Source organism: Pseudomonas sp. GM18, from assembly GCF_000282195.1.
In the GTDB taxonomy this organism is placed as follows: Bacteria; Pseudomonadota; Gammaproteobacteria; order Pseudomonadales; family Pseudomonadaceae; genus Aquipseudomonas.
Map to the genome: position 1 here is coordinate 1 of NZ_AKJT01000031.1, position 115,343 is coordinate 115,343.

Genomic DNA, 115,343 nt, shown 5'->3' on the forward strand with positions numbered 1-115,343 from the left:
CTGCTGCGCAGCCGAACGCAGCCTCGCAGGCTCGGCAGCTGCTACGGGCGGACGCAGGCTACGCCAGTTGCTACAGGTCGTTTTTTTTGCCCAACATCCAGATCAGCCCACTCGATTTCGCCCGCTCATGACACAACCCCAACACCTTGCGCCGTTCCTCGTTGTCCATCCGGCTCCAGCGAGTGATCTCTTCCACCGTGCGCTGACACCCGGTGCAAATGTCATCCTCATCCAGCGCACAAATGTTCACGCACGGCGACGGGACCGGTCGCTCACGTTCAGGGGTGCTCATTGTTCCTGCTCGACCAGATCGCGGGCATAACGCTGCGAGTTGTGCACATAGTGCGCGGCGCTGGCTTCGAGCATCTTCTTTTGCGGCTCGGTCAGCTCGCGCACCACCTTGCCTGGCGAGCCCATGACCAGCGAACCGTCCGGAATTTCCTTGCCCTCACCGATCAGCGAGTTGGCGCCGATGATGCAGTTCTTGCCGATTTTCGCGCCGTTGAGGATCACCGCGTTAATGCCGATCAGGCTGTAATCGCCCACCGTGCAGCCGTGGAGCATGGCGTTGTGGCCGATGGTCACGCCGGTGCCGATGGTCAGCGGGTAGCCCATGTCGGTGTGCATCACGGTGCCGTCCTGCACGTTGCTGTTCTTGCCGATCAGGATCAATTCGTTGTCGCCACGCAACACAGCGTTGAACCAGACGTTGGCGCCCTCTTCCAGTTTAACCTTGCCCACCAGCACGGCATTGGGTGCGACCCAGCTCTGCGGATGGGTCTCGACGCGGGCGTCGCCCAGGCGGTATTTCATCTTGTTGTCCTCAAGGCCAGGCTGGCTCACTAGCGAAAAGCAGGATTCACGCCATACGAGCGATGGCTTCAGGTGTTGATAAAACTCTTGGGCGGTTGATGCAGGCTGATTTTCGCGTCATAGAGCAGGTTGATCAACTCGACGATCATGATCGCCGTCAGCCCCCAGATCTTGTACTCGCCATAACGATAGCTCGGCACGTACCAACTGTGGCCCTGATAGTCGATGCGGTGGGTGTGCTCACGCGGGTCCTTGCGGAAGAATTCCAGAGGCACGCTGAACACCGCGGCGATCTCGGCATCGTTGGCCTGGTATTCGACGAAATCCGGAATCACGCCGACATAGGGCGTGACCTTGATGCCGTGCAGGGAGATCAGCGGGCTCAGCGGGCCGATCACTTCGACCAGCCCCGGTGGCAGGCCGATTTCTTCTTCGGCTTCGCGCAGGGCGGTAAAGATCAGATCAGGGTCTTCGGGGTCGCGACGACCGCCGGGAAATGCAACTTCACCGCCATGGGTCGAGAGCCCGCTGGCGCGAAGGGTCAGGACCAGTTCCGGTTCGTCACTGCGCGTGATGGGCACCAATACCGCGGCTTCGGGGAAACGTCGGTCGGTTTCCAGCGTACGCGGCGTGTGATTGCTTACCCGGTGCAGTAGCTCGTCCAGCATGAGTCTTCTCGATCTGTGCCTTACCCTGCATCATGCACCAATCGCACCGGCCGCCCAACCCCCGAACAGCCTCATGTCGCGAAACGACAACTTGCCGACCGACACCGCTGCACGCCAAGATAGGCGCAGCATTCAGGAACCCAAGCATGAAATTTTGCAGTCAATGCGGCAACCCGGTGACCCAGCGCATTCCCGAAGGCGATTCGCGCCTGCGTTTTGTCTGCGACAGCTGCCATACCATTCATTACCAGAACCCCAATATCGTCGCCGGTTGCGTGCCGACCTGGGGTTCGAAGGTGTTGCTGTGCCGTCGCGCCATCGAGCCACGGCTCGGTTACTGGACCCTGCCCGCCGGTTTCATGGAAAACGGTGAGACCATCGAACAGGCCGCCATTCGCGAAACCGCCGAAGAAGCTTGCGCCCGGGTGCGCAACCTGAGCATCTATACGCTGATCGATGTGCCGCACATCAGTCAGGTGCATGTGTTCTTTCGCGCCGAGCTTGTGGATCTGGATTTTCGCGCAGGCCCGGAGAGCCTGGAAGTGCAGCTGTTCGAAGAGGCCGACATCCCTTGGGGCGAACTGGCTTTCCGCACGGTGGGCCGTACATTAGAATGCTTCTTCGCTGACCGGCGGGCCGAAGTCTACCCCGTGCGGTCCGAATCGATCCCGCCGCTTGCTCAGGCTGTCATCACTTGATTTCAATTTCGACCTCTTTGCAGGCGCTAAAAGATCACAGCCTTCAGCAGCTCCTGCAAAAACATCTATAAATAAAATAGTCGCGACACCTCTAGGGATATCGTTTCAATGCGCTGGTTGCTTGCCCTGTTTTGCTTGTCGTTCGTCGCCATCTCCCAGGCTTCCGTCGCGGAAACCCTGGATGGCAAAGTCATCGAAAAAGTTCTGGTCCTCAAATCCGCCCATCAATTGCAATTGATCAACGACGGCAAGCCGATCAAGACCTATCGCATTTCCCTGGGCAAACGCCCCATCGGCCCAAAATTGATGGAAGGTGATAAACGCACCCCTGAAGGCCTTTATTGGCTGGACTGGCGCAAGGTCAGCGACCGTTACAACCTGGCGATGCACATCTCCTACCCCAACGTCAGCGATTCCGCCCGCGCCCGGCGCGAAGGCCTCGAGCCTGGCGGCATGATCATGATCCACGGCACTCCGGACACCGAAGAGAACCCGGAAAACCTGTTCCACACGCTGGACTGGACCGACGGCTGCATCGCCATGCGCAACATGGACATGCGCGAAGTCTGGGGCCTGGTACCGGACGGCACGATGATCGAAATCCGCCCGTAACCTCCCCCCGTAATGATCATTCCCACGCGCAGCAAAGGAATGCAGCCCGGGACGCTCCGCGTCCCCTCCAGAGCCGAACGCAGAGCGTCCGTTGAGGCATTCCCACGCAGAGCGTGGGAACGATCAAGGTGTTCTGGCCGCTACCTTCGGTCGGCTTCGAAAAAATAAATCAAAAGATCGCAGCCTTCGGCAGCTCCTACGGGGTAGATACCAATTCCTCCTGCAGGAGCTGCCGCAGGCTGCGATCTTTGCTCTAAAAATCCCCACCTCTAATACCACTTAAAACCAATGCCTCTTAAGACCATCCAGAAGGGACGGCTTTGCTGTGCTTACAGCAAAGTACTGGCATTGACATGGTATTTAAGTGGTATTAATTTTCGCCGCACAACCGGGCGACAACAATCCTTCATCCGCATCGGACCAAACCTACATGAACGACCTCCAGGCCCTACGCCCTGACGACACCCAGCCCACGCCGCTGTACCTGCAACTGGCGCGCAATCTGGAAACGGCAATCCATGCCGGCCAGTGGAAAGCCGAGCAGGCGATGCCGTCGGAACGCAATCTCAGCGAAATGCTGGGCATCTCCCGCGTCACCGCACGCAAGGCGCTGGAAGTGCTGTTCGAGCAAGGCCTGATCCGCCGCAACCAGGGCTCCGGCACATTCATCACGCCACGCCTGGAACAACCGCTGTCGCGCCTCTCGGGCTTCAGCGAAATGCTCCGTCTCAAGGGTTTCGTCCCCGGCTCGCAATGGCTGGAACGGGAAATCACCCCGCCGACCCACGAAGAACTGATCCGCCTCGGCCTCTCGCCCAACGACAAGGTCGCGCGGCTCAAACGCTTGCGCAAAGCCGACGACACAGTGATGGCGATCGAGATGAGCACCCTGCCCGCGTCGATCATTCCCAAGCCGCAAGCGGTGGGAGACTCCCTCTACGAATACCTCGACGGCATCGGCAAACCGGTGGTCCGCGCCCTGCAACACATTCAGGCAATCAACGCTTGCGACGAATTCGCCGCGCTGGTGGGCATCGCCCCCGGCACCGCCATGCTGCTGATGACCCGGGTCGGCTACCTGGAAGACAACACGCCGATCGAAGTCACCGACACCTATTGCCGCAATGACTACTACGACTTCGTCGCAGAGCTTCGCCGCTAATCAAACAGCTGCGTCGTTAATTCACGGCACCGTTAAACCAGAGAGCTGCCCATGTCCGAAGACAACATCCTCACCGCCCACGGCTGGGTTCGTGGCCGGCTGATCCATGAGCACGGCAAGGTCGTGTCCATCGAGGGCCAGCCATGCGATCCGACGGACAACGACCTGCCTTACTTGCTCCCGGGCTTCATCGACCTGCATGTTCACGGTGGCGGTGGTAAAGACATCATGGAAGGCGCGCCAGCCTTCGAAACCATCACCAGAACCCACGTGCGCTTCGGTACCACCTCGCTGCTGGCGACCACCATGACCGCGCCGAGCGAAGAGATTTCCAGTGTGCTCAAAGCCATCGGCGAGTTCTGCGAGCAGCGGTCCAAAGGCTGCGCCCGGGTACTCGGCGTGCATCTTGAAGGCCCCTACATCAACCCCGGAAAACTCGGCGCCCAGCCGAATTTCGCCCACACCGCGTTGATGGCTGAAGTCGAGGAATACCTGGCATTGGCGCCGATCCGGGTGATCACCATCGCCCCGGAAATCGCCGGCCACGACGGTTTGATCCGCGCCCTCAGCGCTCGCGGCGTGCGCATGCAAATCGGCCACACGCTGGGCAGCTACGAGGAAGGCGTCGCTGCGCTGGCCGCCGGTGCCAGCAGTTTCACTCACCTCTACAACGCCATGAGCCCGCTGCATCACCGCGAACCCGGCATCGTCGGCGCGGCGCTGGCCCACGCCAAATACGCCGAGCTGATTCCGGACCTGCTGCACGTACACCCCGGTGCGATCCGCGTGGCGTTGCGCTCGATCCCGTGCCTGTATTGCGTCACCGATTCCACCGCCGCCGCCGGCATGCCCGACGGCGAATACAAGCTCGGCAGCCACACCGTGACCAAATGCCTGGGCGGTGTGCGCCTGCCCGACGGCACGCTGGCCGGCAGCACCCTGACCATGGATCAGGCCCTGCGCAACCTGGTGAAGATCGGTCTGCCGATCAGCGAAGCCTCGCAACGACTTTCGCAATTCCCCGCCGACTACCTCGGCCTTCAAGAACGCGGGCGCCTGCAACCCGGCGCCTGGGCCGACTGCGTGCGGCTGGATCGCTCACTCACACTGACCGCCGTCATGGTCGAAGGAGAAGACATTGACTTCAAAAATGCTTGAAGAGGCGCTGTCCTCGTTCGAGGCCGTGCAAGCCCAATTGCAGCAACTCGACCCGCAGATGATCGAGATCGCCGGACGTCTGCGCCGCCAGCCACCGCAAGTGGTGATGACCGTGGCTCGTGGCAGCTCCGACCATGCGGCGAGCTACTTCGCCTACCTGACCATGCAGCAACTGGGCATTCCGGTGGCATCGCTGCCAATGTCGGTGGTGACCATGCAACAAGCGCCGTTGAAGGTCAGCGGCCAGGTCGCGTTCGCCTTCTCGCAGTCGGGGCAGAGCCCGGATCTGGTGAACAGCCTACGTCTACTGCGCAAGCGCGGCGCCCTGAGCATTTCTATGGTCAATGCCGAGAACTCGCCTTTGGAAGCAGCCTGTGAATTCAGCCTGCCGCTGTGCGCCGGCACCGAAAGCAGCGTTGCCGCGACCAAGAGTTTTATCGCCACCCTCACCGCCAGTGCCCGCCTGATCGCCCACTGGAAAGAAGACCTGGAGTTGCTGGAAGCCGGTCTTGCCCTTCCGGAAGGTCTACGCGAAGCGGCGCAACAGGACTGGAGTCTGGCGATCGATGCGTTACGCAATTCCCAGCGCTTGATGGTGATCGGCCGTGGCGCCGGTTTCGCCATCGCCCAGGAAGCAGCACTCAAGTTCAAGGAAACCTCGGCGATCCAGGCCGAAGCCTTCAGCAGCGCCGAAGTGCGGCACGGCCCGATGGCGTTGATCGACGAGAACTATCCCCTACTGATCTTCGCCCCACGCGGTGCCGAACAGGCCGGGTTGCTGAGCCTCGCCGCCGACATGCGTCAACGCGGCGCCCGCGTGCTGCTGGCCGCGCCGGATGACGTCGCCGAACGCGACCTGACCCTGACCCGCGCCGAACACCCGGCCCTGGACCCGATTCTGGCGATCCAGAGTTTCTACGTCATGGCCGCCAGCCTGGCCGTCGCCCGTGGCATGAACCCGGACCAACCGCGCCATTTGAGCAAAGTGACGCGCACGCACTGAGTCCGACTTGAAGCTTTCCTGATGAGACCGAGCCATGCACAACAACAATAAAGAGCTGACCCTCAGCGCCCCGCTCAGCGGCCCGGTGCTCACACTCGCCAAAGTCCCGGATCCGGTGTTCGCCAGCGGCGCCATGGGCGACGGGATCGCCATCGATCCATTGAACGACACCCTGTATTCACCCTGTGAAGCGGTCGTGATCCACGTCGCCCGCACCGGTCACGCCATCACCTTGCGCGCTGATAACGGTGCCGAGTTACTTCTGCACCTGGGCCTCGATACGGTCGAGTTGCAGGGTGTCGGTTTCTCGATGCTGGTCAAGGAAGGTGCACGAGTCAGCAATGGCCAGCCGCTGCTGCGCTACGACCTGGACCAGGTCGCCCAGCAGTGCAAAAGCCTGGTCAGCCTGATGATCCTGACCAACAGCCAGGACTTTCAAGCACGACCGATTACGCTGAAATCGGTGAAGGTCGGCGATCCGTTGCTGCACGTCGTGCCGAAAGTAACCAACGGCGTGCAGATCGACATCGAGGTCGTTGGCATCGAGGTTCAAGGGCATGTTCATGTCGCCCATCGCGGTGGCCTGCACGCCCGGCCTGCCGCGCTGATCCGCCAGACCGCCCAACAGTTCAAGAGCAAATCCTGGCTGCACTTCGCCGGTAAATCGGCAGCCTGCGACAGTTTGATCGGCCTGATGGGGCTGGCTGTCGGTGAGCAGGATGAAATCCGGGTCAGTTGCCAGGGGCCGGACGCCGAAGCGGCGCTGCAAGCCCTGTTGGCCGCGTTATCCACAGCCCTGGCCAAAGACAACCACGCTGCCGCACCAACGCCAATAGCCCAACGCAATCGCCCCGCCGAAGCGGGCGTGCTGCACGGCGTGTGCGCGGCGCCCGGTCTGGTGGGTGGGCCGTTGTTTCGTCTGAACTCGATCAGTCTTCCGGGAGATGCTGGTAATCATGAGCCGGAGCAACAACGGCACGCGCTCGATACTGCGCTGACTCAAGTGCGCAGCGAAATCGACGGCACGCTGGCTCAAGCGAAGAAGCACAAGAACACCGATGAAGAAGCGATCTTCGCCGCGCACCTTGCGTTGCTCGAAGACCCGGCGCTGCTCGATGCGGCTCATCAATCCATCGACCAAGGCATCGCCGCGACTCACGCCTGGAGTCAATCCATCGACGTGCAATGCGAGGTGCTGCTGCAACTCGGCAGCCCGTTGCTGGCCGAACGCGCCAACGACCTGCGCGACCTCAAGCAACGGGTACTGCGTGCCCTGCTCGGCGAAGCCTGGCATTACGACGTGCCGGCCGGCGCCATCGTCGCGGCCCATGAACTGACGCCGTCCGATTTGCTGCAACTGAGCCAGCAAGGGGTGGCAGGGTTGTGCATGGCCGAAGGTGGCGCGACTTCCCATGTGGCGATTCTCGCTCGCGGCAAAGGCTTGCCGTGCATGGTTGCACTGGGCTCGACGCTGCTCGATCAGGAGCAAGGTCAAGCGGTGGTGCTGGATGCCGACGGCGGTCGCCTCGAACTGATGCCGACTGCCGAGCGCCTGGCCGAGGTGCATCAGGCGCAACTCGATCATCAGCAACGTCGCGCGCTTCAACAGTCTCAGGCTCACATCCCGGCACTGACACTTGATGGTTTGCCAATCGAAGTCGCCGCCAATGTCGCTTCCAGTTCCGAGGCGGCTGATGCGCTGGCCAACGGTGCCGATGGCGTCGGCCTGCTGCGAACCGAATTCCTCTTCGTCGACCGCCAAACCGCGCCGGACGAACAGGAGCAACGCGCCGCCTATCAAGCCGTGCTAGACGCCATGGGCGACAAGTCGGTGATCATCCGCACCATCGATGTCGGCGGCGATAAACAACTCGACTATTTACCGCTCCCAGTCGAAGCGAATCCGGTGCTCGGGTTACGCGGCATTCGTCTGGCCCAGGTGCGCCCGGAACTGCTGGATCAGCAACTGCGCGCCCTGCTGCAGGTCAGCCCGTTGTCGCGTTGCCGGATCCTGTTGCCGATGGTCACCGAAGTCGATGAATTGCTGCACATCCGCCAGCGGCTCGACGCGTTGTGCATTGAACTCGGTGTGAGTGAGCGCCCGGAGCTGGGCGTGATGATCGAAGTTCCGGCCGCCGCATTGCTGGCTGAACAATTGGCCGAGCACGCGGACTTCCTGTCCATCGGCACCAACGATTTATCGCAATACACCCTGGCGATGGACCGCGACCACGCCGGTCTCGCCGCCCGCGTCGATGCAATGCACCCGGCGTTGCTGCGGCTGATCGCCCAGACCTGCGCCGGTGCGGCGGTGCATAACCGTTGGGTCGGGGTCTGCGGCGCCCTCGCCTCCGATCCGTTGGCCACGCCGGTATTGATTGGCCTGGGGGTCAGCGAGTTGTCGGTCAGCCCGGTGCAAATCGGTGAAATCAAGGACCGCGTGCGCCACCTCGACGCCACCGAATGCCGACGCATCAGCCAGGACCTGCTCAAGCTGAGCAGCGCCGGCGCGGTGCGTCACACCTGTCACCAGCAATGGCCTCTGAGCTGAACAACAACGATAAGAATCCAGGGAGATCCGCCATGTACCAACACTTCATCGAAGGCCTGCAGCGCCTCGGTCGCGCGCTGATGCTGCCGATCGCGATCCTGCCGATTGCCGGGTTACTGCTGCGCCTGGGCGACACCGACTTGCTGGACATCGCGATCATCCACGACGCCGGCCAGGTGATTTTCGCCAACCTGGCGCTGATCTTCGCCATCGGCATCGCGGTCGGCTTTGCCAAGGACAACAACGGCACCGCCGGGCTGGCCGGGGTCATTGGTTATCTGGTGATGATCTCCACCCTCAAGGTGCTCGATTCGAGCATCAACATGGGCATGCTGGCCGGGATCGTCAGCGGCCTGATGGCGGGTGCGCTGTACAACCGCTTCAAAGACATCAAGCTGCCGGAATACCTGGCGTTCTTCGGCGGACGGCGTTTCGTGCCGATTGTTACCGGGTTCGCCGCCGTCGGCCTGGGCGTCGTCTTCGGTTTCATCTGGCCGCCGATCCAGCACGGCATCAACGGCTTTGGCACGTTGATGATGGAGAGCGGCAGCTTCGGTGCGTTCATCTTCGGCGTGTTCAACCGCCTGCTGATCGTCACCGGCCTGCACCACATCCTCAACAACATGGCGTGGTTCGTGTTCGGCAACTTCACCGACCCGACCACGGGCGCACTGGTGACCGGCGACCTGTCGCGCTACTTTGCCGGCGACCCGAAAGGCGGCCAGTTCATGACCGGCATGTTCCCGATGATGATCTTCGGCCTGCCCGCCGCGTGCCTGGCGATGTACCGCAACGCCCTGCCGGAACGGCGCAAAGTCATGGGCGGGATTTTCCTGTCCATGGCCCTGACCTCGTTTTTGACCGGCGTCACCGAACCGATCGAATTCGCCTTCATGTTCCTCGCACCGCTGCTGTTTTTGCTGCACGCGTTGCTGACGGGGCTGTCGATGGCCGTCACCAACCTGCTGAACATTCACCTGGGGTTTACCTTTTCCGGCGGTTTCATCGACATGATTCTAGGCTGGGGTGAATCCACCAACGGCTGGCGCGTGCTTCCCGTGGGGCTGGCGTATGCGGTGATCTACTACGTGGTGTTTGATTTCTGTATCCGCCGCTTCAACCTCAAGACGCCAGGGCGTGAGGATGTTCCGGCTGGCGACAAAGTTGTGGTCGCCGAGAATGAGCGTGCCGGGGCTTACATCAAGGCGCTTGGCGGTGCCGAAAACCTGATCACGGTCGGCGCTTGCACCACACGGTTGCGGCTGGACATGGTCGATCGCAACAAAGCCTCGGACGCGGACTTGAAAGCGTTGGGTGCAATGGCGGTAGTGCGTCCGGGCAAGGGCGGCAGTTTGCAGGTGGTGGTCGGGCCGCTGGCAGACAGCATTGCCGATGAGATTCGATTGGCGATGCCGGCTTTGGGTCGTGCGGTTATCGCCTCCCCTGCCACTGTGGTTGATGAGCCAAAACCTGCTGCCGTAGCGAACGCTGAAGCACAGCAATGGCTTAAGGCGTTGGGTGGCGGCGAGAATGTGCTGCAGATGGATTGCATCGCCATGACCCGGATTCGGTTGCAGCTGGCCGATAGCAAGGGGTTGTCGGAAGGCCAGTTGAAAGCGCTTGGTTGCCAGGGTGTCAGCCAGTTGGACGGTGGGATTTGGCATCTGTTGATTGGTGAGAAGGCGCCGAGTTTGAGTGGTGCGTTGGAAGCGTTGGTTAATCGCAGTGAGGTGAGTGCCAGGGTTTAGATTGTAGGTGGCTGCCCGCGAAGAGGCCCGCACTCCCAATGAAAATCTCAAAGCCCGCTGACCGTCACTGGTCCAGCGGGCTTTTTCATTGTGCTACCCCTGCGGATCAACCTGATCCAGCACCCGATTCACCGACAACTCCGCCAGGGAAATCATCTGCTGAATGCCCAAGGCCAGATTGCAGGCTGGGCCGGTGAGATCGAACGCCAACTCACTCGCCATGACATTCGCCGAGGCCAGGGTTTCACAGGCATGGGCCAGCAGGGTTTCGGAATCAACGTTGGGGGCGATGACGAAGATTGTGCTTGGACGCTGGCGGGCTTTGGCCTTCTTCTCGGAAGGTGGCGCGAGATAGTGATCGAGTGCACGGATTGCGGCATCGTGGAGTTTTTTGGAATTGAGGCAGGTGTAGGGGGAAACGGATTCGTTTTCCATGTTTGTTTCTAAATCTGTTTCTACGTCTGTTTCTGGAGGATTTGGGCTGTCTTTGATCATTGTGAAACTCCTAACAAAAAGTTGGAGCTACCAGCATCACTTGCAGATGATGGGTGGCAGCTGTGCGCGGGTCTGCAAGACCGAGTCGTTAGGCAACCTCGGCAGACCCGAAGATCTCCCGCACACAGCCACCATAAATCGATGACCATTGATTAAGCGCCGCGATTATAGGTGCGCTTAGAGGTGTCTAACAAACTATCAGCGGGCTTGCAGTCCCGGTCGCTGAATTGACAGCGACAGCCAAAGGTTAAAGAGCCCACTTCCGACGCACAACCTGAAAAACATGTGGGAAGGTTCTGATGTTTTTACCGATCGATAAACATCGCTGTCTGTAAGGCCGCCATCGCGAGCAGGCTCGCTCCCACAGTGGGCTGGCGTACATCTGGGGGAGATTGGTTGGCTGTCAGGTCGCCTTCGCGGGCAAGCCCGGCTCTCATATGGAGCGCTGTACACCTACTTGCGAACAGCAAACAGGAAATCGCGAAAGCCCCGGCGAGGAATTAGCCATAGCGTCCATTATGCGAGGCCATGGTTTACACTCGGTTCCCCAATCCTGCTAAAGAGCTTTTCCAATGGACCTGAAAAATGCTGCTGAATTTGATCGCGTCGTAACGCGTGTATTGTCGGCTTTAGCGGATGCTTTTCCGCAGCCTATTGATCTTCGCTTTGAAGAGCTAGGTCTTGTTGATGGTCCGTCTTATGTGGAAGCAGACACTTATGGTCGGACTGTTGCGACGGAATACTCGCCTAAGCACGTGTTCGCTGCGCAGTGTGTCCGTTTTCTCGAGTATGAAAAATATGTTTCTGGCACTGTTCATTCCGACTGGGCTACTGGTGTATTGCTAACAGCCAAGGGGCTGGATCTTATCGGTGGTCCGCCTAGCTCTCTTCGCATTACGCATTGATTGGATAGGCTCGGTACACATGCCCGAAGGGGATTAGGCGCCACACTTTCGAGAGCCAGGCTCTGAAACTTCCGCGCCGATACCCGGCAACGCCAGAGCGATCTACAGCAGAAAGAAAAACCCCAGTGATCGCAAAATCACTGGGGTTTTTCTTCGCGTGCGAAATGCTTTCTGTCACCTCGACGTAACTTCGCGCCCTGATTTTCCCAGGGCGTTCTCCCGGATCTGTCGCGCAGCCTGCGCGGTCCCGTGACATCCAGCCCCATCGCAGGACAGGTTCCGGCAGGTCCGATTCTTTAGCGACTTTCGACCGGATGACCGATGAGACGTCTTTCGGTGTCATCGATGGCAGTGGCTCTGACGTAGCAAGCCCCTGAGGCCTTTTCCCTGCTGTCCCGCTGTACAGCCAGCGCCTTGAACATGACTTCCATGCACTTGACCTCTGAGTCGGCCGGGAAGGCCTCTACGTCCTTCCCGTCAATCATCAGGATGAAAACCCACATTTTTAGCATCACGCCTCCATGGCTTTGAGAGCGAAGCGGGTGGGGGCGGTGTTACACACCCACTTTGGTGCGGACTCCCGCACTTTCAGCATCCTTCAACGTGGTACCAGACACCAGCCATACAAAGTAAAAACCGACAGAGAGAGTCAACTGAGCCATTCCAAGGCTTCGCATAATGCCGCTTATGTTCATGTTCAAGCAGACACTTCGCGTTGCTCAGCCTCGTAATGCCGAGTCTGGAAATGCATGAGGACTTGAGCCTTCAGGCCAAGACCTTCACTCAGCCTCCAAGCGGCTGCGAGTTCATCACAGCAACGACGAAGCGGAACGGCTGTTTGTAGCTTTATCTCTTGCCTGGAAGTCGAATATACAAAAAATTCAAGGGCGTTAAACGTTTCCGACACGCGGCTATCAGACACGCATGAAAAACGCGTGAGTCGCTCGAGCAAGTAGCCTGCGCGACGAAGCTCGACCTCATCACTGTGGCGACTCAGAAAAGCTGAAACTTCACTCTCAAGATTCAACTTCGAGTACCAAACAGCTTTGGCCGCGCTCACTAGTGCCGCGTCATCTGCTTGATTTAGAGGACGTTTGACCAATGTGTCCAAGGCGGATGACAGGACGTGGCCGTTAGCGGGCTTCGTCATCTGTATTCTCCAAGTAGTCTTGCAAAATATAGGTAAGAACGGATGCCGGAGGTTAGATAAGCGGCTTCCGACGGACAACCTGAAAGACTTGTGGGAAGGTTCTGATATTTTTACCGATCAGCCTGTAAGGCCGCCATCGCGAGCAGGCTCGCACAGTGGGTTAGCGTACATCTAGGGGATATTGGTTGGCTGTCAGGTCGCCTTCGCGGGCAAGCCTCGCTCCTACAATTGAGCAGTGTGCATCTGCGAGGGATTGGTCGGCTGTCAGGCCGCCTTCGCGAGCAAGCCCGCTCCCACAGTGGAGCGGCGTACACCCGCCCCTCACCACTCAACAGGCCGAGCGTTAGCTCGCCTGCAGCTTTTGATCTTGATCTGCCCGCCCCTTCGGGAGGCTGAGCGCAGGTGTTCATCTGGGGATTGGCGCGCAGCGCCGTTCGACGCAGTCGAACACATCGCATGTAGGTTGAAGCGAAGCCAACCGTAGGGCGATGCCCCCAGATGGATACCGGAGCGAAGGAACGCCGAGCCTCAGCGAGGGGCCGGACGCTTGGGGCGAAGACCTTTGCTTCCTTTGGGGCGTTTGCCAAAGGGAGTCGCCGTAAGGGCGAAACCATAAGCCGCCGTTACCGCAGAAATGGATATGTACTCAGTCAACAAGAACATGGTCGGCCCGAAGGCCGCCAAGATCAAAAGATCGCGGATCAGGTTCAACGGTCAAATCCCGTGCAAGAAAAAACCCGCTGAAATCACTTCAGCGGGTTTCTCATTTCAGCAGACCAGAAGATCAAAAATCCTCCAGCCGCCACACTTCATAAGCCGGCGTCTCATAGGGATGACTCTCTTTCAGAGCCACCACCACCGCCCGAATCAACTCATCGCTGACCACCAGCTCAACCTTCCATTCCTCAACCTGCTCGACCTGGCCCGCTTCGCCAATGAACGGCTGACTGCCCTCCAGTGGACGAAACTGCCCCAGGCCAAACACCTGCCACGCACAGTGATCATAAGCCCCGATCCGCCCGCCACCGGCGGCGAATACAGCGCTTTTGACCACTTCAACATGACTGGCCGGAACAAAAAAACTGAGCTTGTACACGGCAATCAGCTCCCCGCTCTTAGTTCACCCAGACGCGAGCATTACGGAACATGCGCATCCAAGGTGCGTCTTCGTTCCAGTCTTCCGAACGCCACGAGTTCTGCACTGCACGGAACACACGCTCCGGGTGCGGCATCATGATGGTCACGCGACCGTCGCGGCTGGTCAAACCGGTGATACCGCGCGGCGAACCGTTCGGGTTGGCCGGATACTTCTCGGTGACCTTGCCGTGGTTGTCGACGAAACGCATCGCCACGCAACCCGACAGATCGGCTTCCAGCAACGCTTCTTCACTGGCGAATTCGGCATGGCCTTCACCGTGGGCGATGGCGATCGGCATGCGCGAACCGGCCATGCCCTGCAGGAAGATCGAGTTCGACTCCTGGATCTGCACCATCGCCACGCGGGCTTCGAACTGCTCGGAACGGTTACGCACGAAGTGCGGCCAGACATCGCTGCCCGGGATCAGCTCGTGCAGGTTGGACATCATCTGGCAACCGTTGCACACGCCGAGGGTGAAGCTGTCGGTACGTTCGAAGAAGCCTTGGAACGCATCGCGAGCGCGGCTGTTGAACAGCGCGGATTTGGCCCAGCCTTCACCGGCACCCAGAACGTCGCCGTAGGAGAAACCGCCGCAAGCGACCATGCCCTTGAAGTCGTTCAGGTCGACACGGCCGGCCAGAATATCGCTCATGTGCACGTCGATCGCGTTGAAACCGGCACGGTCGAACGCTGCCGCCATTTCCACCTGACCGTTGACGCCCTGCTCACGCAGCACGGCAACCTGTGGGCGAATGCCTTTCTTGATGTAAGGCGCGGCGACGTCCTGGTTGACGTCGTAGCTGAGCTTGACGCTCAGGCCCGGGTTGTCTTCTTCCAGCAGCACGTCGAACTCTTGTTCGGCGCAATCGGCGTTATCACGCAGACGCTGGATCTGGTAGCTGGTTTCAGCCCACTGACGTTGCAGCAGACGACGCTGACCTTCGAATACGGTATCGCCGTTGAACGTGATGCTGATCTCGCCGTTGTTCATCGGCTGACCGATCACCGACACGCAATCGCCCAGGCCAGCGGCGCTGAACTGCGCGAGGATGTCCGCGGTGGAGTCCTGGCGAACCTGGATCACAGCGCCCAGTTCTTCGTTGAACAGGATCGCGGCGATGTCGGCGGAAGTTTCTGCCAGACCGTCGAGGTTCAGGCTCAGGCCGCAGTGACCGGCAAACGCCATTTCCACCACGCTGGTCAGCAGACCACCGTCGGAACGGTCGTGGTAAGCCAGCAGGTGACCGTCGGCGTTGAGGCCCTGGATCACTGCGAAGAAGGCTTTCAGGTCTTCGGCGTCATCGACGTCCGGAGCCTGTTTGCCGAGCTTGCCGTGAACCTGAGCGAGGATCGAGGCGCCCATGCGGTTCTGACCGCGACCGAGGTCGATCAGGATCAGGTCGGTGGTGCCCTTGTCCATGCGCAGTTGCGGGGTCAGGGTCTGACGGATGTCAGCCACTGGCGCGAAACCGGTCACGATCAGCGACATCGGCGAAGTGACCGCCTTATCGACGCCTTCGTCGTTCCAGCGGGTGGCCATGGACATCGAGTCCTTGCCAACCGGAATGGTGATGCCCAGCTCAGGGCACAGTTCCATGCCGACCGCTTTCACGGTGTCGTACAGACGCGCGTCTTCACCTGGGTGACCGGCAGCCGACATCCAGTTCGCCGACAGTTTGATGTCGGAGATCTTGGCGATGCGCGAGGCGGCGATGTTGGTCAGGGTTTCGCCGATGGCCATGCGGCCCGACGCCGGAGCGTCCAGCAGAGCCAGCGGAGTGCGCTCGCCCATGGCCATGGCTTCACCGGTGTAAACGTCGAAGCTGGTGGCGGTGACGGCAACGTCGGCCACCGGAACCTGCCACGGGCCGACCATCTGGTCACGGGCCACGAGGCCGGTGATGGTGCGGTCGCCGATGGTGATCAGGAAGCTTTTGCTGGCCACGGCCGGGTGATGCAGGACGCGCTCGACGCAGTTGGCGATATCAAGGGTCGACGGATCGAAATCGTCGCCCAGCTCGTTTTCACGAACCACCGAACGGTGCATGCGCGGGGCTTTGCCCAGCAGCACTTCGAGCGGCATGTCCACCGGGCTGTTGCCGAAGTGGCTGTCGGTCACGGTCAGTTGTGGCTCGGCAGTGGCTTCGCCGACTACCGCGAATGGGCAACGCTCACGCTCACAGATCGCCTTGAAGCGTTCGAAGTCCGCCGGGCCGACCGCCAGAACGTAGCGCTCCTGGGATTCGTTGCTCCAGATTTCGTGCGGGGCCATGCCCGGCTCGTCGTTTGGAATGTTGCGCAGTTCGAAACGGCCACCGCGGTCGCCATCGTTGACCAGTTCCGGGAAGGCGTTGGACAGACCGCCCGCGCCGACGTCGTGGATGAAGCTGATCGGGTTTTTGTCGCCCAGTTGCCAGCAACGGTCGATGACTTCCTGGCAACGACGCTCCATCTCAGGGTTTTCACGTTGTACGGAAGCGAAGTCCAGGTCTGCCGAGCTGGTGCCGGTGGCCATGGAGGAAGCCGCGCCGCCGCCCAGACCGATCAGCATTGCCGGGCCGCCAAGCACGATCAGCTTGGAGCCAACGACGATTTCGCCTTTCTTGACGTGTTCTTCACGGATGTTGCCCATGCCGCCAGCCAGCATGATCGGCTTGTGGTAACCGCGCACTTCGTCGCCATGAGGCGTGGTGATCGACTGTTCGAAAGTACGGAAGTAACCGGTCAGCGCCGGACGGCCGAATTCATTGTTGAATGCAGCGCCGCCCAATGGGCCTTCGATCATGATGTCCAGCGCGGTAACGATGCGCTCGGGTTTGCCGTACGGCACTTCCCACGGCTGTTCGAAGCCCGGGATCTGCAGGTTCGACACGGTGAAACCGGTCAGGCCAGCCTTTGGCTTGGCGCCGCGACCGGTGGCACCTTCGTCGCGAATCTCGCCGCCGCTACCGGTGGATGCGCCCGGGAACGGGGCAATCGCGGTCGGGTGGTTGTGCGTTTCGACTTTCATCAGGATGTGCACCGGTTCCTGCACCGCGCCGTACTGGCGGGTTTCAGGGTCCGGGAAGAAACGGCCGGCTACGGAGCCGACGATGACCGAGGCGTTGTCCTTATAGGCCGACAGAACACCTTCGCTGTGCATCTGGTAGGTGTTCTTGATCATGCCGAACAGGCTTTTTTCCTGGCTCTGACCGTCGATGTCCCAACTGGCGTTGAAGATCTTGTGACGGCAGTGCTCGGAGTTCGCCTGGGCGAACATCATCAGTTCGATGTCGTGCGGGTTGCGCTTCAAACCAAGGAAGGCGTTGACCAGGTAGTCGATTTCGTCTTCGGCCAGGGCCAGGCCCAGCTCGGTGTTGGCTTTTTCCAGCGCGGCGCGGCCGCCGCCCAGCACGTCGATCGCGGTCAGGGGCTTGGGCTCGGCGTGGCTGAACAGGCCGGAGGCTTGTTCAAGGTTGCCCAGCACGATCTGGGTCATGCGGTCGTGCAGCACATTAGCCACAAGCTGCGCTTCAGCGTCGCTGAACTGGCCGGCAACGTAGAACGCGATGCCGCGCTCCAGGCGCTGGATCTTGGTCAGGCCGCAGTTGCGAGCGATGTCGCTGGCTTTACTGGACCACGGCGAAATGGTGCCGAAACGCGGCAACACCAGGAACAGACGACCAGTGGGCTCTTGTACCGGAACGCTAGGGCCGTACTTCAGAAGGCGCGCGAGCACCTGCTGTTCGTCGCCGGTCAGGACGCCGGTAACTTCGGCGAAGTGAGCGAATTCAGCATACAAGCCGCTGACAGCTGGAACCTTCTGGCTCAGTTGCTCAAGGAGTTTGCTGTGGCGAAAGGCAGAAAGGGCAGGAGCGCCGCGCAGGATCAACATCTTCGGGACAGCCTCGGGAAGGGGTGTGCTTTGAGGCCGTGCATTCTAGCCTAAACCGCCCGCGACATCACCCGAAACGGTACGCGCGGTTGCACCCGAACGTCGGGCTGGGTATTCGGGCCTTGAACAGGTGCGCGGCGAGGGTTATTTTTTCTGTCACAAAATGCTGTTCGGGCCCATTCCTGCGGGCTCCAAGCGGGTTTTTGACGCCCTACCAGACAAGCCCTTCGCTGTCGAGATATGGCGCTCGTGGTCCTTTGCGTATACTGCGCAGATGTTTTCCCCAACGGCTTTGCGTCCGCGGTACGCCAAATGGCTGATCGCAACCGGACTCTTCCTGATGCTCAGTGGCTGTGTTGATAAACCCAACACGCTGGAGCGCGTAAAGGAGGATGGTGTGCTGCGGGTGGTTACCCGTAACAGCCCCGCCACCTACTTTCAGGATCGCAACGGTGAAACCGGCTTCGAATACGAGCTGGTGAAGCGCTTCGCCGACGATCTGGGGGTCGAACTCAAGATCGAAACCGCCGACAACCTCGACGACCTGTTCAATCAGGTGGGCAAGCCAAATGGCCCGGTGCTGGCTGCTGCCGGCCTGGTCAGCAGCGAGGACCGCAAAAAGCAGGTGCGGTTTTCCCATTCCTACCTTGAAGTCACCCCGCAGATCATCTATCGCAATGGCCAGTCGCGGCCGACCGACGCAGGCGATCTGGTCGGCAAGAAGATCATCGTGCTCAAGGGCAGCACCCACGCCGAGCAATTGGCAGAGCTGAAAAAGAAATATCCCGGCATTGAATACGAAGAGTCCGACGCGGTTGAAGTCGTCGACCTGCTGCGCATGGTCGACGAAGGTCAGATCGACCTGACCCTGGTCGACTCCAACGAAGTGGCGATGAACCAGGTCTACTTCCCCAACGTGCGGGTCGCCTTCGACCTCGGTGATGCCAGTAACCAGAGCTGGGCTGTGGCCGCCGGCGATGACAACAGCCTGCTCAACGAAATCAACGCCTACCTCGACAAGGTGAAGAAAAACGGCACCCTGCAACGCCTCAAAGACCGCTACTACGGGCATGTCGACGTACTCGGCTACATGGGCGCCTACACCTTTGCCCAGCATTTGCAGCAGCGGTTGCCCAAGTACGAGAAGCACTTCAAGACGTCCGCCAAGGAAGAAAAGGTCGACTGGCGTCTATTGGCGGCGATCGGTTATCAGGAATCGTTATGGCAAGCGGCAGTCACGTCCAAGACCGGCGTGCGCGGATTGATGATGCTGACCCAGAACACGGCGCAAGCCATGGGCGTGTCCAATCGACTCGACCCCAAGCAGAGCATCATGGGCGGCGCGAAGTACCTGGTCTACATGAAGGATCAACTGGATGAGTCGATCCAGGAGCCGGATCGTACGTGGTTCGCGCTGGCAGCCTACAACGTTGGCAGCGGCCACCTGGATGACGCGCGCAAACTGGCGGCCAAGGAAGGGTTGAACCCGGACAAGTGGCTGGACGTGAAGAAAATCCTGCCGCGCCTGTCGCAGAAACAGTGGTACAGCAAGACTCGTTATGGCTACGCCCGTGGCGGCGAGCCGGTGCATTTCGTGGCGAACATCCGTCGCTACTACGACATCCTGACGTGGGTCACGCAGCCGCAGCTTGAAGGCACCCAGGTCGCCGAGGGCAACCTGCATGTGCCGGGGGTCGACAAGACCAAGCCAAGCCAGGAAACCCCACCGCTTTAAATCGCGGTACCTGCGAAAAGATCGCAGCCTTCGGCAGCTCCTACAAGGTCTTGTGTACACCCGTAGGAGCTGGCGAAGCCTGCGATCTTTTGATTTTCAGCCCTTCAAAGCCGCTGCCAATATCAGCGCCTTCATCTCCGACACCGCCGACTTGAACCCGACGAACAACGCATGAGCCACCAGCGCATGGCCGATGTTCAGTTCGTTGATGCCCTTGATCGCCGCCACAGCCTCGACGTTGTGATAGTGCAAACCGTGGCCGGCGTTGACGATCAGGCCTTGGGCCAGACCGAATGCCACGCCATCGGCCACGCGCTTGAGCTCTTCAGCGACTTCGGTTGGCGTCTCGGCGTCCGCATAACGCCCGGTATGCAACTCAATGGCCGGCGCGCCGACACGGCGGGACGCTTCGATCTGCCGCTCGTCAGCGTCGATGAACAGCGACACTTCGCAGCCGATCTTCGCCAGGCGATCCACCGCCGCCTTGATCCGCGCTTCCTGCCCCGCTACGTCCAGACCGCCTTCAGTGGTCAGCTCCTGACGGGTTTCCGGCACCAGGCAAACGTGCGCCGGGCGGATACGCTCGGCGAACGCCATCATTTCTTCGGTGACGCCCATTTCGAAGTTCATGCGGGTTTGCAGCACGTCCTTGAGCAGCAATACGTCGCGCTCCTGAATGTGCCGGCGGTCTTCACGCAGGTGCACGGTGATGCCGTCAGCGCCCGCCTCTTCCGCGTCCAGTGCTGCCTTGACCGGATCCGGGTAACGAGTACCCCGGGCCTGACGCAGGGTGGCAACGTGGTCGATGTTCACGCCAAGAAGAATGCGATTGCTGGTGGTCACGGAAGCGCTCCTGAGTTTAAAGATTCGGTGCACAGCATACGGGGAGACTACGGCTTTCGAAACAACTCACGACTGACGAGAGGACGACCACCCAGATGAACGGCCAGCGCCTGACGCATCAAGCGTTTGGCGGCGGACAGTGCTCCGGGCGCGGTCCAGTCGGCTTCGGCCATGGCCAGCAGTTCGCTGCCGTTGAACAAGCCGGGTTGCAACAAGTAAACCCGCTCCAGGCCCGCATCCACTTGCAAGCGGTAGAGGCCGTCCGGTGCGATGGGATCGCCGTGGATGTCGGTATTCAGCGCGAAGCCATAACCGAGATCGTCGAGCAGTCGCCATTCGAAGGAGCGCAGCAACGGCTCCAGCGGCCGACCTTCGGCCAGGGCAAGCAAGGTGGCGGCGTAGTGATCGAAGACTGCGGGATGAGGGTCTTCGGCGGGCAGCAGGCGAATCAGCAACTCATTGAGGTAGAGACCGCTGAACAGCGCCTCACCGTTGAGCCAGGTGGAAACACCGGCGCTTTCCATGCGGCCGACATTTTTCAGCTCGCCCCGGCCACGGAACTCGACTTCCAGCGGTACGAACGGTCGCGCCAACGTCCCGGCCTTGCCCCGCGCACTGCGCAACACCGCCCGCAGCCGACCTTGCGGCGTGAGGAAATCCACCAGCGCACTGCTTTCGCGGTAGGCGCGGGAGTGGAGCACGTAGGCGGGTTGGCCGATGGGCGCGGTGGTCGACATGGTTTATTTGTGTCCCGGTCAGGGATTGCAAAAAAGATCGTCCGAACGCGGCCCGAGCCTTCGGACGATCTTTTGATCTTGTACCTGTTACAGGTCGCCGTAACCCAGCGAACGCAAGGCGCGTTCGTCGTCGGACCAGCCGCCTTTCACCTTGACCCACAGGTTGAGCATGATCTTGGAGTCGAACAGCAGCTCCATGTCCTTGCGCGCCTCGGTGCCGATGCGCTTGATGCGCTCGCCCTTGTCGCCAATGATGATTTTCTTCTGGCCGTCACGTTCGACGAGGATCAAGGCATGGATGTGCAGGGTTTTGCCCTGCTGCTTGAACTCTTCGATTTCCACGGTGATCTGATACGGCAGCTCGGCACCCAACTGGCGCATGATTTTTTCGCGTACCAGTTCAGCGGCAAGGAAGCGGCTGCTGCGGTCGGTGATCTGATCTTCCGGGAAGAAGTGATCGTTTTCCGGCAGGTGCTCGGCGATCACTCGCTCCAGCGTGTCGAGGTTGTGCCCGTGCTGGGCCGAGATCGGCATGATCTGCGCGTTCGGCAGCTGTTCCTGCAACCAGGTCAGGTGCGGCATCAACTCGGACTTGTCTTCGATGCGATCGGTCTTGTTCAGCGCCACGATCAGCGGGCCGGTCACGTACTGAACGCGCTCGAGGACCATCTGGTCTTCGTCGGTCCACTTGGTACGGTCAACCACGAAGATCACCACGTCGACGTCTTTCAACGCCGCCGAAGCGGTCTTGTTCATGTAGCGGTTCAAAGCCTTTTCGCCACCCTTGTGCATGCCCGGGGTGTCGACGTAGATCGCCTGAACGTCGCCTTCTGTCTTGATGCCGAGCATGTTGTGGCGGGTGGTCTGCGGCTTGCGCGAGGTGATCGCCAGTTTCTGCCCCAGGATGTGGTTCAGCAGCGTGGACTTGCCCACGTTGGGACGGCCGACGATGGCAACATAGCCACAGCGAGTTGCGGTTGAATCAGTCATTGCCATTCTCCACACCCAGGGCAATCAGTGCTGCGGCGGCCGCTACCTGTTCGGCAATACGACGACTCACACCCTGACCTCGGCTTTTTTCATTCAGTAAGATGATTTCACATTCGACGAAGAACGTCCGGCAATGCGGCTCACCCTGGATATCCACCACTTCGTAACGCGGCAGCTCACAACCACGGGACTGCAGGAATTCCTGCAGGCGGGTTTTCGGATCTTTGTTGGTGTCGACCAGCGTCAGGCCTTCGAACTCTCCGGCCAGCCAGGCCAGCACGCGCTCGCGCGCCACCTCCATGCCGGCGTCCAGGTAGATCGCACCGATCAGCGCTTCGAGGGCATCGGCCAGAATCGACTCGCGACGGAAACCGCCGCTTTTCAATTCGCCGGAGCCCAGGCGCAGGTATTCGCCCAGGTCGAAACCACGGGCCAGTACGGCCAGGGTCTCACCTTTCACCAGGCGTGCGCGCAAACGCGACAACTGGCCTTCGCGGGCCAGCGGGAAGCGATCGAACAGCGCCTCGCCAGCGACGAAGTTGAGGATGGCATCGCCGAGGAATTCCAGGCGTTCGTTATTGCGCCCGGCAAAACTGCGGTGAGTCAGGGCCAGGACCATCAGTTCCTGATCCTTGAAGGTGTAACCGAGCTGACGCTCGAGACGGCTTAAGGAGACGCTCACGGTTTACCCACGCTGAGTTCGTGGTTGGATTCCACCGCCAGGGCCTTGATACGGCGCAGGCTTGGGACAATTAACGCTGTGTTCAAAAATAACGTCCTGAATATCGTTGTTTTCATGCTCCTGTCGCCGATTGTGTCGACTCCAGAAATGCATTCGGCGCTGTGTTCAACAGCGCCGTGTGTGATTACTTGATCAGGCCAACCCGCGAGAAATTCGGCAGGTGACTGAGTTTGGGTTCCGGCCAGCTCATCCAGACTGCGAAGGCCTTGCCGACGATATTCTTGTCGGGAACCATGCCCAGCAGATCCTTGGGAATACTCGGATCATCCCAGTAGCGACTGTCGTTCGAGTTGTCGCGGTTGTCGCCCATCATGAAGTAGTGCCCGGCAGGCACGGTCCACGTATGGTCCGGCGTTGCACGGTAGCGGCTCATTTCCTTGCGGATCAGGTGCTCGGCGACGCCGAGTTTTTCCTTGTAGAGCTCGGCGCTGCCCAACGTGCCCGGCTCGGAGCCAACCAGTTGTTCGGCAATCGACTCACCGTTGACGAACAGGCGCTTGTCGGCGGTGTAACGAATCTGATCGCCCGGCAGCCCCACCACACGCTTGATGTAGTTGACGTTCGGGTCGCTCGGGTAGCGGAACACCATCACATCGCCGCGCTGCGGATCACCGACTTCGATGACTTTCTTGTCGATCACCGGCAGGCGGATCCCGTAAGAAAACTTGTTCACCAGAATGAAGTCGCCGACGTCCAGGGTCGGTTTCATCGAGCCGGAAGGAATCTGGAACGGTTCCACCAGGAACGAACGCAGCACCAGCACGATAAACAACACCGGGAAGAACGACTTGCCGTATTCGACCAGCAGCGGCTCTTTGTTCAGTTTCTCGACCACCACCATGTCAGCCTGGCTGACGCTCCCCTGATAGGAGTTGATGGCAGCCCGGCGCCGTGGCGCCAGGAACAGCAGATCGAGCAACGCCAACAAGCCGCAGACGAACACGGCGATGACCAGCAACAGCGGGAAATTTAGTGACATAGGACCTAACTATCCAACCTGAGCACGGCAAGGAAGGCTTCTTGTGGAATTTCCACGTTACCGACCTGTTTCATGCGTTTTTTACCGGCCTTTTGCTTTTCCAGCAGCTTTTTCTTACGGCTGACGTCACCACCGTAGCATTTGGCCAATACGTTCTTTCTGAGTGCCTTGACGGTTGTACGCGCCACAATCTGACCGCCAATGGCGGCCTGGATTGCCACGTCGAACATCTGCCGCGGAATCAGGTCTTTCATCTTCTCGGTCAACTGGCGACCTTTGTAGTGCGAGTTGTCACGGTGCACGATCAGCGCCAGGGCGTCGACTTTGTCGCCGTTGATCAGCACGTCCAGTTTCACCAGGCTGGCCGATTGGTAACGATCAAAATGGTAGTCCAGAGAAGCATAGCCGCGACTGGTGGATTTCAGACGATCGAAGAAGTCCAGCACCACTTCGTTCATCGGCAGGTCGTAGGTCACTTGTACCTGGGAGCCGAGGAACAGCATATCGACCTGTACACCACGTTTTTCGATGCACAGGGTAATGACGTTACCCAGGTGCTCTTGCGGCACAAGAATATTGGCGCGCACGATTGGCTCGCGCATGTCTTCGATGGCAGACAGGTCCGGCAGCTTGGACGGGTTATCGACGTAGATCGTCTCGCCGGTCTTGAGCAGCAGCTCGAAGATTACCGTCGGCGCCGTGGTGATCAGGTCCAGGTTGTATTCGCGCTCCAGGCGCTCCTGGATGATTTCCATGTGCAGCATGCCGAGGAAGCCGCAACGGAAGCCGAAACCCAGTGCGTCCGAGCTTTCCGGTGTGTATTGCAGCGACGAATCGTTGAGGGTGAGCTTTTGCAGCGCCTCGCGGAAGTCTTCGAAGTCGTCGGAGCTGACCGGGAACAAGCCGGCGTACACCTGCGGCTGAATGCGTTTGAAGCCTGGCAGCACATCGACGTCCGGCGTCGAGCTCAAGGTCAGGGTATCGCCCACTGGCGCACCGTGAATGTCCTTGATGCTGGCGATGATGAAGCCCACTTCACCGGCCTTCAGGTCGGCGGTAGGGGTGTGTTTCGGGTTGAATACACCGACGCTATCCACCAGGTGGATCTTGCCGGTGGACTTGACCAGAATCTTGTCACCCTTCTTCACCCGACCGTGGCGCACACGAACCAGGGAAACAACGCCCAGGTAGTTGTCGAACCAGGAGTCGATGATCAACGCTTGCAGCGGATCTTCGATGTTACCGGTCGGCGCGGGAATGGTGTGAACCAGGCGCTCGAGCACTTCATCGACGCCCAGGCCGGTCTTGGCACTGCACTCGACCGCGTCGGTGGCATCGATGCCGATGATTTTTTCGATTTCTTCCTTGACGCGCTCCGGATCGGCCTGTGGCAGGTCGATCTTGTTCAGGACCGGCATGACTTCCAGGCCCTGCTCGATCGCCGTGTAGCAGTTGGCAACCGATTGCGCCTCGACGCCCTGACCGGCATCGACCACCAGCAACGCACCTTCACAGGCCGCCAGCGACCGGCTGACTTCATAGGTGAAGTCGACGTGGCCCGGGGTGTCAATGAAGTTCAGCTGGTAGTTAATGCCATCGCGGGCTTTGTAATAGAGGGTGACGCTATGGGCCTTGATGGTGATCCCGCGTTCACGTTCCAGGTCCATGGAGTCCAGCACCTGGGCTTCCATTTCGCGCTCGGCAAGGCCGCCGCACATCTGGATGAAGCGATCGGCCAGCGTCGACTTGCCATGGTCAATGTGGGCGATGATGGAGAAATTGCGGATATGACTCAAATCACTCACGGATCAACACTCAAAAAGGCTGCAGGCATAGCCCGCCGAAAAATAGCCGGGAATTGTACCTGATCCACGGCGCAAGCGTCACGTTCGCAGGTCAGACGGCGCCTACAAAAAACGCCCCGGTCTTGCGACAGGGGCGTTTTGAGTGACAAGCAAGACCGGAAAAACCCGCGATCAACCGGCCCGGCGCAGCAACCAGACCCCGGCCAGGGCGCAGACACCGGCCGGCACCAGCACCGCAAACAGCGGCGAGAAGCCGAACACCAGACTCGAAGGCCCGAGCAAATCCTGGACGATACGGAAGGTAAAGCCCACCAGCACGCCAGTGAAGACCCGCTGACCGAGGGTCACCGAACGCAACGGACCGAAGATGAAGGAAATCGCCATCAACACCAATGCGGCGGTCACCAGCGGCTGCAACACCTTGACCCAAAACGCCAGCCAGTAACGACCATTGCTCAGGCCCTGGTCAGCCAGGTAGTGGATGTAATTCCACAGACCGCTGATCGACAACGACTCGGGCGCCATCACCACGGTACTCAGCAGCTGCGGGCTCAGGGCTATTTCCCAGCGCTCCACCGGGGCAGTCACCACTTCGGTACTTTTGTCATGGAACAGCGTGGTCGTGACATCGGTCAGTTGCCAGTGATCGGTATCGAATTCCGCACGCTTGGCGAAGCTCGAAGACAGCATGTGGCGCTGATCGTCAAAACGATAACGGGTCACGCCGTATAGCAGACCGTTGGGTTGCACGGAGTTGACGTGAATGAACTCCTCCCCCTGACGGTGCCACAGACCGTGCTTGGCGCTTTGCGCATCGCCACTGCCCTGGGCCAGCGAGCGGTTGGCTTGAGCGGTGATTTCCGTGGCCGGCGCGACGTACTCGCCGATCACCAGCCCAACCGCCATCAGGATCAGCATCGGCTTCATCACGGCCCAGACGATCCGACCGATGGACACACCGGCGGCACGCATGATGGTCAGCTCGCTATGACTGGCCAGACTGCCGAGGCCAATCAGGCAACCGATCAGCGCCGCCATCGGCAACATGTCGTACAGGCGGCGCGGCGCGGTCAGCAACACGTAGCTCAGGACATCCATCAGCGTGTAGGTATCGCTGACTTCGCTCATCTCATCGATGAAGGCGAACAGCGTGGCCAAGCCCAGAATGATCCCCAGCACAGCCAGGATCGCGATGAACACGCTGCTACCGATGTAGCGATCGAGCTTATCCACGGGCCACCTCCAGCGCGCTGCGGCGACTCGCCATCTTCAAGCTCAGCAACTCCCAGTACAGCAAGCCCAGACCAATGGCCAGGAAAACTGCATGCACCCACCACAAGCCCAACACCGGCGGGATCTTGCCCTTTTCGAGGGCGCCGCGAGCGGCAATCAGGATGGTCAGGTAAGCCATATAAAGAAGAATCGCCGGCAGCAGCTTGAGGAAACGGCCCTGGCGCGGGTTGACCCGCGACAGCGGCACCGCCATCAGGGTCACGATGAAGACCAGCAACGGCAGGGACAGGCGCCATTGCAGTTCGGTACGCGAGCGGATGTCGTCACTGGCCAGCAAGGAACTGGTGGTCATCGCATCGCGGTCGGTCACTTCGTCGCTGACGTCCGGTTTTGGCAGTAATACGCCGTACTCGTCGTATTTGATGGCGCGGTAGTCGGCCAGACCCGGATTACCGTCATAGCGGTAGCCGTTGTCGAGAATCAGGTAGCGGTTGCCATCGGGCCTGATTTCCTGACGGCCCTTCTCGGCCACCAGTACGGAAATCCCCCGATCCTTGTTGTCAGAACTGACATTCTTTTGCGAAATGAACACGCCGCCCAGATTGATGCGGTCATCCGACAGTTGCTCGGTGTAGGTCACCCGAGTGCCGTCGCGCAAGGCCTGGAAGCGACCCGGTTCGAGGGTGTCGAACTCGGTCAGTGCATCCTGCTTGTTCAGCAGCAGCTGGAACTGGTTGGCTCCTTGTGGCGCCAGGCTCAGGCTCAGCCACGCCACGACCAGGGCAACCAGGGTGGCCGGAAAAAGAGTCATGGCAAACAGACGCTGCTGGCTCATGCCAGTGGCAGACAACACGGTCATTTCGCTTTCAAGGTACAGACGACCGTAGGCCAGCAGGATCCCGAGAAACAGCCCCAAAGGCAGGATCAGCTGCAGGAAACCCGGCAGACGAAAGCCCATGATCAGGAACAGCGAGCCCGGGTCCAGGAGCCCAGAGGCCGCCTGGGCGAGGTATTTGATGAAGCGTCCGCTCATGATGATGACCAGCAGCACAGCGCTGACGGCGCTCAAGGTCAACAGGACTTCGCGGGATAGATAACGGAAGACAATCAAACCAGACACTCCAGGGTTGTCAGGCTAAGCGGCCAAACAAGCAAACATATCAGCCGGCCCGCAGGGCAGAGCCGCCGAAAAAGATGCGCATTATCCTGTGATTGAGTGCGCCTGTCACTGCGCATGCTCAAGCAGGCGCCTGAACCGCTGAAGTTCGCATAACCGAGGGTTGTCAGGCGCAGGCAGCGAGGTTCAAACTGCGGCCTTTGTCGCTGGCAATACACCAGCGTCTTTCTACTTATAAGCAAGCCTCTGCGCGTCGCGCAGTTTGACCATCAATTCAGGGACCCGGACATGGAACTGGTTGTAAAAAGCGTTAGCCCGGAAACGTTGAAGACCGCCACGCTGGTGGTCTCCGTCCGCGAAGGCCGCAAGCTCGGCACCGTTGCCAAACAACTCGACGAACTGAGCGGCGGCGCTATCAGCGCGGTGCTGAAGCGCGGCGACCTGGCCGGCAAAGTCGGCCAAAGCCTGTTGCTGCACAGCCTGCCCAACCTCAAGGCCGAACGCGTGCTGCTGGTGGGCGTGGGCAAGGATGAAGAACTGGGCGATCGCCCGTTCCGCAAAATCATCGCCGGTATCCTCAACACCCTTAAAGGCCTGGGCGGCAGCGATGCAGTGCTGGCCCTGGACGAAGTGGTGGTCAAGGGTCGTGACAGCTACGGCAAGACCCGCCTGCTGGCCGAAACCCTGGTGGACGGTGAGTACACCTTCGACCAGTTCAAGAGCCAGAAAGCCGACCCGCGCTCCCTGAAAAAAGTCACTCTGGTGACCATCAAGGCAGCACAGGCTGAAGTCGAACGCGCCGTGGCCCACGCCACCGCGATCGCCAACGGCATGGCCTTCACCCGTGACCTGGGCAACCTGCCGCCGAACATCTGCCACCCGACGTTCCTTGGCGAACAAGCCAAGAACCTGGGCAAAGAGTTCAAAAGCCTGAAAGTCGAAGTCCTCGATGAGAAGAAGATCAAGGACCTGGGCATGGGCTCGTTCTACGCCGTCGGCCAGGGCAGCGCCCAGCCACCGCGCCTGATCGTCATGCAATACAACGGCGGCAAGAAATCCGAGAAGCCGTACGCGCTGGTCGGCAAAGGCATCACCTTTGACACCGGCGGCATCAGCCTCAAGCCGGGCGCCGGCATGGATGAGATGAAGTACGACATGGGCGGCGCCGCCAGCGTGTTCGGTACCCTGCGTGCCGTGCTTGAGCTGAAACTGCCGATCAACCTGGTGTGCATCCTGGCCTGCGCCGAGAACATGCCGAGCGGCAACGCTTCGCGTCCGGGCGACATCGTCACCACCATGAGCGGCCAGACCGTGGAAATCCTCAACACCGACGCCGAAGGCCGTCTGGTGCTGTGCGATGCCCTGACCTACTCCGAACGCTTCAAGCCGCAAGCGGTGATCGACATCGCCACCCTGACCGGTGCTTGTGTCGTCGCACTGGGCGCCCACACCTCGGGCCTGCTGGGCAACAACGACGAGCTGATCGGCCAACTGCTGAGCGCCGGCCAATCCGCCGACGACCGCGCCTGGCAACTGCCGCTGTTCGATGAGTATCAAGAGCAGCTCGACAGCCCGTTCGCCGACATCGCCAACATCGGCGGCCCGAAAGCCGGCACCATCACCGCCGCCTGCTTCCTGTCGCGCTTCACCAAGAACCTGAACTGGGCGCACCTGGACATCGCCGGCACGGCCTGGACCAGCGGCGGCAAGGACAAGGGCGCCACTGGCCGTCCGGTTCCGTTGCTGACCCAATACCTGCTGGACCGCGCCAAAGCCTGAAACCAATGACCTCGAACGGCGTCACTTTCGAGTGACGCCGTTCGAGGCTCAGGAACCGCAATGACCAAAGTCGATTTCTATATCCTGCCTAGCGCCGATCCGTCGGCACGGCTGGATTTCGCCTGCAAGCTCACCGAAAAAGCCTGGCGCATGGGCCACCGTATTTACCTGCATTGCAGCGATGCCGCCCAGCGTGATGCGCTCGATGCGCGGTTGTGGGCGTTCAAGGGCGAAAGCTTCGTGCCCCACGGCCCTGCCGAAAGCGAGCCGGACGGTTTGATTGTGCTGGGTCTTGGCGATGACTGCGGTCAGCATCAGGATCTGCTGGTCAATCTCGACCTGAAAGTCCCGGCCTTTGCCAAACAGTTCACCCGCGTGGCGGAAGTGGTGGTGGAAGATCCGACGATTCGTGCAGCTGCGCGGGAGAGTTTTCGTTTCTACCGCGAACAGGGCTATCCTCTGCAAGATCACCGTTTACAGCGACTCTGAGCATTCCGATGGACACTCCAAAACCGCCGCAAAAGTCCGTGCACCTGCTGGAAGACCTTGAGTCGATCCGCCAACTGCTCGGCGATGACAACCTGCAACCGCCCTTGCTGACCGACACGGTCATTGAAGGTGATCAGGAACAGATTCCCATGCTATTCGACACCGTCGGCAATGCGCCGCAGGTCGAACCGCCACCACCCGCTCCGGCCGCCCAGCCGGCTCCTGCTGCCAACAGGGGCCCCGATGCCCTGTTGCACCTGGATAGCGAGCTGCGCGCCGCCGCGCAATTGATCATGCAAGACGTGATCGACGACTTCGCCCCCCACATCGAAACCGAAATCAAACGCCGCCTTGATGCGCGGATGGAACGGTTGCTTAGCCAGTACGAGTAACCCTGAGCCGAGCGGGCCTTCTGTGGCGAGGGGGTTTACCCCCGTTCGGCTGCGAAGCAGTCGTAAAACCGACGTGTGGATGCGCCAGATACACCACGATGGCCGATTTTGGGGCCGCTTCGCGACCCAACGGGGGTAAACCCCCTCGCCACAGTCCGCCCCTGCTCGCCCTACGCCCCGTGCCCCGCTATACTTCCCGGCTTTTCCTGAATAAATGCCAATAGGGTCCCGCCGCGCATGGATAAGACCTACCAGCCGCACGCCATTGAAACTTCCTGGTACAACACCTGGGAGTCTGAGAATTACTTCGCCCCGCAAGGCGCGGGCGAGTCCTACACCATCATGATCCCGCCGCCGAACGTCACCGGCAGCCTGCACATGGGTCACGGCTTCAACAACGCGATCATGGACGCCCTGATCCGTTTCCGCCGCATGCAGGGTCGTAACACCCTGTGGCAACCGGGCACCGACCACGCCGGTATCGCCACGCAAATGCTGGTGGAGCGTCAACTCGAAGCCCAGGGCCAGAATCGCCACGATCTGGGCCGCGAGAAATTTCTCGAGAAAGTCTGGGAATGGAAGGATCAGTCCGGCGGCAACATCAGCCGTCAGATCCGCCGCCTCGGCTCGTCCGTGGACTGGAGCCGTGAGCGCTTCACCATGGATGACGGCCTCTCGGAAGCGGTGAAGGAAGCCTTCGTGCGCCTGCACGAAGACGGCCTGATCTATCGCGGCAAGCGTCTGGTCAACTGGGACACCAAGCTGCACACGGCGATTTCCGACCTTGAAGTGGAAAACCACGACGAGAAAGGTTTCCTGTGGAACCTGAAGTACCCGCTGGCCGATGGCGCCAAAACCGCTGAAGGCAACGACTACCTGATCGTCGCGACCACGCGTCCGGAAACCATGCTCGGCGACGCCGCCGTGGCCGTTAACCCGAACGATGAACGCTACAAAGCCCTGATCGGCAAATTTGTCGAGCTGCCGCTGGTCGGCCGCCGCATCCCGATCATCGCCGACGATTACTGCGACCCTGAATTCGGCACCGGCTGCGTGAAAATCACCCCGGCCCACGACTTCAACGACTACGAAGTCGGCAAGCGCCACAACCTGCCGCTGCTGAACATCTTCGACAAGAATGCTGACGTGCTGCCGGCAGCCCAGGTATTCAACCTCGACGGCAGCGTCAACGAGCAGATCGACGGCACACTGCCCGCCGAGTTCGTCGGCCTCAACCGCGTCCAGGCCCGCAAGGAAATCGTGGCGGCGTTCGAAGCGGCCGGCCTGCTGATCAGCGTCGATGACCACGCCCTGAAAGTGCCGAAAGGCGACCGCTCCGGCACCATCATCGAGCCATGGCTGACCGACCAGTGGTACGTATCCACCAAGCCTTTGGCCGAGCCGGCCATCGCTGCGGTTGAAGACGGCCGTATTCAGTTCGTGCCAAAGCAGTACGAAAACATGTACTTCTCGTGGATGCGCGACATCCAGGATTGGTGCATCAGCCGTCAGCTGTGGTGGGGCCACCGGATTCCGGCCTGGTACGACGAGTCGGGCAAGGTCTATGTCGGTCGCGACGAAGCCGAAGTACGTGCCAAGCACAACCTGGGCGCCGACGTTGCTCTGCAACAGGACAACGACGTTCTGGATACCTGGTTCAGTTCGGGCCTGTGGACCTTCTCCACTCTCGGCTGGCCGGAGCAGACCGAATTCCTGAAGAAATTCCACTCCACCGACGTGCTGGTGACCGGTTTCGACATCATTTTCTTCTGGGTTGCCCGGATGATCATGCTCACCATGCACTTGGTGAAAAACGAAGACGGCACACCGCAGGTTCCGTTCAAGACCGTTTATGTGCACGGTCTGGTACGTGATGGCCAGGGCCAGAAGATGTCCAAGTCCAAGGGCAACGTCCTGGACCCGCTGGACATCATCGACGGCATCGAACTGGAAGATCTGGTACAGAAACGCACCTCCGGCATGATGCAGCCGAAACTGGCGAAGAAGATCGAGAAGCAGACCCGCGACGAGTTCGCCGACGGCATCGCCAGCTACGGCACCGACGCCCTGCGCTTCACGTTCTGCTCGCTGGCATCGACCGGTCGTGACATCAAGTTCGACATGGGTCGCGTCGAAGGCTACCGCAACTTCTGCAACAAGATCTGGAACGCCGCGCGCTACGTGCTGGACAAGGGCGAAGACTGCGGCCAGAACGGCGAAGCTTACGAGCTCTCGCTGGCGGATCGCTGGATCATTTCTCAGCTGCAACGCACTGAAGCCGAAGTGACTCGTCAACTCGACCAGTTCCGCTTCGACCTGGCGGCACAAGCCTTGTACGAGTTCATCTGGAACCAGTATTGCGACTGGTACCTGGAACTGTCCAAGCCTGTGCTGTGGGACGAAAACGCCCCGGTCGAACGTCAGCGCGGCACACGTCGCACCCTGGTTCGAGTGCTGGAAGTCGCTCTGCGCCTGGCTCACCCGTTCATGCCGTTCATCACCGAAGAAATCTGGCAGCGCGTTGCGCCGCTGGCCGGTATCGAAGGCAAGACGATCATGCTGCAACCTTGGCCAGTGGCCGTTGAGGCACGCATCGATCAGGCCGCCGAAGACGATATCGAATGGCTCAAGGGCCTGATGCTCGGCACCCGCAACATCCGCGGTGAAATGAACATCGGTCCAGGCAAGCCGCTGAACCTGTTCCTGAAAAACGTCAGCGCCGAAGATCAGCGCCGTCTCACCGAGAACGAAGCCCTGCTGAAGAAGCTGGCGCGTCTGGAATCGATCACCGTTCTGGCGACCGGCGAAGAAGCACCGCTGTCCGCCACCGCACTGGTTGGCGAGATGGAGGTGCTGGTGCCGATGGCCGGCCTGATCGACAAAGACGCCGAACTGGCGCGTCTGGACAAGGAAATCCTGCGTCTGCAGGGTGAAGTTCAGCGCGTCGGCGGCAAGCTGTCCAACGCCGGTTTCGTCGACAAGGCTCCGGCCGAAGTCATCGACAAGGAACGCGCCAAACTGGCCGAAGCTGAACAGGCTTTGGGCAAGCTGGCGGAGCAGCATGCGCGGATTGCCAGTTTGTAACTGGTAAGTCGCAATGAAACAGGGAGGCCCGAGTGGTCTCCCTTTTTTATGCCCGACACTTTCTCTCACAGGGACATGTGGCGATCTTCACAATTGGGTTACCAACAGCTGGATGTGGGACAATACCCGCCACTTTTAGCCATACCCGAATCGACCTCGCCCATGACCGCCCCCAGCACACCCAAACCTGCGCGCAAAAAGCCTAAACCCGCGACCCCGGCCAAAGCCGTGGAGCCACGCGAGAAGGCCAGCCTGCACCCGCGCAATCGCCATCAGGGTCGTTACGACTTCCCGGCGCTGATCAAGAGCACGCCGGAGCTGGCGAAGTTCGTGATCATCAATCCGTACGGCAAGGAGAGCATCGACTTCGCCAGCCCGGACGCGGTGCGAGTGTTCAACCGGGCGCTGCTCAAGGCGTTCTACGGTATCGCCCATTGGGACATCCCGGCCGATTACCTGTGCCCGCCTGTTCCGGGCCGCGCCGACTATGTGCACTTTTTGGCCGACCTGCTGGCCAGCGTCAACGACGGCGAAATCCCTCGCGGCGCGCCAGTCAAAGTGCTCGATATCGGCATGGGCGCCAACTGCGTCTATCCATTGATCGGCTACAGCGACTACCGCTGGCACTTCCTCGGCTCGGAAATCGACCCGACGGCCGTAGCCTCCGCCAAAGCCATCGTACAGTCCAACGGGCTGAACAAAGCCATCCAACTGCGTCAGCAAACTAATCCCAAGCACATTCTGCTGGGCTTGCTCGAGCCCGGCGAACGCTTTGACCTGACGATGTGCAACCCGCCGTTCCACGCCTCGATGGACGAGGCGACCAAGGGCAGCGTGCGTAAATGGCGCGCGCTGGGCCGCGCCGACCCAAAACGCAAACTGCCGGTGCTGAACTTTGGCGGTCAATCGGCGGAACTGTGGTGTGAAGGTGGTGAAGCACGGTTTGTGACGCAACTGATCGCCGAGAGCGCGCACTTTCAACACAAAGTGCTTTGGTTCAGTACCCTGGTCTCGAAAGCCTCAAACCTGCCGGCGATCCAGACGGCGCTGAAAAAGGCTGGCGTATTGGAAAGCCAGGTCGTGGAGATGTCCCAAGGGCAGAAGCAAAGCCGTTTCGTCGCCTGGACCTTCCAGACCAAATCCGAGCAGCAGGTTTGGCGCGAGCGCTGGGCCCGCAAAAGCTGAGTAGCAACCGAGACAGCGATTGAGCCTGATCAATCGCTGAATCGCAGACACAAAAAAACCGTGCCCGGATTGCTCCGGAGCACGGCTTTTTTTAACAAGTCTTACTTGTTAACAGCGTCGGTCAGGCCTTTGGCCACAACCAGCTTGATCACTTTCTTGGCAGCGATTTCGATGGCAGCGCCAGTCGAAGGGTTGCGGCCGGTACGGGCAGGACGCTCAGTCACTTTCAGCTTGCCGATACCTGGCAGAGTGATTTCGCCGCCGTTTTCCAGCTGATCGGCAACGATTTGGCCCAGTTGGTCCAGAGCGTTACGCGCGGTGGTTTTTGGCGCGTCGATAGCTTCAGCGATGTCGGCGATCAGTTGGTCTTTAGTAAGAGCCATTGTAGTGTTCCTTCCCTATCAAATTCATATGGATTGCAGAGTGCAGTGTCAGCCATCGAGCCCGATCTTCTGGATCTGGCACCCTCGGCCATAACCACGACGAGTCGGGGTTATAGATGCCGAAATCAGGGTTTGGTTCGACCTGACAAATGCTGAATGCACGCTTAACGCAGTGACTTCGCGTAAGACCGGGCAAAACTAGCACAGAGACGGGGAAATATCCGCCTCTAGCTACCCATTTGGTCAGCTTTATTGCTCTAAAACAGGAAAAAACTGCATAAGGTCCGTCGGACAGCTGCGAATTGCCCTTCGGACCACGCCAAAACCAGTGGTTGCGGTACACTGGGCGCTTTTTCGGGGGAGCACGCCCTCCTCTCTTCAATCAGCCGAGAAGCCCATGCCGATCCGTCATTGCATCGTCCACCTGATCGACAAAAAACCCGACGGCACACCCGCAGTTCTTCACGCCCGCGACTCTGAACTGGCTGAGTCCGCGGCCATCGAAAACATGCTCGCCGACCTGAACGAAAGCTATAACGCCAAACAGGGCAAAGCCTGGGGGCTGTTCCATCCGGAGTCCGGCGCGTTTCCGTTCAGCGGCTGGCTGAAGGAGTACCTCGATGGCGGCCAGGATTTCACGGCGTTCAGCCGGGTGGCGGTCGAGCATCTGCAAAAGCTGATGGAAGAGTCCAACCTCTCGGTCGGTGGCCACGTGCTGTTCGCGCATTACCAGCAAGGCATGACCGATTACCTGGCCATCGCCCTGCTGCACCACAGCGAAGGCGTGGCGGTGACCGATCAGCTGGACGTGACCCCTTCGCGACACCTGGACCTTGGCCAATTGCACCTGGCCGCGCGGATCAACGTTTCCGAGTGGCAGAACAACAAGCAGTCCAAGCAGTACATCTCGTTCATCAAAGGCAAGAACGGCAAAAAGGTTTCGGAGTACTTCCGCGACTTCATCGGCTGTCAGGAAGGCGTCGACGGCCCCGGCGAAACCCGCACCCTGCTCAAGGCCTTCAGTGACTTCGTCGAAAGCGAAGACCTGCCGGAAGAGTCCGCCCGCGAGAAGACCAAGACCCTGGTGGATTACGCCAGCAGCCAGGCAAAAATGGGCGAGCCCATGGGCCTGGAAGAGCTGTCCGAACTGATCGACGAAGATCGCCCGAAAGCCTTCTACGATCACATCCGCAACAAGGACTACGGCCTGTCCCCGGAGATCCCGGCGGATAAGCGCACCCTGAATCAGTTCCGCCGCTTCACCGGCCGCGCAGAAGGCCTGTCCATCAGCTTCGAAGCACACTTGTTGGGCTCGAAGATCGAATACGACGAAGAGGCCGGCACGCTGATCATCAAGGGCCTGCCGACCCAACTGACCGACCAGCTCAAGCGACGCAACTGATGCTCGGCGGCGTGTTGAAAAAAATCCTGCTGATCCTGCTGGTGGTTGTCGTTTACCAGAACTGGGGCAAGATCGAGCGGGTACTTCACCCCTCGCAGGTGGTGTCCGAGCAGACCCAGGCCAAGGCCAACGTCGTGCTCTACGCCACTGACTGGTGCGGCTACTGCAAACTGACCCGGCGCTTTCTCGACCAGAAAGGCATTCCGTACAAGGAATTCGATATCGAGAAGGATGCCGTGGCGCGCAAAGCCTACGAGGCGCTGGGGGGACGCGGGATTCCGCTGATCGATGTGAACGGGACGTTGATTCGCGGGTATGACCCGGACCAGGTGCTTGCCGCCCTGAAGTAACCATCAGCTTCACACAATCCTTGTGGCGAGGGAGCTTGCTCCCGCTGGACTGCGCAGCAGGCCCAACTATCTTGTGAGCGCTGCGCACTGGAGCGCCAGCCCGGTCAAGCGGGAGCAAGCTCCCTCGCCACAGGCCGTAACCAAGCCCATCATCCGTGATGTCTGGTTATTGCGCTTCGATACGAAACCCGAACCGCGGAAAGTGCACATGCACCACACCGGCCCGCTCGTCTTCACGACGCAGAATCAATTCCTCGCTGCCCGCAAACAGCAATTCCCCTGCCACCGGATCAACCCCGTAATCGGTCGCTGCAATCACCACCTGCTGGCCGACCTCGAAGCCGTTCGGCTCATCGAACTGCTCATCCGGCAATGCGGCCGGTGTGGCATTGCGGGCAATTTCCAGCGCTTGCTCGGCCGTCATCTCGCTGAACGCGCCATGGCCAAAACCCATCACACGGCCAAACCACGCCGAAACGGCCGGATAAGCATCCACCAACGGTGACGTCACGTGCGTCGCCTTGAGGAACCACAACGAGTGGGCCAGGGCAAAGTCGGCAATCGACGGTTCGCCGAACAGGAAGTCCCCCTGCTCGCGCTGAAGCTGCTGCTCCAGGCGCGCCATGATCGTTGGCCACTGATGCCGGGCCTGCTCGGCCGACAACCGTGTGGCGCTGCCACCGCTGAACAAGCCGGCGCGATCGGCCAGGAATGCCTTGATCGCTTCCGGCGACAATTTGCCGAAGCGCACCGCCACCGATTCTGGCTGGAACACCAGGCTGACCGCATGCTGGAACACCACCGAATCGGCCCACGCCGCAAAGGTCGCCGCGACCATTTCCTGGCCTTCCGGAAAAAACGCCGGTGAAGCTTTTTCCTGCTCCAGACGACGAGCGATCAACGCGGTGTCGCAATAGACATCAGCACCGATCTGCAACACCGGCGTCTTGCGGTAGCCGCCGGTCAGGGCCGTCAGATCGGGTTTGGGCATCACCGGCGAAATCATCACAGAGCGCCAGGACAGTCCCTTGAAGCCCAGCAACAAGCGGGCCTTTTCGGCAAAAGGGGACGTCGGGTAATGATGCAGAATCAACTCAGACATGCTCGGCTCCGCCGCTCGGATAAGGAGCCCGCAGCTTAGCGCGCAATCGGCAGGCAGCCTACCCATCTGCCTGATGGGCGCTTATCAGTCAGATTGATAAGCCCGCGGCCGCACTCGCGACCAGACATTCCTTGGCGCTTTTCTTGAGTTTTTTGATCAGTCGTTCCTGGCGCAGTGCATCGCTCTTGTCACGACAAAGTTCGGTGTAGACCAGCGCCATGGCAGGGCTTGAGAGGAAGAAGCGTGCGCCCTTACCGCTTTGATGCTTGGCGAAGCGGCGGACCGGATCGTCGCTGATCCCGCAGTAGAGCGAACCATTGGCCGCGCGAACGAGGTAGACGAACCAGGGTTTGGTAACAGGCACCGATGGTTCGACGGCAATGACGGAGGATTCGCTCGAGATGCTCACGTGACAATCAAGGCTTGAAAGGAAACAAGCCGCGATCTTATCAGCGACTGGCCTGGAATGCCTTCAGGCCCTTCAAGGCCTGAGCGCGAACGGCGTTTCTCACCACCGGCGTCCAGCCCAGCAGCAACCCCTTGAAACCTAGCGCCTGCCGCGACCAGGCCCACATATCGAAGCTGTCATGGTGCTCGCAGATCTTGCCATCGCGAAACACGAAACGCGCCTGAATGTCATTGACCACGATATTGCCGGTCTGGCTAAACAGGTACGTCGCCACCCAATGGGCACCGCCGCTGCGCTCATCACTGCGCACGTTATCGAAGGTCAGGGAGAAGTCCTTGGCCCGGGTGGTGAGCATGCGCCACATGTCGCCGGCATCACGCCCGCGCAGTTCGCCGAACGCCGGATCGCTGAACACCACATCGTCTGTGTAGCAGGCGCTCATGGCCTCGGCATCCAGCCGCTGGAAGGCTTGGTAGAACCGGGTGATCAAGGCGTTGTGGGCATCACTCATGGACAGACTCCGGGGAATAGGCAGATTGCCAGCACGATAATCTGCAAACGGACGAAACACCATCGGCATTCGCACTCCGAATACCGACAGTGTGCGCGAATCAGATCCTCTCGCTTTCGACCTGCACGTACAGCGAACGCCCGGCACCGAGGCCGGCGATGATCGCGCCGAGGCCGATGACGGCGAAAATCCAGCCCAGGGCGCTCCAGCCGCCGGTCCAGTCATGCACCACACCGACTGCGAACGGCCCCATGGATGCCAGGGTGTAGCCGAAGCCCTGGGCCATGCTCGACAGGTTGGCCGCGACATGGGCATCCCGCGAGCGCAGCACGATCAGGGTCAATGCCAGGCTGAACGTAGCGCCCTGCCCCAATCCCAGCACGATCGCCCAACCCCACAGACCATCGAGTGGTGCATAAAGGCAACCGAACAAGCCGCCGAGGGTCATCGCCATAACGATCACGATCGCCAGCCGCTGATCCTTGCCACGGGTCGCCAGCCACGGTGCCGCCAGCGAGCTGATCAACTGGACAATCACCGAACCCGACAGCACCAGACCGGCCTGGGTTGGCGTCAGACCGCGACCGATCAGAATCGACGGTAGCCAACCGAATACGATGTAGGCCAGAGACGATTGCAGGCCCATGTACAAGGTCACTTGCCAGGCCAGCGGATCACGCAACAGGCCTCGGACCCGATAGGCAACATGGTGCGCGCCGTGTTTCTGACCGACTTGCGGTAACCAGAACATGGCCGCGACCAAGGCTGGAACCACCCAGAAGCCAAGGCCCAGGGCCCAGCTGTTATCGAAATGTTCGCTCAACGGCACGGTCGCGCCAGCCGCCATGGCCGCGCCCAGGCACAGCGCCATGGTGTAGACACCGGTCATGGTGCCGGCCTGTGTCGGGAAGTCGCGCTTGACGATGCCGGGCAACAGCACGCCGATCACCCCGATGCTGGCGCCGGCCAGCACGCTGCCGGCGAACAGGCCGACCTCGCCGAACGAGCTGCGCAAAATGATCCCGCCGGCCAGCATCAGAAGAATCCCCAACACCACCCGCTCGGCACCGAAACGTCGTGCCAGCACCGGCGCCAACGGCGCGAACAGACCGAGGCAAAGCACCGGCAAGGTGGTCAGCAAACCGGCCTGAGCAGCCGACAACCCCAGCGTCTTCGAGACCTCGCTGAGCATCGGCGCCATGCTCGACAGCGCCGGACGCAGGTTCAGCGCCACCAGAATCAAGCCCAGCAGCAACAGCCACGGCCGCCGCAGGAGCGGGTGACTTTGCTGAACCTCTGCATCATCAGCCTCGGCGTCGATCAACAGCTCCTCGAGCTCCGCCGTGCGCTTGAGCTCAGTGATGCGGTTGTGGCTGGCCTGCTGGCTGAACATCGGGTTCTCGGTTTCAAGGTTCATTGATCAACTGCCTCGTCAGAGCTTTGGCCCGTTCCGCGTCGCGTTGCTCGACGGCATCGAGCAGTTCGATATGCAGGTCGAACACCGCCTGGCGTCGGGGGGTGATGTTCAGGGTCTGACGCAACTGCGCGCCGACGATGCTGGAAAAGTAGCGATACAGCTCGCTGAGGGTAGGGTTGTGCGCCGCGTCCACCAGACGACGGTGAAACACCAGATCGCAGGCGATGTAGGTGTCGAGATCGCCGTGGTAGTGACTGCCACTGACGCCCAGTGCTTCGCGCAACGCCACTAGGTCTTCATCAGTGCGGCGTAATGCAGCCAGACCGATGGCTTCTACTTCCAGAATGTGCCGGGTTTCCCGAGCCTGCTCCTGAGAGCAGCGAGACAGCGCCTTCATCGTATCCAAAGGATCGACTACCGCCCGCAGGTAGCTGCCGTCGCCCTGGCGGATCTCGATCAATCCGGAAAACGCCAACACGCGCATGGCTTCGCGCACGGTGTTGCGGCTGATGCCCAGCTCAGTCGCCAGTTCCGGCTCAGTGGGCAAGCGCTGGCCGACCGTCCAGACACCTTGATTGATGCGCAGGCGTAACTGCTCCAGGGCCTGATCGACCAAGGATCGTTTAATCAATGGAGAAATGTCCGACATAGGATTCGCCCTTTCATCCAATCATAGGATGAATTTTCTGACATGTTAGTCAGCTTCGTCCGGGGCGACAACCCTTCTACAGGGGCGGGGACAAATCGAGGGCAAAAATAAACCCGGAACCATGTCCGGGTTTATTTCACTGCCTGGCGTCGATCAATGCAGAATCTGGCTCAGGAACAGCTTCGTACGCTCGTTCTGCGGGTTATCGAAGAAGTCGTTCGGCGCAGCCTGTTCGACGATTTCGCCCTTGTCCATGAAGATCACGCGGTTGGCCACGGTACGGGCGAAGCCCATTTCGTGGGTCACGCAGAGCATGGTCATGCCGTCTTCGGCCAGGCCGATCATGGTGTCCAGAACCTCTTTCACCATCTCTGGGTCGAGTGCCGACGTCGGTTCGTCGAACAGCATGATTTTCGGTTTCATGCACAGGGCACGGGCAATCGCCACACGCTGCTGCTGACCACCGGACAATTGCCCCGGGTATTTATGCGCCTGCTCCGGAATGCGTACGCGTTCCAGGTAATGCATGGCGATTTCTTCGGCCTTGCGCTTGGGCATCTTGCGTACCCACATCGGTGCCAGGGTGCAGTTCTGCAGGATGGTCAGGTGCGGGAACAGGTTGAAGTGCTGGAACACCATGCCGACTTCACGGCGGATCGCTTCGATCTGCTTGAGGTCGTTGGTCAGTTCCACGCCATCGACCACGATGCGGCCCTGCTGGTGTTCTTCCAGGCGATTGAGGCAACGGATGGTGGTGGATTTGCCGGAACCCGACGGGCCGCACAGCACGATACGCTCGCCCTGTTTGACGTTCAGGTTGATGTCTTTCAACACGTGGAACTGGCCGTACCACTTGTTTACGCCCTGCATCTGAATAATGCCTTGAGGACTCACAGGCTGTTTGATCGCTTCACTCATAAACTACGCTCCTAACGCTTGTGGCCAGTGTCCAGCTTGCGTTCCAAATGCATGGAATAGCGGGACATACCAAAACAGAAAATCCAGAACACCAGGGCCGCGAACACATAGCCTTCAGTGGCCATGCCCAGCCATTTCGGGTCGGCGGCGGCTTGCTTGACGCTGTTGAGCAGGTCGAACAGGCCGATGATGATCACCAGGCTCGTGTCCTTGAACAGCGCAATGAAGGTGTTGACGATGCCAGGGATTACCAGCTTCAGGGCTTGCGGCAAAATCACCAGGCCCATGCTGCGCCAGTAACCGAGGCCCATCGCTGCGGCCGCTTCGTACTGACCTTTGGGGATCGCTTGCAGACCGCCACGCACCACCTCGGCGATATAGGCCGACTGGAACAGGATCACGCCGATCAGCGCCCGCAGCAACTTGTCGAAGTTCATGCCCTCAGGCAGGAACAACGGCAACATCACCGACGACATGAACAGCACCGTGATCAACGGCACACCGCGCCAGAACTCGATGAAGGTCACGCAGACCACGCGAATCGCCGGCAGGTTCGAACGACGGCCCAGGGCCAGGACAATGCCCAGCGGCAATGCGCCGACGATACCGACGGTAGCGATCACCAGGGTCAGCATCAGGCCGCCCCACTGGCTGGTCGCCACGTTGCTCAGACCGAATACGCCACCGTGCAGCAGGAGGTAGGCAATAATCGGATAGAGCACCAGAAAGCTCAGGCCGTAGATTGCCTTGTGCGGAACACGCGCGATGAACAACGGCGCCACGCCAATCACCGCCAGCCACACGGTCAGGTCCACGCGCCAGCGCAATTCCATCGGGTAGTAGCCATACATGAACTGGCCAAAGCGCTGCTGAATGAACACCCAGCAGGCGCCATCCTTGGTGCAGTCGGCACGGGTGGTGCCGACCCAATTGGCGTCGAGGATCGCCCAGCTCACGAGAGGCGGAACTATCAGGTAAATCAGATAGAACGCGAACAGCGTCAGCAGGGTGTTGATCCAGCTGGAAAACATGTGCGCCCGCATCCACGCCACGACACCGATGCTGCTGCTTGGTGGTGGCATGTCGGGTTTGAAAGTATGAGTCGTCATGCGCTCTTCCTTACCGCTCGATCAGCGCAATGCGCTTGTTGTACCAGTTCATCAGCAGGGAAATGCTGATACTGATCGCCAGGTACACGCTCATGGTGATGGCAATGACTTCGATCGCCTGCCCGGTCTGGTTCAGCACCGTACCGGCAAACAACGAGACCATTTCCGGATAACCGATACCGGCCGCCAGCGAGGAGTTTTTCGCCAGGTTCAGGTATTGGCTGGTCAGCGGCGGAATGATCACGCGCAGGGCTTGCGGGATGATCACCTTGCGCAGGGTCGGACCGTTGCGCAGCCCCAGCGAGTGGGCCGCTTCGGTCTGGCCGTGGCTGACCGACTTGATACCCGAACGCACGATTTCGGCGATGAACGCCGCGGTGTACACCGTCAGGGCCAGGGTCAGTGCCAGCAGTTCAGGAATCAGCACCCAGCCGCCGACAAAGTTGAAACCTTGCAGCTGTGGCATTTCCCAATGCAGCGGCGCGCCAAAGATCAATGCGCACAACGCAGGGATCACCAGGAACATCGCCAGGCCTACCCAGAATTTGTGGAACGGTACGCCGGTCTCTTCGAAACGCTTGTTGGCCCAGCGGCACATCAGCACGATCGCGACAACGGCCACGACGATGCTCGCCACAAACGGCCAGAAACCGTTCGCTGTCAACGCTGCCGGCATGTTCAGGCCGCGGCTACTGACGAAGAAGGTGTCGCCGAAGTTATGGCTATTGCGCGGCCCTGGCATGGTGAGGAACACCGCGAAGTACCAGAACAGGATTTGCAGCAGCGGCGGAATGTTACGGAAGACCTCGACATAAACCGTCGCCATCTTGGCAATGATCCAGTTCTTCGACAGCCGTGCCACACCGACGATGAAACCGAGGATCGTCGCCAGGATCACGCCGATGAACGTCACCAGCAAGGTGTTGAGCAGGCCGATGACAAACACCCGGGCATAGCTGTCCGATTCGGTGTAGTCGATCAGGTGCTGAGCGATGCCGAAACCGGCGCTGCGCTCAAGAAAACTAAAACCGGAGGTAATGCCCCGGTGTTGCAGGTTGGTTTGAGTGTTGTCGAACAGGTACCAGCCCATTCCGACCACGGCGATAACCGTAATGATCTGAAACAGCCACGCACGCACTCGCGGATCGCTGAGGCTGAACCTCTGCTTTGGTGCGCCGATTGAATTTTGCATGAAGTGCCCCGGAAATAATGGAACAGAACATCACCCGGTGGTTGGCCCACCGGGTGATAGAACCATCAGCGCACTGGTGGTGCGTATTGAATGCCGCCGTTGGTCCACAGGGCGTTCAAGCCACGGTCGATTTCCAGCGGAGTGCCCTTGCCAAGGTTTTTCTCAAAGACTTCGCCGTAGTTACCGACTTGCTTGACGATTTTCACCACCCAGTCTTTCGGCAGCTTCAGATCCTTGCCGTACTCACCGTCGGCGCCCAGCAGACGAGCAACGTCCGGGTTCTTGGTCGACTTGGCTTCCGCCTCGACGTTTTTCGAAGAGATACCGGCCTCTTCGGCGTTGAGCATCGCGTAGCCAACCCAACGAACGATTGCCAGCCACTCATCGTCGCCGTTACGCACGACCGGCCCCAAAGGCTCTTTGGAGATGGTTTCAGGCAGAACGATGTAATCTTTCGGCGAGGCCAGTTTGCTGCGCTGTGCATACAACTGGGACTTGTCGGAGGTCAGCACGTCGCAACGACCGGATTCCAGCGACTTGGCGCTTTCATCGGAAGTGTCGAAGGTGATCGGGGTGTACTTCAGGCCGTTGGCGCGGAAGTAGTCGGACACGTTCAGCTCGGTGGTGGTACCGGCTTGAATACAGATGGTTGCGCCATCCAGTTCCTTGGCACTTTTCACGCCCAGCTTGCTGTTGGCCAGGAAGCCTACGCCGTCGTAATAGGTGATGAAGCCAGGAAACTTCAGGCCCATGCCCGCGTCACGGGAACTGGTCATGGTGGAGTTGCGCGACAGCATGTCGATTTCGCCGGATTGCAGAGCAGTGAAACGCTCCTTGGCATTCAACTGGCTGAATTTGACCTTGGTCGCATCACCAAACACCGCTGCAGCTACAGCGCGGCAGAAGTCGGCATCGATGCCAACGATCTTGCCGGTAGAGTCCGGAACCGAGAAGCCCGGCAAACCGTCGCTCACACCGCACTGTACAAAACCTTTCTTCTGCACTGCATCCAGGGTTGCACCCGCCTGAGCGAACCCACTGACACCGAGCACTGCAGCTGCAGTCACGACGGCCAGGGTGGATTTCAACATCTTCATTCAAACCTCCAGTTTTGCTCTTGTTGTGTCGGAGCTTGAGCCCTGTCGCACCCTTTTGAGGCGTTGCTGACCCTTGTTGGCTTTTTTTAGGGTCAACCGACGTAAGGACCGTCGCTATGAGTCTAGTAGGAGAAAATCCACATCATGGATAACTCACTTCTCACCAATCGGCCGAACGGGCTGTAGCCCTTTCACGTTCGCGAAGCCCGTAGCGGCCACTGGCGAACATCCATCACCGGATTCTTTGCTATCCCACGACTAGCCATACACTGATAGTGTTACCGCCAGGCACGAGATTGGTTGCACAGGTTTCCCCATAGCAAAGCCCGTACCAGACCGCTCGCTAAAGCGATTCAGCGCAAGATCAATAGCAAAACTTATAACCTTGCGACATCTTCTTAACTGATCAACCGATTGCGCACTCGAACCTCGCACTTAACGAGAGCGCACGCACAACAATGGAGCAGACATGACCGAGCCCCTGATTCTTCAACCCGTCAAGCCCGCAGATGCCTGCGTAATCTGGCTGCATGGGCTGGGTGCCGACCGCTACGATTTTTTGCCGGTAGCTGAAGCGCTACAGGAAAACCTGCTCACCACCCGTTTCGTTTTGCCCCAAGCCCCGACTCGCGCCGTCACCATTAATGGTGGCTACGAGATGCCAAGCTGGTACGACATATTGGCCATGAGCCCGGCACGCGCCATCAGCCGTGAGCAGTTGGAGGAGTCCGCGCAACGGGTCGTAGATTTGATTGAAGTGCAGAAGGCCAGCGGAATAGACGCCTCGCGGATCTTTCTCGCCGGATTTTCCCAGGGCGGCGCCGTGGTTTTGCACACAGCCTTCCTGAAATGGCAGGGACCGTTGGGCGGCGTACTTGCACTCTCGACTTATGCCCCGACATTCAGCGATGAACTGGAGCTTTCCGCCAGCCAGCAGCGTATTCCCGTGCTGTCGCTGCATGGTCAGTATGATGACGTCGTGCAAAACTCCATGGGCCGGACCGCCTACGAGTATTTAAAGCAGCATGGTGTCACCGTGACATGGCAGGAATACCCAATGGGCCACGAAGTGTTACCCGAAGAAATTCGCGACATCGGCGTCTGGCTCGCCGAGCGTTTGCGCTAAAAGCTACCCTTTGATCCATCGCACTACGCCGCGCCCGCTTCTTGCATTACACTGGCCGGCGTACATTCCTTAACCAATTGATGAGATGACCGTGCTCAAAGCACTCAAGAAAATGTTCGGTAAAAGCGAGGCTGAGCAGCTCGCGCCCGGCTCCAGCGCTCCTTCTCATACCACCAGCCACCGTACCGACGGTAATCAGCCTGGCCGGACCGCAACCGTAGCGGCACCGAAGCACGAGCCGGTGACCACACCGACCGCCCCCTCTGCTCCGGCCATTGCCTCTGAGCAGCCGCGCAGCGAAGCCCCGAAACCTGCCAAACCACGCCGCGAACCGAAGCCAAAGGCGCCGGTCATCCCCTGGAAACTCGAAGACTTCGTCGTCGAACCCCAGGAAGGCAAAACCCGCTTCCACGATTTCAAACTCGCCCCCGAGCTGATGCACGCCATTCAGGACCTGGGCTTTCCTTATTGCACGCCGATCCAGGCGCAGGTGCTTGGCTTCACCCTCGCGGGCAAAGACGCCATCGGTCGTGCCCAGACCGGTACCGGCAAAACCGCCGCGTTCCTGATTTCGATCATCACTCAGCTGCTGCAAACCCCACCACCCAAAGAACGCTACATGGGTGAACCGCGGGCGCTGATCATCGCCCCGACCCGGGAACTGGTGGTGCAAATCGCCAAGGACGCGGCCGACCTGACCAAGTACACCGGCCTCAACGTCATGACATTTGTCGGCGGCATGGACTTCGACAAGCAGCTCAAGCACCTCGAAGCCCGTCACTGCGACATCCTCGTGGCCACTCCGGGCCGCTTGCTCGACTTCAACCAGCGCGGCGACGTGCACCTGGACATGGTCGAAGTCATGGTGCTGGACGAAGCCGACCGGATGCTCGACATGGGTTTCATCCCACAAGTGCGTCAGATCATTCGCCAAACTCCACCGAAGAACGAGCGTCAGACGCTGCTGTTCTCCGCGACTTTCACGGACGACGTGATGAACCTGGCCAAGCAATGGACCACCGACCCGTCGATCGTCGAGATCGAAGCGCAGAACGTGGCCAGCGAAAACGTCGAGCAACACATCTACGCGGTGGCCGGCGCCGACAAATACAAACTGCTCTACAACCTGGTCAACGATAACGGCTGGGAACGGGTGATGGTCTTCGCCAACCGCAAGGACGAAGTGCGGCGCATCGAAGAACGCCTGGTGCGCGATGGCGTCAACGCGGCGCAACTGTCTGGCGATGTGCCGCAGCACAAACGCATCAAGACCCTGGAAGGTTTCCGCGAAGGCAAGATCCGCGTGCTGGTCGCCACCGATGTGGCCGGTCGCGGCATTCACATCGACGGCATCAGCCATGTGATCAACTTCACCCTGCCGGAAGTTCCGGACGACTACGTGCACCGCATCGGTCGTACCGGTCGCGCTGGCGCCGATGGCGTGTCCATCAGCTTTGCCGGTGAAGACGACTCCTACCAGCTACCGTCCATCGAGGCGCTGCTGGGTCGCAAGATCAGTTGTGAAACGCCACCGACGCATCTGCTGCGGGCGGTTGAGCGCAAGCGCCCGTAACGCGGGCCGCAGAATAAAAGGCGCAGCCGGAAACGGACTGCGCTTTTTTTTCGTCCGGTTTTTCAACAGGAGCTTGCTCGACAAAACTAAAAGTCCATAATGGACAAATTAGTTTACTTCCAGCACCCGGAGCCGACCATGCCCAGCACGCCTTACGTGATTACCCAACCCCAGGCCCGCGAACTGCTGGCGCAAGTCGACGTGCCGCAGATCCTGCGCAAACTGTTCCGCGATCTGGCCGCCGGGCAAGCCGTGCAACCGGCGCAGCAGTTAGTGGAGTTCCCGAAAGGCGCCGGGGACTTCATCAATTATCTGGGTGTGTTGGCCGAAGACGGCGTGTATGGCGTCAAGACGTCGCCCTACATCGTGCGTGAGCAAGGCCCATTGGTGACCGCCTGGACGCTGTTGATGTCGATGCAGACAGGCCAGCCGCTGCTGCTCTGCGATGCCGGTGAACTGACCACGGCACGCACCGCAGCGACGACGGCGGTGGCGGTCGATGCCCTCGCGCCGCTGAAGGCCCAACGCCTGGCGATCATCGGCAGCGGCAAGGTGGCCCAGGCGCACCTGCACTATGTGAAGAACCTGCGAGACTGGCAAAGCATCAGCCTGTATTCGCCGAGCCTGCGCGGCAAGAACGCCGAAGCGCTGGCGCAACTCAAAAGCCTCGATCCACGGCTGACCCTCGCCGACAGTTGCGAAAACGCGATTCAAGACGCCGATGTGATCATGCTTTGCACTTCGTCCGCCGGCCCTGTGATCGACCTGTCCATTTTGAGCAAACCGGCACTGATCACCTCCATCAGCACCAATGCTCCCCGCGCCCATGAAGTGCCGCCACAGAGCCTCAACGACATGCAGGTGTTCTGCGACTATCGTCAGACCACCCCGGGTTCGGCCGGAGAAATGCTGATCGCCGGTGAACAGCATGGCTGGGATAACAGCTCGATAGTCGGCGACCTGCCCGACTTGCTCAGCGAAAAAGTGCAGCGCCCGGACTACGACCGACCAGTGTTCTTCCGCTCCATCGGCCTGGGCCTGGAAGACATCGCACTGGCCAACGCCATTTACCGCTTGCAGCACAACTAAATCCGATCTCTGTAGGAGCGAGGCTTGCCCGCGAAAGGAACGCCGCGGCCCGTCAGGCAAACCGCATTATCGTTCTTCGCGGGTAAGCCTCGCTCCTACACAGTCCTATAGGGAGAATCCAATGAGCCAGGCAGACTTCATCATCATCGGCGGCGGGATTGCCGGCGCTTCCACCGGTTTCTGGCTGTCGCAGCACGGACGGGTGATTGTGCTCGAGCGCGAATCCCATCCGGCCTATCACTCCACCGGACGCTCGGCGGCGCTGTACACCGCTGCCTATGGCACGCCTCAGGTTCGGGCATTGACCCAGGCCAGCCGCGACTTCTTCGATGTGCCGCCGCCCGGTTTCTGCGAACATCCGTTGCTGACCCCGCGCGGAGAGATGACCGTCGACTTCACGGGCGATCCGGCCGAGCTGAACAATCAATACCTGAGCGCCAAAGCCACCGTGCCGCAGATGCAACTGCTCAGCGCCGACGAAGCCTGTGCGCGCCTGCCGATCCTGCGTCGGGAAAAAGTCCATGGTGCGATCTACGACCCGACCGCCAGCGACATCGATACCGATGCCCTGCACCAAGGCTATCTGCGTGGTATCCGGCGCAATAAAGGCGAGGTTCATACCGACAGCGAAGTGCTGAGCCTGACCCGGGATGCCGAAGGGCTGTGGCAGGTTCAAACCAACACTCAGACCTTCAGCGCCCCAATCATCATCAACGCCGCCGGCGCCTGGGCCGACAAGGTTGGCGAACTGGCCGGCGCCCGGCCTCTGGGCCTGCAACCCAAGCGCCGGGCAGCCTTTATCTTCGCCGGCCCCGAAGGCCTGGATACCCATGACTGGCCAATGCTGGTCAGCCTCGATGAATCCTTCTACATGAAGCCCGACGCCGGCATGTTCCTCGGCTCACCGGCCAACGCCGACCCGGTGGAACCGCACGACGTGCAGCCCGAAGAGCTGGACATCGCCATGGGCATCTACCAGATCGAAGAGGCCACCACCCTGACCATCCGCCGTCCGACCCGCACCTGGGCTGGCCTGCGCAGTTTCGTGCTCGACGGGGATTTGCTGTCCGGTTTCGATCAGCACGTACCTGGCCTGTTCTGGGTGGCGGGACAAGGCGGCTATGGCATCCAGACGTCACCGGCCATGGGCCAGGCCAGTGCCGCGCTGGTACGCGGCGAAGCCTTGCCCGAGCAGCTCACCCGTTTCGGTCTGGACGCCGCGATGCTCTCCCCCTCCCGCCTGGGTTGATCCTGATCCTCAGGTGACGTGCCCACACGATTGCGGCAAACTTCCAGCGCCCCTTTTTTACGGGGCGCTGACGCTGCCTGGAGCTCCACTGTATGAACGCACCTGAAAAAAACTCGGCCCTGGACAATGCGTCCATGGACAACTTCCGCGCGATTGCCGATGCCATCGCCACGTTGTTCTTCCCTCACGCCGAGGTGGTGCTGCACGACCTGCGCACGCAAAAGGTCGACTACATCGCCAACAACCTGTCCAAACGGGAAATCGGTGACGACTCGTCGCTGGAGGACATGCTCAGCGAAGAGGTCAGTGAACGAAACATCGGGCCGTACGAAAAGCTCAACTGGGACGGCCAGAAGATTCGCAGCCTCAGCAGTGTGCTGCGCGACAGCGAAGGGCAACCACTGGCAGTGCTGTGCATCAATCTGAATATCTCGTTGTTCGAGAATGCGAAAGCGGCGCTGGACTTGTTCCTGTCGCCGACCAAGCTGATTCCGCAACCGGACTCACTGTTTCGCGATGACTGGCAGGAGCGGATCAACACCTTTCTGCACGCCTGGTTGCGCGAGCGTCAGTTGAGCCTGAATGTACTGACCCGCGACCACAAACGTGAACTGGTGCTGGCGCTGCACGCCGAAGGCGCTTTCAAAGGCAAAAGCGCCTCCAACTATGTGGCCAATGTGCTGAACATGGGCCGGGCGACGGTGTACAAGCATTTGAAGGAATTGAAGGGCTGAAAATCAAAAGATCGCAGGCTACGCCAGCTCCCACAGGGGAATGCGGTCCTCTGTAGGAGTTGCCGAAGGCTGCGATCTTTTTCCGATCAATCGCCGTAGATATCGGACTTGAAGTACTTCTCCGAAATCTTCCGGTATTCGCCACTGGCGCGAATACCGTCGATGGCCGCGTTCAGTTCGCTGACCAACTCGGTGTTGCCCTTGCGCACGGCAATCCCGGCGCCCTCACCCACGTATTTCGGATCCTTGAGCTCAGGCCCGACAAAGGCGTAACCCTTGCCACGGGGCATCGACAGGAAGTCATTCAATGGAATGGTGTCGGCAAAAATGGCATCGAGGCGACCGGCAGCCAGGTCCATGTAGATTTCTTCATTGTTGCCGTAACGCTTGACGTTGATGCCCTTCGGTTCGAAAACCTCTGTGGCGTAACGGTCGGTGGTGGTTGCGCGCTGTACGCCGACCGTCTTGCCCTTGAGGCTGGCGTACTGGTCATCGACCGCCGCGCCTTCCTTCATCACCAGTCGCGATGAGGTGAAGTAGTACTTGTGGGTGAAATCCACCGACTTCTTACGGTCTTCATTGATGGTCATGGACGACAGCGCCATGTCGATTTTCTTCACTTTCAAGGAAGGAATCAGACCGTCGAATTCGCCTTCGACCCATACACACTTGACCTTCATCTGCGCGCACAGGGCGTTGCCGATGTCGTAGTCGAAACCGACAATTTCACCTTTGTCGGTTTTGGACGCGAACGGCGGATAGGCCGCTTCAATACCGATGCGCAGGCTTTTCTCGGCAGCGAACACGCTACTGCACGCCAACAGGCTCAAGGCCAGACCGGTGATGAGGGGGAATTTCTTCATGTTCGTTCTCTCGCGGGTTGTTGTTGGTTTGGCAAGACAGAAGAAAAAACTGAAACAGGGAACGCCTTTTTTGTACTTATAAATCCATACTGGACTTTTATGTATTGGCCGTCAATCAGGCGAACAGGGTTGGGCCTGGCCGATGGTCGGGTGGTGAGTCAGGGAGTTATTGGTTGAAGCGGATGGCCTCTTCGCGGGCAAGCCCGCGAAGACGATTTAGAGAACAACAGAGCAGCAACAGGCTGTTTACTGCTTCCAGCGATCCGCCGCCGCATGATCGCTGTCACGCCCTTCAACCCAGCGCGCCCCATCACTGGTATTTTCTTTCTTCCAGAACGGCGCGCGGGTTTTCAGGTAGTCCATGACAAAGGCGCAGGCATCGAACGCTGCCTGACGGTGGGCGCTGGCGGCACCGACGAAGACGATCGGCTCGCCCGGTTCCAGCGCGCCGATGCGATGCAACACTTCCAGCTTCAACAGCGGCCAGCGCTGCTCGGCCTCCGCGGCAATCTTGCCCAGGGCTTTTTCGGTCATGCCCGGGTAGTGCTCCAGAAACATTCCGGCGACGTCGAGGCCGTCATTGAAGTCGCGAACGTAGCCGACAAAACTCACCACCGCACCGACACCCACATTGGCCGCGTGCATGGCGTTGACTTCAGCGCCCGGGTCGAACGGCGTGAGCTGCACACGAATCGCCATGGCTCAGCCCCCGGTCACGGTAGGAAAGAAAGCCACTTCATCGCCATCGCTGACCGGTTCGTCGAGCTGGCAGAGGTCTTCGTTGCGGGCGCACATCAGGTTCTGCTCGCTCAGCACATCAGCACCGTTACGTTGGGCCAGCAGCGCACGCACATCGTCGACCGTGGCGAAGTCACCTTCAACCTTCACCGAATCCACGCCGAGCGCCTCACGGTAACGGGCGAAAAACTTCACGGTCACGTTCATGGTTGATCCGCCTGGAAATGGCCGCTCTTACCGCCGAGCTTTTCCAGCAGTCGCACGCTCTCGATGGTCATGCCGCGGTCCACGGCCTTGCACATGTCATAGATGGTCAACGCCGCGACACTGGCGGCAGTCAGCGCTTCCATCTCGACGCCGGTCTGCCCGGACAACTTGCAGCGCGCCACGATGCGCACGGTGTCGTCGCCTTCGGCACTGAGTTCGACCTTGACGCCGGTGAGCATCAACGGATGGCACAGAGGAATCAGATCACTGGTTTTCTTCGCCGCCTGGATGCCGGCAATCCGCGCCACGGCGAACACATCACCCTTGGGATGGCCGCCGCTGACGATCAACTGCAGGGTTTCGGGCAGCATGCGCACCAGCGCTTGGGCTGTCGCTTCGCGGAACGTCACGGCTTTTTCGGTGACGTCGACCATATTGGCGCGACCTTGGGAATCGAGATGAGTCAGCACAGCGTTACTCCTGATCAGGAGCATCGATTGTAAACCTGCGGGTCAATTTTTCGCACGCTTGATTATCGGATCGCCGCACCGCACGCGCCCACAGGATTTTTTGTCGGGCACAAAAAAACCGGGCGACTTTGACGTCGCCCGGTTCTGCGGTGAAGGTTACAGATGCGATTCGGCGTATTCGGCCAGAATCGAACGAGGCACCCCTTGCAGGGTGATGTGTACACCGTTGGGGAAGTCTTTGAAGCGTTCGGTCAGGTACGTCAGCCCGGAGCTGGTCGCGGACAGGTAAGGGGTGTCGATCTGCGCCAGGTTGCCCAGGCACACCACTTTGGAACCGGCGCCGGCACGGGTGATGATGGTTTTCATCTGGTGCGGCGTGAGGTTCTGGCATTCATCGATCAGGATCAGACTCTGCTGGAAGCTGCGGCCTCGAATGTAGTTGAGGGATTTGAACTGCAACGGCACTTTGCTGAGGATGTAGTCGACGCTGCCATGGGTGTTTTCGTCATCCATGTGCAAGGCTTCGAGGTTGTCGGTGATGGCGCCCAGCCAAGGCTCCATCTTTTCCGCTTCGGTGCCGGGCAGGAAACCGATTTCCTGGTCGAGCCCCTGCACGCTGCGGGTGGCGATGATGCGCCGGTAGCGTTTGCTGACCATGGTCTGCTCGATGGCCGCCGCCAGGGCCAGGATGGTTTTACCGGAACCGGCCGCGCCGGACAGGTTGACCAGGTGAATGTCCGGATCGAGCAAAGCGTACAGCGCCAGGCTTTGATAGATGTCACGCGGTTTCAGGCCCCAGGCTTCCTGGTGCAACAGGGGTTCCTGGTGCAGGTCGAGGATCAGCAACTTGTCGACCTGGATTTCCTTGATCCAGCCGACAAAGCCCTGTTCGTCGATGATGAACTCGTTGACGTGCACAGCAGGCAGGTTGTCGATCAGCTGCACCTGATGCCAGGTGCGACCATGATCCTGCCGGGTTTCGACTTTGCTCACCCGGTCCCAGAAGGAGCCGGTCATGTTGTGATAACCGTTGGGCAGCAACGAAACGTCGTCGACCAGTTGGTCAGTGCTGTAGTCCTCGGCCGCGATCCCACAAGCCCGGGCCTTGAGGCGCATGTTGATATCTTTTGTGACCAGCACCACGGGCAGTTTTGCATCACGTGCGCGCAGGTCGATCAGCTGGTTGATGATGATGTTGTCGTTCAGGTGCTCGGGCAGAATGATGTTCGGCTCGGCACGCTTGCTCATCAGAATTGACAGCAAGCCCTTGGGCCCACTCTTGCCCCGCTGGATCGGAACGCCGAGTTCGACGTCTTCGGGGCTGGCATCGCCCAGGGTCTTGTCGATCAGCCGAATGGCCTGACGGCATTCCGCTGCAACGCTGTGAGGCCCGCTCTTGAGCTTGTCCAGCTCTTCAAGCACGGTCATCGGGATCGCGACGTGGTGTTCTTCGAAATTAAGCAGGGCGTTTGGATCGTGAATCAATACGTTGGTATCGAGTACATAAAGGATTGGCTGGTTGGAAGAAGGGCTACGTCCGTGATCATCCATACTCGGTCACCTTTGTGGGAGCCAGTCGACGCAATACCATGACAGTGCTGCGCCTCGAAGTGGCCACCGAAATCACCTGCTCAGACTCAAGTGATTGCAACTCAAACGGAGTCTTGGAAGACGCCACCTGTGTTGCAGGTTTCGGCGGTCTGTCTTCGTAATACTCCAAAACACATGACAGAAAAAAGCACTTTGACGTTTTTTTGAAGTTTATTTTTCAGAATGACCAATAGCACTTGGCGGACTGCCAGCACCCCGCTAAAGTCGGAAGTCCGCCTGCATCGAAATCTCGTCCAAAAACGCCCCTGCCCCAATGTTTACGGGCTTTCCCCGTTTCAGCGAAACGCGTCCTGACAGTTTTCCCAACCGATCCCGCTTGGCGCCGTTTGCGTGACGAGCCAGGGCATCGCGGTTTTCAGCGCATCCTGCTTCACATTGAAGTTGATCACCCCGTGCCGCCACAGCAGCATCAGGGTCAGCACCCGTTGCGCACTCTGGTTGCCCTTGAGCTTGCCGGCACCGTCCTGGGCATCGATGTCCCACAATGCCACCTGCAAACCCTGAGACCTGAAGAAGCCTTCGGCATCGGACCGACGCTGGCCATCGGGCGGACGAAACAGCGGCACGTAGTTCTCCGGCAGCTTGCCTTTGACCAGTTCGGCGCTGCGCCGCACCGAGTCCTGCCAGTCTTGCCAGTGACTGTGGGAACGGAACTCCCAGCCCTGCACGCCAACGCATTGCTGCGAATAGGTCGCTTGCAGGCTGGTCACCGAACGTTCAGCCAGACGGGCCTGAATGTCCTTGCCGAGGACGAAGAACGTCGCGCTCATGTTCGATTTGCGCAGGTACTCGGTGACCCAGGCGGTGTTATCTGGCGCGGCATTGGCGGCGCTGTCGAAGGTCAGCAGGAACAGGCGGTCATGCATGGCATCGCCATTGCGTTCATAGTCGCCAAAACGATCGACTTCACTGCTGGTCTGCGGGAACAGTGCGGCCTTGCGCAATTGCTCATCAAGGTACTGGGCGTGGAACAACCGGCTCGGCTCGGCCCACTTGATGTAGTAGCTGTCGTCGCTGATCTGAAACTTGGCCGCTTGCTCACGCAGGGTATCCATGTCCTCGACCAGGAAACAGAAAGAGGCATCCTGATCGCAACTCTGCTGGGCGAAGTTGTAGTTGCTCAGCAAACGCTGCCACATGCGCTGGCGCAGGTGGTTGACCGACTCCAGATTGACGGTGCGCAGGCCCAGGCGTTGAGCCAGGCTTGCTTCATCCAGCGATTCGCTGGCCAACAGGACGCGGGCGAACATGAGGATTTCAGCCCGGGAGGCAACGTCGAACAGGGTCGGGTTGCTGAGCTGCTCAGGCCAGGTGCTGCGATCCAGCGTCGCCACATCGCCCGGCGCCGCCTGGGCGCCGAAACTCAACAATGTGGCGAAGAATAGAAAAACGATACGCAATGGGATGTCTCCATAACAAAACCCGCGCGGCACTATATCCCGAGAAGATCAAAAGATCGCAGCCTCGCTTCGCTCGACAGCTCCTACAGATGCCGGTGCACCGTAGGAGCTGTCGAGCGAAGCGAGGCTGCGATCTTGTTCCATGACACCACCGATCACCTATGACACCCATAGCTGGAGTCAACAAGGACAACCCCCTAGAATCGCCCCCACGATTAAAGGAGCCGACTTCATGCTGATGGTGATTTCCCCCGCCAAGACCCTCGATTACGAAACACCGCCGGCGACCCAGCGCTTCACTCAGCCGCAATACCTCGACCATTCCCAGGAACTGATCCTGCAACTGCGCGACCTGACGCCGGCGCAGATCAGCGAGCTGATGCACGTCTCCGACAAGATTGGCGGCCTCAATGCCGCGCGATTCGGTAGCTGGACCCCGGCCTTCACCCCAGCCAACGCCAAGCAGGCCTTGCTGGCGTTCAAGGGCGACGTGTACACCGGCCTGAATGCACAAACCTTCAGCGAAGCCGACTTCGATTACGCCCAGCAGCACTTGCGCATGCTCTCCGGCCTGTATGGCCTGCTACGCCCTCTGGACCTGATGCAGCCCTATCGATTGGAAATGGGCACCAAGCTGGCCAATGCCCGCGGCAAGGATCTGTATGCCTTCTGGGGCACGCGGATCAGCGAATGGCTGAACGAAGCGCTGGCCGATCAAGGCGACGATGTGCTGCTGAACCTGGCCTCCAACGAATACTTCTCGGCGGTCAAACGCAGCGCCTTGAACGCGCGCATCATCAATACCGAGTTCAAGGACTTGAAGAACGGCCAGTACAAAATCATCAGCTTCTACGCGAAAAAAGCCCGCGGGATGATGAGCCGCTTCGTCATCGAAGAACGCATCAATGACCCGGCCGCCCTCAAGCAGTTCGACGTTCAGGGTTATCGCTACAGCAGCGAGCAGTCTAAACCGGACAATCTGGTGTTCCTGCGCGATCACGCACCGGAGTAACCAGACCCGCACTCAATCAGCGCACGACATGGACAACTTCGTCGTGCGCCATCCCTTCGATCCTCGAACAATCCCCCACTTTTTCGCCGACTTATTGGCGCCAAAAAACAAGCACTCGATTTTCTAACTTTTGTTTCACTCGACTTTGCTGATTTTTTTCAGTAATGGCACTGAAAATTTTTGTGGGTAGTGGCAAAAAAATATCCAAGGCAATAATCACCCTATATATAAAGGGCGAAACGGCAAGTGCTATCAATATGAAAGCAGTGCCATCTTTTTCAATATTTCAAGAAATTTCAGAAATCGCGATGGGTGGACTGGAACTATGTCCAAATGTGCCGTTCATACCACCCGTAACGATTCTCTCGATGAACGTACGAGATAACTTACACAGAGAAGCGATCCCGATAGCGAAGTTGTCACACTAACTTGAACTTATGGATCACTTATTTGGGCAACACATGAAGGACAGGAGATAACGCACCATTAGTATCCCCTACAAGGCCACGGCTGCGCCCCTATAAACGTGCTCACCCGAGCGCCCAACCGCTTGATTTACGGGCCTCTGGCCTGGCATTGAGCGCGCAAGACCTTTGCACGAACGTCCTCTGATTAGAGGGTCGGCTGCATAACAGGGCATGTCATAACAATAAGGCCTGGTTGCGCACATCTTGAGTGCACTTATTTAGACACTCGAAACTTAGTATGCCTGCACCCGGCATTGTGACGCCTTTAAGGCTGCACTTGCGAGTGCACTATGACCGCTGAACACCATTAACTCCGGCCATGTAATGGCTTGTTGAACACAGTCTTGATTAACTGAGAGGTAAATGCGATGCGCATCAGCATATTTGGTTTGGGTTACGTCGGTGCAGTCTGTGCCGGTTGCCTGTCTGCACGGGGCCATGACGTCGTTGGCGTCGATGTTGCCAAAGACAAGATCGATATGATCAACGCCGGTCGTTCTCCGATCGTTGAACCCGGTCTGGGCGAACTTCTGAAACAGGGCATCGAGACTGGCCGTCTGCGCGGTACGACCAACTTCGCCGAGGCGATTCGCGACACCGACCTGTCGATGATCTGCGTCGGCACGCCGAGCAAAAAGAACGGCGACCTGGAACTGAACTACATCGAGGCCGTGTGCCGCGAAATCGGTTTTGTCCTGCGCGACAAAACCACCCGCCACACCATCGTCGTGCGCAGCACCGTGTTGCCGGGCACCGTGGCCAACGTGGTAATCCCGATTCTCGAAGACTGCTCCGGCAAGAAAGCCGGTGTCGACTTTGGTGTTGCCGTGAACCCTGAGTTCCTGCGTGAAAGCACCGCGATCGCCGACTACGACCAGCCGCCAATGACCGTCATCGGCGAGTTCGACAAGGCTTCGGGTGATGTTCTGCAATCGCTGTACGAAGAACTCGACGCACCGATCATCCGCAAGGACATCGCCGTCGCCGAGATGATCAAGTACACCTGCAACGTGTGGCACGCCACCAAGGTGACCTTCGCCAACGAGATCGGCAACATCGCCAAGGCCGTCGGTGTCGATGGTCGTGAAGTGATGGAAGTGGTCTGCCAGGACAAGACACTGAACCTGTCCCAGTACTACATGCGTCCTGGTTTCGCGTTCGGCGGTTCCTGCCTGCCGAAAGACGTCCGCGCCCTGACCTACCGCGCCGGATCCCTGGACGTGGAAGCCCCGCTGCTCAACTCGCTGATGCGCAGTAACGAGTCCCAGGTGCAGAACGCGTTCGACATCGTCTCCAACCACGACAAACGCAAAGTCGCCCTGCTGGGCCTGAGCTTCAAGGCCGGCACCGACGACCTGCGCGAAAGCCCGCTGGTCGACCTGGCGGAAATGCTGATCGGCAAGGGCTACGACCTGAGCATCTACGACAGCAACGTCGAGTACGCCCGTGTCCACGGCGCGAACAAGGATTACATCGAGTCGAAGATCCCTCACGTCTCGTCCTTGCTCAACTCGGACTTCGACGACGTGATCAACAACTCCGACGTGATCATCCTCGGCAACCGTGACGAGAAATTCCGCGCCCTGGCGCAGGAAGTTCCACACGGCAAGCAAGTGATCGACCTGGTCGGCTTCATGTCCAAAGCCACCAGCGTGAGTGGCCGGACTGAAGGCATCTGCTGGTAATACACCGCCCCCTGTAGGAGCCAGGCTTGCCGGCGAACCTGACAACGTGGTGTGTCAGGTTCGCAACCTTCGGGGGCAAGTCGGATCGCCGCCAGCTCGCTCCCACAGGTCCGATGAGATCGCCTTGGCTTTTACGCCTGCCTTAACCCCATCGGGCCACCCCACAGGCTCGCCCGAGATCGAGACGGATGCAGATTATGCACAGGCTAAAGCACGGCCTACTTCAGGCCGCCGGTTGGCTGTTTTACCTAAGTTTATTGATGGGCATCGCCATTGCGCTGCCTGTGTCCACGTTCGACTCCGAGTCGAAGGACTTCATCTTCCTGATCGGTATCGTCGGTATCTGGCGCTACTCGATGGGTGCCACGCACTTTCTGCGCGGCATGCTGTTTCTGTACGTGGTCTACCCGTACCTGCGGCGCAAAGTGCGCAAGCTGGGCAAAGCGGCAGACCCCTCCCATGTGTTCCTGATGGTCACCAGTTTCCGTATCGACGCGCTGACCACCGCGCAGGTCTACAGCTCGGTGATCCGCGAGGCCATCGACTGCGGCCTGCCGACCACCGTGGTGTGCTCCATCGTCGAAATGTCCGATGAGCTGCTGGTCAAGAGCCTCTGGAAACGCATGAACCCACCCGCGAGCGTCAAGCTCGACTTCGTGCGCATTCCCGGCACCGGCAAGCGCGATGGCCTGGCCTACGGTTTCCGCGCCATCTCCCGCCACCTGCCGGACGACCGCGCCGTGGTTGCGGTGATCGATGGCGACACCGTGCTGGCCGAGGGCGTCGTGCTCAAGACCGTGCCATGGTTCCAGCTGTTCGGCAATGTCGGCGGCCTGACCACCAACGAGTTCTGCGAAGTGCGCGGCGGCTACATCATGAGCGAATGGCACAAGCTGCGTTTCGCCCAGCGCCACATCAACATGTGCTCGATGGCCTTGTCCAAGCGCGTATTGACCATGACCGGCCGGATGTCGGTGTTCCGCGCCACCGTGGTCACCAACCCGGACTTCATCGCCGACGTGGAAAGCGACTCGCTGCAACATTGGCGCCTGGGTCGCTTCAAGTTCCTGACCGGCGATGACAAGTCGAGCTGGTTCAGCCTGATGCGCCTGGGCTACGACACGTTCTACGTGCCTGACGCCGCGATCAACACCGTTGAACACCCGCCGGAAAAGAGCTTCATCAAGGCCAGCCGCAAACTGATGTTCCGCTGGTACGGCAACAACCTGCGGCAGAACTCCCGCGCTCTGGGCCTGGGGATGAAACGCCTCGGTCTGTTCACCTCGGTGGTGCTGTTCGACCAGCGCGTGTCGATGTGGACGTCCTTGCTGGGTCTGACCGTAGCGCTCATCGCCACCTTCAAATACGGCACCGCGTTCATCCTGGTTTACCTGCTGTGGATCGGCATCACCCGCCTGATCCTGACGCTGCTGCTGTCCTGCTCCGGTCACCGGATCGGCCCGGCGTACCCGGCGATTCTCTATTACAACCAGATCGTCGGCGCGCTGGTGAAGATCTACGTGTTCTTCCGCCTCGACCAACAGTCCTGGACTCGCCAACCCACTTCTCTATCCCGTGATCTCGCCAGCTTTCAACGTTGGTTCAACACCTGGTCGTCTCGGACCATGACCTTCTCCGCCGGCAGCATCTTTGTCGCCGTGCTGCTGATGATGGTCTGACCGAACTCGCCTGAATTAACTAGGAAATCGCCCATATGAATACCGCCGTCAACAGCAACGTAGTGCACGAATCCGAAGCCCAGCGCCAGCACGCCCGCGTGAAAATTCCGGCCAAGCTGCGTTTCTTCGGCCCTGACCGGACCCCGGTCGAAGCCCGGGTCATCGACCTTTCCGCAGGCGGCCTGGCGTTCAACGCCGGTCAGTTGCCGCTGAAGGTCGGCGATGTGCACAAGGCCCGCCTGCAATTCGTCATCGATAACCTTGGCCTGGCCATGGACGTGGAATTGCAGATCCGCTCCGTCGACCGCCAGACCGGCCGCGTTGGTTGCCAGTTCCAGAACCTGGAACCGCGGGACATTTCCACCCTGCGCCACCTGATCACCTCGCACCTGGCCGGTGACATCGTCAGCGTCGGTGAAATGCTGGCGACCCTGCAGCGCGACAACTTCACCAAGGCGCGCAAGGTCAAGGACGGCGGCCACGGCATGACCCCGCTCGGCCGTCTGAAAGCGGTGACCTTCAGCGCCGGCATCTTCGTGGTCGGCCTGGTGGCGTTCGGTTTCGTCTTCAAATCGGTGTACGGCATGTACTTCGTCAGCCACGCCCAGGCCGGTCTGGTCAGCGTGCAGGGCATGAACATCACCATGCCGCGCGACGGCACCGTGCAGAGCCTGGTGAAAGCCGACGGCGTTGCCGCCAAAGGCGCACCGCTGGCGACCTTCAGCACCAGCATGCTCGACGTGCTCAAGGGCCATCTGGACGAAAACCAACTGCAACCGTCCAAGGTTGAAGAACTCTTCGGCAAGCAAATGACTGGCACCCTGACCTCCCCGTGCGATTGCACCGTGGCCCAGCAACTGGTGGCTAACGGTCAATACGCCAACAAAGGTGACGTGATCTTCCAACTGGTGCCGCGCAATACCGAAGCCAACGTTGAAGCACGCTTCTCTTATCGCCAGTTCGGCGACGTGCGTCCAGGCACTTCGGTCAGCTTCCAGATCGCCGGTGAAGACCAGACCCGTACCGGCAAGATCGTCAGCAGCACCAGCCTGAAAAGCGAAGACCTGTCGTCCGACATCCGCGTGCAGATCAAACCTGACGAGCCGCTGGACAGCGCACTCGCCGGTCGCCCGGTGGAAGTGAACAGCACCCGTGGCCCGAACCTGAACTGGCTGATCAACAAAGCCATGGCCGCCGGTCTTTAAACAGAGGACATGCCCGTGACGACTCCACAAATCCTCAGAACACCGCGCACCCACATAGGATCATTGTGTGCAGTTGCACTGGCCGTGAGCCTGGCCGGTTGCGCCGGCCTGCCCGACCAGCGTCTGGCCAATGAAGCCCTCAAGCGCGGCGATACCACGCTGGCAGCGCAGAACTATCAGCAACTGGCCGACCTGGGTTACAGCGAAGCCCAGGTTGGGCTGGCCGACATTCAGGTCGACAGCCGCGACCCGGCGCAGATCAAAAAGGCCGAGGCGACTTACCGCGCCGCGGCCAGCGTCTCGCCGCGGGCTCAGGCTCGCCTGGGTCGTCTGCTGGTGGCCAAACCTGGCGCCACTGAAGCCGAACACCATGAAGCCGAAGCACTGTTGAAGAAAGCCGCGACCAATGGCGAAGGCAACACCCTGATCCCGCTGGCGATGCTGTACCTGCAATTCCCGCACAGTTTCCCCAACGTCAACGCACAGCAGCAGATCAGCCAATGGCGCGCCGAAGGCAAACCGGAAGCAGGTCTGGCCCAGGTGCTGCTCTATCGCACCCAAGACACTTACGACCAACACCTGAATGACGTGGAAAAGATCTGCAAAGCGGCGTTGAACACCACCGACATCTGCTACGTCGAACTGGCCACGGTCTATCAGAAACGCGGCCAGCCCGAACAACAGGCCGAGTTGATCAAGCAGATGCAGGCCGCTCACAGTCGTGGCGCCGTCTCCGCACAACGGGTCGACAGCGTGGCCCGCGTATTGGGCGATGCGAGCCTGGGCAAGACCGACGAAAAAACCGCTCAGTCGCTGCTCGAAGGCATCGCCCCCGGCTACCCGGCGTCCTGGGTCAGCCTGGCGCAATTGCTCTACGACTTCCCTGAACTGGGCGACGTCGACACGATGATGAAGTACCTGGACAACGGCCGAGCCGCCGACCAGCCGCGCGCCGAACTGTTGCTGGGCAAGCTCTACTACGAAGGCAAAATGGTGCCGGCCGACGCCAAGGTCGCCGAAGAGCACTTCCAGAAAGCTGTCGGCCGGGAAGTTGCCGCCGATTACTACCTCGGCCAGATTTACCGTCGTGGTTACCTGGGCAAGGTCTATCCGCAGAAAGCCCTGGATCACCTGCTGACCGCTGCGCGCAACGGCCAGAACAGCGCCGACTTCGCCATCGCCCAACTGTTCTCCCAAGGCAAGGGCACCCGGCCCGACCCGGTCAACGCTTACGTCTTCAGCCAATTGGCCAAGGCTCAAGACACCCCGCAAGCCAATGAGCTTGCGCAAACACTCGAAGCGCAACTGCCGCCTGAGCGGCTGGCCGAGGCCCAACGCCTGCTCAAACAAGAGCAAGCCATTCGTAGCACCGTGAGTCCGGACACGCTGGAACTGCACGCCCTGCAAGAAGAAGACGGCGAGGAATCCCTATGAAGCTCAATCCATTCGTGCAGGCCGGTATTGGCCTGACATTCGCCCTGCTGTGGTCGTGCCCGACCCTGGCGGCCCTGACCGAAGACAAGAACTTCGGTCTCGAAGTCAAAGTTACCGGCCAGTCCGAAGACGACCGTGACCTGGGCACCGCCGGTGGCGGCGACGTTAACGGCGTTGGCCTCGACCTGCGCCCATGGGTCTACGGTGAAAGCGGCGCGTGGAGCGCCTACGCCATGGGTCAGGCCGTGACGTCCACCGACATCATCGAAACCGACACCCTGCAACAGTCCGACAACAGCGGCACCCAGACCACCGACAGCGGTGATCGCAAGACCAAGAAAAACTACCTGGCGATGCGCGAGTTCTGGGTCGGTTACAGCGGCCTCACGCCCTACCCTGGCGAGATCCTCAAGTTCGGTCGCCAACGCCTGCGCAACGACGACGGCCAATGGCGCGACACCAACATCGAAGCCCTGAACTGGACCTTCGACACCACCCTGTTGCGCGCCAACGTCGGTATCGCCGAACGCTTCAGCGAATACCGCACCGACCTGAAAGAACTGGCGCCCAAAGACAAGGATCGCCTGCACGCCTACGCCGATGCGGCGTATCAGTGGACACCAGGTAACTGGGTCGGCATTCGCGGCCATCACACCCACGATAACGGCAAGCTCGACTATCCGGAGCCAGGCGTGGCCGGCGATACCCTGGACAAGAAACAGAACGGCGACATCAGCTGGCTCGGCCTCACCGCCGACAGCGATGCCTACAACTGGCGCAATACCAACACCGTCAATTACTGGGGCAGCATCACCGGCATGAGCGGCGACCGTGACACGGTCAACCCGCTGAATGCCGACGGCACTCGCCCGGCAGAAGCCAAGCGTGGTGAAGACCTGAACGGCTGGGCTACCGACGTGGGTGTTCGTCTGCGTCTCGATCCGCAGTGGCAAGTCGGTGCAGCCTATGCCCGCGCCAGCGCCGAGTACGAACAGAACGGCCTGGAAAGCAACCGCTCGAATTACACCGGTACCCGCTCGCGGGTTCACCGTTTCGGCGAAGCCTTCCGTGGCGAAATGAACAACATGCAGACCGCCACGCTGTTCGGCTCCTGGATGCTCAACGACGAATACGACGCCAGCCTGATCTACCACAAATTCTGGCGCGTCGATGGCAACAAGCCGGTGGGCAGCAACGGCATCAACGCCGTTGAAAACAACACCGACGACGCGACCGGCGCGATCCTCTCCAGCACCTCCCTGCCGCTGGAAGATGGCAACAAGGACCTCGGTCAGGAAATGGACCTGGTGGTCACCAAGTACTTCAAGCAAGGCCTGTTGCCGGCGGCGTTGAGCCAGTCGATCGATGAGCCTTCGGCCCTGGTGCGGTTCCGTGGCGGTGTGTTCAAGCCCGGCGATGCCTATGGCAAAGAAGTCGACTCGTACATGCACCGTGCGTTTATCGACGTGATCTGGCGCTTCTGATGCAAACCGCGAAGGGAGTGCCCGACATGAACAGCGCCAAGAAAGGCTCGATCAGCCTGCTGGCCGGCGCGCTGCTGCTGGCCAGCGCAGCCGCCTTCGCCACTGTCGAACCGGTTCAGCCTGTGCGACAGGGCAAACCGACGACCATGGCCAAGGGACTGCAACAGGCCAAGACCTACACCGTCAGCAGCGCGCCCACCGCGCCGCTGGACCTGGCCGCGCCGAAACTGCCGGACACTTCTGGCTACACCGCCGAGGCCATTGCCGCGAAAGTCGTGCGCACCAAACCCGGCAAGATCAGCGTGCGCCGGATGATGCAGGAAGACGCCCTGAAGGACTTCATCGGCGGCGACAACAAGATGGCCGAGTGGGTGGTGCGTCAGCACGGCATCCCGCAGGCGATCTTCGTCGACGACGGCTACATGAACCTCAAGGACCTGACCAAGAAGCTGCCCACGCAGTACCTCAGCGAAACTTCACCGGGTGTGTTCCTGGCGAAGTTGCCGATCGTGGTGGGCAGACACGGTATTTTGGAAATCGACAAACAGACCCAGGAATTGCGCCTGTCCCAGGAGGCCGGTTCGTTCCTGGTCAACGACGGTCAGCTGTTTGTGCGTGATACCAAAATCACCGGCTGGAGCGAGAAGGCCAACGGCCCGGCGGCCTTCACGTCGCCCAAGGAGTTCCGTCCGTTCCTGCTGTCCTGGGGCGGCACCGAGACCTACATCGCCAACAGCAAGATCGCCAGTTTCGGTTACGCCAACAGTAAGTCTTACGGCGTGAGTATTTCCCAGTACACGCCGAACATGGCCAAGGTGCTCAAGCGCCCTGAACCGACCGGCTGGATCGTCGGCTCCGAGTTCTCGGACATGTGGTACGGCTTCTACTGCTACGAAACCCGCGACTTCGTGGTCAAGGGCAACACCTACAAAGACAACATCGTCTACGGCATCGACCCCCATGACCGTTCCCACGGTCTGATCATCGCCGACAACACGGTTTACGGAACCAAGAAGAAGCACGGGATCATTATTTCCCGTGAGGTCAACGACAGCTTCATCTTCAACAACCGCAGCTACGACAACCACCTGTCGGGCCTGGTGATCGACCGTAACAGCGTGAACAACCTGATCGCCTACAACGAGATCTACAAGAACCACACCGACGGCATCACCCTCTACGAGAGTGCCGACAACCTGCTGTGGGGCAACAAGGTGATCAGCAACCGGCGCCACGGCATCCGTATTCGTAACAGCGTGAACATTCGCCTGTACGAAAACGTCTCGATGGCCAACGGCCTGACCGGTGTCTACGGGCACATCAAAGACCTGACCAACACCGACCGGGACATCAAGCTCGACCCGTTCGATGCCGAAGTGTCGCTGATCGTGGTCGGCGGTGAACTGGCCGCCAACGGCAGCGGACCGCTGTCGATCGACTCGCCGCTGAGCGTGGAGTTGTATCGCGTGTCGATGCTCGCGCCGACCAAAACCAGCGGCATCAGCTTCTCGGGGATTCTCGGTGAGCGCCAGGATGAAATTCTCGACCTGCTGGTGCGCCAGCAGAAAGCCGTGCTGATCGACCCTGTCGAACGCCAGACCGAAATGCGGGACTGAGGATAATTTTATGCACCCACACTTGATCAAATTACTCAGCCTGTCGGCCCTGACCGCGGGCATTCTCGCGGCCAGCACTGGCGTGCGCGCCGAAGATGCCAAAGCCCCCAGCTTCAGCGCCGAGCCGTGCTGCAGCCTGTGCCCGGCAGCCCACGACCCGAAGAACTACACCACGCGCTATCAGCAGAACTTCACCACGCTGGTGCAGGCCCAGGGCGACTGGCTGTTCCGTACACAAGAAGACTTGCGCACCGAATTCGACACCACGCCCGCCGGCTACAAACGCATGAAGCAGCTGCACGATGCGTTCAAGAGCAAAGGCGTGGAACTGGTCATCGTTTATCAGCCGACCCGTGGCCTGGTGAACCGCAACAAGCTGAACCCGGAAGAAAAAGCCAAATACGATTTCGACAAGGCGCTGACCAACTATAAAACCATGCTCGGGCGTTTCGCGCAGATGGGCTACGTGGTCCCGGACCTGTCGCCGCTGACCAACGAATCGCTGCCCGACACCCTGCCGGCCCACGATTTCTATTTCCGCGGTGACCAACACTGGACCCCGTATGGCGCCCAGCGCACCGCGAAGATCGTCGCAGAGAAGGTCAAGAAAATGCCGGCCTTCGCCGACATTCCCAAGCGTGAATTCGAGACCCATAAGTCGGGTCGCATGGGCAAGACCGGAACGTTGCACAACATGGCCGGTCAACTCTGTGGCACCAGCTACGCGATCCAGTACATGGATCAGTTCACCACCGAGCCCAAGGGCGAAGCGGCGGATGGCGATCTGTTCGGTGAATCCGGCAACCCGCAAATCACCCTGGTCGGCACCAGCCACAGTGGCAAGAACTACAACTTCGCCGGTTTCCTCGAAGAGGCCATCGGCGCCGACATCCTCAACGTGGCATTCCCCGGCGGTGGCCTGGAAGGTTCGATGCTGCAGTACTTGGGCAGCGAAGAGTTCCAGACCAAGCCACCGAAGATTCTCATCTGGGAATTCTCGCCGCTTTATCGCCTCGATCAGGAAACCATCTACCGCCAGATGATGGCGCTGCTCGACAACGGTTGCGAAGGCAAGGATGCACAGATGAGTGGCAGCGCCACGCTGAAGCCGGGCAAAAACGAATTGATGGTCAACAGCAAGAACCTGGACCTGCGCAACAGCGATCACCAGGTCGACATCCGCTTCGCCGATACGTCGGTGAAAACCTTGCATGCCACCCTCTGGTACATGAATGGGCGTCATGAGGACATCAAGATCGACAAGCCGGAAACCTCCGAGACCGACGGGCGTTTCGCTTTCGAGTTGCGCACGGACGAAGACTGGGCCTCGCAGAATCTGCTGGCCGTTGAAGTCCAGGGGCCTGAAACACCAGGCGCCGCGCCGCAGAAAGTCGAAGCGAAAATCTGCAAACGCAACGTGTTCTCCGGCACCGGGCAGCGTACTGCTCAAGCCGGGCAATGAGGCTACCTCTTATGAACTGCATGCAAACTTGCACTTTGAAAAAGTTACTCGCGCCCTCTCTGCTGGCTCTGGCGATGTTCGCCGGCGCCACCCAGGCCGCCGCGCCACTGCGCCCGCCCCAGGGTTACTTCGCACCTGTGGATAAATTCAAGACCGGCGACAAGAGCGAAGGCTGCGATGCAATGCCGACGCCCTACACCGGCGCCCTGCAGTTTCGCAGCAAATACGAAGGCTCCGACAAGTCCCGTTCGACCCTGAACGAGGAATCGGAAAAAGCCTTCCGCGACACCACCGCCGACATCACCAAGATCGAGCGCGGCACCAGCAAGCGAGTGATGCAGTTCATGCGTGACGGTCGCCCGGAACAACTGGAATGCACCCTCGACTGGTTGACCGCCTGGGCCAAGGCCGACGCGTTGATGTCCAGGGACTTCAACCACACTGGCAAGTCCATGCGCAAATGGGCCTTGGGCAGCATGGCTTCGTCCTATATCCGCCTGAAATTCTCTGACTCGCACCCACTGGCCACCCACCAGGAAGAGGCGCAAGTGATTGAGGCCTGGTTCAGCAAAATGGCCGATCAGGTGGTCAGCGATTGGGACAACCTACCGCTCGAACAGACCAACAACCACTCGTATTGGGCGGCCTGGTCGGTGATGGCCACGTCGGTCGCCACCAACCGCCGCGACCTGTTCGACTGGGCCGTGAAGGAATTCAAGGTCGGCGCCAATCAGGTCGATGCCCAAGGCTTCCTGCCTAACGAACTCAAACGCCAGCAACGCGCCCTCGCCTACCACAACTACGCCCTGCCGCCGCTGGCGATGATCGCCAGTTTCGCCCAGGCCAACGGTGTTGATTTGCGTCAGGAAAACAACGGCGCCTTGAAACGCCTGGGTGATCGTGTGCTCGCCGGGGTGAAAGACCCGGATCAATTCGAGCAGAAAAACGGCAAGGATCAGGACATGACCGATCTCAAGATCGACTCGAAATTCGCCTGGCTCGAACCGTTCTGCTCGCTCTACACCTGTGCGCCGGATGTGCTGGAACGCAAGCACAAGATGCAACCGTTCAAGTCTTTCCGCCTCGGCGGGGATTTGACCAAGGTCTACGACCCGGCCAACGAAAAGGGCAACAAAGGTTCTTAGGGTTGATCGTTCCCACGCTCCGCGTGGGAATGCAGCCCGTGACGCTCCGCGTCACATGCCGAAGCGGACGCAGAGCGTCCAGTGAGGCATTCCCACGCAGAGCGTGGGAATGATCGTAACTCTCCAGCTTTTCGTGGGGGGTTTGGGGGGGCTTTGGCCCTTGACTGTTGGTTAAACATGGAGAGATCGGGATGGTATTTTCATCCAACGTGTTCCTGTTTCTGTTCTTGCCGATCTTTCTCGGCTTGTACTACTTGAGCGGGCAACGCTATCGCAACTTGCTGCTGCTGATCGCCAGCTACGTGTTCTACGCCTGGTGGCGTGTGGACTTCCTTGCGCTGTTCGCAGCCGTCACGCTGTGGAACTACTGGATCGGCCTGAAAGTCGGCGCCGCCGGGGTCAAGACCAAACCGGCCCAGCGCTGGCTGCTGCTCGGCGTCGCGGTGGATCTGTGCATCCTGGGCTACTTCAAGTACGCCAACTTCGGCGTGGACAGCATCAACGCGATGATGACCTCGGTCGGTCTGTCGCCGTTCATCCTGACCCACGTGCTGTTGCCGATCGGGATCTCGTTCTACATCTTCGAGTCCATCAGCTACATCATCGACGTCTACCGCGGCGATACCCCGGCCACCCGCAACCTGATCGACTTTGCCGCGTTCGTGGCGATCTTCCCGCACTTGATCGCGGGCCCCGTGTTGCGTTTCCGCGACCTGGCCGACCAGTTCAACAACCGCACCCACACCCTCGACAAGTTCTCCGAAGGTGCCACGCGGTTCATGCAGGGCTTCATCAAGAAGGTGTTCATCGCCGACACCCTGGCGGTGGTCGCCGACCATTGCTTCGCCTTGCAGAACCCGACCACGGGCGACGCCTGGCTCGGCGCCCTGGCCTACACCGCGCAGCTGTACTTCGACTTCTCCGGCTACAGCGACATGGCGATTGGCCTGGGCTTGATGATGGGTTTCCGCTTCATGGAAAACTTCAAACAGCCGTACATCAGCCAGTCGATCACCGAGTTCTGGCGTCGCTGGCACATCAGCCTCTCCACCTGGCTGCGTGACTACCTGTACATCACCCTCGGCGGTAACCGTAAAGGCACGCTGATGACCTATCGCAACCTGTTCCTGACCATGCTGCTCGGTGGTCTGTGGCACGGCGCGAACATCACCTACATCGTCTGGGGTGCGTGGCACGGCACGTGGCTGGCAATCGAAAAAGCCATCGGCCTGAACACTTCGCCGCGCAGCTTCAACCCGATCCGCTGGGTCCTGACGTTCCTGTTGGTGGTGATGGGCTGGGTGATCTTCCGTGCAGAGAACCTGCACGTCGCCGGTCGCATGTACGGCGCGATGTTCAGCTTCGGCGAATGGTCGCTGTCGGAACTCAACCAGGCCAGCCTCACCGGTCTGCAAGTGGCAACCCTGGTGGTGGCTTACGTAACCCTGGCGTTCTTCGGCCTGCGTGATTTCTACACCAACCAGCCGCCAGTCAAGACCAAACCTGCGGTGAATACTGAAACCGACGGCCCGGCCGCGGCGACGCCTGGAATGATCAAAGCCGTACCGGGCGACAACCCGGCCAGCATCCACCAACCGGGCTACACCGTCGGCGTTGAAGCGACTGTGCAACCGGCCTACTGGACCGCCGACTGGTCCCGTTACGTGATGCGCGCCCTGGTACTGCTGCTGTTCATCGCCTCGATTCTCAAACTCTCGGCGCAAAGCTTCTCGCCGTTCCTTTACTTCCAGTTCTGAGGGATCTGACCATGACCCGCTCATTACGCATCTTCTACATCGCCCTGTTCCTGGTGACCTTGCTGGTCCTGGGCGTGTGGTCGGTACGCAGCTTCTTCGGCTTCAGTACCAACGCCGATGCCACCGTGCTCAACGGGCGCTGGACCAAAGCCGTCGAGACGCACTACGACGACGAGTTTCCGATCAAGCGCCTGGGCACCAACCTTTGGGCCGCGCTGGATTTCAAACTGTTCAACGAAGGTCGCCCGGGCGTGGTGCTCGGTCGCGATCAGTGGCTCTACAGCGATGAAGAGTTCCACCCGATCGTCAACGAAGAGTTGAACCTGCAAGGCAACTACGCGCTGGTCGAAGGCGTGCGCCAGGAACTGAAAAAGCAAGGCGTGCAACTGGTGATGGCGATCGTGCCGGCCAAGACGCGTCTGTACCCGGAACACCTGGGTGAAGTGAAGCCGGCGAGTATCCACGCCAATCTGTACAAGGACTTCCACGCTCGTGTGGCGGCCGACAAGATCCTCGCCCCTGACCTGCTCGGCCCGCTGCAACAAGCCAAGCACGACGGTCAGCAAGTGTTCCTGCGCACCGACACCCACTGGACCCCGGAAGGCGCGCAAGTCGCTGCCCAGACCCTGGCCAAAACCATTGCCGACAAGGCACCGCTGAGCGGCGAACCGCAAAACTTCGTCACTGAACCGGCGGAGAAGGTGACGCACAAGGGTGACCTGCGGTTGTTCCTGCCGCTGGACCCGCTGTTCGAAAACCTGATGCCGGCGCCAGAACCTTTGCAGAAGCGCAACACCGTGGCGGCCCAGGACCAGCCTGCCGGCGATGACGCGTTGTTCGCCAACACTGAAGTGCCGGTGGCCCTGATCGGCACCAGCTACAGCGCCAACCCGAACTGGAACTTCGTCGGCGCGCTGAAAGAAGCGTTGCACAGCGACGTGGTCAGTTACGCCGAAGACGGCCACGGCCCGATTCTGCCGATGCTCAGCTACCTGAAAAGCGATGCCTTCAAGAACAGCCCGCCACAAGTGCTGATCTGGGAGTTCCCTGAACGATATCTGCCTGTGAACAACGAAATCGGTGACGCCGACCCGCAGTGGGTCGCAGAGCTTAAACAAGCCGGCGCGCGCCAACAAAACGTAGCTGTAAACACTAAATCCGAGACGCCCGACCGGGCGCAAAACTGAAAGAGAGGTACTTCCATGACTTTCACTACTACTCCTCGCCGTCTCGCCGCTCGCTCCTTAAAAGCAGTTGCCCTCGTCGCCGGCATGAGCGCGCTGTCGATGCAGGCTTTCGCCGCGGGTGACGCCGCCCTCTACGGCCCTGTCGCGCCAAAAGGCTCCAGCTTCGTGCGGGTCTACAACGCCGGTAACGCTGAAGTCAGCGCCACGGTCGGCACCACCAACCTGAACGAAGTCGCGCCGCTGTCCAGCACTGACTTCAGCTTCATGCCGGGCGGCGACTACAGCGCCAAGGTTGGCAGCCAGTCCCTGCCGGTGAAACTGGCCGGCGATCACTATTACACCCTGGTCAACAACGCCAGCGGCGCGCCACAACTGATCGAAGAGCCGCCGTTCAAGAACAAACAGAAATCCCTGGTGCGCGTGCAGAACCTCAGCGACAAGGCCCTGACCCTGAAAACCGCCGACGGCAAGACCGAAGTGGTGCCGAGCGTGGCCGCCAAGGGCCGTGGCGAGCGTGAAATCAACCCGGTGAAAGTCAGCCTGGCGCTGTACGAGGGCGACAAGAAAGTCGGCGACGTGAAACCGGTAGCCCTGGAACGCGGTGAAGCCGCGGTGCTGTACGTCACCGGCAACGGCAGCAGCCTGTCGCCAGTGTGGGTCAAGCGCCCGGTGTCGACGCGCTAACAAATTTTCCGAACGGCTGACACCCCATTGGGGCCTTGAAACGGGCCCCAACACGGGGAGAGTCAACCGTCCGGTACGGAATAAAAACAAGAGTGAAACGACAGAACGTTCGTAGCTCTAACCAATCGATTGTAAAGGAGTAACAACATGATTCCGGTGATCTTGTCAGGTGGTAGCGGCTCACGTCTTTGGCCGCTTTCGCGTAAGCAATTCCCCAAGCAATTCCTCGCCCTGACCGGCGAACACACGCTGTTCCAGCAAACCCTGGAACGCCTGGTGTTCGAAGGCATGGATACCCCGATCGTGGTCTGCAACAAGGATCACCGCTTCATCGTCAACGAGCAGCTGAGCGCCCGTAAACTGGAAGCCCAGCGCATCCTGATGGAACCGTTCGGCCGTAACACCGCGCCGGCCGTGGCCCTGACCGCGATGATGCTGGTCAATGAAGGTCGCGACGAGTTGATGCTGGTGCTGCCGGCCGACCACGTGCTGGAAGACCAGAAAGCCCTGCAACGCGCCCTGGCCTTGGCCACGGTGGCGGCCGAGCGTGGCGAGATGGTGCTGTTCGGCGTGCCGGCGACCAAACCGGAAACCGGTTACGGCTACATCAAATCCACCAACGATGCCCTGCTGCCGGAAGGCGTCAGCCGCGTCTCGCACTTCGTCGAAAAACCCGACGTGAAACGCGCCACCGAGTTCGTCCAGTCCGGCGGTTACTTCTGGAACAGCGGCATGTTCCTGTTCCGCGCCAGCCGCTTCCTCGAAGAGCTGAAAAAGCACGATCCGGACATCTACGACACCTGCCTGCTGACCCTGGAACGCAGCCAGCAGGACGCCGACACCATCACCCTCGACGAAGCCACCTTCGCCTGCTGCCCGGACAATTCCATCGATTACTCGGTGATGGAAAAAACCCAGCGCGCCTGCGTCGTACCGCTGACCGCGGGCTGGAGCGATGTCGGTTGCTGGTCGTCGCTGTGGGAAGTGAATGAAAAAGACGCCAACGGCAACGTCACCAAGGGCGACGTGGTCATTCAGGACAGCAAAAACTGCATGATCCACGGCAACGGCAAACTGGTGTCGGTGATCGGTCTGGAAAACATCGTGGTGGTCGAAACCAAGGACGCCATGATGATCGCCCACAAGGACAAGGTCCAAGGCGTCAAACAGATGGTCAACACCCTCAACGAACAGGGCCGCAGCGAAACCCAGAACCACTGCGAAGTCTATCGTCCGTGGGGTTCCTACGACTCGGTGGACATGGGCGGCCGTTTCCAGGTCAAGCACATCTCGGTCAAACCGGGCGCGTGCCTGTCACTGCAGATGCACCACCACCGCGCCGAACACTGGATCGTGGTCAGCGGCACCGCTGAAGTGACCTGCGACGAAAACGTGTTCCTGCTCACTGAAAACCAGTCGACCTACATCCCGATCGCCTCGGTACACCGCCTGCGCAACCCAGGCAAGATTCCACTCGAGATCATCGAAGTGCAATCGGGCAGCTACCTGGGCGAAGACGATATCGAGCGGTTTGAAGATATCTACGGTCGCTCCACCCCTATCGAGCGCGGCGTAGCGGTGAAAACCATCGCGCAGTGATTGACCGGTAAAACAAAAAGCCCCCGTCCAGCCCGCTGCGTTCCCTATCCGCAGCGGGTTGGGTGGGGGTTTTTTCTATCCCTTCCAAGTGGCGCCAGCTCTTGAGGCAATGGCCGCTGACCTCGGGTTGACCGCCCGAGTCGATATTTTTACCACCTTGCTGGTCTTGTTTATCTTGTTCAACGATTTGAGGGTCAGAAAGTTGCCCACACCTCGTACATTAGAGACGTCTTTGGACATGACCCCGGCGTCCGCAGCTATTTTCAGTTCGTTTGCCTTCAGTTGGGAGGCAGGATTGGCCACCAGAAACTCCACCTTGGCCTCCGTGTCGTTACTGGCCGCCCCCTTATGCATCGTGGTGGATATCGCTGCGATTGCGTAGATCTGCCGGGTTCCCGGCGCTTTGAGCTTGTCCTCTTTCTTCAAAATCGCAAAGAACCTGTTCTCGACGATTTTTTGTAGCTTGGCACTTCCAGGGGCCGGTTCGATAATCCGGGTCTTCTGAAAACCCGACTTCGCCAACTCCAGCATCTCCGACGAGATGACTTCTCCAAGCTCCAGATTCATCCGCGTCTCTCCGGACGTGGCGTCCGGAAACATCCTCGACGCATGTTTGAACACTCGCTTGTATTCCTTCAAGCTGCGTTTGAGCTCATCCTTGCCAACGGTGTATTCAACGTCGACACCCACTTCCACCGCTTTGAATCCGGAGCTGGGTTTGAACGTCTCGGTTTTATTGTCAAACACCACGACTTTTGCCGTCATCGCCTTGGCCTTCAATCCCCACCGCTGAAGTCTGCCGATGTCGATTTCGTAGTCCCCCACTACATCATGTTGCAGGCCGGATGGATCAATGAACGTCACAGGGTTGTTCAGCACCATCGAGAACCGATTCAATCCATCGACATCCCCCGCCGGATCGGTACTCGCCCATCGCTGCAACCACGGTATGTAGTACCGGAAGCCATAGTAATAAAGCCCCGTGGCATCCCGTTCCTTGCCCGAATAGCGAATGGTTTTATAGTCGACGCCGATCACGTCCGTACCAGCAAACCATGCGGTTTCGCCGTAGGGATAGAAGACTTCCTGGCTGATGATCTGTGCATCAGCAGCCAGTTCCACGGTGCAGGAGTTCAGGTAATCGACCAAGGTGTAGCGGTACTGATCGTTGACGCCAGACGGTGGCTCGGTTTCCCAATGCAACACCCGCACGGTGTTGAGGCCGGCTTGAACGGTGATGACCTGCAACACCTCCCCTGAGCCACTGTCGGTTCGCAGTTCCAGCCCCGGCAAGTAACGCACTTCAGCCACCACGGTCCGGGCATTGGTCTGCAACGAGCGGATTTTACGCACCCGCTGGCCACCGCCATCGTAGTGATACGACTCCCGGTCATTGCGCCCGGATGAACGCTCCACCGGGCTGACCGATTGCAGCTGGTTGCGTAGATCCCACGTCAGAAAGCGCCCCTGATCCAGCGCCAGCAAATTACCTTTGGCGTCGAATGCGGCGGCGATGCCCTCCTCAGTGGGCGGCACGCCGTTGCGCCAGGGCAGGCAGCGATTGCTGTAGCGGGCAGCTTTCAAATCGCGCCCATGGTTTTGCGCGCCGACGTGGGTCAGCTTCAGCAGATTGCCGCCTGCGTCATAGCAGTAGGTCTGCCGGTAGTTGCTGACGGCCGCCGGATCGGTACGACCAACCGACTCGGGTCCTTGATTGGGAGCGCCCGCCTCCCAGCCAAAGGCCTCGATCAACTGGGAAAGACTGTCGTAGCTGAAGCGATTGATCGGGTCGATGCGTTGATTGGCGAAGTAGCGCACCGGCAGGGCCTTGTCTTCGACACTCAGCACATTGCCCATTCGGTCATAGATATAGAACAGGTGTTGCAGCAAACCGACTCGTTCACTGTACGCCCGTCGCTCCATCAAACGACCGTCTTCGGGTCGATAGGCCAACGTCGTCCGCACCCCGTTACCCGCGACCTCCCCTTCGACTTGCCCTTGGGCGTTGTAGCGGATCTCGCTGACCAACGTTTGCCCAGCGGGCTGATCCTTCAATTGCAGTCGACTCTCGCGCACTCGGCCATCGACGGTCAGACTGAAGGTCTGCCGGTTCTCCCTGGCATCGATCTGCTCCAGCACATCACCCAGCGGACCGAATCGCCACCTGGACGTCGCCCCCGCTCCCGGTTCGAGCAACGGCTGGCGATCATCAATCAGTTCCGGCCAATCGGGGGTTACCGGATCGAGGGTGAAGTGGCGGGTGTTTTCCACGCATTCGCCGCCGATCGAAAACAGGTCGAACAGTACGCTGCCCGCCGGGTCATCGTAACGAATCAGCTGGCCGTACTGGTTACGATCCCGATTGCCCTGGCCGGGGTAGCCATAGGTAAAACGCTCGACACAGCGACGCGGCTCCACAGCACCCTGCTCGAACACCGCCACTGGCCGCAGCAAACCGTCATATTCAACCTCGCGACGCGTTTCGCGGCTGTCCCAGCCCACCACCATTTCGGCGGCCAGGCCATGCAGGTTGATCTGCGTGCTGCCATCGACGCTGTCCGTGCGCAAACTGTTCCCGGCCAGCAAGTACACCGAGGCCAGATTGGCCGGCGCCAGGGGATCGCCCACTTGCAGCGCCCATAATCGCGGATCCCACTGCTTGACCGCTCGTCCTGCGCCATCGTGAACAGTGCGGTTGATGCGGGACTCGGCGGGCAGGTTTTCGATGGCGCGCCAGTAATCTACCGAACGGATCGACAAGCCGCGCGGATCGAAGACCGTCAGTGTGGGTGTCTTGTGGTGCATTCCCATCGCCACCGTCCATCGAATAACTGCCCTGTTGGCCCTTGTCTTCTAACGTCTCGAGCGCATGACTGGCTACTGTCAGAAATTACAGTACCGACCAACGGTACAATCCCTTGCTCGCTGAATGTCTGCGCGGCGCATCGCTGCCGTCCGCAAACCCTGCAGTTTCGCGCCAAGCGTTTGCAGGGTAGTTCCTCCCGATCGATTCCCCTTTATTTTGTGTCAGCCGAATGATCCTTGCCGAGCGGGAGCTGACCTGGACGTCCCGTTGAGTGATTGTCGTCTTCCGGCGTAAGACTTGGGCGCGACAAGCACAATGAGGTCCTGGTTTCGGTTCAGCGCCTGAACCACTTCCTGCGTCTCCATCGAGAGCTGGGCAACATTCTCAAAGGCTTTCGGGTCCGTGCTACCGGAGCCAGCGAACTCGGTTCTAATTGCCTGCATTCTGGTTTCCAGCAGATCGATCACAACCGGCGTATCGTCGTAAATTTCGCTGAGCGATGCGGCATTCAGGCCCTGTGACGCCTGGTAAAATTCGCGGCCTGTTTGTATCAGACCCGGGGCTTGCGCCCCCAGCTCACTGGCGGCCTTGCCGACAACTTTATCAACCACTGCTTTGGTGAACTTTTTCCCCAGCTTTGTTCGCCCATCACTTGTCCGCGGGTCTATCGCCGATAGCTCAAATTTTACCAGGCTGGAATTGGGTATCTGTTTCGGCTCAACGCGTTCAATGAATGACTTGGGGTTCATTTCGTTACCCTTGAAGCTGATCGGGCGATCCAGTCGATAGGTGCCCACCGCTTTGGAAATCATGGCCTTTGCGGCCTTCGCGACGATTTCCGCCCCAGCCTTGCTTCCCAATGCACCGGTCACCGGGCCTGCCAGCCCACCAATGGCTCCGCCCGCTGCAGCCCCCGCCGCCTTGCCGGCCGAACTGACAGCACTGCTGGCGAGCTGGGTAACCACACGTCTGCCCAACGCTTTGAAACGGTGCTGCGCATAGACGTGATTGAGTAGCGAATGCTTGAAATCAGAAGCGCCACCTCCCACCGATTTCAACAAGGCACGCTGCTTGTCCATGCCTTCGTTCAGCTGCGAAGTTGGGATCAATTCGCCACCGTCGCTATCGACATGCGTCATGGGTGAATTGCGCACCATTTGATACAGGTTGGGCCCGTCAATGAAGCCTTTGGGGTCAGGATTGAGCCAGCGCTGCAACCACGGCACGTAGTAACGCAATCCATAGTAATAAAGCCCGGTGGCATCCCGTTCCTTGCCCGAATAGCGAATGGTTTTATAGTCGATGGCGATCATGTCCAGGCCCGCGTACCACGCGGTTTCGCCATAGGGGTAAAAGACTTCCTGGCTGATGATACGGGCGTCGCCGGCCAGTTCCACGGTGCAGGATTTCAGATGATCGACCAAGGTGTAACGGTATTGATCATTGACGCCGGACGGCGGCGGGCTCTCCCAGTGCAGCACTCGAACGCTGTTAAGTCCGCCCTCGGCGGTGATGACCTGCAGCACTTCCCCGGTGCCCCTGTCGGTACGCAGTTCCAGCCCCGGCAAGTAACGCACCTCAGCCGTCACCGTCCAGGCATTGGTCTGCAATGAACGAATTTTGCGCACCCGCTGGCCAGCGCCATCATAGAGATAGCGTTCACAGTCATTGCGCCCGAAGGCGCGCTCCACCGGGCTGACCGATTGCAATTGATTACGCAAATCCCACGTCAGAAGGCGCCCCTGATCCAACTCCAGCAAATTGCCGCTGGCATCAAAAGCAGCAGCGATTTCTGCTTCGGTCGGCGGCACGCCGTTGCGCCAGGGCAGGCAACGGTTGCTGTAGCGGGCGGCTTTCAGCTTGCGTCCGGGATCTTGCGCGCCAACATGCGTCAACTTCAGCAGATTGCCGCCCGCGTCATAGCAATAGCTCTGCCGGTAATTGCTGACCGCTGCCGGATCAGTACGACCGACTGAATCCGGCCCCTGATTGGGGCCGCCCGCCTCCCAGCCAAAGGCCTGGATCAATTGATAAAGGCTGTCGTAGATAAAACGACTGATGGGCTCTACGCGTTGATTGGTGAAGTAGCGCACCGGCAGGGCCTTGTCTTCGATACTCAGCACATTGCCCATTCGGTCATAGATATAGAACAGGTGTTGCAGCAAACCGACTCGTTCACTGTACGCCCGACGCTCCATCAGCCGACCATCCTCGGGGCAATACGTGAGCGTTGTTTGCACTGCGTTACCCGCCACTTCTCGTACGGTCTGACCCTCGGCGTTGTAACCGATTTCGCCGACCAGCGTTTGCCATGAGGATTGCCCCGCCAGCTTCAGGGCACTGTGGCGTAACCGGCCATCAAGCGTGAGGCCAAAGCTCTGGCAGTTTTGCCTGGCATCGACCGTCTCCAGCACATCCCCCAGCGCCCCGTAACGCCACGTCGAAACGGCGCCCTCACCCGGTTCGAGCAGTTTTTGTCGATCGGCTATCGGCTCAGGCCAATCCGGCGCAACGGCTTCCAGCGTGAAGTGCTGAACGTGCCTTGTGCAGTGGCCGGTGATTGCAAACGCCGCAAACAACACTGTGCCTCCGGGGGTATCCTGGCGAATCAACTGCCCGCATTGGTTGCGATCCCGATTGCCGTGATTGGCACGACCATATTCCATACGCTCGGCACAACGTGGTGGCTGCGTGGCGAGATGCTCAAACACCGCCACGGGACGAAGCAGGTCATCGTAGACAACCTCGCGTCGTACAGCGCGACTGTCCCAGCCTTGCAGCATTTCATTGGCCAGACCAAGAAGACTGATCTGTGAGCCGGCATCGACGCTGACCGTACATACCGGATTACCGGACAGCGAATGTACGGTCGTGAGATTGGCAGGGGTCGAAGGGTCGTCCTTTTGCAACGCCCACAGCCGTGGGTCCCACTGTTCTACCGCAAAACCCGCGGCATCGTGGAAGGTGCGATTGATGCGCGCCAGAGCAGTGGCGCTTTCCTCTGTGCGCCAATAATCAACCGAACAAATCGGCAGCCCCCGCGGGTCAATGACGGACAATCGTGGGGTTTTGTAGTGCCATCCCATCGTCGAAGCCTGCATGCCGGTTCGTCCCTGTTCGCCTGCGGTTATCTAAACGCTCGTGGTCAGGGCGTTTGGGCGTCAGAGTTTTGCGCGATGACCACTGACTTTTTTGTTATCCCTTGATTTACTTTTTCGCAGTGACCACCTGCTTGGCCATGGTCTTTCTGATCTTCGTCTGTGAATAAGCGGTAACAACAGCATTCGAGCGGTTGAACAATCCCGTTTTACCAGGTGCGTAGCGCTGGATACCGCTCGGCCCTTGAATGGTCTGATAATGAATATTCCAGACCTGTTGTTTTCGGTCGTACTTCATAAAAGCGAAAGCGGTTCTGATTTCTTCCTGCTGGCCTTGCCCATCCGAGGCATAGGCGTAGTCCTGAAACTCCATAGCCGCGCCAAGCCCCATCCCATGTTCCCGTGCTGAAAGTTCGTTGTATTGCACATTTTCCTTCGAGCCCTCCACATGTCGGACGCGAAGTACATTGTCGTTTAGTTGATCCACGGTCAGAGAACAACCACTGAAACCTGGAGTGAAGACATGATCAGGATCGGTTCCAGTGGGCCTGAGCGGTATATCCACATAACCGCCTTGCGGAGCCCAGAAACCGGACACCGCATTGGTTTTGTCGGGAATCTCGCCCTTCGGGATGTCAACGATTCTTAATGCGTTAAACGTCCCCTTGCTCGCTCCCGAGTAAGTCAGTTGATCCATTGTGAATATAAACTGGGCCCCACCACGAGTATTTCGCAAGCCTGAATCAATGTCTTTCGAATAACGACCAGAAACCGGGTCCAGGAACTGAGTAGTAACCTCCACCCGGCTAAGCTCGCGTACCTCCAGGGCTTTGTGAATGTTGGTCGGTTTACCGGTCGCCGGCACACCCAAGTTTGGTTTGCCTCTATCGATATATTGCGCACCCGGAATATCGCGCGCAGCACCTGCCGCAATGACCGGCTCCCACAATCCGTTGGCCTGTTTTTTTCGTGTGACGGCTCCATCATCATCAATAAAAGTGACCGGATTGTTCAGGGCCATCCGATACAGGTTCGGCCCATCAACACCTCCCCTGGGATCAGGGTTGAGCCAGCGCTGCAACCACGGCACGTAGTAACGCAATCCATAGTAATAAAGCCCGGTGGCATCTAGCTCCTTCCCCGAATAGCGAATGGTTTTATAGTCGATGGCGATCACGTCCGAACCCGCGTACCACGCGGTATCACCATAGGGGTAAAAGACCTCCTGGCTGATGATACGGGCGTCGCCGGCCAGTTCCATGGAGCAAGATTTCAGATGATCGACCAAGGTGTAACGGTATTGATCATTGACGCCGGACGGCGGCGGGCTCTCCCAGTGCAGCACTCGAACGCTGTTAAGTCCGCCCTCGGCGGTGATCACCTGCAGCACTTCCCCGGTGCTGTTATCGGTGCGCAACTCCAGTCCCGGCAAGTAACGCACTTCAGCCACCACCGTCCGGGCGTTGGTCTGCAACGAGCGGATTTTGCGCACCCGCTGGCCTGCGCCATCATAGAAATAGCGTTCACAGTCATTGCGCCCGGAATCGCGCTCCACCGGGCTGACCGACTGCAATTGATTACGCAGATCCCACGTCAGAAAGCGCCCCTGATCCAGCTCCAGCAAATTGCCGCTGGCATCAAATGCTGCGGCGATTTCTGCTTCGGTCGGCGGCACGTCGTTGCGCCAGGGCAGGCAATGGTTGCTGTAGCGGGCAGCTTTCAAATCGCGCCCGTGGTTCTGCGCGCCGACGTGGGTCAGCTTCAATAAATTACCGCCCGCGTCATAGTGATAGCTCTGATGGTAGTTGCTGACCGCTGCCGGATCAGTACGACCGACTGAATCCGGCCCCTGATTGGGGCCGCCCGCTTCCCAGCCAAAGGCCTGGATCAATTGATAAAGACTGTCGTAGATAAAGCGATTGATCGGGTCGATGCGTTGGTTGACGAAGTAGCGCACCGGCAGGGCCTTGTCTTCGATACTCAGCACATTGCCCATTCGGTCATAGATATAGAGCAGGTGTTGCAGCAAACCGACTCGTTCACTGTAAGCCCGACGTTCCATCAAACGACCGTCTTCGGGTCGATAGGCCAACGTCGTCCGCACCCCGTTACCCGCGACCTCCCCTTCTACTTGCCCTTGGGCGTTGTAGCGGATCTCGCTGACCAACGATTGCCCAGTGGGTTGATCCTTCAATTGCAGTCGACTCTCACGCACTCGGCCATCGACGGTCAGACTGAAGGTCTGCCGGTTCTCCCTCGCGTCGGTCTGCTCCAACACATGACCCAACGGCCCGAAACGCCACCGGGACGTCGCCCCCGCCCCCGGTTCGAGCAGCGGCTGGCGATCATCGATCGATTCCGGCCAATCGGGGGTTACCGGATCGAGGGTGAAGTGGCGGGTGTTTTCCACGCATTCGCCGCCGATTGAAAACAGGTCGAACAGTACGCTGCCCGCCGGGTCGTCGTGGCGAATCAGTTGGCCGCACTGGTTACGATCCCGATTACCCTGGCCGGGGTAGCCATAGGTAAAACGCTCGACACTGCGACGCGGCTCCACAGCACCCTGCTCGAACACCGCCACTGGCCGCAGCAAACCGTCATATTCAACCTCGCGACGCGTTTCGCGGCTGTCCCATCCCAATACCACTTCGTCAGCCAAACCATGCAGGTTGATCTGCGTTCCGGCGTCGACGCTGTCCGTGCGCAACACGTTCCCGGCCAGCGAGTACACCGTGGCCAGATTGGCCGGCACCTGGGGATCGCCCACTTGCAGCGCCCATAATCGCGGATCCCACTGCTTGACCGCTCGTCCTGCACCATCGTGAACAGTGCGGTTGATGCGGGCCTCGGCGGGCAGGTGTTCGATGGCGCGCCAGTAATCTACCGAACGGATCGACAAGCCGCGCGGACCGAAGACCGTCAGTGTGGGTGTCTTGTGGTGCATTTCCATCGCCACCGTCCATCGAATAACAGCCCTGTCGGCCAATGTCTTCTAACGTTTCAAGAGCATGGCTGGCTACTGTCAGAAATTACAGTGCCGACCAGCGGTACAATCCCTTGCTCACCGAATGTCCATTCCCGTGCCCCTTCGGTAGGATGGTGGTTATCCGTTCAAGGAGCGTTCAAACATGTTCATCGGCGTCCTGCTGGTCATCACTTGGCTGATTCTGCTGCTGCGCTACCCGGCCAAGGCCGTGCCGGTTTCAGTGGCAGCCGCTGTCGGACTGGGCCTGGTGGCAACGTGGGTGTTCTGGATGGACAACCGCGAGATCAAGCAACTGGCACGCCTTGAGCTGCGCATCACCTACGCGCCCGAGCACTGCCCGGCAGACCGGCCGTTGAAGCTGACGATGAACAACGGCAACGACGTGCCACTGACCGAGTTGCGCTGGCGCATCGCCGCTTATGCGCCGGGCGATACGGTGAACCTGGCCGACAATCAATACGCCGCACCCCGTTATCGCGGCCCCGGCGAATTGCAGGCCGGCGGCAATTGGGAAGACTGCTTGCCGCTACCGCCCTTGCGCCCCGGCTACCGCCCGCAAACCCTGGAGTTTCGCGCCGAACGGTTGCAGGGTAGTTTCTCCGACTGATCCCCCTTTTTCTTTTGCACAAGGACCGCGCCATGCCTGTTGCGTTGATTACCGGTTGTTCCAGCGGCATTGGCCGTGCCCTCGCCGAAGCCTTCAAAAGTGCCGGTTACAAAGTTTGGGCCAGCGCCCGCAAGGCTGAAGACGTGGCGGCTCTGACAGCCGCCGGTTTCACCGCCGTACAACTGGATGTCAACGATGGCCCGGCGCTCGAACAGTTGAGCGAACGGATCAATCAGCAGCATGGCGGCCTCGATGTGCTGATCAACAATGCCGGTTACGGCGCCATGGGGCCGCTGCTCGATGGCGGCGTGCCGGCCATGCAGCGCCAGTTCGAAACCAACGTGTTCGCGATTGTCGGCGTCACTCGCGCAATGTTCCCGGTACTGCGTCGCGCCCGAGGGCTGGTGGTAAACATCGGCAGCGTTTCCGGGGTTCTGGTCACGCCGTTTGCCGGTGCCTACTGCGCCTCGAAAGCCGCCGTGCATGCCTTGAGCGATGCGTTGCGCATGGAACTGGCGCCGTTCGGCGTACGGGTCATGGAAGTTCAGCCTGGGGCCATCGCCTCCAGCTTCGCGAAGAATGCCGGCCACGAAGCCGAGCAACTGATCACCGAACAATCACCGTGGTTTCCGCTGCGTGAAGGTATTCGTGCACGGGCCAAGGCCTCTCAGGATAAACCGACGCCGGCCAGTGAATTTGCCGCCGGCTTGCTCAAGGCTGTGCAGCAGAGCAAAACGCCGCGTCTGGTGCGCCTGGGTAACGGCAGCCGGGCGTTGCCGTTGATGGCGGGGTTGTTGCCGAAAGGGTTGCTGGAGTCGGGGTTGATGAAGCGGTTCGGGTTGACTGGGCAGTTGTAAGCAAATACAGCCTGCACCTGATAAAACGCCAAGGGGATGCCATAATCGGCGCCTTCGAATAAACCGACTGACCCCAAAAGGGTAACGTGATGGAAATCAAAAAAATCCGACTGAGTAATGTCGGCCGTTTTACCGACCTGGAAGTCGCCTTTGCGCCTACCCCGACACATCCTTCGAATGTGACGGTGTTTGTAGGTAACAACGGTGCTGGTAAAACTACGATTTTGAAGTCGCTGGCGACATCGCTCAGTTGGTTGGTGGCGAGAATCAGGACGGAGAATGGGAGTGGAAGTCCGATTCCCGAGGACGCCATCAACGATGAGGCTTCGACTGCTGTCATTGAGATCTTTGTTGATGTGACCTATCCGGACGCAACACCACCAGTCAAACACTTTGACTGGACACTTGCACGATCGAAAAGAGGTCGTAAGCCCACTAGAACCAGCAAGCTTTCTGACGCGACTCAACTAGCGGAAGGCTACAGAGAATACCTATCTTATATTGATCAAACCGTTTCACTTCCACTGATTGCCTATTACCCGGTGGAGCGTTCGGTGTTGGAGATCCCCTTGGGGACAAAAACTCAACGCAGCTATGATCAATTTGATGGGTATGACAACTCACTCAATAGGGGTGTCGACTTTGGCCGTTTTTTTGAATGGTTTCGCGACCGCGAGGACATTGAAAATGAAAATATCGGCTCAGCCATTATGTTCAGGGATCTACCCGAGACTTCTTCTCTGGCTACAGATGCATTGTTGGGTTACTTGAAAAAGGCATATACAGACTCGCGTGACCGTCAGCTAACAGCCGTCCGTTCTGCAGTTTCTGCCTTCATGACAGACTTCAAAAACCTCCGGGTGCTACGCAGACCTCGATTACATATGGCCATCGACAAGTCAGGCAAGACTCTAAATGTTGCTCAACTATCCCAAGGCGAAAAATCGTTGATGGCGTTGGTTGGGGATATTGCACGTCGATTGGCAATAATGAATCCGACACTGGAAAACCCGTTAGAAGGCAGGGGCGTAGTGTTGATTGATGAGGTCGACCTGCATTTACACCCTCAATGGCAACGTCGCCTCATCCATCAGTTGACCGAAACATTCCCCAACTGCCAGTTTATCCTGACGACTCACTCACCACTGGTCATCAGCGATAGCAAAAACGTCCTGTGCTACGTCCTGGATGACGGTGATCTGGTGGAGCAGAACGGGCTATACGGTCTGGACGCAAACCAGGTGCTGCTGGGTGTCATGAACACCGAAGTCCGTAACAAAGACGTTCAAGAGCGCCTTGATCGGTTGTTTGAGCTGTTGCAAGACAATCATCTGAAATCCGCAAAGGCGCTGTTTCAAGAACTGTCCAATGAGCTTCCGTCCGGGCATATCGAACTGGCCAAGGCTGCCCTGCTGATCCGCAAGCTGGAGATACGCAGTGCGTAAAATCCAGAAAGGCAATGAACCAGAGTCACTCAGGCAGTGGAAACGAACCCACCCTCAGCAACGATACACCGACCTCCCCCCTACGGAGCGTCAATCGATTCGTGCTGCTTGTCTTGAGGAACAACATGGGCTGTGTGCCTATTGCTGTCACGGCATCACACTCGAGAACGCTCACAACGAACATGTCGAGGCGCAAGACTCAGCCCCGAATCGAACTCTGGATTTTTCAAACATTGTTGCCAGCTGCAATCATTCAAAACAGTGTGGTGATGCTCACAAGTCCCAGTCTCTACCACTGACCTCCCTGATGGATGAATGCGAAACCGAGTTGAAGTTTTACCTCTCGGGCGCTGTAGAAGGCCTTACCCCCAGAGCAGCAAGCGCCATAAAAGTACTCAATCTTGGCGAGACACGTAAAAACAATCTGGCGTTGTTCAGTACTCGCAAAGCAATAATCGAATCACTGCTTTTCACACACAGCATTAAGCCCTCGGAACTCAGACTGGAAAGTGATGATGTTCTGTCGATCCTGCTTGAAGAGTTGCAACAACCTGATCAAAACAATCGGTTGCAGCCCTTCGCTCCAATACTCGTCAATGTCCTTCGTCAAATCCGGGACTGAGCACGTTGGTGACACATCCCTCGGAAGAAACCCATGACCGACTACACCGAATACTTTGACGAAGTGATCCAGGCCCACGTCGCCATCGAGCAATGGCTGGCCGAGGAGCGAGACCTGTCCGAGCTTGAGCAATTGCTGACGCGTTTTTCACCGCAGTTTTCCATGGTCTCGCCGTTGGGCCGGGTGCTGGATTTCGAGGCGTTGAATGAATTGTTTCTGCTGGCGGGCGGCAAGAAGCTCGGGTTCAGGATTGAGCTCAGCGAGTTGCGAGGTGTCGCGCTGTATGACGGTGGCGCAGTGGTCAGTTACCGCGAGCAACAGACCGATGCGACGGGGCTGCATTCTGATCGGCGGTCGACGGTTGTGTTTGAGAAACAGGCCGATGGCAAGGTGATTTGGCGGCATTTGCATGAGACGTTTTGCAAGGAGTGATACCGAGTCGCTATGGGTGCGACTCGGTCTTGCAGTCAGTGAACCACCACCGTACACGTAATCCCCGCCGCCAACAGCACCCCCTCCGGCACTTCATCAATGTGAATCCTTACCGGCACCCGCTGCGCCAGGCGCACCCAGTTAAACGTCGGGTTCACATCGGCGATCAACTCGCGGCTTTCCGGGTTATCGCGGTCGTAGATGCCGCGGGAAATGCTTTCCACATGCCCCTTGAGCACTTCGCCGCTCATCAATTGCATGTCGGCTTTATCGCCCACGCGTACATGGGGCAGTTTGGTTTCTTCGAAGAAGCCGTAGACCCAGAACGAGTTCATGTCGACCACGGCCATTTTCGCTTCGCCGATGCGCGCATAGTCACCGCGATGGACGTTGAGGTTGGTGACGTAGCCGTCCACCGCCGCCCGCACTTCGGTGCGTTGGAGGTTCAGTTCGGCGGCTTCCAGTTGCGCCTGGGCATGCTGGTAATCGGCCAGGGCCGAGTCGGCGATGTTGGTGGCGTCGTCGCGGTTTTCCCTGGAGATCACCAGGTTGTCGAGGTCGGCGCGGCGGTGGGCATTGACCTTGCGCATCTCCCACGTGGCCTTGCGCGAAGCTACCAGGCTCTGCGCCTGTTTCACCGCGAGGCGGTAGTGCTCGGGGTCGATGCGCATCAGCAGGTCGCCCTTTTTCACCAACTGGTTGTCGCGCACCGGCACCTCCACCACCTCACCAGTCACGTCGGCGGCGACGTTGATGATGTCGGCGCGCACCCGGCCGTCACGGGTCCAGGGCGTGTTCATGTAATGCACCCACAGGGTCCGGCCGATCCACAGGGCAAGGGCCAGCACCAGCAGAGTCGCGAGCAGGCTGAAAAGCTTTTTCATCAGGGCCTTCTTCAGTGATAGAGAGTCAACGGTAGACAGTCAGCGCCAAAGCGCCGAACAGACAGGTAAACAGGCTCAGGCGCAGCAGCGCCGGGTGCCAGAAGAAACGGTACAGATCGAACCCGGACAAGAACCGGTCCAGCGCCCAGGCCAGCGCCGCCGCAATGAAAAACATCAGGGTCATGGTCGGCATGTACACGCCGTGGAAGGCGATTTCACGAGGCATGTTCAAGTCCTTGAGGCTTGGCAGTGGTGGATGAGGCCAGCGGCGATTGCGGGTCGAGCAACGAGGTACGGATGAAGTGCAGGTAACTCTTCACCCGGCGCAAGGCAGAGGTATCGAAGTGCGGCGCGAAGGGTTCGTCAGTGGCCTGCACGCAGCCGATCGCGTGGTCGACTGCGGCCAGCGCCCGCTCCAGATTGCTCTGGCCCGGTTGCAGAAACAGCCGCACCAGCGAACGGCCCATCACCCGGATGGACTGGCGCCACGGCTGGGATTCGGCATACGCCGGGTGCACCGGCAATATCGCTTGTTCCTTGCGCAACTCGATAATCGCGTGGCCGACTTCCAGCACCACCAGCATCCAGCGCAACAAGTCCCGCTGCACCTGCGGCTGCCCCACGGCGAGGCCATAGGCCTGATGCAGCAAGTCCCGCGTGCGACTTTCAAAACTCGACGCCAGGCCTTTGAGTTTGCCGCTGATGGCGTACACCACTTGCCCGCGCAAATCCTGCTCCAGCCGCCGCCACAACCAGCGGCTGTTGGGCGGCAGAATGATTGCCCCGGCCGCCGCGCACACCAGCATGCCCATGATCATGGCGATGTAGTCGTTGATGAAGGCGTAAGGGTTGTAGACCGTGAGGTTGTCCGGCACGGAACCGGTGCTGAAGAAGATCAGCAACCCCAGGCCAACCCCGGCGTATTGCGGCCGTGAAGTGAGGAACGATCCGAGCACGATCACCGGCGCGAGCATCACGCAGAGCAACGGAAAACCATCGATCCAGGGGAAGATGAAAAACATTTCGACGAAGCCGATCAGCGCCCCGAGCAACGTCCCGCAGGCCATCTGAAAGGCCATGCGTTTGGGGTTCGGTGTCGCCGCTGACAGGCCGACGGTGGCGGCGGCGATCAGGGTCATGGTCGCCCCGCTCGGCCACGCGGTGGCTACCCAATAACTGCCGAGGACCACAAGGATAAACGCTGCGCGAATGCCCGACGCCGCCGAGGCCAGCCAGTTGGTTTGCGGGGTGAAGGGCTCGTCCCAACGCTCCCGTTCGTGGCTGTGATCGGCCAGGGACGCGTGGGTCTGTGCATAACCGTGCAGGTCGTCGACGAAGCGATAAAGCAGTTCGTAGGCAGTGTGAAAATCCAGCTGCTCGGCGTCGCTCGGATCATTCTCCTGGAAGCTCGCCCGCAGCTTGCGCACCCGCGCCTGCAAGTTGTCCTTATAAGTCGCCAAGGCGCTGGCCAGGCGAGCGGCATCAGGGCTGGTCAGCGCACGGCCGCTGAAACCGTCGAGCACTTCGGCCAGGTCCTGCAACCCCGGCTTGATCGCCGCGACAACATGATCGGCGCTGCTACTGCGCAGGCGCTCGAGCAACTGATGCAGGGCATTGAAGCGCGTGGTGATGCCCATGAATTCGCTGTTCAAGCGACTGAGCCGCCCGTTGCGTCGACGCATGTGCGGGTCTTCGAACACCGTGACGCTGCGCAGTCCTTCCAGGCCCACTGCCTCGGCAATGAAGCGCACGTTGCTGGCTTCGAAAGCGTCCCGTTTGCTGCGACCGCGCAAACCATCAGTGACGAACAACGCAAACACACCGAAGCGCTGGTACAAGGCGTTGCGCATCGCCGCGCTGGCGGTTTGCGGCAGGATCGCGGCGCTGACCAACGTCGAGCAGAGAATCCCCAGGGAGATTTCCAGCACTCGCCAGACCGCGGCCATGAATGCGCCGTCCGGGTGGGCCAAGGCAGGCAGTCCGACCATCGCCGCCGTATAACCGGCGAGGACAAATCCGTAGGCGCGGAAGTTGCGACAACGCGCCGCGCCAGCCGTGCACAGGCCGACCCAGATCGCCAGCGAGCCGAGGAACAGTTCGGTGTTCTGCGCAAACAAGGCAATCAGCGCGACCATCACTGCTGACCCGGCGAGGGTGCCGAGGAAACGATAGAAACTCTTGGCGAACACCTGGCCGCTTTGCGGCTGCATGACGATGAACACGGTGATCATCGCGGTGCGCGGTTGCGGCAACTCCAGGCGCATGGCCAGCCACAGGGTCAGGAACGCGGCGAACAGCACTTTGAAAATGTAGACCCAGGTCACGCCATCGCTGCGCGCCCAGTCGAAGAAACCCCGGCGCCATTCAAGGGAATACAGCCAGCGCAAAGGTGCGGGCAAGGGAGTCATGAAATTTTGCTCAATGGTCTAGGGCTTGAGGAACTGTGGGTGTGCCTGAAACGTCGCGCTCACTTCAAAAGGTTTGGGGTTTTCGGGGGCTGGGTTTTCTCGGCATTCGGGACGTCGTCGCCCGCACCGAGCCCGCCGCCGAGCGCGGTCACCAGCTCAGCATGAGCACTCAACCGCGCAGCCTGAACCTGCTGCTGCACTTGCTGCTGCTTGAACAGCAAGGTCTGCGCATTGAGCACGTTGAGGTAATCGGTGAGCCCACGCTGATAAGCGATCATCGCGATGTCATAGGTCTTCTGCGCCGTGGCCACCGACTCAGCGGCGAAGGTCTGCTGCTTGTCCATCGACTCGCGGCGGATCAACTGGTCGGAGATGTTCTTCAGCGCATTGATCAGCGTCTGGTTGTATTTGGCCACGGCGATGTCATAACCGGCCGAGGCTTCCCCCAACTCCGCACGCAAACGACCGCCGTCAAAGATCGGCAATGTAATCGCAGGTCCCACGCTGTAGTTGAGCTTCTTGCCGGTCAGGAACTCCAGCGCACCGCCGCCAGTGGCCATGTAGCCGAGGCTGCCGACCAGATCGACGTTGGGGTAGAAGCCTGCGTGAGCGACATCGATGCCCCGCGCCTGGGCCGCCACTTGCCAGCGACTGGCAACCACGTCCGGGCGTTGACCGAGCAATTGCGCCGGCAGCGACGACGGCAGTTTCAATGCCGCTCCCAACGACAGCGTTGGCCGTTGCAACTGCGCGCCCTCCCCCGGCCCCTTACCGGCCAAGGCTGCGAGCTGGTTGCGGCTGAGGGCGATTTCTTCGTCCAGCGCATCGAGTTGGCGATGGGTTTCCGGTAGCGGCGTTTCAGCCTGGCTGACTTCGAAATGCGTGCCGATGCCGCCGTCCAGACGCTTTTGCGCCAGGTCGAGGATTTGCTGTTGCTGTTTCAAGGTCGCCGCGACGATGTCCCGTTGCGCGTAATGCAACGAGAGTTCGATGTAGGCGCGCACGATGTTGTTCTGCAGCTCGAGCTGCGCCTGCCGCGCCTCAGCGGCGCTCATGTGCGCCATGTCCACCGCTTGCTCGGTGGCATTGCTTTCGCGGCTCCAGAGGTCGAGGGCATAGCTGAAGCCCAGCGCGGCGTTGTTGTCCCAGGTGGTGGTGTTGGCCAACTCACCGGGGCCGTAGAACTGATCGGTGGGCCAGTTGTGGCGCTTGAGGGTCGATTGGCCATTAATCTGCAACGACTCGGCAGACTCGGCAACACCCGCCATGGACCGGGCCTGCCGCACTCGCGCGGCGGCCATGGCCATGCTCGGGCTGCCTTGCAGGGCGAGGTCGATCCAACGGTTCAGTTGCGAATCGCCGTAAGCTTGCCACCATTGGGCGGTGGGCCAGTGAGCGTCCTGGGCGGCGCTCTGGATGGCTTCGTCGGTGGCCAATGAATTGGCTTCCAGTGCCTTGCCTTGTGGGGCAATACCGCCAGTTCCAATGCAGCCGCTGATTGCCAGGGTTAAAGCCAAAACACTGAGCGTCTTGAGCGCTCTGTTGATGCGACGCGGCACTGCTGCGATTTCCTGAAAATAGGGAGGTGTAGAACGGGCGCAATTCTAGGGGGTGGGCCTGGTTGGCGATAAGCTGGGATTCCTGTGAATCTTTGTTACCGTTAACGAGATAATCCCTTGGTCGGGGTCTCAGTCTCTGAAACTTCGTGTCACAATTTGCCATTCGCCAAGAGAGCACCCCATGGACACTTTGCAAAACATGCGCGCCTTCAGTTACGTGGCCGAGGCCGGCAGCTTCACCGCCGCCGCCGTGCAACTCGACACCACCACGGCCAACGTCTCGCGCGCGGTCTCCAACCTGGAGGCCCACCTGCAAACCCGCCTGCTCAACCGCACCACCCGCCGCATCGCCCTGACCGAGGCCGGCAAGCGCTATCTGTTGCGCTGCGAGCAGATCCTGGCCTATGTCGAAGAAGCTGAAGCCGAGGCCAGCGACGCCCACGCGCGCCCGGCCGGGCAACTCAAGGTGCACACCATGACCGGCATCGGTCAGCACTTCGTGATCGACGCCATCGCCCGCTACCGCAAGACCCACCCGGACGTGACCTTCGACCTGACCATGGCCAACCGTGTGCCGGACCTGCTCGACGAGGGCTACGACGTGTCCATCGTGCTCGCCAGCGAACTGCCCGACTCGGGCTTCGTCTCCCAGCGTTTGGGCATCACCTACAGCATCGTTTGCGCATCGCCCGCCTATGTAAAAGCCAACGGCTGCGCGCAGAAGCCCAGCGATTTGCTGAACCATGCCTGCCTGCGCCTGGTGAGCCCGGTGATCCCGCTGGAGAAGTGGGCCTTCGACGGCCCTGATGGCCAGGAAATGGTCACCATCAACAGCTCACCGTTTTTGGTGAACTCGGCTGATGCGATGAAGACGGCGATCTCCAGTGGGATGGGGGTTGGGGTGTTGCCGGTGTATGCGGCGATTGAAGGGCTGCGCAACGGCACACTGGTGCGGGTGATGCCGAACTACCGCTCGCAGGAATTGAATCTGTACGCGATTTATCCTTCGCGGCAGTACTTGGATGCGAAGATCAAGACGTGGGTCGAGTACTTGCGTGGGTCGTTGCCGGAGATATTGGCGGCGCATCAGGCGGAATTGGCGGCGTATGAATTGAGTGGGAGTCTGGGCGGGGCTCGGCTGGCGAATTGAGGTGTGTGGATTGCTGGTTAGCCCAGCAGTCCAGCGTGCTTTCCGCACAGCCAATACGCACAAAGGCCAACAATTGAATAGGCAAACATCAGATTGGGAATGACGACCCAGCGTCGTAGGTGTAAAGGGAAATGCTTTATCTCCTCGATACAATGCGGATCGCTTCTCAGCAGGAATGCATCATCCTCACGAAGCATGGTCGAGAGATGAGTCAAGCGGTAATGACGCCCGTACAGACCATCACCCATGACCCGACGGTTGCGACCAACGAAGTAAGAGTCGTTGAGGTGAGATTCGAGTTCTTCGAGTTTAAAAAAACTGATGTACATCCGCAGCAGTGAAACGATAAAAACCAGGGCAAGAAAGCCGATCAGGATGGCTGTGTAGAGTAGTTTCAGGTCACTCATTGGGTTTGAAATTGTTGTACGCAAAGATACAAAACCACTCCAAAGCAACAGCAGTCCAGCGCTGAAGACCGCAACCCGCATCAGTTTTTTTGGAGTTTCAGCCCATTTTTTCAGGCGCTCCGGCAAGATTTCAGCCTCCATAAACGCATACGAATCCAACATCTGATGTTGATAGAAACTACCCGTTAAAGCGCCAATCAACCTAAGTCTGTTCATCCTTCCCAACGGGCCGTTACCCGCCGTCTTTCGATTGATACTCACCAGATGAGACGCGTTGAAGTGGCGTTCAATTTGGTCAAGTTTGAAATAGGCGCCAAATAATAAGAGGGTCTGACTGAGCAAAATCATCAGGAAAATAAGTACCCAGCCAATCAAATGCACATTCTCAGCGCCACTCATGGTTGCGTGAACTCATATATTTTCTCACCCAATTCTCCGCCGATTTCTGAGCCTTTGTTTCCCGTCACACTGGCGACAGCACCCGACACCAGCAGTGCACAAACGAGTCCACCAACACCCAATGTCTCCACACCTATTGCTGCACAAACTCCGTATTTCAGTACGCTACTCGCTACATATCCGGCGGCAACGCCTCCGCTAATACTTCCTGCCAACTTGCCTCCCTCCACAAATCTAGCTCGGGAGCATTCATCGTTGCTTCCACTGCGACATGCTTCACCAACCCTCATTGCTGCCGCGCCCATTGCCAATCCAATGCCAACATAGCCGCCTGCCTTCAAGTACTTCACCGCTCTGGATACGCCTTGAATATTTGTCGCATAGCCCGGCAGTTGGGTAGGGGCGCCAGCCTTGTTCCAATGGTGAATTGTTCTGCGCGTAGAAAGCCCCAATGCTCTTTTAAGCCTAGGATGATCAGGAATACCAGTGCCTTTACGTACTAGCGGGCCAAGGCTGGCATTGATCTTTGCCATCATCCGTTTGCGATGGGTGAAAAAATCCCTCGATCGCAAGTGGCCGTGCTGACCGTATTGTTGCTGGTGCAGTTTTTCTAACTCGATGAGCGTGCCTTTCAGATTTTCCAGGTGTTGGCCGACCATGAAGGACGCCACACCCAACGCCCCCGCCGACACCTCCAAAAATGGCTCAATCACTTCATGATTTTCGACCATGAACGAAGCCTCTTCTTCGCTCAGGTCCTTAAGCGCTTCGTTGACCTTTTCCGCCGCGATCATCATTTGCGCCTCTTCGCGGCGGCACATGTAATGCCGTGAATCGCTGAAAATCACCATTTGCCCCGGTTTCACCCGCCGCCGAGATGCCGATTGAGCGAGCGGAATTCCCGTCGCAGTGCATCGCTTGGCGGGTTTTCGTACAGCGAGCGCTCCAGAGCTTCGATGGTCATGGGCTGCTGAATAATGTGGAAGCCCGACTCCACGGGGTTTGGCAGGGCGAAGGCATGTTCTTCGACCAGATGCTGCGCCAGTGGCGGCTCAGGTTTGGGCTTGAAGACATTCCATGAAGCACCGCCGTTATCGGGATCGATGCGGGGCTTCACCATGACCCAATCACCGTTGCTAACGGCATTGATGAGTTTTTGCTGGTTGGCGGCCTGCATGTAGTTGGAGCTGTTAGCGCCGACCGCGCTTAGCAGGTCGTCGAAGCCTTGCAGGTCGTAGGGATAGCTCAGGGCCTGGCGCAAGTCGGCGACGGCTTGGTGGCTGTCTAGCACTTGGCCGTGTTGGCTGGTGAGTTGGTTTTGGGGGATGAGTCTGGTCACGCTCGTGTCCCGTTCCTTGGAAACGTGAGACTTTGGCGAGTGGACTCAAGGAGAGATGCCGGGCGAATCGTTTTTGCGTGTAGGGGAAGTCCGAGTTTTTTGATGGTGACGCTGGAGCTGCCGAAGGCTGCGATTTTTTGATCTTTGCGTCATTGATCGCGCCGCAAGATCAAAAGATCGTCCGAACGCGGCCCGAGCCTTCGGCAGCTCCTACAGACGGGGTGATTTTTGAGGGCGTTTCCGACAGGTTTTGACGGTTGTTGCGTCGGAAGCGAAGTGGGTAGGCTTTGTGGGTCGCTGCCAAATCAGCGATCAGGTCTGGAAAACCTGGCGAACACTGACCACAGCCCATGGCATACTGCGGCGCTTTTTTCTGCAGGCAAATCCTTGTTATGGCGGCTGTGCGCGGGAGACCTTCGGGTCTGCCGGTTTTTGGTGAGTGTACCGGTTTTTCCAGTCCGCGCATGGCTGCCACCCCTTTCGTCTGGAAAACGAAAGATGGCAGTTCCACTTCACTTGCCATTGAGTAACTTCCGCATGATTAAAGAAACACCGAACCCTCCGGAAACCGACGACGTTTCGCCCTACGAATCCCTCGATTCGAAAAAACTCAACGAAGCCGCCGAACGGGCGCTCGACCACTACCTCAAGCCACCGCCCAAACAACCCGAAGGCCGCAAGCCAAGCAGGATGTTCATGGTCGCGCCAGACATGGATAACGAAAGCCTGCTCGCCCATGTCTGCGAATCCCTGGCCTCGGCCAGCGTCATGACCAGCGACATTGCCGCGTATGTCGAAGCCCCACAGCGGCATACGCTCCTGGCGATTCAGCAGGTCATCATGTTGGCCGAGCTGGCGGTGAATCGGGTGCTGGATAACGTCGACGTACCAAAACCTGCGCCACAAAGCTGATCCATTGTGGGAGCGGCGATGCGGCGATCCGACTTGCTCGCTCCCACAATAGTTGGACGGCGGACACCCGCAGGCACTCGCACCCAACCCGCGAAGAATGTTAGCTTGCTTGGCAATCTCCACGCCCGACGAGCCCCTCTCCAATGAAAAAAACCGTCCTCGCCTTCAGCCGCATCACCCCGCCGATGATCGAACGCCTGCAACAGGATTTCGACGTGATCGTGCCAAACCCGAAAAACGGCGACATTGCCGCCCAGTTCAACGAAGCCCTGCCCCACGCCCATGGCCTGATCGGCGTCGGTCGCAAACTCGGCCGGGCGCAACTGGAGAACGCGGCCAAACTCGAAGTGGTGTCCAGCGTCTCCGTCGGCTACGACAATTACGACCTCGCCTACTTCAACGAACGCGGGATCATGCTCACCAACACCCCCGACGTGCTCACCGAAAGCACCGCCGACCTGGCCTTCGCCTTGCTCATGAGCAGCGCCCGCCGCGTCGCCGAGCTGGACGCCTGGACCAAGGCTGGCCAATGGCAAGCCACCGTCGGCGCGCCGTTGTTCGGTAGCGATGTGCATGGCAAAACCTTGGGCATCGTCGGCATGGGCAACATCGGCGCGGCCATTGCCCGTCGCGGTCGACTGGGCTTCAACATGCCGGTTATCTACAGCGGCAACAGCCGCAAGACCGAACTGGAACAGGAACTCGGCGCGCAGTTCCGTAGCCTGGATCAACTGTTGGCCGAAGCCGATTTCGTTTGCCTGGTGGTGCCACTCAGCGAAAAAACCAAACATCTGATCAGCCACCGCGAACTGGCGTTGATGAAGCCGAGCGCCATTCTGGTGAACATCGCCCGCGGCCCGGTGGTGGACGAGCCGGCGCTGATCGAAGCGCTGCAAAACAACCGGATTCGTGGCGCCGGGCTGGACGTTTACGAAAAAGAACCACTGGTTGAATCACCACTATTCCAACTGAAAAACGCCGTGACTCTGCCGCACATCGGCTCGGCCACACACGAAACCCGTGAAGCCATGGCCAACCGTGCGTTGGCCAACTTGCGCAGTGCCTTGCTGGGTGAACGACCGCAGGATCTGGTGAATCCACAAGTGTGGAAAGGCTGATCAAAACGGGCAGGTGTTTTAAACGCCTGCCCGCTCTCGGCATATTGTCGACTTCATATTGCCGCTGTTGATTGATATCGCTATCAGAATCGAGCGCTGAGTTGTTCAACGCTCGATCAAAACATCAGGCCAACTTGCCGCTTCCCTGCACCATCGGTGCCTTGGGTTTACGAAACACCAGCACGTTGCCCAACATCACCAACACCAACCCCACCAGTGCCGGCGCTGTCCATTGATAACCCTCGGCAAACGCCGACACATTCAGCGCCACCACCGGGAACAACACAGTGCAGTACGCCGCCCGCTCCGGCCCCATGCGGCCCACCAGCGTCAGGTAGGCGGTGAAGCCGATCACCGAGCCCGGTATCACCAGATACAGCAACGAGCCGATGTAACGGGCGTTCCATTCCATGTCGAACGGGATACCTTTGACCAGGCACCACACCGACAACATCGCCGCGCCGTAAGCCATGCCCCAGGCGTTGGTGGTCAGGGGTTTGAGGCCGGCCTTCTGTTGCAGGCTCGAGAGCATGTTGCCCGCCGAGAAGCACAAGGTTCCGAGCAACGCCAGAGCCAACCCGAGCAAGGTTTGCGGGCTGGCGGTATGACCGGCCAGCTCCGGCCAGAACAACAAACCAAGGCCGAGCAAGCCCAACGCGCCGCCCATCAGCACGTTGCGGGCGATTTTCTGGCCGAAGAACACCCGCGCATTGAAGGCGTTCCACAGGGTGGCGGTGGAAAACACCACGGCGACCAGACCGCTGGGGATCCATTGGCTGGCGGTGAGGAAGCACATGAAATTGATGCAGAACAGGCACAGCCCCTGCGCCAGGCAAATCAGATGACCGCGACGGTTCATCACTTGCAGACGCCGGCTAAGCAACAACATCACGAACAGCACCAGCGCGGCGAGGCCGAAGCGATAGACGATCGACACCGGAATCGCCACCACGCCCAATTGCCATTTCAAGGCTATCCAGGTGGTGCCCCAGATCAACACGGTCAGCAGGTATAACGAGAGGTTCATGGTGAAGGCTCCTGAATAGGCCTTCAGTGTCCGGCGTGACAGCCTTTTGCACTTGCATAAACTTGCGCTTTTGTCGGTCGGCAGGCTGGCAGGCCAGCGTCTACGGAGTAGGATGCAAGGCGTTGGAGAGAACCGATCATGGCCGCACTGGAAACCCTGCAAGTCTTTCAAGCCCTCAACCGCTCGCCCAATGCTCGCCTGGAGCACAGCGCCGAGCTCGGTGACGGCATGGCTGCGGCTTTGTGGAGCAACCACCATGACGCCCAGGACTACGAAGCGCCGAGCCATCACACTTTGTCGTGCTACATCGCCGGCGGCACCGGCACCTTTCGCCGCGACCAGCCCGGCACCAAGGGCGGCCCGGACAAGCTGTGCATTCTGCCGGCCGACCATCAGTCAGGCTGGGTGATCAACGGCGACATTCGCCTGGCCCACCTGTATTTCAGCCCCGAACAATTTGCCCTTGGCTGCGTCACGCTGCTGGATCGCGAGCCACGGGAATTGCAGTTGCGCGAGCGCACGTTCCTCGAAGACCCGCAGCAAGCCCGGCACTTTCGGCAGTTGATCACCCTCAATTGGGACGAACCGGGTGAACGCCTGCTCACCAGCAGCCTGGCCCACGAGATGCTCAGCCATGCCTTGCTCAGCCAGGTTGGTGTGCGTCAGGGCTTGCGCCTCAAGGGTGGATTGGCGGCGCATCAGCGGCGGCAGTTGGTGGAGTTCATCGACAGTCAGTTGGCGGAGGCGATCAGCCTTGGGCAATTGGCGAGCTTGTGCGCGCTGTCGGAATATCATTTTGCGCGGATGTTTCGTGTGAGCTTCGGCTTGCCGCCGCATCAGTATGTGTTGGCCCGAAGATTGAGTCGCGCGCGGGAGTTGTTGCGCGCAACGTCGCAGCCGTTGGGGGAGATTGCGCTGGCGTGCGGGTTTGCCAGTGCGAGCCATTTCACCAACCGGTTTCGCCAGGCGTTGGGCGGCACGCCCGGCGAGTATCGGCAGGCGTTTTTTCGTTAGCTCCACAGCTCTGCGGTGGCTGGGTGGCCGTCTTCGCGGGCTGTCGTTAAAACTCCAATGTGCTGGACAACGAGATCTGTCGCGAATCCCCCATCGACACAAAGAACCGGCTCGCCGCCGACGTGTAATAGGTGCGGTCAAACAGGTTCTTCACGTTGAGCTGGAACTTGACCTTCTGCCCTTCGACCTTGGTGTCATAGGTGGCAAACGCATCGGCCACGGTGTAGCTCGGCAGGTCGAAATCGTTCACCGCGTTACCCGCTCGCTCACCGACATAACGCGCCCCCGCGCCAACCCGCAACTGATCGCCACCGACAATGGTGCCGAAGTCGTAGACCGCCGACAGCGAGCCGGTGTTCCGGGCGACGTTTTGCAGGCGCTTGCCTTTGTAGTCCGGGTCTTCGGTGACTTCGGCATCGGTGTAGGCATAGCTGCCGATCATGCTCCAGCGGTCGCTGAGCTGCCCGGTCATGTCCACTTCCAGACCACGGGAACGCACTTCGCCGGCGGCGCTGTAGATCGTGGTCGGGCCTTCAGAGTTGGCGACCAGGACGTTGCGCTTCTTGATGTCGAACAGTGCAATGTTGCCGGTGATACGACCCGGCATGTCGAGCTTGGCGCCGATCTCCCAGGACTTGGCTTCTTCCGGTGCCACGCTGCCGTCGAGCACGGTGCTGCTGCCGCTCAGCGGCGCGATGGTCGAGTTGGGTTTGAAGGATTCGGTGTAGCTGCCGTAGAACGACAACGCGTCGGTGTAGCGGTACACCAGGCCGGCGCGCGGTACCCACTTCTGGCCGTTGCTGTCGGTATTGGCCTTGAACGGCACGCCTTTGCCGGCGTACTGGTCGTACGCCTGGAAACGCCCGCCGGCCACCAGAATCCACTGGTCATTAAGGTGGATCGAGTCCTGCAGGAATATCGAATCGCTGCGCAGCTCATCGGTCTGGGCGCTGTCGGCCGCGCTGACGGTGGTGCCCGCCACTTCGCGGCCATACACCGGGTTGACGTAGCTGAAGGTGGTCAGGCTTTTCTGGCGGATCAGGTCTTGGCGGTAGATCTTGCGGTACTCGTCATCGACGCCGAACACCAGGTCATGCTGCATGCCCAGTACATTGACCTTGCCTTCGAGGCTGGCGGTGGTGAAACGGTCGGTGCTGATGGCGTTCTGCGTGCCGTCCATGCTGCGGGTCAACGTGCCTTTCTTGGTGTCGATGGCGGTGATGCGCACCTGGCTGGCGTCGTAGGTTTCGCGGTTCCAGCTGTAGCCGAAGTGGGCTTTCCAGTTGTCGTTGAGCTCGTGATCGGCCTCGAAGTGATACAGGTCCGAGCGGCCTTCCATGTTGTTGAACGGCTCGTCGAGACGCTCATTGCGCGAGATGTCCAACGGGTGGTTGGTGCGCGGATCGATCACGGTGCCACGGTCGAACGGGGTCAGGAATTCCCGGTGTTCATAGGAGAACAGCAGCTTGGTGCTTTCACCGAACCAGGCCAGCGACGGCGCTACCAGCGTCTCGCGATGGGTGCCGAAGTTGCGCCAGTAATCTTCGTCTTCGTGGTCCAGCACCATGCGGTACGCCAGCCCGGAATCGCCGAGGGCGCCGGTGCTGTCGAGGCTGCCGCCGCTGCCGTTCTTGCCGTCGCCATAGGTCGAGCCGCGCAGGGTCAGCGCGTTGTACTGCTCAAGCTCGGGCTTCTTGCTGACCATGTTGACCACGCCGCCCGGGTCCTGAATGCCGTAGAGCAAGGATGCCGGGCCTTTGAGTACTTCGACCCGGTCGACCGTGGCATTCAGGCCACGGCCCTGGATCACCGGCATGCCGTCGCGCATGATCGAGCCGTTACGGTTGTCGCCGAAACCGCGGGTCATCACCGAATCCTGGGTGCTTGCCAGTGTGTTGCCCTGGGTGATGCCGCTGACGTTGGCCAGGGCGTCATCCAGATTGCGTGGCGCCTGATCGCGAATGACCTGGGCCGGGATCACGTTGACGGTCTGCGGGATTTCCTGGAGCAAGGCCGACGAGCGCATCACCGAACTGGTGGGCGGCGGCTGATAACTCATGGGTTGTTGCGCCACCGAGGTGATGGTGGTGGCGCCCAGGTTCAACGTGCCCTCGGTGGGCACAGGCTCCAGCGCCAGGGTCTGGGCATCGGTGCGGCGGAAGGTGAAGCCCGAACCGCTGAGCAAACGCTGCATCGCCTGTTCGGCGCTCATCTGCCCGCTGACCGCTGGAGCGGTAATGCCGTAAGGCGCTTCGTCGGTGTAGACCACGCTGATGCCGGTGATGCGGCTGAAGTCGCTCAGGGCCTGGGGCAGCGGTTTGGCGGCCATTGCAAAGCTGAACTGCGTGCGTTGCTGGGTACTGCTGGCTTCAGCCGCCCATGCCACGCTCAACGGCAGCAACGCCAACGCTGAAAAGCTTAATGCAGATGCACCGAACCATTGTTTGACCGAACCCGATTTTGCCCTGGACTTCATTGCTCATGACCTGTGTAGAACGACTACGGATGCGAATGACTCGCAGTTTCAGTCACTACACGGATGGCGATCGGGTTTACCTCACCAGAAAGTTGAAAATATTTGCAGAAGCTCAAAATATCGCAGCCTCAACGCAAAATAATCAAATGCCCCAAAACATGATGCTGCTCAAACCCCATCACGCCCTGCAAAGAACTCAACACCGCCTGCGGATCCTGGCTCGGAAAACTGCCACTGACCCGCCGCGCCGCCAGTTCCTCATTGAGCACCACAATGCGCCCGGGGTAATAACGCCGAAGGTCCTGCACCACATCGGCCAGCGTCGCCTTGTAGTAATTGAGCCAGCCCTGACGCCAGGCCAACTGCGCTTCGCTGTCGACAGCGTGGAGTTTGTCCGCCGAGCCGTCGGCATAGGCCATTTGCTGGCCGGCGCTCAGAATTTGCCGCGCGGCATTTTTGTCCGCTGTCACTGCAACCCGCCCGGATAACACCGTGACCTGCGCGCCATGGGGTTGCAGACGCACTTCAAACTGCGTGCCCAACACCCGCGCCTCGCCCTTTTCCGCTCCCACCACAAACGGTTCGCCGGTGTGCGTCACGCTGAAAAATCCGGCACCACGACGCAGCTGGACGTGCCGCTCACCGCGACTGAAATCCACCGCAATTGCGCTGTCGGCATCCAGCGTCACTTGCGACTGATCCGCCAGTGTCACGGTACGAATTTCCCCTGGCGCCGACACATAGTCCGCACCCAGATCATCGACCCAGCGCGACGGCTGCCAACCAGCGCCGAGGCCGATCATCAACACCAGACATGCCGCCATGGCCAATGCGCCAGACCAACGCCGGACGCGGGCCCCGCGCGCACGATTCATCGCATTGAGGTAGCCCTGCAAGGCCAAAGCCTCTTCGTCGGCCAGGGTCCGCGCCGGTACTTCGCTCAACTCCCACACCACTTGCGCCTGGGCATAGGCCTCGGCGTGGGCGGGATCAGCCTGCAACCAGCGACTGAACGTGAGCTGATCGCCGCTGCCGGGCTGGTCGTGCAACAGACTCAGCCAGGCGAAAGCGGCCTGCTCCTGAGCAGGTGTCGGCGTGATGCGTTCGGTGTGGTTCACGGTGCGTTCCCTGGCGTGCGCGGTTCGGGTTCCCGCAGGCTGGCCTTGCAAGCCTCGAGGGCGCGCATCATATGTTTTTCCACCGCGCTTTGGGACAGGCCCATGGCCTTGGCGATTTCGGCGTACTTGCGGCCATGGATGCGGTTGAGCAGAAAGATCTGCCGCGTGCGCTCGGGCAATGCGCGCAAGGCCGCTTCGACGTGACGCAAATCGTTGCCTGCCTCCAGTGCCGCTTGTGGCTCACAGCCCTGGCTGTCCGGTTGCTCCGGCATCCAGCCTTCGTTAACCCGCACCCGCGCGCCTTCACTGCGCAAATGGTCGATGGCGATGTTGCCGGCGCAACGCAGCAGATACGTGCTGAGCTCTTCGACCTGCACCAGCGGCCGACGCCAGAAACGCAGGAACAAATCCTGCACCAGATCCGCCGCCGTCGCCCGACAGCCAACACGACGGCTCACCAGCGCTTCCATTTGCGAACGCTGGGACAAAAACACCTGAAGAAAATGCGCACGGGCACCACGATGTTCATCGTGCTCGGCGTCATGGGTTTCGGGGGGGCGGGTGATCATCGGGTCAGAGCAAACCGGGTACGGCCTCGTGAATGTCACAAGACCCACAAGCCGGCAATATTAATGATAAATATTCTCATACGCAAAGGAGGCGATGAGATATCGGCCAAGCGCCGATTGCCGGATGCAGGCCCGCGCCACTACAATGCGAACAATTCTTGTTCTCTAACGTATCAATATGCGTCCGGAGCGGTTCCGTTGTCCTCAGCCACTACCGTCGAAGTCCTTTATCACGCCCATCACAACTGGCTCACCGGTTGGCTGCGGCGCAAACTCGGCTGCCCTGACAGCGCCGCGGATCTGGCTCAAGACACGTTCATGCGAGTGCTGACGGCACGGGAAACACCGCAAATCATCGAACCACGGGCCTTCCTCACCACCATCGCCAAGCGCGTGCTGTTCAATCATTACCGCCGCCAGGACCTGGAACGCGCCTACCTCGATGCGCTGGCGCAGATGCCGGAAATCGTCGCGCCTTCGGAGGAAAACCGGGCGATCATCCTGCAAACCCTGATGGAACTCGACCAGTTGCTCGACGGTTTGCCGCGCCTGGTCAAACGCGCCTTTTTGCTGGCTCAGATTGATGGTTTGACGTACCCGCAGATTGCCGTCGAACTGGGCATTTCCATCGCCACGGTCAAACGGCACCTGAACAAAGCGGCGATGCGCTGCTACTTCGCGCTATGAACAGCCCTGGGGATTTTCCCTCTCAAGTTGCCGAGCAGGCCGTGTACTGGCTGATGGAAATCCAGCAAGGTCCGTTGAGCCCGCGCCAGCAAATCGCCTGGCAGCAATGGCTCGACGCCCATGGCGAACATCGACGGGCCTGGGAACACATTCAGCGGGTCAATCAACGCTTGCGCGGTTTGTCTTCACCGCTGGCCCACGCCGCCCTTAACGCACCGACATCCGGCAGCCGTCGTCAGGCGTTGAAGCTGTTGCTGATTCTCGGCGCGGGGTCGGCGGTCACTTGGGGCATGCGTGAGCACAATCCGTTGACGCCGTTGCTGGCCGACTTCCGCAGCCCCATTGGCCAGCGACGCAAAGTACCGCTCGGCGATGGCAGTCAATTGCAACTCAACACCGCCAGTGCTGCCGATGTGCGAGTCGAAGGCCAGCAACGGCTGATCCGCCTGCTCGAAGGCGAGATGCTGCTGACCGCCACCCAGGCGTTTCAGGTACAGACCGCGCAAGGCCTGTTGAAAACCCAGGGTGGGCGACTGAACGTGCGGCAGTTTGCCGATCGCACTCACGTGGCGGTGTTCGAAGGCCGCGTCGAATTGACACCTGATAACGGCGCATCTCTGCTGCTGCAAACCGCCCGGCAGTTGAGCTTCGGCGCACGCGGTATCGGCACTCCCCTGCCACTGGATGCCAACAGCGGCGCCTGGGCCGATGGCATGCTGGTGGCCGCGCACATGCGCCTGGGGGACTTCCTCGACGAACTCGGCCGCTATCGCCGCGGGCAACTCAATTGCGCGGCGAACGCTGCCGATCTGCTGATCTCCGGGACTTATCCACTGGACGACAGCGAGCGGATTCTTGATCTGCTGGAAATCAGTTTGCCGGTGAAGGTGAAGCGGTTTACGCGCTATTGGGTGACGGTCGAAGCGAGGGTCTAAAAGCAAGATCAAAAAAATGAGCCGTTTTTCAGATCTGGCGTGACAGAGAAGGAAAGCCCCCTTGATTCAACCTTCTCAGGATCGCCCTCCATGCAACCCACCCGGCTCCTCCCGCAGATCCCCCTGACCCGCACCTTGCGCCAACTCTTGCTGGGCGCCAGCCTGGGCTTGGGCGCTCTGCCCCTGGTGCATGCCGCTGACGCCAAGCCCTACCACATCGCACCGTCCTCGCTGGAGAACGCACTCAATCAGTTTGGCCGTGAAGCCGGCGTGCTGATCTCCTTTGGCTCGCAAATCACCAGCGGTGTGCAGAGTCGCGGCCTGGAGGGCAACTACACCGCCGAACAAGGCTTGGACGCCTTGCTCGAAGGCACCGGCCTGCAAGCCCGCGTCGAGGGCAACAATGCCTTCAGCCTGCAACCGGTGGGCGATGCGGCGCTGGAGCTGGACACCTCGAAAGTGGTCGGCGACTGGCTCGGCGATGCAGCGCAGACCAACGTCTTCGAACACCCCGGCGCTCGCGACGTGATCCGCCGCGAAGAGTTTGAACACCAAGGCGCGACTCAGGCCCGGGACGTGCTCAACCGTATCCCGGGGGTGAATGCACCGGACAACAACGGCACCGGCAGTCATGACATGGCCCTGAACTTCGGCATTCGCGGGCTCAACCCACGGCTGGCCTCCCGCTCGACGGTATTGATGGATGGCATTCCGGTGCCTTTCGCGCCTTATGGCCAGCCGCAGTTGTCGTTCGCGCCGATCAGCATGGGCAACATGGACGCAGTCGACGTGGTGCGCGGCGGCGGTGCGGTGCGCTACGGCCCGCAAAACGTCGGCGGCGTGGTCAACTTCGTGACCCGCGCCATTCCCGATGAGGCGACGGTCAAGGGCGGTTTCCAGACCGAAACCAGTCCGTCGTCCAGCCACGATGGCTTCAAGACAACCGGCAACCTGCTGGCCGGCGGCACGGCCGATAACGGACTGGGCGGCGCGATTCTGTACTCGGGCACCCGCGGTGGCGACTGGCGTGAACACAGCGACACCGAAATCGACGACCTGATCCTCAAGGGCAAATACCAGCTCGATGAGGCCAACAGCTTCAACGCCATGGCCCAGTATTACGAAGGCAAGGCGGACATGCCCGGCGGGCTGAACGTCGCTGATTACGACGCCAACCCGTACCAGTCGACCCGCCCGAAAGACCAGTTCTGGGGTCGCCGCACAATGTTCAACTTCGGCTATCGCTACCAGGAAGATCGCCGCGAGTTCACCGCCAATACGTTCTTCACCAAGACCCTGCGTAGTGGTTATCTGGACCAGGGCACGTTTCTCTCCCTGTCGCCTCGTGAGTACTGGGTGCGCGGCCTGGAAACCCGTTTCGCCCAAGGCTTCGATCTCGGCCAAACCAGTCACGAAGTCGGCGTCGGTTATCGCTACATCAACGAGGCCGGCCACGAACTGCGCTACCGCACGCCGATCGCCAGCAACGAACTCCCGACCACCAACAGCCGCAACGACCGCGACACCCGGGGCGGTACCGAAGCCAATGCGTTCTTTGTCGACGACCGGATCGACATTGGCAAGTGGACGATCACGCCGGGCATCCGCTACGAAATGATCGAGTCGCAGCAGACCAACAACCTGACCAACGTGAAGTACAAGGGCGACTACAACACTGCCCTGCCCGCATTGAACGTGCTCTATCACCTGACCGACAGCTGGAATCTCTACGCCAACACCGAAGGCTCGTTCGGCAGCGTGCAATACAGCCAGATGCCTAACCGGGTGACCAGCGGTGAAGTCAAACCGGAGAAGGCCCGCACCTGGGAGCTGGGTACCCGTTACGACAACGGCGCGTTGCGTGCCGAGGTTGGCGCGTTCCTGATCAACTTCGATAACCAGTATGAAAGCAATCAAACCAACGACTCGGTGATCGCCCGTGGCGAAACCCGTCATCAAGGTATCGAAACCAGCGTCAACTATGCCCTCGACGACTTGAGCCCGGCGCTGGCCGGTTTCGATGTGTACGCGACTTACGCCTATGTTGACGCGACCATCCGCGAAGACGGGCCGAACAAGGGCAATCGCGTGCCGTTCTCCTCGAAACACAAAGGCACGATCGGCGTCGGTTATACCGAAGGCGCCTGGAAACTGAACCTGGACAGCAGCTACCAGAGCGACCAGTTCGCCGACAACGCCAACACCTCGGCCGAGAGCGCTGATGGCAGCACCGGCAGGATTCCGGGCTACATGTTGTTCAGCAGCCGCGCGGCGTATGACTTCGGGCCGAAACTGTCGGACTTGAATGTGGCGGTGGGGGTGAAGAACATCTTCAATCACCAGTACTTCACCCGCTCGTTCGATGACAACAACAAGGGCAAGTACGTGGGAGAACCGCGGACGGTGTATGTGCAGACGTCGGTGGCGTTTTGATTACTGACCACGAGGCTGAGGTCGGACACTATTGTGGTGAGGGGCAAGCCCCTCGCCACAGGAATCACTAAACCCAGAAACAAAAACGGGCCCGCAATCGCAGGCCCGTTTTTTGTTGGGAAGTTAAAAAGTGAATCAGGCCTCAGCCGTTGAGCGCAGCCTGTTCGTTCTCGAGAAACTCATCTTCAAGCAGTGCATCGGCATGGGCGCCCCTATCGAACGGCACCACAGCGGCACGTGGTTTGCCGCGCAATTTGCCAAACATATGCTCCAGCGCATGTTCAAGTTTTTCGGCTGCCCCGTCGATCGCCAGTTCCAGGGAGGCGGCTTTATGGGTAACGGAAATCGGTTGATGGCCTTTTGGCCGCGCTTCCAGCTGGCAGCGCATGTCATGGGGACCAGGCTTGTCGCCGTTCTCGTCCCGCAGATGGACCTCGACGCGGGTCAGGTCCTCTTCATAACGTTCGAGCGTGCTCTCAATGGTAGTACGTACCCACTCCTCCAGTCGTTTACTGCTTTGAATATGGTTATCGCTATTGACTTGGATTTGCATAGTTCTTCCCTTATTTCAGCTAGCTCGCAAGAGGCGCATCGGCTGGCCCTTGGGCTTCATCACCGCAACCTCTTGGTTACACAATCGGTGTGTGCGCGGAACATTTCAACCCCTAAAAAAAGATAAATATTCATACGCAAAAAAAGCCGGACAACGAGCAAAAGCACTGTTAATGTCGGGAGTTGGGTCGCCCCTCTCTTCAGTCATAATTGCTCGCATCTGCCCGCTCCCCCAGTGGGTGCTGGCTGCGAAAAACCGCTGCCTCTTCCACCAGCCAGTCATGCACCGCGCGCACGCCCGGATGGCTCAGCGCACCTGGCGCATAGAGCAGCACGTAGCGCTTGTGATTGGGCACCGCCAGGCCAAACGGCACGATCAGCGTTCCTCGTTCCAGCTCATCGTTAAGCAGCGTTCGCCGCGCAATCGCCACACCCATCCCGGCAATCGCCGCTTCGATGGTCAGGTGATTGCGGTTGAAGGTGTGCCCGCGCCGCACGTCCGCGCCTTCGAAGCCGATGGCGTTGAGGTAGAACTCCCATTCCGCGTATTCGTAACTGCCGCGCCAGGCGGTAATGTCGTGCAACAACGGAAAGTGCATCAAGTCGGCCGGACCGTGCAGCGGCGGACGCCCTCGCAACAGGCTCGGGGCGCACACCGGGAATATCTGCTCGTCGAGCAAGGTTGTGGATAACAATCCGGGATAACTGCCATCGTTCAGATCGATCGCCAGGTCGAAATCACCCTCGTGCAGCGGCACGCTGCTGTCCTCCGCCACCAGGCGCAATTGAATGTCCGGGAAGCGCTGCTGCAAACGCGGCAAACGCGGGGTCAGCCATTTGCTCAGGAACGAGGGAATTGAACGCACCCGCAAAATCCCGCTGATCATTCCTGCATCCAGTCGTCGCAATTCTGCGTCGATGCTGCCGTAAGCCTCGTTGACCGTAATGGCCAGGCGCTGGCCTTGCGCACTCAATTCCACCCCACGGGCGCGACGGTGAAACAGGCGAAACCCCAGCCGCTCTTCCAGTTGCCGAATTTGCTGACTGACCGCACCCGGCGTGATGTGCAGTTCTTCGGCACAACGGGTGAACGACAGGTGCCGCGCGGCACAGGAAAACACGTGCAGCCAGACGTAAGTCTGGGCGTGCAATTGACGACTCATCGTTTAGTCCTGCTAAAGGCTGTCTTAGGAAGTTTCGTTGGTCACGTAGGACCGAGGTAGGCAGTATCGCCGACATTGCGCTTGGCCTACAAAAATGGCGGCGATTTCTCTTCCATTGCTTGTATAGGCTTTAGCATGGCTATCAGTGTTTTCGATCTCTTCAAAGTCGGCATCGGTCCGTCCAGCTCCCACACCGTCGGCCCGATGCGCGCCGCCGCGACCTTCGCCCAAGCACTGATTGAGCAGAATTTTCTGGTCGCAGTACGTCGGGTAGAAATCCGTCTTTATGGTTCGCTGTCGGCCACCGGCGTCGGCCATGCCACCGACCGCGCCTGTGTCATGGGCTTGATGGGTGAATGGCCGGACAGCATCGACCCGACCAGCATCGACGGCCGAATTCAGCACCTTCGCGAAACCAATGAACTGTCACTGGCCGGCAAAGCGACCATCGCCTTCAACTGGCAGCACGATCTCCTGCTGCTCGACGAGAGCCTGCCCTACCACCCTAACGCCATGTCCCTGACAGCCTTCGGCGAAACCGGTGAGCTGTTCGAGCAGACGTACTACTCGGTGGGTGGTGGCTTCATCATCGAAGCGGCCGAAGCCGAGTCCGGCATTGCACCGGCCAGTGACGTCGTGCTGCCTTACGATTTCTCCAGCGCCGCCGAATTGCTCAAGCTCTGCAACCAGCACGGTCTGCGGGTTTCCGAGCTGATGATGGCCAATGAACTGGCCTGGCGCAGCGAAGCCGAAATCCGTCAGGGCTTGCTGCACATTTGGTCGGTGATGCGCGAGTGCGTCGAGCAAGGCTTGCGTCACGAAGGCATCCTGCCCGGCGGTCTGAATGTTCCGCGTCGCGCGGCGAAATTGCACCGCAGCCTGTTGGAAATCGGCAAACCGAACGTCATCAGCTCCACCCTGTCGGCCATGGAGTGGGTGAACCTGTTCGCCCTCGCCGTGAACGAAGAAAACGCCGCGGGCGGACGGATGGTCACCGCGCCTACAAACGGGGCGGCGGGGATCATCCCGGCGGTGCTGCACTACTACATGAAATTCAATCCGGACGCGTCGGACGATGACGTCGTGGCGTTCTTTTTGGGCGCGGCCGCTGTAGGCATTCTCTGCAAGAAAAACGCCTCGATCTCCGGCGCCGAAGTCGGCTGCCAGGGTGAGGTCGGCTCGGCCTGTGCCATGGCCGCCGCCGGTTTGGCCGACGTGCTCGGCGCCACCCCGGAACAACTGGAAAACGCCGCTGAAATCGGCCTGGAACACAACCTCGGCCTGACCTGCGACCCGGTCGGCGGTCTGGTGCAAGTGCCGTGCATCGAGCGCAACGCGATTGCCGCGGTGAAGGCGATCAACGCCACGCAAATGGCCCTGCGCGGTGACGGCAAACACTTCATTTCCCTGGATCGGGTGATCCGCACCATGCGCGATACCGGCGCTGATATGCACGACAAATACAAAGAAACTTCACGGGGCGGCCTGGCTGTTAGCTGGGTGGAATGCTGAGGAGCATTTCCTGACCGTCCCGGCAGGCCGTTTGAAACGTAGCGAGCGAAGACAAGACAAGGCAAAAACAGGCGAGGAAGCGGAGTTTACTGGCTGTAAATGAGCATTCCGAGCCTGTTTTTAACGCAGGATTGTCGAGCGCAGTAGTTTCAAACGGTCTGCCCGCCGTGAGCCCGAGCAAAAACAATAACGAGGCAAAAACGATGACCGAAATACGTACACCTGCTGCCGATAATCCCGCTGTAGACCTCACACGCAATAGCGAAATAACCCACAAAGGCTGGAGTAAACACGACACCACCTGGATGCTCGGCCTCTATGGCACAGCGATTGGCGCCGGCACGCTGTTTTTGCCGATCAACGCCGGCGTGGGTGGTTTCTGGCCGCTGCTGATCCTGGCAGTGCTGGCGTTTCCGATGACATTCTTTGCACACCGAGGCCTGACTCGCTTCGTGTTGTCCGGCCGTTCCGGGGACATCACCGAAGTGGTGGAAGAACACTTCGGCATCGGTGCCGGCAAGCTGATCACGCTGCTGTATTTCTTCGCGATTTTCCCGATTCTGCTGGTGTACAGCGTGGCGCTGACCAATACCCTGAGCAGCCTCATGGAGCACCAGTTGCACATGACGCCGCCGCCTCGGGCGATCCTGTCGCTGGGGCTGATTCTCGGTCTGATGGCCATCGTCCGTTGTGGTCAGGGCGTCATCGTCAAATGCATGAGCGTGCTGGTTTACCCGTTCGTCGCAGCCTTGCTGTTGCTCGGTGTCAGCCTGATCCCGAACTGGAACGGCGCGTTCTTCGCCACCGCCAGTGAAGGCATGCCGCTGCCACTGTTCTTCAAGACCTTGTGGCTGGCGATCCCGGTGATGGTGTTCTCGTTCAACCATTCGCCGATCATCTCCGCCTTCGCCGTCGATCAGAAGCAGCGTTACGGCGGGCAAGCCGAACGAAAAAGCAGCGGCATTCTGGCGATCGCTCACGCCATGATGGTCGTCACGGTGATGTTCTTTTGCTTCAGCTGTGTGCTGGCATTGTCCCCGGCTGATTTGGCCGCGGCGAAGGCGCAGAACATTTCGATCCTGTCGTACCTGGCCAACCACTTCCAGACACCGGTCATCGCTTACGCCGCGCCGCTGATTGCGCTGGTGGCAATCACCAAATCCTTCCTGGGCCATTACATCGGCGCCAGCGAAGGCTTTCAGGGCCTGATCGTGAAAAGCCTGCGTGGCCGTGGTCAAGTCGTCTCTGCCAGCTGGCTGAACCGCCTCACTGCGCTGTTCATGATCCTCAGTTGCTGGGCCGTGGCGACTTTCAACCCGAGCATCTTGGGCATGATCGAAACCCTCGGCGGGCCGATCATCGCATGCCTGTTGTTCCTGATGCCGATGTACGCCATCCGCCGCGTGCCAGCCTTGCGCCAGTACTCCGGCCAGGCTTCGAACGTGTTCGTGGTGCTGATCGGCTTGATTGCACTGTCTGCGATCATCTATTCATTTATGCCCTGAAACGGGCAGGCAAAAAGAAGGCGGGCCAGGGTGCCCGCCGTTTTTTTGCCGTAAACATTGTCCGACAGTTTTTCCGGCATGCCCCTTGCTGTATCCCCTACGCGGCACGGAAGAAAGCGTATGAACATGGAAGGCCGGTGGTCTGGTATTGCGAACTAATCCCGATCACGGCCGTCAACAACTGCACGTTCAATCAGGCGGTGACGCATTATGGACAACCCTTTTCAGCTCATTACCGATGCCTTTGCAGCGGATTATCAAATCAACCTGAGCATCCAGGGTCTGGACGGCAGCATCATGCTGACCCTCTCCAACGCTGGCCGCGTGGTGGCCAAACGGATGATCAGCGCCGAACAACGCAATGACCCCAAGCGCCTCAAACGCCTGGTGCAAAGCATTCAGTTCGGCATCGCCATCGAACAGGGCCACTGCGCCGTGGCCATCCTCGAAGCCATGACCGACGGCGACAACCGTAACGTGCCACCGCCACAGGTCAAAGCCCGACCCCGACCTGAAATAGGGCTTTAAAGCTCGCCCTTCTCCACTTCGGGATGTTCACCGGAACCCACACCGATCTTGCGCTGCGGGTGTTCGATCTTCACCGAAGGAAATTGCGACGAGGCGTAACGCACCACCAGAATCGAAAACGCCAGCAACAGGATCCCGCCGCACAGGTAGATGATCCCCAGGTCCGGCGGATTGTGGTGCGAGACGTTGGAGATCAGCAGTCGTGTCAGCGCCGTAATCGCCACGTAGATCAGGAACCGCACCGGCATGTGGTTGGTCTTGAAGTAAATCCCGACCATCGCCCCCAGTTCCAGGTAGATGAACAGCAACAGGATGTCATCGATCTTGATGTGCCCCTGTTCCAGCATCCCGAGGAACTCCATGACCGCCGCCCAGGCAGTCACCGCACCGATGGCGAACAACGCCAGGTAGTGGAAGGTCTCGACGAACAGGTTGCCCAGGGACTCGGCCAGTTGGTGCACGTTCTGCCGCAGGTTCTCGGCCCAGTTGATTTTCACGATGATTGTTCCTTAGCTCGGTTCGAGCGGATGATGCGGGTTGGACGTGACGGTTGTTCTGCATGCAGAAAAAAGGCCAGAGGTTGCCCGACACATGATGGCGAGGTGCTTTAAAACACGCTCCGTGGCGTTTGGTCGCACCCGTCCCGTTCACCTGACAAACCCCGAATCCGGTCTACATTAAAAAGCCACTACCCAAAGCGCAGGGATTCGCTTATCCTTTTCGCTGTATATAGATACAGTAGTCGCAAAGACAACTAAATGTGAAGGCATGTGAGGTGGTGAATGGCCGTCGAAGTGGTATACCGCAGCAGCCGAGATCTGGAGCGCTTGTTCATGGATAAAGCCGAAGCTGACCGTCATGACAAAATGCTCGAACTGGCCGAATTGCTGGCTGAAGTGTTGCAAAAAGCCGTTCCGTCCCTGACCGAACAGCAAGTGGAAGAAGCCGGGATCTACATGGCGAAGAACCGCGACGTGTTCGCCAAGGCATTCAAGAGCCAGCCGGACGCACTGTCCGAACTGCTGAATGCGCCAGCTGAAGTCGCTGAAAAAGCTGCACCCGTCGAAGTCGCTGCACCTGTTGAAGTGGCGCCCGCTGAGCCGACCAAGCCAGCCAAAGCCGCCAAGACGCCGAAATAAGCAATGCCCGAATTGAATAGGCCCTGAGTCCAATGGCTCAGGGCCTTTTTCATGCCCGCAAAACGTCAGGCCTCGGGTTGTTCCAGCGCCGTCACCAGTGCCTTGAAGAACCGCGCCGCCTCGCCACCGGTGACCACGCGGTGATCGAAGGTCAGGGACAGCGGCAGGATCGGATGCACCGCCACCGCACCCTCGACCGCTACCGGTTCATCGCGGATCGCCCCGGCGGCGAGGATCGCCACTTGCGGCGGCACGACCACCGGGTTGGCGTAGCGGCCGAACAAGGTGCCGAAGTTCGACAGGGTCAGGGTCGCGCCCATCATCTCCTTGGCTGGAATCGAGCGCGCCTGCACATCGGCCCGCAGGCGCATCACACCTTCTTTCAAATCCGCCGACGTGCGATTGCCGACGTCGCGCAGCACCGGCACGAACAAGCCGTCCGGCGTATCCACGGCGATGCCCAAGTCAAGCCGTTCGTGTTGTTTGAGCGACAGGGTTTTGCCATCGAAGGCGCTGTTGAGTACCGGCTCCACCGCGCAGGCCGCCGCCATGGCTT

99 protein-coding genes and 1 pseudogene (1 of these 100 running past the window's edge) are annotated in these 115,343 nt (G+C 59.6%); 50 read left to right on the top strand and 50 right to left on the bottom strand.

The features are described 5' to 3' along the window. Positions 1-70: 70 nt before the first annotated feature. The 3 genes from PMI21_RS19925 to PMI21_RS19915 form a co-directional block, all read right to left on the bottom strand. Complete coding sequence (locus tag PMI21_RS19925; protein ID WP_007936182.1) at positions 71-292, bottom strand: DUF1289 domain-containing protein; 222 nt, start codon at positions 290-292, stop codon at positions 71-73. After that, on the bottom strand, positions 289-813 hold the full coding sequence (locus PMI21_RS19920) for a gamma carbonic anhydrase family protein (RefSeq protein WP_007936184.1): 525 nt from the start codon (positions 811-813) through the stop codon (positions 289-291). Before PMI21_RS19920 ends, PMI21_RS19925 begins: the two co-directional genes overlap by 4 nt. 68 nt (positions 814-881) lie before the next feature. Next, positions 882-1,481 carry a CoA pyrophosphatase gene (locus PMI21_RS19915; protein ID WP_007897550.1) on the bottom strand — a complete coding sequence of 200 codons (600 nt, stop codon included), beginning with the start codon at positions 1,479-1,481 and terminating at the stop codon, positions 882-884. Positions 1,482-1,627: 146 nt separating this feature from the next. Between PMI21_RS19915 and PMI21_RS19910 the strand changes: the two genes are divergently transcribed. The 7 genes from PMI21_RS19910 to nagE all read left to right on the top strand — a co-directional run bounded on the left by PMI21_RS19910 (position 1,628) and on the right by nagE (position 10,413). After that, positions 1,628-2,179 (top strand): NUDIX hydrolase, encoded by a 552-nt coding sequence (locus PMI21_RS19910; RefSeq protein WP_007936187.1) that lies wholly within the window; start codon positions 1,628-1,630, stop codon positions 2,177-2,179. 108 nt (positions 2,180-2,287) lie between these two features. Then, positions 2,288-2,791: a L,D-transpeptidase family protein gene (locus PMI21_RS19905; RefSeq protein ID WP_007936189.1), complete on the top strand. Its 504-nt coding sequence runs from the start codon at positions 2,288-2,290 to the stop codon at positions 2,789-2,791. Between the two features lie 430 nt (positions 2,792-3,221). After that, on the top strand, positions 3,222-3,953 hold the full coding sequence (locus tag PMI21_RS19900; RefSeq protein ID WP_007936190.1) for a GntR family transcriptional regulator: 732 nt from the start codon (positions 3,222-3,224) through the stop codon (positions 3,951-3,953). A 51-nt stretch (positions 3,954-4,004) separates the two neighbouring features. Continuing rightward, positions 4,005-5,111: an N-acetylglucosamine-6-phosphate deacetylase gene (gene nagA, locus PMI21_RS19895; protein WP_007936192.1), complete on the top strand. Its 1,107-nt coding sequence runs from the start codon at positions 4,005-4,007 to the stop codon at positions 5,109-5,111. Further along, positions 5,104-6,114 (top strand): SIS domain-containing protein, encoded by a 1,011-nt coding sequence (locus tag PMI21_RS19890; RefSeq protein ID WP_033063887.1) that lies wholly within the window; start codon positions 5,104-5,106, stop codon positions 6,112-6,114. The genes nagA and PMI21_RS19890 overlap by 8 nt, the downstream gene beginning before the upstream one ends. A gap of 34 nt (positions 6,115-6,148) precedes the next feature. Beyond that, entirely contained in the window at positions 6,149-8,665 is a 2,517-nt protein-coding gene (gene ptsP / locus PMI21_RS19885) for a phosphoenolpyruvate--protein phosphotransferase (RefSeq protein WP_007936197.1), read from the top strand. A gap of 32 nt (positions 8,666-8,697) precedes the next feature. Next, entirely contained in the window at positions 8,698-10,413 is a 1,716-nt protein-coding gene (nagE, locus tag PMI21_RS19880; RefSeq protein ID WP_007936200.1) for an N-acetylglucosamine-specific PTS transporter subunit IIBC, read from the top strand. Between the two features lie 93 nt (positions 10,414-10,506). Here the strand turns inward: nagE and PMI21_RS19875 are convergent, their stop codons facing one another. Then, positions 10,507-10,908, bottom strand: coding sequence for a DUF6124 family protein (locus PMI21_RS19875; protein WP_007936207.1), 402 nt, complete (start codon positions 10,906-10,908; stop codon positions 10,507-10,509). Positions 10,909-11,480: 572 nt separating this feature from the next. On the opposite strand from PMI21_RS19875, the gene PMI21_RS29460 reads away from it, so the two are divergent. Further along, positions 11,481-11,813, top strand: a complete 333-nt coding sequence (locus tag PMI21_RS29460; RefSeq protein ID WP_157214295.1) for a hypothetical protein — start codon at positions 11,481-11,483, stop codon at positions 11,811-11,813. A gap of 697 nt (positions 11,814-12,510) precedes the next feature. Here the strand turns inward: PMI21_RS29460 and PMI21_RS0127990 are convergent. The 3 genes from PMI21_RS0127990 to purL all read right to left on the bottom strand — a co-directional run bounded on the left by PMI21_RS0127990 (position 12,511) and on the right by purL (position 17,975). Continuing rightward, on the bottom strand, positions 12,511-12,963 hold the full coding sequence (locus tag PMI21_RS0127990) for a hypothetical protein (protein ID WP_033063890.1): 453 nt from the start codon (positions 12,961-12,963) through the stop codon (positions 12,511-12,513). 784 nt (positions 12,964-13,747) lie between these two features. Further along, complete coding sequence (locus PMI21_RS19865) at positions 13,748-14,059, bottom strand: Nif3-like dinuclear metal center hexameric protein (protein WP_007936215.1); 312 nt, start codon at positions 14,057-14,059, stop codon at positions 13,748-13,750. A gap of 19 nt (positions 14,060-14,078) precedes the next feature. Next, positions 14,079-17,975, bottom strand: a complete 3,897-nt coding sequence (gene purL, locus PMI21_RS19860) for a phosphoribosylformylglycinamidine synthase (protein ID WP_007936217.1) — start codon at positions 17,973-17,975, stop codon at positions 14,079-14,081. A gap of 274 nt (positions 17,976-18,249) precedes the next feature. On the opposite strand from purL, the gene mltF reads away from it, so the two are divergent. Next, on the top strand, positions 18,250-19,710 hold the full coding sequence (mltF, locus tag PMI21_RS19855) for a membrane-bound lytic murein transglycosylase MltF (RefSeq protein ID WP_033063891.1): 1,461 nt from the start codon (positions 18,250-18,252) through the stop codon (positions 19,708-19,710). A 96-nt stretch (positions 19,711-19,806) separates the two neighbouring features. On the opposite strand, the gene pdxJ is transcribed toward mltF, so the two are convergent. The 8 genes from pdxJ to lptF form a co-directional block, all read right to left on the bottom strand. Further along, positions 19,807-20,553, bottom strand: coding sequence for a pyridoxine 5'-phosphate synthase (pdxJ, locus tag PMI21_RS19850; RefSeq protein ID WP_007936221.1), 747 nt, complete (start codon positions 20,551-20,553; stop codon positions 19,807-19,809). A gap of 47 nt (positions 20,554-20,600) precedes the next feature. After that, positions 20,601-21,290 carry a DNA repair protein RecO gene (gene recO, locus PMI21_RS19845; protein ID WP_007936224.1) on the bottom strand — a complete coding sequence of 230 codons (690 nt, stop codon included), beginning with the start codon at positions 21,288-21,290 and terminating at the stop codon, positions 20,601-20,603. Between the two features lie 87 nt (positions 21,291-21,377). Next, the gene (era, locus tag PMI21_RS19840) at positions 21,378-22,280 is read right to left on the bottom strand and encodes a GTPase Era (RefSeq protein ID WP_007936226.1); all 903 of its coding nucleotides are present in this window, start codon (positions 22,278-22,280) and stop codon (positions 21,378-21,380) included. Continuing rightward, positions 22,273-22,962, bottom strand: a complete 690-nt coding sequence (gene rnc, locus PMI21_RS19835) for a ribonuclease III (protein ID WP_018927089.1) — start codon at positions 22,960-22,962, stop codon at positions 22,273-22,275. The genes era and rnc overlap by 8 nt, the downstream gene beginning before the upstream one ends. A 184-nt stretch (positions 22,963-23,146) precedes the next feature. Further along, the gene (lepB, locus tag PMI21_RS19830; RefSeq protein ID WP_007936230.1) at positions 23,147-24,001 is read right to left on the bottom strand and encodes a signal peptidase I; all 855 of its coding nucleotides are present in this window, start codon (positions 23,999-24,001) and stop codon (positions 23,147-23,149) included. Positions 24,002-24,006: 5 nt separating this feature from the next. Then, complete coding sequence (lepA, locus tag PMI21_RS19825) at positions 24,007-25,806, bottom strand: translation elongation factor 4 (RefSeq protein ID WP_007936232.1); 1,800 nt, start codon at positions 25,804-25,806, stop codon at positions 24,007-24,009. 171 nt (positions 25,807-25,977) lie between these two features. Then, positions 25,978-27,039 carry an LPS export ABC transporter permease LptG gene (gene lptG / locus PMI21_RS19820; protein WP_007936242.1) on the bottom strand — a complete coding sequence of 354 codons (1,062 nt, stop codon included), beginning with the start codon at positions 27,037-27,039 and terminating at the stop codon, positions 25,978-25,980. Then, entirely contained in the window at positions 27,032-28,150 is a 1,119-nt protein-coding gene (gene lptF, locus PMI21_RS19815) for an LPS export ABC transporter permease LptF (protein WP_007936245.1), read from the bottom strand. Before lptF ends, lptG begins: the two co-directional genes overlap by 8 nt. A gap of 294 nt (positions 28,151-28,444) precedes the next feature. On the opposite strand from lptF, the gene PMI21_RS19810 reads away from it, so the two are divergent. The 5 genes from PMI21_RS19810 (at position 28,445) to rlmF (ending at position 35,085) form a co-directional block, all read left to right on the top strand. Next, positions 28,445-29,935, top strand: coding sequence for a leucyl aminopeptidase (locus tag PMI21_RS19810; protein WP_007936247.1), 1,491 nt, complete (start codon positions 28,445-28,447; stop codon positions 29,933-29,935). A 60-nt stretch (positions 29,936-29,995) separates the two neighbouring features. Next, positions 29,996-30,424, top strand: a complete 429-nt coding sequence (locus PMI21_RS19805) for a DNA polymerase III subunit chi (RefSeq protein ID WP_007936253.1) — start codon at positions 29,996-29,998, stop codon at positions 30,422-30,424. An 8-nt stretch (positions 30,425-30,432) separates the two neighbouring features. Next, entirely contained in the window at positions 30,433-30,816 is a 384-nt protein-coding gene (locus tag PMI21_RS19800; protein WP_007936254.1) for a hypothetical protein, read from the top strand. Between the two features lie 237 nt (positions 30,817-31,053). After that, positions 31,054-33,900, top strand: a complete 2,847-nt coding sequence (locus PMI21_RS19795; protein WP_007936255.1) for a valine--tRNA ligase — start codon at positions 31,054-31,056, stop codon at positions 33,898-33,900. Between the two features lie 162 nt (positions 33,901-34,062). Beyond that, a complete protein-coding gene (rlmF, locus tag PMI21_RS19790) occupies positions 34,063-35,085 on the top strand; it encodes a 23S rRNA (adenine(1618)-N(6))-methyltransferase RlmF (RefSeq protein WP_007936256.1) in 1,023 nt (340 codons plus the stop codon). A gap of 101 nt (positions 35,086-35,186) precedes the next feature. Here rlmF and PMI21_RS19785 read toward each other — a convergent pair whose 3' ends face one another. Further along, the gene (locus PMI21_RS19785) at positions 35,187-35,468 is read right to left on the bottom strand and encodes an HU family DNA-binding protein (RefSeq protein WP_007905514.1); all 282 of its coding nucleotides are present in this window, start codon (positions 35,466-35,468) and stop codon (positions 35,187-35,189) included. 397 nt (positions 35,469-35,865) lie between these two features. Between PMI21_RS19785 and yejK the strand changes: the two genes are divergently transcribed. Then, on the top strand, positions 35,866-36,870 hold the full coding sequence (gene yejK / locus PMI21_RS19780; protein WP_007936257.1) for a nucleoid-associated protein YejK: 1,005 nt from the start codon (positions 35,866-35,868) through the stop codon (positions 36,868-36,870). Continuing rightward, positions 36,870-37,220 carry a glutaredoxin family protein gene (locus tag PMI21_RS19775; protein WP_007936258.1) on the top strand — a complete coding sequence of 117 codons (351 nt, stop codon included), beginning with the start codon at positions 36,870-36,872 and terminating at the stop codon, positions 37,218-37,220. The genes yejK and PMI21_RS19775 overlap by 1 nt, the downstream gene beginning before the upstream one ends. 166 nt (positions 37,221-37,386) lie before the next feature. Here PMI21_RS19775 and PMI21_RS19770 read toward each other — a convergent pair whose 3' ends face one another. From PMI21_RS19770 to PMI21_RS19730, 9 genes are all read right to left on the bottom strand, one after another. Continuing rightward, the gene (locus PMI21_RS19770) at positions 37,387-38,322 is read right to left on the bottom strand and encodes a glutathione S-transferase family protein (RefSeq protein WP_007936259.1); all 936 of its coding nucleotides are present in this window, start codon (positions 38,320-38,322) and stop codon (positions 37,387-37,389) included. Positions 38,323-38,410: 88 nt separating this feature from the next. Beyond that, positions 38,411-38,731, bottom strand: a complete 321-nt coding sequence (locus PMI21_RS19765) for a GIY-YIG nuclease family protein (RefSeq protein ID WP_007936260.1) — start codon at positions 38,729-38,731, stop codon at positions 38,411-38,413. Positions 38,732-38,771: 40 nt separating this feature from the next. Continuing rightward, on the bottom strand, positions 38,772-39,242 hold the full coding sequence (locus tag PMI21_RS19760) for a nuclear transport factor 2 family protein (protein WP_007936261.1): 471 nt from the start codon (positions 39,240-39,242) through the stop codon (positions 38,772-38,774). A gap of 100 nt (positions 39,243-39,342) precedes the next feature. Next, entirely contained in the window at positions 39,343-40,659 is a 1,317-nt protein-coding gene (locus PMI21_RS19755) for a CynX/NimT family MFS transporter (RefSeq protein WP_007936263.1), read from the bottom strand. Then, positions 40,649-41,308, bottom strand: coding sequence for a FadR/GntR family transcriptional regulator (locus tag PMI21_RS19750; RefSeq protein ID WP_007936265.1), 660 nt, complete (start codon positions 41,306-41,308; stop codon positions 40,649-40,651). The genes PMI21_RS19755 and PMI21_RS19750 overlap by 11 nt, the downstream gene beginning before the upstream one ends. A gap of 153 nt (positions 41,309-41,461) precedes the next feature. Continuing rightward, positions 41,462-42,226 carry an amino acid ABC transporter ATP-binding protein gene (locus PMI21_RS19745; protein ID WP_007936266.1) on the bottom strand — a complete coding sequence of 255 codons (765 nt, stop codon included), beginning with the start codon at positions 42,224-42,226 and terminating at the stop codon, positions 41,462-41,464. An 11-nt stretch (positions 42,227-42,237) separates the two neighbouring features. Beyond that, positions 42,238-43,335: an amino acid ABC transporter permease gene (locus PMI21_RS19740; protein ID WP_007936268.1), complete on the bottom strand. Its 1,098-nt coding sequence runs from the start codon at positions 43,333-43,335 to the stop codon at positions 42,238-42,240. Positions 43,336-43,345: 10 nt separating this feature from the next. Further along, a complete protein-coding gene (locus PMI21_RS19735; protein ID WP_007936271.1) occupies positions 43,346-44,527 on the bottom strand; it encodes an amino acid ABC transporter permease in 1,182 nt (393 codons plus the stop codon). 65 nt (positions 44,528-44,592) lie between these two features. Next, on the bottom strand, positions 44,593-45,624 hold the full coding sequence (locus tag PMI21_RS19730) for an amino acid ABC transporter substrate-binding protein (RefSeq protein ID WP_007936273.1): 1,032 nt from the start codon (positions 45,622-45,624) through the stop codon (positions 44,593-44,595). Positions 45,625-46,093: 469 nt separating this feature from the next. Between PMI21_RS19730 and PMI21_RS19725 the strand changes: the two genes are divergently transcribed. From PMI21_RS19725 to PMI21_RS19705, 5 genes are all read left to right on the top strand, one after another. Beyond that, entirely contained in the window at positions 46,094-46,750 is a 657-nt protein-coding gene (locus PMI21_RS19725) for an alpha/beta hydrolase (RefSeq protein ID WP_007936275.1), read from the top strand. An 85-nt stretch (positions 46,751-46,835) separates the two neighbouring features. After that, positions 46,836-48,323, top strand: coding sequence for an ATP-dependent RNA helicase RhlB (rhlB, locus tag PMI21_RS19720; protein WP_007936277.1), 1,488 nt, complete (start codon positions 46,836-46,838; stop codon positions 48,321-48,323). Between the two features lie 138 nt (positions 48,324-48,461). Then, entirely contained in the window at positions 48,462-49,412 is a 951-nt protein-coding gene (locus tag PMI21_RS19715) for an ornithine cyclodeaminase family protein (RefSeq protein WP_007936279.1), read from the top strand. A 121-nt stretch (positions 49,413-49,533) separates the two neighbouring features. Then, complete coding sequence (locus tag PMI21_RS19710; protein ID WP_007936280.1) at positions 49,534-50,661, top strand: NAD(P)/FAD-dependent oxidoreductase; 1,128 nt, start codon at positions 49,534-49,536, stop codon at positions 50,659-50,661. Positions 50,662-50,753: 92 nt separating this feature from the next. Continuing rightward, the gene (locus PMI21_RS19705; protein ID WP_007936282.1) at positions 50,754-51,395 is read left to right on the top strand and encodes a helix-turn-helix transcriptional regulator; all 642 of its coding nucleotides are present in this window, start codon (positions 50,754-50,756) and stop codon (positions 51,393-51,395) included. A gap of 86 nt (positions 51,396-51,481) precedes the next feature. On the opposite strand, the gene PMI21_RS19700 is transcribed toward PMI21_RS19705, so the two are convergent. From PMI21_RS19700 to PMI21_RS19675, 6 genes are all read right to left on the bottom strand, one after another. After that, a complete protein-coding gene (locus tag PMI21_RS19700; protein ID WP_007936284.1) occupies positions 51,482-52,258 on the bottom strand; it encodes an ABC transporter substrate-binding protein in 777 nt (258 codons plus the stop codon). 246 nt (positions 52,259-52,504) lie between these two features. After that, positions 52,505-52,957 carry a molybdopterin synthase catalytic subunit MoaE gene (gene moaE / locus PMI21_RS19695; RefSeq protein ID WP_007936286.1) on the bottom strand — a complete coding sequence of 151 codons (453 nt, stop codon included), beginning with the start codon at positions 52,955-52,957 and terminating at the stop codon, positions 52,505-52,507. Positions 52,958-52,960: 3 nt separating this feature from the next. Then, entirely contained in the window at positions 52,961-53,203 is a 243-nt protein-coding gene (moaD, locus tag PMI21_RS19690) for a molybdopterin converting factor subunit 1 (protein ID WP_007936288.1), read from the bottom strand. Then, the gene (gene moaC / locus PMI21_RS19685; protein ID WP_007936290.1) at positions 53,200-53,673 is read right to left on the bottom strand and encodes a cyclic pyranopterin monophosphate synthase MoaC; all 474 of its coding nucleotides are present in this window, start codon (positions 53,671-53,673) and stop codon (positions 53,200-53,202) included. Before moaC ends, moaD begins: the two co-directional genes overlap by 4 nt. A 156-nt stretch (positions 53,674-53,829) precedes the next feature. Further along, on the bottom strand, positions 53,830-55,224 hold the full coding sequence (locus PMI21_RS19680; RefSeq protein ID WP_007936292.1) for a PhoH family protein: 1,395 nt from the start codon (positions 55,222-55,224) through the stop codon (positions 53,830-53,832). Between the two features lie 335 nt (positions 55,225-55,559). Beyond that, positions 55,560-56,684: a polysaccharide deacetylase family protein gene (locus tag PMI21_RS19675; protein ID WP_007936294.1), complete on the bottom strand. Its 1,125-nt coding sequence runs from the start codon at positions 56,682-56,684 to the stop codon at positions 55,560-55,562. A 232-nt stretch (positions 56,685-56,916) separates the two neighbouring features. Between PMI21_RS19675 and yaaA the strand changes: the two genes are divergently transcribed. The 13 genes from yaaA to PMI21_RS19610 all read left to right on the top strand — a co-directional run bounded on the left by yaaA (position 56,917) and on the right by PMI21_RS19610 (position 75,100). Continuing rightward, a complete protein-coding gene (gene yaaA / locus PMI21_RS19670) occupies positions 56,917-57,696 on the top strand; it encodes a peroxide stress protein YaaA (protein WP_007936296.1) in 780 nt (259 codons plus the stop codon). An 835-nt stretch (positions 57,697-58,531) separates the two neighbouring features. Then, positions 58,532-59,848 (top strand): nucleotide sugar dehydrogenase, encoded by a 1,317-nt coding sequence (locus tag PMI21_RS19665; RefSeq protein ID WP_007936298.1) that lies wholly within the window; start codon positions 58,532-58,534, stop codon positions 59,846-59,848. Positions 59,849-60,045: 197 nt separating this feature from the next. Beyond that, positions 60,046-61,527: a mannuronan synthase gene (alg8, locus tag PMI21_RS19660; RefSeq protein ID WP_443200759.1), complete on the top strand. Its 1,482-nt coding sequence runs from the start codon at positions 60,046-60,048 to the stop codon at positions 61,525-61,527. A gap of 35 nt (positions 61,528-61,562) precedes the next feature. Beyond that, positions 61,563-62,732 carry an alginate biosynthesis protein Alg44 gene (locus PMI21_RS19655; RefSeq protein WP_007936303.1) on the top strand — a complete coding sequence of 390 codons (1,170 nt, stop codon included), beginning with the start codon at positions 61,563-61,565 and terminating at the stop codon, positions 62,730-62,732. Between the two features lie 9 nt (positions 62,733-62,741). After that, positions 62,742-64,166 (top strand): alginate biosynthesis TPR repeat lipoprotein AlgK, encoded by a 1,425-nt coding sequence (algK, locus tag PMI21_RS19650; protein ID WP_050550126.1) that lies wholly within the window; start codon positions 62,742-62,744, stop codon positions 64,164-64,166. Beyond that, positions 64,163-65,650 (top strand): alginate export family protein, encoded by a 1,488-nt coding sequence (locus tag PMI21_RS19645; protein WP_007936305.1) that lies wholly within the window; start codon positions 64,163-64,165, stop codon positions 65,648-65,650. The genes algK and PMI21_RS19645 overlap by 4 nt, the downstream gene beginning before the upstream one ends. Positions 65,651-65,676: 26 nt before the next feature. Beyond that, entirely contained in the window at positions 65,677-67,266 is a 1,590-nt protein-coding gene (gene algG, locus PMI21_RS19640; protein ID WP_007936306.1) for a mannuronan 5-epimerase AlgG, read from the top strand. A gap of 10 nt (positions 67,267-67,276) precedes the next feature. After that, the gene (locus PMI21_RS19635; protein WP_007936308.1) at positions 67,277-68,728 is read left to right on the top strand and encodes an alginate O-acetyltransferase; all 1,452 of its coding nucleotides are present in this window, start codon (positions 67,277-67,279) and stop codon (positions 68,726-68,728) included. Between the two features lie 11 nt (positions 68,729-68,739). Next, positions 68,740-69,873: a mannuronate-specific alginate lyase gene (locus PMI21_RS19630; RefSeq protein ID WP_007936310.1), complete on the top strand. Its 1,134-nt coding sequence runs from the start codon at positions 68,740-68,742 to the stop codon at positions 69,871-69,873. Between the two features lie 191 nt (positions 69,874-70,064). Next, positions 70,065-71,630, top strand: coding sequence for an MBOAT family O-acyltransferase (locus PMI21_RS19625; protein ID WP_007936312.1), 1,566 nt, complete (start codon positions 70,065-70,067; stop codon positions 71,628-71,630). A gap of 11 nt (positions 71,631-71,641) precedes the next feature. After that, complete coding sequence (locus tag PMI21_RS19620; protein WP_007936314.1) at positions 71,642-72,817, top strand: alginate O-acetyltransferase; 1,176 nt, start codon at positions 71,642-71,644, stop codon at positions 72,815-72,817. Positions 72,818-72,832: 15 nt separating this feature from the next. Continuing rightward, positions 72,833-73,501: an alginate O-acetyltransferase AlgF gene (locus PMI21_RS19615; protein WP_007936316.1), complete on the top strand. Its 669-nt coding sequence runs from the start codon at positions 72,833-72,835 to the stop codon at positions 73,499-73,501. A 147-nt stretch (positions 73,502-73,648) separates the two neighbouring features. Beyond that, a complete protein-coding gene (locus tag PMI21_RS19610; protein ID WP_007936318.1) occupies positions 73,649-75,100 on the top strand; it encodes a mannose-1-phosphate guanylyltransferase/mannose-6-phosphate isomerase in 1,452 nt (483 codons plus the stop codon). Between the two features lie 75 nt (positions 75,101-75,175). Here the strand turns inward: PMI21_RS19610 and PMI21_RS19605 are convergent, their stop codons facing one another. From PMI21_RS19605 to PMI21_RS0127995, 3 genes are all read right to left on the bottom strand, one after another. Further along, positions 75,176-77,911, bottom strand: coding sequence for an RHS repeat domain-containing protein (locus tag PMI21_RS19605; protein ID WP_007936323.1), 2,736 nt, complete (start codon positions 77,909-77,911; stop codon positions 75,176-75,178). A 216-nt stretch (positions 77,912-78,127) separates the two neighbouring features. After that, positions 78,128-80,992 carry an RHS repeat domain-containing protein gene (locus PMI21_RS19600; RefSeq protein ID WP_007936325.1) on the bottom strand — a complete coding sequence of 955 codons (2,865 nt, stop codon included), beginning with the start codon at positions 80,990-80,992 and terminating at the stop codon, positions 78,128-78,130. Positions 80,993-81,113: 121 nt separating this feature from the next. Further along, positions 81,114-83,954 carry an RHS repeat domain-containing protein gene (locus PMI21_RS0127995; RefSeq protein WP_007936328.1) on the bottom strand — a complete coding sequence of 947 codons (2,841 nt, stop codon included), beginning with the start codon at positions 83,952-83,954 and terminating at the stop codon, positions 81,114-81,116. A gap of 178 nt (positions 83,955-84,132) precedes the next feature. On the opposite strand from PMI21_RS0127995, the gene PMI21_RS19595 reads away from it, so the two are divergent. The 5 genes from PMI21_RS19595 (at position 84,133) to PMI21_RS19575 (ending at position 87,953) form a co-directional block, all read left to right on the top strand. After that, complete coding sequence (locus tag PMI21_RS19595; protein ID WP_007936330.1) at positions 84,133-84,597, top strand: hypothetical protein; 465 nt, start codon at positions 84,133-84,135, stop codon at positions 84,595-84,597. Positions 84,598-84,629: 32 nt separating this feature from the next. Beyond that, positions 84,630-85,454 (top strand): SDR family oxidoreductase, encoded by an 825-nt coding sequence (locus PMI21_RS19590; RefSeq protein ID WP_007936331.1) that lies wholly within the window; start codon positions 84,630-84,632, stop codon positions 85,452-85,454. Positions 85,455-85,543: 89 nt separating this feature from the next. Beyond that, positions 85,544-86,899 (top strand): AAA family ATPase, encoded by a 1,356-nt coding sequence (locus PMI21_RS19585; protein ID WP_007936332.1) that lies wholly within the window; start codon positions 85,544-85,546, stop codon positions 86,897-86,899. Continuing rightward, positions 86,892-87,521, top strand: coding sequence for a retron system putative HNH endonuclease (locus tag PMI21_RS19580; RefSeq protein WP_007936333.1), 630 nt, complete (start codon positions 86,892-86,894; stop codon positions 87,519-87,521). Before PMI21_RS19585 ends, PMI21_RS19580 begins: the two co-directional genes overlap by 8 nt. Before the next feature lie 33 nt (positions 87,522-87,554). After that, positions 87,555-87,953 (top strand): DUF4440 domain-containing protein, encoded by a 399-nt coding sequence (locus tag PMI21_RS19575; protein WP_007936334.1) that lies wholly within the window; start codon positions 87,555-87,557, stop codon positions 87,951-87,953. 35 nt (positions 87,954-87,988) lie between these two features. Here the strand turns inward: PMI21_RS19575 and PMI21_RS19570 are convergent, their stop codons facing one another. Genes PMI21_RS19570 through PMI21_RS19555 form a run of 4 tightly spaced genes read right to left on the bottom strand, consistent with a single transcriptional unit; the run spans position 87,989 to position 92,804 of the window. Further along, the gene (locus PMI21_RS19570) at positions 87,989-88,837 is read right to left on the bottom strand and encodes an efflux RND transporter periplasmic adaptor subunit (RefSeq protein WP_007936335.1); all 849 of its coding nucleotides are present in this window, start codon (positions 88,835-88,837) and stop codon (positions 87,989-87,991) included. A 25-nt stretch (positions 88,838-88,862) separates the two neighbouring features. After that, complete coding sequence (locus PMI21_RS19565) at positions 88,863-89,063, bottom strand: DUF1656 domain-containing protein (protein WP_007896379.1); 201 nt, start codon at positions 89,061-89,063, stop codon at positions 88,863-88,865. After that, positions 89,053-91,245 carry an FUSC family protein gene (locus PMI21_RS19560; protein ID WP_007936337.1) on the bottom strand — a complete coding sequence of 731 codons (2,193 nt, stop codon included), beginning with the start codon at positions 91,243-91,245 and terminating at the stop codon, positions 89,053-89,055. The genes PMI21_RS19565 and PMI21_RS19560 overlap by 11 nt, the downstream gene beginning before the upstream one ends. A 59-nt stretch (positions 91,246-91,304) precedes the next feature. Further along, positions 91,305-92,804 (bottom strand): efflux transporter outer membrane subunit, encoded by a 1,500-nt coding sequence (locus PMI21_RS19555; protein WP_007936339.1) that lies wholly within the window; start codon positions 92,802-92,804, stop codon positions 91,305-91,307. A 181-nt stretch (positions 92,805-92,985) separates the two neighbouring features. Here PMI21_RS19555 and PMI21_RS19550 point away from each other — a divergent pair, with 181 nt between their 5' ends. Next, positions 92,986-93,954, top strand: coding sequence for a LysR family transcriptional regulator (locus PMI21_RS19550; RefSeq protein ID WP_007936341.1), 969 nt, complete (start codon positions 92,986-92,988; stop codon positions 93,952-93,954). 17 nt (positions 93,955-93,971) lie between these two features. Here PMI21_RS19550 and PMI21_RS19545 read toward each other — a convergent pair whose 3' ends face one another. The 4 genes from PMI21_RS19545 to PMI21_RS29465 form a co-directional block, all read right to left on the bottom strand. Further along, positions 93,972-94,760, bottom strand: a complete 789-nt coding sequence (locus PMI21_RS19545) for a hypothetical protein (RefSeq protein WP_007936342.1) — start codon at positions 94,758-94,760, stop codon at positions 93,972-93,974. Beyond that, positions 94,757-95,557 (bottom strand): hypothetical protein, encoded by an 801-nt coding sequence (locus PMI21_RS19540; protein WP_007936346.1) that lies wholly within the window; start codon positions 95,555-95,557, stop codon positions 94,757-94,759. The genes PMI21_RS19545 and PMI21_RS19540 overlap by 4 nt, the downstream gene beginning before the upstream one ends. Positions 95,558-95,622: 65 nt before the next feature. After that, the gene (locus tag PMI21_RS28435) at positions 95,623-96,099 is read right to left on the bottom strand and encodes a hypothetical protein (protein WP_007936348.1); all 477 of its coding nucleotides are present in this window, start codon (positions 96,097-96,099) and stop codon (positions 95,623-95,625) included. Positions 96,100-96,268: 169 nt separating this feature from the next. Beyond that, positions 96,269-96,565: a hypothetical protein gene (locus PMI21_RS29465; protein WP_157214296.1), complete on the bottom strand. Its 297-nt coding sequence runs from the start codon at positions 96,563-96,565 to the stop codon at positions 96,269-96,271. A 71-nt stretch (positions 96,566-96,636) separates the two neighbouring features. Here PMI21_RS29465 and PMI21_RS19535 point away from each other — a divergent pair, with 71 nt between their 5' ends. Further along, positions 96,637-97,011 (top strand): DUF6124 family protein, encoded by a 375-nt coding sequence (locus tag PMI21_RS19535; RefSeq protein WP_007936350.1) that lies wholly within the window; start codon positions 96,637-96,639, stop codon positions 97,009-97,011. A 143-nt stretch (positions 97,012-97,154) separates the two neighbouring features. Beyond that, positions 97,155-98,129, top strand: a complete 975-nt coding sequence (locus tag PMI21_RS19530) for a 2-hydroxyacid dehydrogenase (RefSeq protein WP_007936351.1) — start codon at positions 97,155-97,157, stop codon at positions 98,127-98,129. Positions 98,130-98,253: 124 nt separating this feature from the next. Here the strand turns inward: PMI21_RS19530 and PMI21_RS19525 are convergent, their stop codons facing one another. Continuing rightward, positions 98,254-99,156, bottom strand: a complete 903-nt coding sequence (locus PMI21_RS19525; RefSeq protein ID WP_007936352.1) for a DMT family transporter — start codon at positions 99,154-99,156, stop codon at positions 98,254-98,256. Positions 99,157-99,294: 138 nt separating this feature from the next. On the opposite strand from PMI21_RS19525, the gene PMI21_RS19520 reads away from it, so the two are divergent. After that, positions 99,295-100,170, top strand: coding sequence for a helix-turn-helix domain-containing protein (locus PMI21_RS19520; RefSeq protein ID WP_007936353.1), 876 nt, complete (start codon positions 99,295-99,297; stop codon positions 100,168-100,170). 46 nt (positions 100,171-100,216) lie between these two features. Here the strand turns inward: PMI21_RS19520 and PMI21_RS19515 are convergent, their stop codons facing one another. From PMI21_RS19515 to PMI21_RS19505, 3 genes are all read right to left on the bottom strand, one after another. Then, a complete protein-coding gene (locus PMI21_RS19515) occupies positions 100,217-102,646 on the bottom strand; it encodes a TonB-dependent siderophore receptor (RefSeq protein WP_007936354.1) in 2,430 nt (809 codons plus the stop codon). A gap of 128 nt (positions 102,647-102,774) precedes the next feature. Next, a complete protein-coding gene (locus PMI21_RS19510; protein WP_007936355.1) occupies positions 102,775-103,764 on the bottom strand; it encodes a FecR family protein in 990 nt (329 codons plus the stop codon). Further along, positions 103,761-104,333, bottom strand: a complete 573-nt coding sequence (locus PMI21_RS19505) for an RNA polymerase sigma factor (protein WP_007936356.1) — start codon at positions 104,331-104,333, stop codon at positions 103,761-103,763. The genes PMI21_RS19510 and PMI21_RS19505 overlap by 4 nt, the downstream gene beginning before the upstream one ends. Positions 104,334-104,531: 198 nt before the next feature. Here PMI21_RS19505 and PMI21_RS19500 point away from each other — a divergent pair, with 198 nt between their 5' ends. From PMI21_RS19500 to fecA, 3 genes are all read left to right on the top strand, one after another. Further along, the gene (locus PMI21_RS19500; RefSeq protein ID WP_007936357.1) at positions 104,532-105,020 is read left to right on the top strand and encodes a sigma-70 family RNA polymerase sigma factor; all 489 of its coding nucleotides are present in this window, start codon (positions 104,532-104,534) and stop codon (positions 105,018-105,020) included. Next, on the top strand, positions 105,017-105,955 hold the full coding sequence (locus PMI21_RS19495) for a FecR domain-containing protein (protein WP_007936358.1): 939 nt from the start codon (positions 105,017-105,019) through the stop codon (positions 105,953-105,955). The genes PMI21_RS19500 and PMI21_RS19495 overlap by 4 nt, the downstream gene beginning before the upstream one ends. 90 nt (positions 105,956-106,045) lie before the next feature. Then, positions 106,046-108,388, top strand: coding sequence for a TonB-dependent Fe(3+) dicitrate receptor FecA (gene fecA, locus PMI21_RS19490; RefSeq protein ID WP_007936359.1), 2,343 nt, complete (start codon positions 106,046-106,048; stop codon positions 108,386-108,388). A 142-nt stretch (positions 108,389-108,530) separates the two neighbouring features. On the opposite strand, the gene PMI21_RS19485 is transcribed toward fecA, so the two are convergent. Both PMI21_RS19485 and PMI21_RS19480 read right to left on the bottom strand, forming a co-directional pair. Continuing rightward, positions 108,531-108,941 (bottom strand): HPF/RaiA family ribosome-associated protein, encoded by a 411-nt coding sequence (locus PMI21_RS19485; RefSeq protein ID WP_007936360.1) that lies wholly within the window; start codon positions 108,939-108,941, stop codon positions 108,531-108,533. A gap of 199 nt (positions 108,942-109,140) precedes the next feature. Next, positions 109,141-110,103: a LysR substrate-binding domain-containing protein gene (locus PMI21_RS19480; RefSeq protein WP_007936361.1), complete on the bottom strand. Its 963-nt coding sequence runs from the start codon at positions 110,101-110,103 to the stop codon at positions 109,141-109,143. Between the two features lie 135 nt (positions 110,104-110,238). Between PMI21_RS19480 and PMI21_RS19475 the strand changes: the two genes are divergently transcribed. The 3 genes from PMI21_RS19475 to PMI21_RS19465 all read left to right on the top strand — a co-directional run bounded on the left by PMI21_RS19475 (position 110,239) and on the right by PMI21_RS19465 (position 113,648). Continuing rightward, a complete protein-coding gene (locus PMI21_RS19475; protein WP_007936363.1) occupies positions 110,239-111,615 on the top strand; it encodes an L-serine ammonia-lyase in 1,377 nt (458 codons plus the stop codon). A 203-nt stretch (positions 111,616-111,818) separates the two neighbouring features. Then, positions 111,819-113,120, top strand: coding sequence for a serine/threonine transporter (locus PMI21_RS19470; protein ID WP_007936365.1), 1,302 nt, complete (start codon positions 111,819-111,821; stop codon positions 113,118-113,120). Positions 113,121-113,330: 210 nt separating this feature from the next. Beyond that, positions 113,331-113,648, top strand: coding sequence for a DUF3509 domain-containing protein (locus PMI21_RS19465; RefSeq protein WP_007936367.1), 318 nt, complete (start codon positions 113,331-113,333; stop codon positions 113,646-113,648). On the opposite strand, the gene PMI21_RS19460 is transcribed toward PMI21_RS19465, so the two are convergent. Beyond that, a complete protein-coding gene (locus PMI21_RS19460; protein ID WP_007936369.1) occupies positions 113,645-114,145 on the bottom strand; it encodes a phosphate-starvation-inducible protein PsiE in 501 nt (166 codons plus the stop codon). The genes PMI21_RS19465 and PMI21_RS19460 overlap by 4 nt on opposite strands. 285 nt (positions 114,146-114,430) lie before the next feature. Between PMI21_RS19460 and PMI21_RS19455 the strand changes: the two are divergent. After that, positions 114,431-114,685 (top strand): annotated as a pseudogene (locus PMI21_RS19455) (YebG family protein); the annotation flags it as partial. A gap of 167 nt (positions 114,686-114,852) precedes the next feature. Here PMI21_RS19455 and PMI21_RS19450 read toward each other — a convergent pair. After that, a protein-coding gene (locus PMI21_RS19450) for a dihydrolipoamide acetyltransferase family protein (protein ID WP_007936372.1) crosses the window boundary here: on the bottom strand, positions 114,853-115,343 show its end. Its footprint extends 619 nt past the window's final position; the window shows 491 of its 1,110 coding nt (coding positions 620-1,110); the start codon falls outside the window, past its right edge — the gene reads right to left on this strand; it ends in the stop codon at positions 114,853-114,855.

What these genes read in the sequence shown, in the direction of transcription:
- PMI21_RS19540 (WP_007936346.1), bottom strand. Translation starts at nt 95,557, where the DNA reads ATGATGATCGCGGCGGAAAAGGTCAACGAAGCGCTTAAGGACCTGAGC.
- nagE (WP_007936200.1), top strand. Translation starts at nt 8,698, where the DNA reads ATGTACCAACACTTCATCGAAGGCCTGCAGCGCCTCGGTCGCGCGCTG.
- rhlB (WP_007936277.1), top strand. Translation starts at nt 46,836, where the DNA reads ATGACCGTGCTCAAAGCACTCAAGAAAATGTTCGGTAAAAGCGAGGCT.
- PMI21_RS19735 (WP_007936271.1), bottom strand. Translation starts at nt 44,527, where the DNA reads ATGCAAAATTCAATCGGCGCACCAAAGCAGAGGTTCAGCCTCAGCGAT.
- PMI21_RS19900 (WP_007936190.1), top strand. Translation starts at nt 3,222, where the DNA reads ATGAACGACCTCCAGGCCCTACGCCCTGACGACACCCAGCCCACGCCG.
- fecA (WP_007936359.1), top strand. Translation starts at nt 106,046, where the DNA reads ATGCAACCCACCCGGCTCCTCCCGCAGATCCCCCTGACCCGCACCTTG.
- PMI21_RS19655 (WP_007936303.1), top strand. Translation starts at nt 61,563, where the DNA reads ATGAATACCGCCGTCAACAGCAACGTAGTGCACGAATCCGAAGCCCAG.
- mltF (WP_033063891.1), top strand. Translation starts at nt 18,250, where the DNA reads ATGTTTTCCCCAACGGCTTTGCGTCCGCGGTACGCCAAATGGCTGATC.
- yejK (WP_007936257.1), top strand. Translation starts at nt 35,866, where the DNA reads ATGCCGATCCGTCATTGCATCGTCCACCTGATCGACAAAAAACCCGAC.
- PMI21_RS19485 (WP_007936360.1), bottom strand. Translation starts at nt 108,941, where the DNA reads ATGCAAATCCAAGTCAATAGCGATAACCATATTCAAAGCAGTAAACGA.
- PMI21_RS19620 (WP_007936314.1), top strand. Translation starts at nt 71,642, where the DNA reads ATGACCCGCTCATTACGCATCTTCTACATCGCCCTGTTCCTGGTGACC.
- alg8 (WP_443200759.1), top strand. Translation starts at nt 60,046, where the DNA reads ATGCACAGGCTAAAGCACGGCCTACTTCAGGCCGCCGGTTGGCTGTTT.
- PMI21_RS19565 (WP_007896379.1), bottom strand. Translation starts at nt 89,063, where the DNA reads ATGCCTCGTGAAATCGCCTTCCACGGCGTGTACATGCCGACCATGACC.
- PMI21_RS19550 (WP_007936341.1), top strand. Translation starts at nt 92,986, where the DNA reads ATGGACACTTTGCAAAACATGCGCGCCTTCAGTTACGTGGCCGAGGCC.
- PMI21_RS19760 (WP_007936261.1), bottom strand. Translation starts at nt 39,242, where the DNA reads ATGAGTGATGCCCACAACGCCTTGATCACCCGGTTCTACCAAGCCTTC.
- PMI21_RS19680 (WP_007936292.1), bottom strand. Translation starts at nt 55,224, where the DNA reads ATGGATGATCACGGACGTAGCCCTTCTTCCAACCAGCCAATCCTTTAT.
- recO (WP_007936224.1), bottom strand. Translation starts at nt 21,290, where the DNA reads ATGTCGACCACCGCGCCCATCGGCCAACCCGCCTACGTGCTCCACTCC.
- PMI21_RS19630 (WP_007936310.1), top strand. Translation starts at nt 68,740, where the DNA reads ATGAACTGCATGCAAACTTGCACTTTGAAAAAGTTACTCGCGCCCTCT.
- PMI21_RS19495 (WP_007936358.1), top strand. Translation starts at nt 105,017, where the DNA reads ATGAACAGCCCTGGGGATTTTCCCTCTCAAGTTGCCGAGCAGGCCGTG.
- PMI21_RS19740 (WP_007936268.1), bottom strand. Translation starts at nt 43,335, where the DNA reads ATGACGACTCATACTTTCAAACCCGACATGCCACCACCAAGCAGCAGC.
- PMI21_RS19810 (WP_007936247.1), top strand. Translation starts at nt 28,445, where the DNA reads ATGGAACTGGTTGTAAAAAGCGTTAGCCCGGAAACGTTGAAGACCGCC.
- PMI21_RS19470 (WP_007936365.1), top strand. Translation starts at nt 111,819, where the DNA reads ATGACCGAAATACGTACACCTGCTGCCGATAATCCCGCTGTAGACCTC.
- PMI21_RS19875 (WP_007936207.1), bottom strand. Translation starts at nt 10,908, where the DNA reads ATGATCAAAGACAGCCCAAATCCTCCAGAAACAGACGTAGAAACAGAT.
- PMI21_RS19575 (WP_007936334.1), top strand. Translation starts at nt 87,555, where the DNA reads ATGACCGACTACACCGAATACTTTGACGAAGTGATCCAGGCCCACGTC.
- PMI21_RS19805 (WP_007936253.1), top strand. Translation starts at nt 29,996, where the DNA reads ATGACCAAAGTCGATTTCTATATCCTGCCTAGCGCCGATCCGTCGGCA.
- moaE (WP_007936286.1), bottom strand. Translation starts at nt 52,957, where the DNA reads ATGGCGATTCGTGTGCAGCTCACGCCGTTCGACCCGGGCGCTGAAGTC.
- PMI21_RS19530 (WP_007936351.1), top strand. Translation starts at nt 97,155, where the DNA reads ATGAAAAAAACCGTCCTCGCCTTCAGCCGCATCACCCCGCCGATGATC.
- PMI21_RS19745 (WP_007936266.1), bottom strand. Translation starts at nt 42,226, where the DNA reads ATGAGTGAAGCGATCAAACAGCCTGTGAGTCCTCAAGGCATTATTCAG.
- PMI21_RS19715 (WP_007936279.1), top strand. Translation starts at nt 48,462, where the DNA reads ATGCCCAGCACGCCTTACGTGATTACCCAACCCCAGGCCCGCGAACTG.
- algK (WP_050550126.1), top strand. Translation starts at nt 62,742, where the DNA reads ATGCCCGTGACGACTCCACAAATCCTCAGAACACCGCGCACCCACATA.
- era (WP_007936226.1), bottom strand. Translation starts at nt 22,280, where the DNA reads ATGACTGATTCAACCGCAACTCGCTGTGGCTATGTTGCCATCGTCGGC.
- PMI21_RS19570 (WP_007936335.1), bottom strand. Translation starts at nt 88,837, where the DNA reads ATGAAAAAGCTTTTCAGCCTGCTCGCGACTCTGCTGGTGCTGGCCCTT.
- PMI21_RS19605 (WP_007936323.1), bottom strand. Translation starts at nt 77,911, where the DNA reads ATGGGAATGCACCACAAGACACCCACACTGACGGTCTTCGATCCGCGC.
- PMI21_RS19770 (WP_007936259.1), bottom strand. Translation starts at nt 38,322, where the DNA reads ATGTCTGAGTTGATTCTGCATCATTACCCGACGTCCCCTTTTGCCGAA.
- PMI21_RS19785 (WP_007905514.1), bottom strand. Translation starts at nt 35,468, where the DNA reads ATGGCTCTTACTAAAGACCAACTGATCGCCGACATCGCTGAAGCTATC.
- PMI21_RS19750 (WP_007936265.1), bottom strand. Translation starts at nt 41,308, where the DNA reads ATGTCGGACATTTCTCCATTGATTAAACGATCCTTGGTCGATCAGGCC.
- PMI21_RS19665 (WP_007936298.1), top strand. Translation starts at nt 58,532, where the DNA reads ATGCGCATCAGCATATTTGGTTTGGGTTACGTCGGTGCAGTCTGTGCC.
- PMI21_RS19775 (WP_007936258.1), top strand. Translation starts at nt 36,870, where the DNA reads ATGCTCGGCGGCGTGTTGAAAAAAATCCTGCTGATCCTGCTGGTGGTT.
- PMI21_RS19585 (WP_007936332.1), top strand. Translation starts at nt 85,544, where the DNA reads ATGGAAATCAAAAAAATCCGACTGAGTAATGTCGGCCGTTTTACCGAC.
- PMI21_RS0127995 (WP_007936328.1), bottom strand. Translation starts at nt 83,954, where the DNA reads ATGGAAATGCACCACAAGACACCCACACTGACGGTCTTCGGTCCGCGC.
- PMI21_RS0127990 (WP_033063890.1), bottom strand. Translation starts at nt 12,963, where the DNA reads ATGACGAAGCCCGCTAACGGCCACGTCCTGTCATCCGCCTTGGACACA.
- PMI21_RS19890 (WP_033063887.1), top strand. Translation starts at nt 5,104, where the DNA reads ATGCTTGAAGAGGCGCTGTCCTCGTTCGAGGCCGTGCAAGCCCAATTG.
- PMI21_RS19800 (WP_007936254.1), top strand. Translation starts at nt 30,433, where the DNA reads ATGGACACTCCAAAACCGCCGCAAAAGTCCGTGCACCTGCTGGAAGAC.
- PMI21_RS19910 (WP_007936187.1), top strand. Translation starts at nt 1,628, where the DNA reads ATGAAATTTTGCAGTCAATGCGGCAACCCGGTGACCCAGCGCATTCCC.
- PMI21_RS19475 (WP_007936363.1), top strand. Translation starts at nt 110,239, where the DNA reads ATGGCTATCAGTGTTTTCGATCTCTTCAAAGTCGGCATCGGTCCGTCC.
- purL (WP_007936217.1), bottom strand. Translation starts at nt 17,975, where the DNA reads ATGTTGATCCTGCGCGGCGCTCCTGCCCTTTCTGCCTTTCGCCACAGC.
- lepB (WP_007936230.1), bottom strand. Translation starts at nt 24,001, where the DNA reads ATGTCACTAAATTTCCCGCTGTTGCTGGTCATCGCCGTGTTCGTCTGC.
- algG (WP_007936306.1), top strand. Translation starts at nt 65,677, where the DNA reads ATGAACAGCGCCAAGAAAGGCTCGATCAGCCTGCTGGCCGGCGCGCTG.
- PMI21_RS19465 (WP_007936367.1), top strand. Translation starts at nt 113,331, where the DNA reads ATGGACAACCCTTTTCAGCTCATTACCGATGCCTTTGCAGCGGATTAT.
- PMI21_RS19710 (WP_007936280.1), top strand. Translation starts at nt 49,534, where the DNA reads ATGAGCCAGGCAGACTTCATCATCATCGGCGGCGGGATTGCCGGCGCT.
- PMI21_RS29465 (WP_157214296.1), bottom strand. Translation starts at nt 96,565, where the DNA reads ATGCGCGGACTGGAAAAACCGGTACACTCACCAAAAACCGGCAGACCC.
- PMI21_RS19925 (WP_007936182.1), bottom strand. Translation starts at nt 292, where the DNA reads ATGAGCACCCCTGAACGTGAGCGACCGGTCCCGTCGCCGTGCGTGAAC.
- PMI21_RS19700 (WP_007936284.1), bottom strand. Translation starts at nt 52,258, where the DNA reads ATGAAGAAATTCCCCCTCATCACCGGTCTGGCCTTGAGCCTGTTGGCG.
- PMI21_RS29460 (WP_157214295.1), top strand. Translation starts at nt 11,481, where the DNA reads ATGGACCTGAAAAATGCTGCTGAATTTGATCGCGTCGTAACGCGTGTA.
- PMI21_RS19525 (WP_007936352.1), bottom strand. Translation starts at nt 99,156, where the DNA reads ATGAACCTCTCGTTATACCTGCTGACCGTGTTGATCTGGGGCACCACC.
- PMI21_RS19920 (WP_007936184.1), bottom strand. Translation starts at nt 813, where the DNA reads ATGAAATACCGCCTGGGCGACGCCCGCGTCGAGACCCATCCGCAGAGC.
- PMI21_RS19610 (WP_007936318.1), top strand. Translation starts at nt 73,649, where the DNA reads ATGATTCCGGTGATCTTGTCAGGTGGTAGCGGCTCACGTCTTTGGCCG.
- PMI21_RS19625 (WP_007936312.1), top strand. Translation starts at nt 70,065, where the DNA reads ATGGTATTTTCATCCAACGTGTTCCTGTTTCTGTTCTTGCCGATCTTT.
- moaD (WP_007936288.1), bottom strand. Translation starts at nt 53,203, where the DNA reads ATGAACGTGACCGTGAAGTTTTTCGCCCGTTACCGTGAGGCGCTCGGC.
- ptsP (WP_007936197.1), top strand. Translation starts at nt 6,149, where the DNA reads ATGCACAACAACAATAAAGAGCTGACCCTCAGCGCCCCGCTCAGCGGC.
- PMI21_RS19755 (WP_007936263.1), bottom strand. Translation starts at nt 40,659, where the DNA reads ATGAACCTTGAAACCGAGAACCCGATGTTCAGCCAGCAGGCCAGCCAC.
- PMI21_RS19615 (WP_007936316.1), top strand. Translation starts at nt 72,833, where the DNA reads ATGACTTTCACTACTACTCCTCGCCGTCTCGCCGCTCGCTCCTTAAAA.
- PMI21_RS19560 (WP_007936337.1), bottom strand. Translation starts at nt 91,245, where the DNA reads ATGACTCCCTTGCCCGCACCTTTGCGCTGGCTGTATTCCCTTGAATGG.
- PMI21_RS19645 (WP_007936305.1), top strand. Translation starts at nt 64,163, where the DNA reads ATGAAGCTCAATCCATTCGTGCAGGCCGGTATTGGCCTGACATTCGCC.
- PMI21_RS19705 (WP_007936282.1), top strand. Translation starts at nt 50,754, where the DNA reads ATGAACGCACCTGAAAAAAACTCGGCCCTGGACAATGCGTCCATGGAC.
- PMI21_RS19545 (WP_007936342.1), bottom strand. Translation starts at nt 94,760, where the DNA reads ATGAGTGGCGCTGAGAATGTGCATTTGATTGGCTGGGTACTTATTTTC.
- rlmF (WP_007936256.1), top strand. Translation starts at nt 34,063, where the DNA reads ATGACCGCCCCCAGCACACCCAAACCTGCGCGCAAAAAGCCTAAACCC.
- PMI21_RS19595 (WP_007936330.1), top strand. Translation starts at nt 84,133, where the DNA reads ATGTTCATCGGCGTCCTGCTGGTCATCACTTGGCTGATTCTGCTGCTG.
- PMI21_RS19600 (WP_007936325.1), bottom strand. Translation starts at nt 80,992, where the DNA reads ATGGGATGGCACTACAAAACCCCACGATTGTCCGTCATTGACCCGCGG.
- PMI21_RS19905 (WP_007936189.1), top strand. Translation starts at nt 2,288, where the DNA reads ATGCGCTGGTTGCTTGCCCTGTTTTGCTTGTCGTTCGTCGCCATCTCC.
- PMI21_RS19730 (WP_007936273.1), bottom strand. Translation starts at nt 45,624, where the DNA reads ATGAAGATGTTGAAATCCACCCTGGCCGTCGTGACTGCAGCTGCAGTG.
- nagA (WP_007936192.1), top strand. Translation starts at nt 4,005, where the DNA reads ATGTCCGAAGACAACATCCTCACCGCCCACGGCTGGGTTCGTGGCCGG.
- PMI21_RS19725 (WP_007936275.1), top strand. Translation starts at nt 46,094, where the DNA reads ATGACCGAGCCCCTGATTCTTCAACCCGTCAAGCCCGCAGATGCCTGC.
- PMI21_RS19535 (WP_007936350.1), top strand. Translation starts at nt 96,637, where the DNA reads ATGATTAAAGAAACACCGAACCCTCCGGAAACCGACGACGTTTCGCCC.
- PMI21_RS19480 (WP_007936361.1), bottom strand. Translation starts at nt 110,103, where the DNA reads ATGAGTCGTCAATTGCACGCCCAGACTTACGTCTGGCTGCACGTGTTT.
- PMI21_RS19795 (WP_007936255.1), top strand. Translation starts at nt 31,054, where the DNA reads ATGGATAAGACCTACCAGCCGCACGCCATTGAAACTTCCTGGTACAAC.
- PMI21_RS19515 (WP_007936354.1), bottom strand. Translation starts at nt 102,646, where the DNA reads ATGAAGTCCAGGGCAAAATCGGGTTCGGTCAAACAATGGTTCGGTGCA.
- PMI21_RS19520 (WP_007936353.1), top strand. Translation starts at nt 99,295, where the DNA reads ATGGCCGCACTGGAAACCCTGCAAGTCTTTCAAGCCCTCAACCGCTCG.
- yaaA (WP_007936296.1), top strand. Translation starts at nt 56,917, where the DNA reads ATGCTGATGGTGATTTCCCCCGCCAAGACCCTCGATTACGAAACACCG.
- PMI21_RS19505 (WP_007936356.1), bottom strand. Translation starts at nt 104,333, where the DNA reads ATGATCACCCGCCCCCCCGAAACCCATGACGCCGAGCACGATGAACAT.
- PMI21_RS19635 (WP_007936308.1), top strand. Translation starts at nt 67,277, where the DNA reads ATGCACCCACACTTGATCAAATTACTCAGCCTGTCGGCCCTGACCGCG.
- PMI21_RS19915 (WP_007897550.1), bottom strand. Translation starts at nt 1,481, where the DNA reads ATGCTGGACGAGCTACTGCACCGGGTAAGCAATCACACGCCGCGTACG.
- PMI21_RS19590 (WP_007936331.1), top strand. Translation starts at nt 84,630, where the DNA reads ATGCCTGTTGCGTTGATTACCGGTTGTTCCAGCGGCATTGGCCGTGCC.